This is a genomic window from Bifidobacterium callitrichos, assembly GCF_008698085.1.
GTDB lineage: Bacteria > Actinomycetota > Actinomycetes > Actinomycetales > Bifidobacteriaceae > Bifidobacterium > Bifidobacterium callitrichos.
On sequence record NZ_RZJP01000004.1, the window covers coordinates 1 to 115343 of the forward strand.

The following is a 115343-nucleotide window of genomic DNA, read 5'->3' on the forward strand; positions in this document are numbered from 1 at the left end:
GAAGCTAAGGCCTTGCACGGCGATGGTACTGCACCCGAGAGGATGTGGGAGAGTAGCACGTCGCCGCTACCAAACATCACATGGGCCCCGGTCGAGCAACAGCTCCCGGGGCCCAACCCACACCCACAACACAACCGAATCCCCGGCAGGACACGAGTCCCCGGGGATTTCTCATATCCGGACACACTTTGTTCCCGATTACTGTTCCATCTCCGGCACGGAACGTGCCGAACGCGTCCGGTCCACGCATCCGGTCGAGCTCGCGGATCGTCTCGTCGAAGGCTGGAAGCCGGGGGATGCGCACTACCGGTGGAACACGTACGCCAAGCCGATCCGCATCGGACGCGGCTGCTGGCTGGGCGGCGGCGTCATCGTGCTGCCCGGCGTAACCATCGGCGACGGCACGGTGATCGGCGCCGGATCGGTCGTCACGCGCGACATCCCCGCGAACGTGGTCGCCGTCGGCAACCCGTGCCGCGTACTGCGATCGATCAATGAGTCTGATCGCTCCGATTGCAGTGCGTCAGCTGCTCGAAGGTGAACATGGGCTCCACTGTAATACAGGCCTGTCGTCTGCTGTCTCTTGATCAGTGGAGCCCATTGACATAATGTACGTTATGCCAGAAGGTCACTTCTCCAGATGGAAACCTTGGGCGGCGGCCTTGTCCAGCAGAGACTTGTCGCTCACATCCTGGGTGCTGACCTTGGCGATCTGGTCGCTGAAGGCATCGACCGGGCGATCGGTGTTGCGCAGATCGTAGTACCGGTGCACGGTCTCGTCGAACGCCTCGAGACCGTCCAGCGCGGCGGACTCATCCGCGGATGGGTACACGTTCTCGAAGAACTGCATCGAACGTGGCATGCGCGGCTTCAGCGCAGGCTCCTGATCGGGCTTGCCGATCGCAAGGCCCAGCACCGGATACGTGTACTTCGGCAGATGGCACAGTTCGATCAATTCCGGAATATCGTTGAGCAGCGAGCCGAGGATCACGCAGCCGAGACCGAGCGAATACGCGGCGGTCTCCATCGCGTGCAGCGCCAGAACGGCGTCGTTCTGCGCCTGCGTGAAACGGTAGCTGGTGGCGAGACCCCAGTCGGGGGAGGACGTGTCGACGCCCTTGCGTTCGGCGATGCGCGCGTTGCGCTGCTCGTCGAGGATGAACAGGTACAGCAGCGGCGCCTCGGCGATGTACGGCTGGTGGCCGATCTCGGCGAACTTCGCCTTGATGGCCGGATCGGAGATGCGGATCGCGGACCAGTCGTTGAGATACTGGCTGGAGGCGGCGTGCTGCGCGGCGGTCTCCAGAACGGCGCGGGTGTCGTCGTCGATCGGATCGGCCTTGAACTTGCGGATGGAACGACGGTTGAGCAGAGTGGCGACCGTCTCGTTGACGGCGGCGGCATTATCGGAATGTGTGGTCATAGGGCCATTATCGCAGTCCTACGGGGAACGGGGAAGGGCGATTCCGCTGTGGGCGGCATACGGTTGGTTGCCACGGCAGCTACTACCCTTCAGTCCCGCTTCGCGGGCCAGCTCTTCCTGCAATTACGGACGCGCTGCGCTCGCATTACTCTGGCTCGCCTGTCGGCTCGCACGTTGCCTACAAACAGCTCTGCTGTTTGCTTACGGCAACGTCCCGTCAGAGGGGGCCGAGAACGAGGGGCCAAGTTCTGTGGGAAGAAATCGTTTACGTGATGGACATCAATGAGATGTGAAGGAAACATCAGGGCAACGGCGGGGAAAGCGGAAGATGCGATGCTGACTCCTACAAGCGTTCAGGGTGGTGCGCGGGGCGGCGCCCATCCGACGCGGTCCCGCACACCTCACATAACGCGACAACACGTTGTCAACACATTGTGCCAACCAACCAACGGACGTCAACCACGTCGTACGCGTAAAGAGAGGGACCGTATGACTACATCACGTGCCAGGAAAATAGGTGCCAGACTGGGGGCCGCGGCATGCGTGCTCGCGGCAGTGCTGTCCACCGCCGGCTGCGGCTGGGGGCGTACGGTCGCCGAGAAGGAGGCCGCCGAGGCAGCGGGCAACGGCGGGTCGGCGAACGCCACGTCGTGCGTCGACACGTCCGGCAGCACGATCAAGGTCGGATTCGTCAACTCGCTGTCCGGTACGATGGCGATCTCCGAACAGACTGTCTCCGACTCGCTGCACATGGCGGTCGACGAGATCAACGCCAAGGGCGGAGTGCTTGGCAAGAAGATCGAGGTCGTCCAGCAGGACGGCAAGTCGGAGCCGGCCGTGTTCGCCGAGAAGGCGAGGACCCTGATCGAGAAGGAGTGCGTGGCCGCGGTGTTCGGCGGTTGGACCTCTTCCTCGCGCAAGGCCATGCTGCCGGTGTTTGAGGCCGACAACGCGCTCCTGTTCTACCCGCTGCAGTACGAGGGCATGGAGGCGAGCCCGAACATCTTCTACTCCGGTGCCGCGCCGAACCAGCAGATCGTGCCCGCCCTTGATTACCTCAAGGAGAAGGGCTACAAGAAGCTGTTCCTCGTCGGATCCGACTACGTGTTCCCGCAGACCGCGAACCGCGTGGTCAAGGCGTACGCCGAAGGCAACGGCATGCAGGTCGTCGGCGAGGAATACACCCCGATGGGCTCCACCGACTTCACCACCATCGTCAACAAACTCAAGTTCTCCGGCGCGGACGCGGTCGTGAACACCCTGAACGGCGACTCCAACGTCGCGTTCTTCAAGGAGTACAAGGCGTCCGGCCTCAAGGCCGACACCGTGCCGGTCATCTCGATGTCCATCGCCGAGGAGGAGGTCTCCGCCATCGGCGTCGACAACGTCAAGGACCAGCTGACCGCCTGGAACTACTACCAGACGCTCGACAACGCGCAGAACAAGACGTTCGTGAAGAACTTCAAGGCCAGGTACGGGCAGAACCGCCCGACCTCCGACCCGATGGAGTCCGCGTACACCTCCGTCTACCTGTGGAAGGGCATGGTCGAGAAGGCCAAGTCGTTCGACGTGGACAAGGTCAAGGCGGCCGCCGACGGCGTCACCTTCAACGCGCCGGAAGGCAAGGTCAAGGTCGACGGCGAGAACCACCACATCTACAAGACCTCGTACATCGGCAAGATCGGCGCCGACAAGCTCATCCACACCGTGTGGAAGTCCGACGGTCCGATCAAGCCCGATCCGTATCTGAAGACCTATGACTGGGCGAAGAGTCTGAGCGCAAGCGTCGAAGACTCCGGCACGAGCAACTGACGAGAGAGAAGGACACGAAACAATGGGTATGCTATTTCCTCAGATCGTAGCGGGTCTGTCCAACGGATCGATCCTGCTGCTCGCCGCTCTGGGCCTGTCGCTGACCTTCGGTCAGATGGGCGTCATCAACAACGCCCACGGCGAGTTCATGATGGCCGGCGCGTACACCGCGTACGTGATGAGTACGGTCATCGGCAACAAGGCTGTCTCGCTGGGCGTCGCCCTCGTCGTCGGATTCGTCGTGGCCGGTCTGCTGGGCCTGCTTCTGGACGTGCTATTGCTCGAACGCATGCGCAATCGCCCGCTCGACACGCTGCTCGTCACCTTCGGCGTCTCGCTGGTACTCCAGCAGCTGGCGCGCGACATCTTCGGCGCGACCCCGGTGTACGCCTCCGCGCCCGACGCGCTGACCAACCCGGTGACGGTGTTCGGCTACAGCTTCTCCGCCGGCCGACTGTTCATCTTCATCCTGTCGATCGTGTGCGTGGCCGCGCTGTACGCGGTCCTGAAGCTCACGCCGCTCGGCCGCCAGATCCGCGCGACCTCCGAGAACCGCGATCTCGCGGAGGTGTCCGGCATCTCCACGAAGACGGTCGATCACGTGACGTTCTTCCTCGGCTCCGGCATCGCCGGCATCGCGGGCGTGGCGCTGAGCCTGCTCAACTCGATCAGCTTCAACTTCGGCACCACGTTCATCGTGCAGGCGTTCCTCGTGGTCGTCGCCGGCGGCGTCGGCCAGTTGAAGGGCGCGGTCATCGCCTCCTTCGTGCTGGGCCTGTGCCAGTCCTCGATCGAGCTGCCGACCTCCGCGTCGATCGGACAGGTGGCCGTCTTCCTGATCGTCGTGATCTTCCTGCAGTTCCGTCCGCAGGGACTGGTCGCCATCCGTTCGAGGAACCTCGCGTGAACCGCGTGAACGTGAAGAGAGGGAACAACAAATGAACGCTACTGGTTTTGGTGCTTTCTACCTCAAATACAAGCCGTGGATCGGCGCGGTCATCGCCATCGTGCTGATCTTCCTCGCACCCGCGATCCTGAACGTGTACAATCTGGGCCTCCTGTCGAAGTACCTGTGCTACGCGATGGTCGCCATCGGCATCGGACTGGCCTGGGGCCAGGGCGGCATGCTGACGCTCGGACAGGGACTGTTCTTCGGTCTCGGCGCGTACGTGATGGCCATCCACATGAAGCTTGAGGACATCGGCCCCGGTCAGGTGCCCGACTTCATGGCCCAGTACGGCATCACGCAGGTGCCGGGCTTCTGGGAGCTGTTCCGCAACCCCGTGATCGCCGTGATAGGCGTGGCCGCAGTGCCGGGCGCGATCGCCGCGATCCTGGGTCTGGCGGTGTTCGGACGTGGCGTGCGCGGCGCGTACTTCGCGATCCTGTCGCAGGCGCTCGTCGCCGCCTTCGCGGTGCTGCTCATCGGCCAGTCCAAGACGACCGGCGGCACCAACGGCCTCAACGACTTCAAGGGCTTCTTCGGCTACGATCTGACCGACCCGGCCAACAAGCGCATGATCTACTACATCTGCGCGTTCCTGACATTGGCCATGGTGCTCATCGTCTACTGGATCCGCCGCTCGTTCATGGGCAACCTGATCATCGGCGTGCGCGATCAGGAGAACCGTATGAAGTTCCTTGGCTACAACCCCGCGTCCATCAAGGTGTTCGCCTTCTCGATGGCGGCCATGTTCGCCGGCATCGGCGGCGCGATGTTCGTGCCGGTCGTCGGCATCATCTCGCCCTCCGACATCAGCGTGACGCCGTCCATCCTGATGCTCGCCGGCGTGGTCATCGGCGGACGCACCACCCTGCTCGGCCCGCTGGTCGGCACGCTGATCATCCGCTTCGCCGAAACGCAGCTGTCCGAGGCATATCCGTCCGCATGGACGTACCTGGAGGGCCTGATCTTCATTCTGGTCATCGCGTTCGTGCCGATGGGGCTGGGACAGTTCAAGGGCGTGTGGCCGTGGATCAAGGACAAGTTGGGACTCGGCGGAGCCGGGGCCATCGGTGCGGCCAAGATCGCTGACACGAAGACCGCAGCGGTGAACGCATGAGTGAGGAGAGGAACATGAGCTCGAACCCTACGACTCCCGCCTCGAAGGAGGATCTGGAGCAGCTGCGCGCCGAAATGGTGCAGATGCGTGACGAAGCCAAGCGCATGCGCGATGAGGCCGCGGCCATGAAGGCCGAGATCGCCGAGGAGCGCACCAAGCTGCACGACCAGCTCGCGGTGCTTGACGATCGCGGCGGCCAGTGGAACGACTATCTGGAGGTCAAGGGCCTCCACGTCGAATTCGACGGATTCGTCGCGGTGAAAAGCCTCGACCTGACCGTCGAACACGGCGACCTGCGATTCCTCATCGGACCGAACGGCGCCGGCAAGACCACGATCATCGACGCGATCACCGGTCTCGTGCCGGCCACCGGATCGGCGAAGTTCCGCGGTGAGGAGCTCCTGGGACGCAAGCCGAACGACATCGTCAAACTCGGCGTCGGACGCACGTTCCAGACGGCGTCCGTCGTCGAGGAGCTGTCAGTGCTGGAGAACTTGCAGCTCGCCGAGGGATTCCGCAAGAAGGGCCGCGACCTGTTCCGCACGGTCGGCGGCGTCTCGCAGAACATCGAATACATGCTCGACGTGTGCAACCTGACCGACGACATGAACACGCCCGCAGGCATCCTGCCCCACGGCAAGAAGCAGTGGCTGGAGATCGGCATGCTGCTCGTGCAGGACGCGCACCTGCTCCTGCTCGACGAGCCGGTCGCCGGCATGACGCCCGCCGAACGCGTGCAGACCGGCGAGCTGCTCAAGCGATGCAGCAAGAACCGCACGGTCATCATCGTCGAACACGATATGGAGTTCATGCGCCAGTTCGCCGACTCCGTCACCGTGCTCAATCAGGGTGAGATCCTCGCCGAAGGTTCGGTCGAGGAGATCCAGAACAACGAGGAAGTCGTGAACATCTATCTCGGTGGAGGTGACCGGTGATGGCAATGCTGGAAGTGAAGGACCTCAACACCGGCTACGGCAAGGTGACGGTCGTCAACGACATCAGCTTCGACGTGGCGGCCGGGCAGTGGGTCAGCATCGTCGGCAACAACGGCGCCGGCAAGACCACGCTGCTCAAGGCGCTGCTGGGACTGCTGCCGGTCACGTCCGGGTCGATCACGTTCGACGGCGACGACATCACCAGGATCGCGCCAAACCAGCGTATCCGACGCGGCATGGCGTTCGTGCCGCAGGGGCAGCAGTCGTTCGGCACGATGACCGTCGACGAGAACCTGCACGTGGTCGCCGACCGGTACGGCGCCGAGGCGAAGGCGCGCTACGACGAGGCCGTGGAGATGTTTCCGATCCTCAAGGAATTCGCCGGACGCCGAGCCGGACTGCTCTCCGGCGGCCAGCGCCAGCAGCTGTCGATCGCCCGCGCGCTGATCACCAGGCCGAAGCTCATGATCCTCGACGAGCCGACCGAAGGCATCCAGCCGAACATCGTCGCGGAGATCCAGAAGGCGATCCGCACGATGGCCGAGCAGAAGGGCATCGGCGTGGTGCTGGTCGAACAGAAGGTGCAGTTCGCGGTCGAGCGCGCGGATCGGTACTACGTGCTCGCCTCGGGGCGGTTCATCGCCAGCGGCGAGGGCGGTGCCGATCAGGTCGAGGCCGCGAAGGAGGCCATGCGCGTGTGAGCGGTGTGGCTGGCCGGGTCACCGTCTGCCGGCGCCTGCGCGTCGGCTGGTGGATCGGCCGGTGACGTGGCTGGTGGATCGGCCGGTGACCCATGGCGCCGTCGAGGTGAGATGCGGGAACATCATCGCCATGACCGCCAGCAGGCATCCGATCATCACCATCAGAATCACATCCTCGTGACCATGCGTCTGCAATAGCGCGCCGGTCAGCGCACCGAGCGCCAACGCGACCATCACCACCGCGCGACGCCCCAGCTTCGACTGCTCGTGACCGTGGGCCGAGGTGTCCGCGACGACGCCGGTCAATGTCATCGTCAGAACCGTGGTGGGCAGATCCGGAACCGACAGCTTGCGGGCCGTCGAGTTCTGGATGCCCATCGCCGGGGCGAGCAGCACGATCATCAGGATGATATGCAGATCGATATGGTTCGCGGTCGGGAAGTTGAGACTTGGTCCGGAGGAGGTGGTCGCCGCCGGCATGAACCTGTTGAGCAGACGGATGCCGACCAGCGCGGCGATCACGAACAGCGCCTGCACGCCGGTCGAGACCAGCAGATGCCGGGCGCGATGGTGGCCGAAATAGTGGATGATGCGCCCGCCGATCAACGCGCCGACCATGAACGCGACCAAAGTCAGCGCCGACGTCCACCAGACGAACCCTTGAGCGTGGGCGATCGAGAAGCCGAGGAAGACGATGTTGCCGGTCACGTTCGCCACGAACACATGCCCCAATGCCAGGTAGCTCAACGCATCCACCAGTCCGGCGACGAACGTCAGGATCACCAGCGCGGGGGAGAGCAGACCGTACCTGTCGTCCTTGCGGGGGATCAGCGTGCGACCGGCTTCGGCGAGATGCGATGTCATGGTTGGGGAGGAATCCTTCGTACGTGGAAAAAGACCACATACAACGTACGCTGAGCCGTGGGCAGGGTGATGGGTGATGATGCCCGGACGGGGCCGGGGCGGGGCGGCGTACGGTTTCCGGGGGCATCGGGGGCCTAGCCGCCGCCAGCGTACGCTGAGCGGTACTGAGCGTACGCTAACCGTGGCCATAACGGGAAGATCACCCGTTTTCGTATTCCTACTTGCGGTGAGCATACGAAATCGGGTGATCAGATGGTTATCCTCCCCACGAACGTACGCAGAGAGGAGCTCGGCATACGTTCTCCGGGTTCAGCTGCGATTGTCGAACATCTGCAACAGCATCTTGCTGGGTTCGAGCGCGTAGACGGTGTGCGGCAGGCGCGCGCTCAGGTAGACGATGCCGCCTGCGGTGAGTTCCACCTCGCGCTCGCCGCCGCCGACGCGCAGTCGACCTTCGAGCACCTGGATCGTCACCGGCATGGCAGCGGTGTGCTCGCTCAGCGCCTGATCCTTGTCGAAGGCGAAGAGCACGGCGCGCAGACCATCCTCCCGCAACACCGTGCGGGAGACGGTCGCCTCCTCCTGAATGTCGATCAGCGAGGCGAGATCGGCGACATATCCCAGATGCGGCTCGGCCGAGATGGCGTGTCCCTCGGCGTCCCGCCTGCACTTGCAGTGATGGCCGCCGCCCTGCCTGCAGGCATGCTGTTCGTTCTGTTCGGTTTGCTGGTTGTCATCAGCCATGATGTGCTCCTTTACCTCGGTGTTTTCGGTGTCCTGTGTGCATTGGATTGGGTTTGTTTTGGCTTCCCTTGTCAGGGGAGCTGGCCCGCAAAGCGGGACTGAGGGGTAGTCGTTATGTGGGGATTATCTCATGCCTCGGGCTTGCGCACCACGAACGCGATGCCGGTGAGCTCGTTGCGATACGTATTGAACGTGGCCTTCATGTTGAGCACTCGGGCGCGAATGTCCTTGTCTCCCAGCACATTGCGCATGATGCGCAGCACTCCGCCGATGCCCTCATCGGCGATGTTGCGCCGCATGTCCAGCAATGCCATTGGCTCCCTGCCGCTCCACAACACCTCGAATCCCGCGGATTCCAACAGTTTGCGCCATTCCACCTCGGTGAGCGGACGCGCATTCACCTTGATGCTGCGGGCCAGCGCCTTGCGGATCTCCTCCTTGACGGAGTCGTCCAGATCGTCCGGTTGCAGACCAAGCTCATGAATCGAATAGGTGCCACCGGCGCGCAGCAGTCGGAACGCCTCGTCGATGATCGCCCGCTTGCCGCGATCGCTCTGCATGGTGAGCATCGCCTCGCCGATTATCACGTCAGTGCTGTCCGTGTCGAGCCCGGTGTCGGCGGCGTCGCGCAGGACGCAGCTTGCGGGGATGGCAGGCCGTCCGGACTGTTCCGATTGCTGCTTCGTCAGGCGGGTGATGATATCGACGACCTGCGAATCGCGGTCCACGCCATGATAGCTCTTCGGCTTCTGGTCCAGAATCGCCTTGGTCGTCAGGCCGAGTCCCGGAGCGAACTCGACGACGTCTTTGCCGGTGACGACGGTATGGGCGAGCATGCGTTCGGTGAGCTTCTTGCCGCCGGGGCGCAGCACGCGCTTGCCGATGCGCGCCAGCAGCCAGTGACCCTGCAGATGCGCGGGATCGCGATCGGACTGGGGAAGCGGTAGGGAGTTATTGTCGGTCATGAATCGTGATGCTATCGGCACCGGCTTCGGCGCACAAGAGTGTTGCGAAAAGCCATGACGACAATAAGACGACGGAGATGTGAGAAGTCTCATACTTTGTGTAGCTGAAACTCTGGCCTGTGGCATTGGCAATGGCGTTATAGTGCTATTTGTCGGCGTAGACGGGGGTCAGTATCGCCGATGAAACGAACATCATGGATGTTGCAACTCGCTTGTGGGAGTGCGGGTATTGAATGAATGCAACGGTCGTGATCGTTCATGTTTGGCGGGGTGTCTCTCGCGGACCGACGGATGTCGTACTCCATCAGTTACGAAAGGATCCGTCTGTATGTCAAGGTTTACCGGGAACCGTTGGACCAGTGCGATCGCACCCGCGCTGCTGATCCATATTCCGATCGGCACGGTCTATTGCTGGAGCGTGTTCAAGCAGCTCATCGCCGATCGTCTCCACGCAAGCCCCGCCTCCGTGGAATGGGGCTTCTCGCTCGCGATCTTCTTCCTTGGCATGTCCGCCGCGTTCGCCGGGCCGATGGTGGAGAAGAACATCAGGAAGTCCGCGCTCGTCTCCATGTGCTGTTTCGTGGTCGGCTTCGCCGGCACGGGCGTGAGCATCGCCATGGGATTCCTGCCGGGCGTGTTCATCTGCTACGGCGTGATCATGGGCATCGGACTGGGCGTCGGCTATCTGACGCCGGTCAAGAACCTGATGCTCTGGTTCGCGGATAACAAGGGCTTCGCCACCGGCATCGCCGTCGCCGGATTCGGCCTCGCCAAGGCCATCGCCAGCCCGCTCATGGAGTACCTGATCGGCACGGTCGGCCTGGTCTCCATGTTCTACATCCTCGCCGCGGTCTACGCGGTGATGATGCTGATCGGCTTCCTGCTCATCAAGCGCCCCGCCGGATGGGTCTACGATCCCACCACCTCGCACGTCAGCCGTATCACAATCCTCAGGAAGCCGGTGTTCTGGGGCATCTGGATCGCGTTCTACATCAACATCACCTGCGGTCTCGCCCTGATCAGCCAGGAGAAGGACATCCTGCACGACGTGCTCCGGGCGCTCCCGCAGTATGCCGGCCTTGATGGTGCGGCATTTGCCGCCGCGATCGCCGGCGTGATCGGACTGGTGCTCGCCGTCGACTCCGTGTTCAATACGGCCGGTCGCGTGGGCTTCTCCACGCTTTCCGACCATCTCAAGCGTCGTGAGACCGTGTATCAGGTGATCTTCATCATGTCGATCGCCGTGTGCCTGCTGCAGGTGGTCACCAACAGCATCGACAACGCCCTGCTGTGGGCGGTGCTGGCGATGCTGTTCCTCGTCAACGCCGGCTACGGCGGCGGCTTCTCCACGCTTCCGGTGCTGCTCGATCAGCATTTCGGCACGAAGACCGTCTCCACCACGCACGGCCTGACCCTCAGCGCCTGGGCGTTCGCCGGCCTGTCCGGCAACCAGCTGGCGGCGTTCGTGGTGGCCCACGCGCCCGATCAGGCGCACCGCTACGCCGCGCTCATCCCCGTGCTCGCCGGGTTGTTCACCGTGGGGCTGATCAGCATCAGCCTGGTCGCCCACTTCGGCGGCAGGCGCGGTGCGGGCGCCGAGGGTACTGGTGTTGCTGATGCTGGCGTCGGTGCCAGTGCCGCTGACGCCGCTGGTGCCGAGGTCGCTGCCTCCGCCTCCGGAGTCGCCACGGCCGCGTGATGCCCTTGGGTGACGTCGGGATGGCCTGGATGCCTCCGGGTGTCCACGGATGACGTCGGGATGCCCCGCTTGACGCTATAAAACGCGTCTCCACCCCTTCTCGGCGCGACAATCTCCCGAACGGAACGGCCATTTCGTGAGATTGTCGCGCTGAATTGAGGTCAATGCAACAATCTCACGAAATGGCCCCGGATTTCGGGAAATTGTCGCGCTGGAAGGAGTTAGAACCGACTCGTCACATAGGCGATCGGAGGCAGCAGCGCAACCGCCAGCGCGAACGTCACCGCCAGCACCGCGCCTTCCGACCATGTGCTGTATGCCCAGCCGTACGCGATCTGCCCTAGCGGCTGCGCGCACATGCTTGCGGAGAGAGCGAGCGACATCACCTTGCCGGTCATATCCTCGGGGCATGTCATCTGAATCGTCGGTACGGCGATGAGGTTCGAGAGGGTGATGGCGACCATGGTCCCGCAGGTGCCTGCCGTGAGCACGGCGAGGCGCAGCCCCGCGCCTGCGGGAAGCGCCATGACGAGCGCCTGGGGAAGGATGGTGAGCGAGAAGGCGGCGATCGCCGTTGGGAATCGCCGCATGGAGAGCGACTTTGCGATTCGTCCCCCGACGAGCGCAGCGATCAGGCCGGACGCCCCCACAAGGCCGTATGCGAGTCCGTATGCTGTGGAGCCGAATCCCAGCGATGTCCGCACCATGTAGGGAAAACCGACCTCCGCGTAGCCCGTCACCAGGAAGTTAAGTGCGGCGCAGAGCAGCACCAGATGTAGCACATGGGGACGCTCGCGCGTGAGGAAGCGTCCTGCCGCGCGCAGGTCGTCCAGGGCGGAGGCGCGCTTTCCGTCCCCGCGATCTGGTGCGCCGAGCCGGATGAAGCATTCCACGACGGCGGCCGTGCCGAATCCTGCGACCGTGATGCCCATCATGGGCATGGCGCCAACCGCCGCGTAGAGCACGCCGCCGAGCACGGCGGGCACGAGCATGCTCGTCTGGTTTACGACGTTGACCACGGCCATTGCGCGACGCATCACGTCCTCGCCATGCGAGCGGAACATCTGTGGCAGCGCCGCCTGCACCGTGGGCGTCTCCATGGCGTCAAGCACGGCGAGTACCACTTGCATCACGGCTATTGCGGCTAGGTTGAAGCCGATGGTCGAGAAAATCGCGGCGCACAGGAGCACCGTCGCGGCCGAACATGCGTCAAGCGCCACCATGACGTTTCGGCGGTTCGTGCGGTCCGCCACCATGCCGCCGAGGGGCGAGAGCAGGATCGTGGGCAGGATGCTCGCCGTGAGGATGGAGGCGAAGGACGCGGCGGAGCCGGTTTCGTCGAGCACCCACATGGACATGGCGAAGCGCAGCATGAGATTGCCGAAGAGGGATATGCCGAGGCCTGCGATGAGCAGTGCGAAGTCGCGCGTGCGCAGAGGGTCAGTGGGCCGGCTCGTCTGTGGTTCGATCATATGGTCGTCGGTGTCTGTCATGATGGCTTCCTTTCTATTAAGACCGACCGTCGGTCGGTAAAAAATGGCAACAAGCACCCCAAGCGGGATGCGAGAATCTCTCAGCGGCATGACACGAGATGCGGCACGGCGAGGGGCTCCTCTACTACGCCAGGGATACGCCGCGCGGTGTCTTGCCATCACACGGTGCGGCTGCCGTCTCTACCGCATGTGCCTTCTACCGCTCCGCGCGCGGGCGCGTCTCCTCCGCTGCCGACGCCAAGTCCGTAAGTCCTTTCGAGGCCCGTTCGATGAGCATCTCATCGAACAACGGCACTCCGATGGAGTCGAGCATCGTAGCGAGGCAGCGGACGCGGTGCTCCATGTCGTCCTGCGCGGCGGGGTAGAAGCGCGGCATGAGCCAATAGTTGCAGAGGAGCGCGAGCAGCTGCGCTGCTTCTTCAGGGTAGTCCGTGGGGATGGAGCCGTCCCGCGCGCCCTCGTCGATGAGCGGCCGGAATGATTCCGGCAGGCCTTTCGACCAGAAGCGCATGGTGGCGGTGAAGTACATGGGGTCGTCGAGGGCCGCCATCTGCGAGCGGACGAGGTCCATATGCCCGGTGTCCTCGAGGGAGGAGAAGATGAGCACGCGCAGCTTCCTAAGTGCGCTCAGATCCGTGCGACGCATCAGCTCGTCGCGCAGGTGCGTGGATTCCGCCCAATCGTCGGCGTTCAGGCGGTCGAGTATCGCCTCCTTCGATTTGAAGTGATGGTAGAGCCCGCCTTTGGAGAGATCGCCCAGATCGTTCAGGATGTCCTGGATGGACGTCTTCTCATAGCCCTTTTCGATGAAGAGCCTGCGGGCGGAATCAAGAATCCGGCGTTCGGTTTCCTCGGGATGCGCATTGCGTGCCATGCTGTTCGCCTTTCACTTGCTTCACTCACTTCGCTCAAAGAATACAGACCGTCGGTCGGTCTGTCAAGAGATGGTGTTGTCCCGATCGCCCTCGCACTTCGTGGTAGCAGACGGCGTGCGCGGGCGATCGTATTCCTCGGTGACGGCGTGCTCAATGCCGACTCCGGTGCGATGGTGACACGCATCCCTATCGGCGCGGTGCTTGCCTCCATCGGTCTGGTCGTGCCTTCGCCGTGCCACCTCCGTTACCACGTCCGCGGCGTGTCGTGGCGGGTCGGAACGGCATTGACTGGTGTAGGATGCAACGGCTGATTCGCCATGCTGGTGGCGTCGTCATGACGTTGCTTTCGCTGAATTATTCACTGAATACACTGAATTCAGTTATCGATACACTGAATTCAGTGTAGATGCAGCGAATCGTCGTCAGTCGATTGTCGAAGTGCGCTTAGTGGGAACCGCGTAGGTACGCGTTCTCTGGTTCGTTTTCAAGGTTTGATGCCTCAATATACCCGCACGTTAAGCCGCATACCTAGGAACTTGACCTTGGAACCTAGGAAGTCTACTGTTGAACCTAGGAAGTTTCAGGGTTTGGGTTCCTAGGTTGCTTCCTAGGTTCTTCTCCAACGTGCAGGGAGGTTCCGTGTTTTCCAAGGTCGTTACCGACGATGACTTGGCCGTGGCGGTGGATACCATGCGCGAGGCCAACACCGATTTGGCCGATTATGAGATCAAGGATGCCAAGGGCGGTTTTCCGTCTTCCGTGGTGGATTCCATGGTGGCGTTCGCCAACACGTCGGGTGGCGTGGTCATTCTCGGCATCTCCGAGAAGACGTTCGATTCGGTGGATGTGGACGTAAGAATGCTTCAGAGCCGGCTTGCTCAGGCGGCGCGTTACCGCATAAGCCCGTCCATCATGGCCGACATCCTCGTGCTGCATTACGGTGGCAAGCCGGTGGTCGTCGCGAATATCCCCGAACTGGACGTGCGCCAGAAGCCTTGCTACATCCGCAGGGACGGTAGGCCTCAGGGTTCGTATCTGCGTACCGGCGACGGCGACTACAAGATGACGATGTATGAGATCGATCGCTTCATGGAGAACCAGTACCGGATGGCCCGCAACGATGTCGCCATCGTCGACGAAGCCACGGTGGATGACTTGGACCAGACCCTGTTGAACGGATGGTTGAACATCCAGCGAGGGGGATCGTTCGGCGGCACTGCGTCCATGAGCGATGAGCAGTTGATGGTCAATCGTCGTGTGCTGGCCTACGATGCGCAGGATGTGCTGCGTCCCACGGTCGCCGGGTTGATGGCGTTGGGGGCTTTCCCACAGAAATTCTTCCCCCGGCTGAACATCGTGTTCTCGGCGTTTCCCACGTCGGTGAAGGGCGATGTCGCGGCGGGCGGTCGAAGGTTCGTCGATTCGCAGAACATCGACGGGTCGATTCCGGTCATGCTGCTCGCCACGTTGCGCGCGGTGTCCCGCAACATCAGGCATGGTGCCGTGATCAAGGGTGCTCTGCGTGAGGATGTGCCGGAGTATCCACTCGCCGCGGTCAGGGAGGCGGTGGCGAACGCCCTGATGCACCGTGACTACTCGCTGGACGCGCAGGGGGCACCGGTGCGTGTGGAGCTGTATCCGGATCGTTTGGAGATCATCAATCCCGGTGGTTTGTTCGGCACGTTGACTGTGGAGGAGCTCGGCAAAAAGGGCAGTACCCAGTCCCGGAACCAGTTCCTCTCGCGCATTCTGGAGGATGTGCCCTACACGGACATCGATGGTCAGGTCGGTCGCGTGGTGGAGAATCGTGACACCGGGTACGCGATCATCGAAGGCTCCCTTGCCGATGCGCTTATGGATCCGCCGGTGCCGGTGAGCACGTTGAGCGAATTCCGCATCATCTTTGGACATCGCAGGATGACCGAGCAGGAGGGGACCTCCTATTCGCGGGATAACATGCGTCATGCGATTCTCTCGTATCTGGCCGAGCGGAACAGTGCCAGCACTTCCGAGCTGGCCAACGCGGCGGGCGTGTCCCCGAAGACCATCCGCGACTACCTGTCTGGTTTGATGGATGAGAATCTCGTCGAGGGCATCGGATCCAAGTACAGTCCCAAGCGCCGGTACCGGCTGGTGGCTTCCGAGTAGAAGCTAGCGTCACGCCGAATGCTCTGAACCCGAACCTGAACCTAGGAAGTTACCTAGGAACCTAGGAAGTGGGTGTGGGTAAGGTTCCTAGGTTCGGGTGTGGGTTCGGGTCGTCGCCCGCAAGGTCGGTACGAGAGGCTCCGGGTATCCCCGCGAAATGCGGCGTTGATGAGCTTGATGATCCTTTCGCTGGGTTTCCTGTAGCCGAGGGTCTTGCGTGACCACTCGCTGGACGCGCAGAGGGCGTCGGCGATGGCATAATGGGCGCAATGGAACCACCCGTTAAGGAGCGATGATTATGGGCATGAGGCAATACGTGGTGGACGCGTTCGCCGACGAGGTGTTCAAAGGCAACCCGGCGGCGGTGTGCTTGCCGGAGACATGGCCTTCGGAGGAGCTCATGTCCAGCATCGCGATGGAAAACCGGTTCTCCGAAACCGCGTTCATCGTACGCGAGCCACAGGGATATCACCTGCGCTGGTTCACACCCGGCGGCGAGATCGACCTGTGCGGGCACGCCACGCTCGCTTCCGCCTACGTGATCATGCACTTCGTTGAGCCCGATGCCGAGACCATCCGGTTCTACACGCTGAGTGGACAACTGACGGTCACGCGGTCCCGCGGTGATGATGGCGAGGTCTTCGCCATGGACTTCCCCGCCTACGATCTCACACCCACGCCGGTGACCGATGCGATGGAGCAGGCGCTCGGCGCGCGCCCTGTGGAGGCGTGGCTCGGCCGTGACCTGCTATGCGTGATGCGTGACGAACGCACCGTGCGCGGCATGCACCCCGATATGACGCTGGTCAACGAGTTGCCCGGCCTGCTGACCAACGTCACCGCCGCGGGCGATTCCGGCACGGGAATCGACTGCGTGTCCCGCTCGTTCGCTCCGAAATGCGGCGTCGATGAGGACCCGGTCTGCGGTTCCGGCCACTGCCATATCCTGCCCTACTGGAGCCGGCGATTCGGCAGAGACAAGCTGACCGCCTATCAGGCCTCCCAACGCGGCGGCATCATCCATGCGACCGTGACGGCCGGGCGCGTCAGCCTTGGCGGCAGCGCGGCGTTGTTCTCCATCGGGGAGATTCTGCCTGACGGGGCGGATTCCCCGGCGGACGCCGAATCGGCGCAGGCGGGGCAAACCGGGCGATGACCTGCATGATGGGCGACGATTGCAGGCCGCGGTGCGGCTGGTGCAACCTCAACAATCCCGCCTACGTTGCCTACCATGACACCGAGTGGGGCGTGCCGACGCGCGACGATGGACGGCTGTTCGAGATGCTGATGCTCGAGCCCTTCCAGGCCGGCCTGTCGTGGGAGACCATATTGAACAAGCGCGGGAATTTCCGCCGTGCGTTCGACGGTTACAGCATCGAGCGCATCTGCGCCTACGGCGAGGCCAAAATCGCCGAGCTCATGGGCGATCCCGGCATCATCCGCAATCGTCGCAAGATTGAAGCCGCGATCAACAACGCCCAAGTGTTCCGGAGCATGCAGGCGACGGAGCCGGGCGGTTTCGCCGGCTACATCTGGCGGTTCACCGACGGGCGGGTCATCCACGAGACCGGCAAGTCGACGTCCGTCCTATCCGACGCGGTCGCCGCCGACCTCAAATCACGCGGCATGCGGTTCATCGGCAGCACCACCGCATACGCGTATCTGCAATCCATCGGCGTGATTCGTTCGCATGAGCCGGGATGCTTCCTGTATGGGGACGGAGGCGGTGCCGCGGCTGCCCGCTAAGCGGCGGATTGCAAACCCAACGGTCGGGGCTGGACTGGATGGGTGTCGTTGGGCTGTCGGCTGATGCCTCCGGACCTGTTTGAGGTATTTCTTCTTGAGGGTGCGAGATCCCAAAACCTTCATCGGGGCTCGGCACTGCCGCCGCTTGGCGTTCACGGGCTTCGCGCCTCCGCCGTACCACTTCCGTTACCGTGTCCGCGGCGTGTCGTGACGGGTCGCAACGGCATTGCTGGGCGCTGGTTTGGTAACGGGTCGCTCGCATGGTTTGCGGTCATTCCGGATTGTTGTCAGTTTTGTCAGGAATTGGTAGGATGGTGTCAACGTAAGGAGAAATCATGACCGCCGTACTTGAGCCGCCCCGGGCTGCGGGGACGACGATTCCGCGTGGTGACAGGGCGTTGGTCGATGCCGACGGCGATGTGGTGGAGCTGAACGCCGAGGCGTACGAGGCCGCGTTGAACGCCGCGCTCGGTGTGATGGGCCGTCGTCGTATGATCACGACCGGCGAGGCCGCGAGGCTGCTGAACTGCTCGGCCCGCACGGTTGCCCGCATCCTCGATTCCGGTCGTCTCCCGTTCACCCGTAACGGCGCCACCGGTCGGCGCATGGTGGATGTGGCCGACGTGATGGACTATCAGCGGCGCGAGCGCGAGCGTATGGAGCGGTCGCTGTCGTCGATGCGCCGTGCGGCCGTGGAGATGGGCCTGTACGACGAGGACGACGCGGCCTACGTCGCCGATTTCGACTGACGGGTTGGGGGATCGTGTTGTTGGGCCAAAGTGGGGTTCTGAAATGATACCCCTATGCTTTTGTGGTTGGTGTACACGTTTATGGATGATAAAATGTGTGTAGTAACCACAAAACTATAGGGGAAATCATGGTTGACAAGCTTGGCAGAAGCCTCATGCGGTCATTGGACTCGTGGAAAGACGGTCCATCGCGTCAGCCGCTGCTGCTGCGTGGCGCGCGGCAGACAGGCAAGACGTGGTTGGTCTCCGAATTCGGGCGTGAGCACTACCGGCATGTTCTGCGCATCGATTTCATGCGGGACAATGATGTGCGTGGTTTCTTCTCCGGTAGTCTCGATCCCCACGTTATCGTGGATAATCTGTCGATGTACACCGGCATACCCGTCAATCCCGATGACACGTTGATCTTCTTTGACGAGATACAGGAATGTCTCCGTGCGTTGACCGCATTGAAGTACTTCTGCGAGGACGCCAACGAATACCATGTCATCGCCACGGGATCGTACATGGGTGTCTCCAAGCATCCCGACGCATCGTTCCCCGTCGGCAAGGTCACCATGCTCACCTTGCACCCGCTCACGTTCCTCGAGTTTCTCGACAATGCCGGCGAGGCGGGACTGGCCCGTCTTATCGCCCAAGGAAGGTTTGCGGATGTCAGCGAGGTGTTTGCGAACCGTCTGATCGCCCGTCTCAAGGAATACCTGTTTACGGGTGGCATGCCGGCAGCTGTGCTCGCGCGGCTCAACGGCGCGGACGGTGAATCGGTGCGCGACATACAACGCACCATCCTCGATGCTTACGATCTTGACTTCTCCAAACACGCGCCAGTGCGCCTGCTCGACCGTCTGAGGCTTGTATGGCAGACGATGCCTGCGCAACTGGCGAAGGAAAACCGCAAATTCGTGTACGGTGTGGTTCGTCCGGGTGCACGTGCCCGCGATTTCGAGGAAAGCCTCATGTGGTTGCGCGATTACGGAATCGTCACCCGCGTGCCATGCGTTGACGCGCTGCGTTCTCCACTCAGCGCCTATGTCGACGTATCCGCATTCAAATTGTTCACCTCGGATGTCGGGCTACTGGGTGCGTTGGCGAATCTCTCTCCTGCGACCATCGTCGATGGGAACCGATTGTTCACCGAGTTCAAAGGGGCGATGACCGAGCAATACGTATGCCAGCAGCTTGTCGCCCAAGGATACGCGCCAACCTACTGGGCCAATCCGAAAGGGCATGCGGAGATCGACTTCGCCATCGAGGCGGAGGGGACGGTGCGGGCCATCGAGGTGAAGGCCGAGCAGAACCTGCACGCCAAAAGCCTGCGCTACGCGCACGATCATTTCGGTCTCGAACGAGCGTTGCGCCTGAGTCTGAGTGGATACCGGGAAGAGGATTGGCTCATCAATGTTCCCCTTTGGGCGGCCGGCGGACTGAGCACGTACTTGAGTAACCGATAGCGTCATCGGTTTCTGTTCCCGGCTATGCCGACTACATGAAAATGCCGGGGGACTCCCCCGGCTCTGGAGGTCTCACATTGCTGCGGACCTGTGTATGAGACACAGTATCGGATGCTGTCCCGGATTGCAAAGCAATGGTCAGTCGTGGGAAAAATCAGGGGGCGGCGCGGATCACAGGGCTCCAAACCAAATAGATCGCACGATAATAACGCCGGACGTTATGAGAAGGGCATGAAAAAGCCGGAAGCCTATGAAATGCACAGGCTTCCGGCGATGGCGGAGGATACGAGATTCACAACTTCACGCTGTGAAACTGGTGGTATTCCAGCGAAACCGGTCGTGCCGCCTAGCTTCCTTACCGCTCAAATTACCGCTTTTTCGGCGTGTCGCGTGAAAGATCGTGAGTTGGCGCTGCTGATGTTCGATCCCCATTTTGGGCTATACCCCTCTGAAAGCACTCGGCCCGCATCCAATGCAGGATACGGGCCGGTGAAAGCAACCGATAGGTCAAGCCTATCGAACAGCACACAGTATATCATTGGCCGATATGGGTAGGAAATCGACCGTGGATGAACAGGATCGGCAGGAGGTGGCCGAACGCTTTCTGGGACAAGCACGACTTGATCGCTACCGTCGTGAACTACCAGACTTGGAGAAAGCTTTGGCGCTGCACTCTTGGAATCAGGAGTATGCCGGGGCTCTGCACGTTATTCTTAGCTACGCGGAAATCGCTTTACGCAACAGCATCGACCGTGCCTTGTCCCAGCTCAGCGCATCCGAGCTCGACACGGAGCATTGGACGGGAGTGGATTCCTACCGCTACAACGGGGAGAAGAAGCCTTCAGAACGTATGCGCATTCCCTCGGCAATCAGCCCACTAATCCGCACAGATATCTTCAAAGCGCACCAGCATGCTCAGGAAGCCTCGCTGGAGCGTGTCATCAGGCGCAAAAGTCCTAGGGCAGACCGTGGATACGGACATCAGGATGTTCTTGCCCAGTTAATGTTCGGCACTTGGTGCCGTTTGGTAGGCGAGCCATACACCTCGCATAAAACCGAAAGGACACAACGCCTGTGGGCGAGTACGCTGCATGAGGCGTTCCCACAGGTCTCCGCCGATGAAAACGGTCGAATTCAAATCGCCAGGAAACTCATGCAGCTGCGTGAAATCAGGAACCGCGAGGCGCATCATGAAAACCTGTTATATGTGGATCCGGAGAATGTCATTGATGCTGTGATGTCGCTACTTGCCTCCATCGACCCACGGTACACGCGTGGTTGGGTGAATCCTGATGCTGTTCGTCAGGTCGCGTACCGGGATCCTCGTCGTAACGAGCCTATTCGCGCGGCAGCGTTCAAGTTGACGAGCTTGGACATCCATGGCAGGCGACTTACCTCCCGTGAGGTATTGGAAGAACTGATCCGATATTCGGATGCGCACAACGGGAAAGTACTGTTCTGCAATTCCGTGCGCGTGAGAAACCAGTATTTCGGCAAGCTTCGTGAAATCGTACTGTATGCCGACAACGAGCATATCGCGGTTGGCGTGATAGCCGCGCAAGGCCTAACCGAAGAAAACACCGAACCTGACAGTGAATTGCCTGGGTACCGTCGCCCCGTTGAATTCGCGCAATCCGGTTCGTCGGCAGGTACTCGATGGTATGCCATAAATAACTTGAGCATGACCAATCGGACCGGTGATGGCTTTCAAATGCTGGAACGCGATAAGACCCTTCGTGAGGCTTTCGAATCAACAAGAGCAAACTTCATTTACCTTAAATAAGAGGTTTAATAAGAGGGTTGAGGGGCTATTGGTCTGTGTAGTTGATCATTTCCAGTTCCGGTCCCATGTCCTCGGTTTGCGTGTGGCCGGTTTCGTGGAATCCGATATGTCGGTAGAATCCTTGCGCGTTGGCATTGAATGCCATCACCCATAGGACAAGTCGATCGTTGCCGATCGCGTGCTTGCCGGCTTCGACCAGCATCCGTCCAACGCCTCTGCGGTGATGGTCGGCCAGCACGTAGAGCGAGGCCAGTTCCGCCGCGTCGGGTCGGTTGATCGGCGGTCGTGGGGCGCGCAATAGTTCGGTGAATCCGATTACCTGATCGTCGTCCAACGCCACCAATGTCACCTGATTGCGATCATGCACTGCATTGCGCGTCAGTCTGAGCGCAAATTCAGGGGTGATCGCATCCACGATTCCCTGTGGGATGTGGTCTTGATTCAGCTCATGCCATGTGTGTGACTGGACCTGTGCCTTCTGCTCGAACCACTGCGGTTCGATTGGGGCGATGCGAAGCGTCATGAATTTCATTGTAGGCCCGGTGTCCGCCCGGTGTTCGCCTGTCCGGAGGGATTCAGTGCGAGAAATCGTGGTGGCTGCGTTGGGTCCCTCGGGTTTGTGGGATCCAGCGCGGTTGCGGGTGGTTTCGTCGTTGAGTCCCGCGACTTAGACGACTGCCCCCACAGTTACCTGTCAGCTGTGGATTGGAAATCATTGGAATTCTGCCGTTTTGTGGTGGTGCTGTCTGGCCATCTCCGGTTTGATGTCGATGCGGGCGGGTGTTGTTGTGGGACTCAGCGCGAACATCGCGGGGAACCGCGTTGAATCCCCCGGAACAGTCTTAGCTGCGCTGAATCCCCTCAGGCTATCGAGGCGGGCCATAACGGAGGGCGGGTGGAATGGCGAAATGGCTTGAAACCGTTGAAATACCACCGTTTTCGGCATGAAAAAAGGTCTTTCGAATTTCTCCGAAAACCCTGTTGGCGGAGTATATGAGACCCCAACCTTCATCGGGGCTCAGCACTGCCGCCGCTTGGCGTTCACGGGCTTCACGCCTCCGCCGTGCCGCCTCCGTTACCACGTCCGCGGCGTGGCGTGAAAGGTCGCTCGCATGGTTTACGGTCATTCCGGATTGTTGTCAGTTTTGTCAGGAATTGGTAGGATGGTGTCAACGTAAGGAGAAATCATGACTGCCGTACTTGAGCCGCCCCGGGCTGCGGGGACGACGATTCCGCGTGGTGACAGGGCGTTGGTCGATGCCGATGGTGACGTGGTGGAGCTGAACGCCGAGGCGTACGAGGCCGCGTTGAACGCCGCGCTCGGTGTGATGGGCCGTCGTCGTATGATCACGACCGGCGAGGCCGCGAGGCTGCTGAACTGCTCGGCCCGCACGGTTGCCCGCATCCTCGATTCCGGTCGTCTCCCATTCACCCGCAACGGCGCCACCGGTCGGCGCATGGTGGATGTGGCCGACGTGATGGACTATCAGCGGCGCGAGCGCGAGCGTATGGAGCGGTCGCTGTCGTCGATGCGCCGTGCGGCCGTGGAGATGGGCCTGTACGACGAGGACGACGCGGCCTACGTCGCCGATTTCGACTGACGGGTCGAAACTGGGGCGTGATCGGGATGGCGTCGTGAATGCGATGCATGCCGTCGTCGCCAGCAAGGACAATCCGCCGCGGACCATGGGCGAGGAGCTTGAACACCTGTGCAAACTACGCCTCGACAGATTCGCCGACGGTATGGAGCAAGCGATTCGATAAGTCGATTGCGCTGGCAATGACCGGATGTTTGCCTCCCGTCCTCCGATTTCCCGCCCCAACGTGAGGCGGTCCGGCAAAGAAGCGGTCATTATGAGGTGGGGTCGTGCCTGTCCATCCGGACATCCACGCGAAATGCGGCGCCGGCGTCGACTGGAACGACTGACGACTTCCGTACTCGGGTCGTCTGCACATATGTGCAATCCGCGCCGATTCCTGCATGAATGTGCACTCCATTGCGCCTGGGTGGCATAAGAGCGGTTCACGCTCTGTAGCGTGTCGATTGTCGCCTGCATAAGCAGACTGCGCAAGCAGACACGACAATTAAGCCAATCTCAACAAAAAGGATGCTCATGTTGGAAGTCGATAATCTGGGGAAGCGGTATCCCGGCGCTGACCGGATGGCGTTGCATGACGTCAGCTTTACGGTCGATCAAGGCCAGATCGTCGGACTGATCGGCAAGAACGGCGCCGGCAAGACCACGATGCTGAAGATCCTCGCCAAGGCGCAGCGTCCGACGTGCGGCATGGTGCGTTACAACCGGCAGGATCTGTTCGCCCACCCCGGAATGCTCGATGATTTCGGTATCATGATCGCTCCGGTGTTCTACCCGCATCTGAGCGCCGTCAGAAACCTCGAATTCTATCTCGACGTTCACGGCAAGTCCGCATGCCGTCGCAACATCCGTCCGGTGCTGGAACTGGTGGAGCTGTGGGACAATCGCGACCGCAAACCTGCCGGATTCTCGTTCGGCATGAAGCAGCGGATGGCTCTGGCCATCGCTCTCGTGGCCGACCCGAAGTTCATGCTGTTGGACGAGCCCTTCGTCGGCCTTGACCCCGATGGCATTCTGGAACTGGTAGACGTGCTGGGGCGATGGGCGCGCGAGCGCAGCGTGACGATGATTGTTTCGAGTCATCAGCTCAAGGAGCTGGACTCGCTGTGCGATCGCTACCTGTACATGGAGAACGGGACGCTGGCGGACCAGTTCGACGGCAAGCAGCCGGAAGTGACCGTAATCGCGCTGCGGCGTCCCATCGATGATCCTGGCTCGCTAAGCGTCCGCTTCCCTGATGTCTCGGTGTCCGATGCTCGAGCCATGCATGTGGAAATCGCGTCGGACATCCCATGATCGGCGATGTCATGGCGTGGCTTGCCGAGCATTGCGGCATTGCCTGCGTGACGGCTAAGCCGAGCAGACTCGATGCTTGTTTCGGAAAGGTGCGTGGTTGATGCGCATGACGATGCTGATGTTCTCGAATCTCGCGAAAATGCGCGAGAGCCTGATCCTGTTCGCCTTCGGGCTGTTTCCCTTGGCGCTGCCGGTGGTGAATCTGTTCGATACGCAGTTCATGCAGATCGGCGGGCAATCGGGCAGCGTGTCCTATCTGGACTTTCTGGCCGGCGTGGTGAATTTGCAGCATACGATGCTGCTTCCCATGATCGTGATGTTCTATCTCGCGTGCACGCTGCTGCATCAGGAGATTGCGTCCGGTCGTCTGTTCCTGTACAAGGACATGCCGCGATCCGCGGTGTTCGGTGCCAAGATCGGCGCATTGCTTGGTGTGTACGTCTGCTACATGCTGCTGCTGTCGGCGGTTTCCGTGATCCTGTATTTCCTGTACCTGACGCGATTCGAGTATGCTTCCGGCACGATGCTGCCGGCGTCGCCGTCCGACGTGCAATCGGACGTGCTGTCGATCGGTGGCACGGTACTGGTCGCCATGATGTGCATGCTGGCTGCTATGGCGCTGTCGGTTCACTGCTCATCCGGCGTGACGATGCTCGGTGGTGTGCTGCTGATGCTGATCGCCACCATTGCGCCGATGCTGCCATCCTTGCGCTACGTCATGCCGACCGGATACGTGGTGCTGCAAGGGCAACTGGGTTTTGGTGCGGCGTGTGGTGCCATGGTCGCCATCGGCGCGCTCTATTCCGTTGCGTTGTATGCCGTCGGCCGATCGTTGTTCGCCACAGTCGAATACTGAGCTGCGGGGCTGAGGGGAATCGTTGCGTGGAAGTACCATTGACCGTCTTCCATGCTGCTGCGGACGGTTCCGCCGATGCGCTCGATTGCCTTGGCGTGCGACTGCAGGCCTCGTCCATGGCGGACGCCGGTCAGTGGACCGGTGGAGCCACGGGCCGTCTCCGTACGATTCGTCTGGCTGATCGTGACCGCATCGGGCGTGATCTTCACCACCAGCGCGTAGGCGTCCTCTCCCGGCTGAGCGTGCCGGATGATGTTCGCATACAGTTCCTTGACCAGAGCGGAGATGATCGGGTAATGGGGATGCTCGCTCAGGGCACTGTCATCGCCTCGAATGAGCGAAACGCCATTGTATCCGAGCGCCGCCGCGGCACCGTCTTCGGCATGGATGATGTCCTGCAGCCGCGGAGCGTTGCTGGACGTGTTGTCTGGCCGATCGGAACCGATATCGGACATCAAATCGATGACATCATGCACGTGATTGAGCGCGGACTGCGCTTCGAGTCGGATCGTGTTCATGGCGGCTCGGACATCGTCGCCGACTTGCGCGTCATGCTCCCATTTCCATGCCAGCATGGCCACGGCGGACAGCTCCCGCGTCACCGAATCATGAATCGTCGTCGCAAGCCGCTGATTGTGCTCGATCCGTTCGAGACGATCCTGTCGCCGCTGCTCTTCGAACGCCAGCGAAGCCTCTTTCAAACGGGCGTCGGCGTAGACGCGTATCAGCCTGCATAGCAGCGCGGTCATGCCGAACGGCATGATCCATGACAATCCCCATAGCACCGCATGATCCGTGCCATTGATGACATTGCTGGCTACATCGCTGAGCGCGGCGACGACGACCGCTAACACCGGCCACCAGATCCGCCGTGAGGCATAGGCGATATAACCGATCAGTGGGAAAACAGCGAACGGCGCCCAGATGAGCGGGACGGGAGCCACCTCGCACAGCACATGCAATGTGAACATGGCCAGACATGCCGGCATCGGTGCGAACGGCATGGCGCACGTCAACGCGAACTCGATGGCGATGAGCGTCCAAGACACGGCGTTGGCGGGCGGCTCCATGATCAATTGGATGATGATCGCGGCCAGACATGCGACCGCGGTGAGATACACGCTTTTGCGCCGGCGAATATCGTTCGCTCTATCGCCAAACACAGCGGATGGTCCGCGAGTCGGATGATGCATGATCCTCCCTGAATGGCCTGCGCATGCTTATGGACGAGAATGGGCGAACTTCCGGTGTTCACTATACTGTGCGATGGGGTAAGGGAAGGAACAGGAAGGCCACGATACGGGCGTGGCAATGCCAACGAGACAAGGAGAACGCGATGCCGGCGATTGTCGAAGCGGGCGTGTTGGACAACGATGTCCTGGCTTTGGAGCGCATGGCGGCCATTTTGCCGAAGTTGCTGCCGGGGCTTACGGTGTCATGGTCGACCACCAGTGCTCAGGAGGCGGTGCGCCGCTGCTTGGATCCGCAGTGGCGGCCGATGCTGCTCATCGCTGATGTGGAGTTGGACGGTACGACCGGTATGGACGTGTGCCGGCAGATCCGCTATGGTGCCGATCATCCGTTCGTGTTGGCGGTCAGTTCGTTCAGTCCCAGGACGTATGCGGCGGAAGCTGTCGCAGGCCGGCGCGCAGGGGCTTGCGGTCAAGGGCAACATGACGCAGATGGCGGTGGCGCTGCATCGTGTCGCATCCGGCGGTACGTTTAGCCCAGTCGACGGCGTCGACTTTCCGACTGCGTCTGACGCGCATGTGCGGCTGAGCGAAGAGCGGCCCCGGCAGACGGGGGCTGGCAGGTTGAGCGTTGTGGAACGGCGCATTCTCCAGCTGACGTCTGAGGGATACTCCACCGAGGAGATCGCCGGGCAGCTGGGTATCGCGTCCGCTGCGACGGTTCGGTCGCATACGCGCAACATTCGAGAGAAACTTGGCGCGCGGACGCTGAGCCATGCCGTCGCGCTGTGGCTACTCGGCGACGGCGACTAGGCGCGCGAATCACGGTTGCTCGCCATGCGGCCGTGGAGATGGGGGAAATGAGGGCCTGTACGACGAGGACGACGCGGCCTACGTCGCCGATTTCGACTGACGGATCGGAGTCTGTATCGTGTGCGTCACAATAGGATTCTGAAATAGGAGTCCCATGGTTTTGTGGTCGCTGCTCACATTTTTGGATGATAAAATGTGCAAGACAACCACAAAATCATGCCGTGCGCGACTGTGCTATGCGACGCGATTGGCTTTATACCGTTCTCCCCAGTCACGCAAAGCGTTGATGACGATTTCGAGGCTGCGGCCGGTGTCGGTCAGCGAGTATTCGACACGTGGCGGTACCTCCGCGTAGACCTCGCGGTGCACAAGGCCGTCGGCCTCCATCTGGCGGAGGTTCGCGGTGAGCACCTTCTGGGAGATATGACCGATCGAGCGGCGAAGCTCGCTGAACCGCTTGGTGCCGTCCAATAGGTCGCGGATGATGAGGATCTTCCATTTGTCGGAGATGAGCGTGAGCGTCGTCTCCACGGGACACGCCGGGAGTGCGTCGACAGTAATCATGATTATGTCTCGCTTAAATCGTTGGAATCGTCCAATGGTTTCTTTTAGGTTACTATAGCACTTTATTGTGCCTTCTTCCTTTTTGGGTTGTACTTCAATATCGTAAAGCATGTCAACGTGATAATGATGCGGTGCCGCAATCGGCACATGCAAACAACGAACAGACGACCACAAAGGAGATCATGATGACCAAGAACATCGCAGTTGTGGCAGCGAACGGCAAAGCTGGCCGTGCCATCGTCAAGGAGGCCGTCGATCGCGGATTCGACGTGACCGCAATCGTGCGCGGTGAGAACGGGACCGTCGCCCCGCATGCGCTCATCAAGGACCTTTTCGACCTGACTTCCGCCGATTTGGCTGGATTTGATGCCGTTGTCGACGCGTTCGGCGCGTGGACCCCAGAAAGTCTGCCGCAGCATTCCACGTCGTTGCGGCACCTGTCTGACGTGCTCTCCGGCACCGACACCCGTCTGATTGTGGTGGGTGGTGCCGGCAGCCTGTACCTTGACTCCGCGCACACGGTGCAGCTGAGCCAATCCGAGGGATTCCCGGAGGCGTTCAAGCCTCTTGCCGCCGCGATGGGCAAGTCGCTCGCTGAATTGCGTGAACGATCCGACGTCAAGTGGACGTACGTTTCGCCGGCCGCTGACTTCCGCGCCGACGGTCCGCGCACGGGCGAGTACGTACTGGCCGGTGAGGAATTCACCACGAACGCGGACGGCGAAAGCGCCATCAGTTACGCCGACTACGCCGTGGCCATCGTTGATGAGCTGTCCGCTGCGCCTGACGATGCGCATGTCATGAAGCGTATCTCCGTGCGCTGGTAGGAGAATGACAGCATTGTCGGCATGCGCTCGGCGTACCTAACAAGGCGTTTGCCAAGCGCGTGCCGACTGCCGTCCGCCAAGTGCGCGCTGTTCTCTCTCGTCGGTGAAAGATACTTAAAGCGGTGTGAATGCCGGCTTGGGTTTAGATGAGATCTACTGAGCTGTCAGCTGATGCTTTCGGACCTTTTTGAGGAAATTCTTTCTGAAATTTCCCAGTGGTCCGAAGAAACGTTCGTCGGTCGCGGTCTGTTCGTGATTCTCGTACTTGAGGGCTGTCAGTTCGATGGTGCAGATGAGATCCGCTATCTGTGCGAGCCGATAATCCGTCGGAGAGCCCTTGCGATAGACGATGGCCTGCTTCGAGAGCGCGTACTCCACCGCGCCGTGAATGGCCTGTGTGATGAGGCTCTGTCCGCCGTCGTAGTACACCTTGATGGCGTCGAAGCTCTGGAAAAGCGTGAGATGGTCGAATACGATGTTGACGATATCGCGTTTGATGCGTGTTCCCAGCTGGTCCAAGGTCGCGTAATCCGCTTTCCGGTAGATCAATGTCACATACTGTGCGGGAAGTTTGCGCAGCGTGGACATGAAGTAGGCGAGCAGCCGTTTGCGCTGGCTGATGCCGAGCCGCTGATAGTCGTCATGCCCGTTCAGCAACGGGGAAGCGTGCATGGGGATATCCGGCAGGCCGGCATTGCGGAGCAGCTGCTCGTATGCGGTGAACACGGGGATGACGGGATCGGATTGATCGTGGAACACCAGCGTCAGCGCGTAGTAATTGGACTGGAATCCCTGTTCGCCGCTCTCGTCGGCGAAGATCGAGACGTCCGCCATGACGCCCCCTGAAAAATAAAAAATGCCGGGGGACTCCCCCGGCTCTTGGAAGTCTCACATTGCTGCGGACCTGTGTATACCGACGATTACCAGAAGACGTCGTGATTTGCAATGACGGTTGGACAGGGTGTCGTCATGGCCGCGCCGGAATGGGGCTCCTGCGCTGTTGGTGCTGATTGTGGTGGGATGTTGACGCGAGTATGAAATCATACTATTCTGTGAGTATGATTTCATACTCGAAATATGAACGGAAGGTGTGATCGTGGAATTCAGGCAGAATGAGACCTTGCGTGAGTTCGATCGACTGAACCGGCAGATCGACGGGCTCTATCACGAGATAGCCGTCGCTCGCGGGTTGTCCGACAGCGCATACGGCATCCTGCAGGCGATGCTGGTTCTGGGGGAGGGATGCACCCAGACCGCCGTGTGCCGGTACGCGTGCCTGAACAAGCAGACGGTGAACTCGTCCGTCAGAAGGATGGTGCAGGACGGGCTGATCGAACTGCGCCAAGGTGGGGGCCGGGAGATGCGCATGCATCTGACCGCACAGGGCGAGCGCGTGATGCGCGAGCGAGTGCTGCCGGTCGAACGCGCCGAGAACGAGGTGTTCGACGAGATGCCGATCGAGGACCGACAAGCGATACTGCGACTGGTGAATCACTATCTTGATTCCTTCCGCCGCAAGATTGAGAAGTTGGAGGAAGCGCGTTGATCCACCGGATGTTGAACACGATCGGGCTGGGAGTGCTCGGCATCGATCCCATTACCGCCGTGTACATGATGTCGATGAGACTGCGCGGAGAGGGGAAGTCTCGCATCACGTTGTTCTTCCTGTCCTTCGCGGTCTCCACGATCCTTGTCGGCACGGTGCTTGCGGCGTCGATGGGAGCTGCGGCGGCCGACGCTCTGCAAAGCATCCTGCCTGATGACGACAGCCGGTTCTGGGCGATCGCGGAATTCGCCGTATCCATCGTCATCCTGATATGGGTGACGAAGAGGGTCTTCGCCGGCCCCAAGCGCGAGAAGAAACAACCGCGGGAGGCTGTCCGCAGAGGCGTGTTGGGGCATGTCGCCATGGGTTTCGTGTTCGCGGTCACTTCGTTTACCGATCCCACGTTCTACGCGGTGATGCTTATCGGCGGGGAATCGCGCAGCGTCGTCACGGCCGCGCTGCTGCTGACCCTATGGTTCGTGGTCAGTCAATGTCTGGCGATGGTCGTGTACGCCGCCATCCAATGCAATCGCCTCGACGCGCTCGCCGCCAGACTGGACGAGTGGAAGGAGCGGAACCTGACGATGTTCAACCGCGTGCTGCACGGTGTGCTGATTGGTATTGCCATCCTGCTGACCGCCGATGCGACAGCCTATTGGCTTACCGGTGGGTATCTCCTGTAACTGGTGTCATGCATCCGTCGCTGCGTCGGACGAGATTGACATAGCGTTTTGGGGCAATGAAAAATGCCGGGGGATTACCCCCGGCTCTTGGAAGTCTCACATTGCTGCGGACCTGTGTATGAGACATGGTATCAGGGTATTACTGCTGATTGGGTTCGTCGTCCGTGTAGTTGATCATTTCCAGTTCCGGTCCCATGTCCTCGGTTTGCGTGCGACCGGTTTCGTGGAATCCGATGTGTCGGTAGAATCCTTGCGCGTTCGTGTTGAATGCCATCACCCATAGGACAAGTCGATCGTTGCCGATCGCGCGTTTGCCGGCTTCGATCAGCATCCGTCCGACGCCTTTGCGGTGATGGACGGTCAGTACATAGAGCGAGGCCAGTTCTGCCGCGTCGGGCCGGTTGATCGGCGGTCGTGGAGTGCGCAGCAGTTCCGCAAATCCGATTGCCTGATCATTGTCCAGTGCCACCAATGTCGCTTGATTGCTGTTGTTCGCAGCGTTACGCGTCAGTCTCAGTGCGAAATCGGGGGTGATCGCGTCCACGATTTCCTGAGGGATGCGGCCTTGATTCAGCTCACGCCATGTATGTGACTGGACTTGTGCTTTCTGCTCAAACCACTGCGGTTCAATCGGAGCAATGCGAAGCGTCATGGGTTTCATTGTAGGACCAGTGTTCGCTTGTTTCGGGGGACTCAGCGCGAGAAGCTGGGGTGGTTGCGTTGAGTTCCCTGGATTCGCAGGGCTCAGGGCAGGAATCGGCTTTTGTCGTGCTGAGTCCCTCGCAGGCGGGCGAGATGGACATAGGAGAGTGCGCAAATCACGGAATGGCTTGAAAACGTTGGAACGCCGCCGCTTCAGCAATGACCCCCCTCCTTCCTTTGAGCGGGGAAAAGGCGATGGCGGAGGATACGAGACACCAACCTTCAGCAGGGCTCAGCACTATTGCACTGCCGTTTGGCATTTACGGGCTTCGCGCCTCCGCCGTACCGCCTCCGTTACCACGTCCGCGGTGTGTCGTGACGGGCTGTAACGGCATCGTCCGGTGGTTGGGACGCATGCACTTCGTCATGTCGGCTGTGTCGTCGCAGCATTGCTTTTCGCTGAATTCTACACTGAATACACTGAATTCAGTCATTGATACGCTGAATTCAGTGTAGATGCAGCGAATCGTCGTCAGTCGATTATCGAAGTGTGCTTAGTGAGAACTGCGTAGGCACGCTTTCTCTGGCTCGTTTTCGAGGTTCAAGACTCCAATGTACCTGCACATTAAGTCGCATACCTAGGAACTTGACCTTGAAACCTAGGAAGTCTACTGTTGAACCTAGGAAGTTGCAGGGTTTGGGTTCCTAGGTTGCTTCCTAGGTTCTTCTCCGACACGCAGGGAGGTTCCATGTTCTCCAAGATCGTTACCGACGATGACTTGGCCGTGGCGGTCAATACCATGCGTGAAGCCAACACCGATCTGGCCGATTATGAGATCAAGGATGCCAAGGGCGGTTTTCCGTCCTCCGTGGTGGATTCCATGGTGGCGTTCGCCAACACGTCGGGCGGCGTGGTCATTCTCGGCATCTCCGAGAAGACGTTCGATTCGGTGAATGTGGACGTAAAGATGCTCCAGAGCCAGCTTGCGCAGGCGGCGCGTGACCGCATAAGCCCGTCCATCATGGCCGACATCCTCGTGCTGCATTACGGCGACAAGCCGGTGGTCGTCGCCAATATCCCCGAACTGGACGTGCGCCAGAAGCCTTGCTACATCCGCAAGGATGGCAGGCCCAAGGGCTCGTATCTGCGCACCGGCGATGGCGACTACAAGATGACGATGTACGAGATCGATCGGTTCATGGAGAACCAGTACCGGATGGCCCGCAACGATGTCGCCATCGTCGACGAAGCCACAGTGGATGACTTGGACCAGACCCTGTTGAACGGATGGCTGAACATCCAGCGAGGGGGATCGTTTGGCGGCACTGCGTCCATGAGCGATGAGCAATTGATGGTCAATCGTCGTGTGCTGGCCTACGATGCGCAGGATGTGCTGCGTCCCACGGTCGCTGGGTTGATGGCGTTGGGGACTTTCCCGCAGAAGTTCTTCCCCCGGCTGAACATCGTGTTCTCGGCGTTTCCCACGTCGGTGAAGGGCGATATCGCGGCGGGCGGTCGAAGGTTCGTCGATTCGCAGAACATCGACGGGTCGATTCCGGTCATGCTGCTCGCCGCGTTGCGCGCGGTGTCCCGCAACATCAGGCACGGTGCCGTGGTCAAGGGCGCTTTGCGCGAGGATGTGCCGGAGTATCCACTCGCCGCAGTCAGGGAGGCGGTGGCGAACGCCCTGATGCACCGTGACTACTCGCTGGACGCGCAGGGAGCACCGGTGCGTGTGGAGCTGTACCCGGATCGTTTGGAGATCATCAATCCCGGTGGTTTGTTCGGCCCGTTGACCGTGGACGAACTCGGCAAAAAGGGCAGCACCCAGTCCCGGAACCAGTTCCTCTCGCGCATTCTGGAGGATGTACCGTACACGGATATCGATGGTCAGGTCGGTCGCGTGGTGGAGAATCGCGGCACTGGGTACGCGATCATCGAAGGCTCTCTTGCCGATGCGCTTATGGACCCTCCGGTGCCGGTGAGCACGCTGAGTGAATTCCGCATTATCTTTGGGCGTCGCAGGATGACCGAGCAAGAAGGGACTTCCCACTCGCGGGATAACATGCGCCAGGCGATTCTCTCGTATCTGGCCGAGCGGAACAGCGCCAGCACATCCGAGTTGGCCAACGCGGCGGGCGTGTCCCCGAAGACCATCCGCGACTACCTGTCCGGTCTGATGGATGAGAATCTTGTCGAGGGCATCGGATCCAAGTACAGCCCCAAGCGCCGATACCGGCTGGTGGCTTCCGAGTAGACATTTCTGAGTAGGAGCCGCGGCCGTGTCGAATGCCTTGAACCCGAACATGAACCTAGGAAGTTACCTAGGAACCTAGGAAGTGGGTGTGGGTAAGGTTCCTAGGTTCGGGTGTGGGTTCGGGACGGTGCCCGCAAGGTCGGTACGAGGCTTTGGGCATCCCCGCAAAATGCGGCGCCGATATCGACTGGAACGACTGATGACTTTCATGCCCGGGTTGTCTGCACATATGTGCAATCCGCGTCAATCCCTGCGTGAATGTGCACTCCATAGCTCAATGAGCTGGCATCGCTGTGCGATCGCTATCTATACATGGAAAACGGGACGCTGGCGGACCAGTTCGACGACAAACAGCCGGAAGTGACCGTGAGCGCGCTGCAGCGTCCTATCGATGAGCCCGGCTCGCTACGCGTCCGCTTTCCCGATGCCTCAGCGTCTGACGCGCATGCGCGGTTGAGTGAAGAGCAGCCTCGGCAGACGGGGGGCGGCAGGTTGAGCATCGTGGAGCAACGCATTCTCCAGCTGACGTCAGAGGGATACTCCACTGAGGAGATTGCCGGGCAACTGGGTATCGCATCCACTGCGACGATTCGGTCGCATACGCGCAACATCCGAGAGAAACTCGGCGCGCGGACGCTGAGTCATGCCGTCGCGCTGTGGCTGCTCGGCGACGACGATTAGGCGTGCGGCAGACCGGTAAGACGTGGTTGGTCGCTGAATTCTGGCTCGAGCGCTATCGGTATGTTCTACGTATCGATTTCATGCGGGGCAATGATGTCCGAGGCTTCTTCTCCGGCTTTGTCTGCTTGTCTCGGGGGATTCAGCGCGAGAAAGCAGGGTGATCGCGTTGAGTCCCTTGGATTCGTGGGATTCAGTGCGGTTGTGGGTGATTTCGCCGTTGAGTCCCGCGACTTGGACGCCGGACCTGTATCCGGCTGTCGGTCATGGAATAGGAATCATTGGAATTCCGCCGTTTTGTGGCGGTGTCGGCTGGGCGTCTTCGGCCCGGTGTTGGTGTGGGTAGGTGTTGTCGTGGGACTCAGCGTGAGAATCGCGGGGAATCGCATTGAGTCCCTCGGATTCGTGGGACTCAGGGCCGGAATCGGCTTCGGTTGCGTTGAGTCCCACGGAGGCAGATCGGCGGAATGGTTTGAAAACGCTGGGATTCCGCTGCTTCGGCAATGAAAAAGCCCTTTTCCTTTGGGTGGGAAAAGGGCGATGGCGGAGGATACGAGATTCGAACTCGTGAGGCTGTTACACCAACACGCTTTCCAAGCGTGCGCCATAGACCACTAGGCGAATCCTCCGTGTTGTCTCTCCACCCCTGAACAAGCAGGCTTCGAACGCAACTCGTCATACGATACCAGCTTCTGCAAAATCTGCCACCATACGGCGTGTTGTGTTGCGCTGCAACGGTTTTGGGGATTACGGATTCATTGCTGATTGGCCGTGAGGCTCGTGCTGATTGGTCGTGAGGGCCGTGGCGGGGCGTAGTGAGAGAATAAAGCACATGACTGATGTGAAGGTTTCCGAATCGAAAGCCGCAAAGACCGTGAAGGCCGCAAAGGCTACCGAGGCCGCAAAGGTTGCTGAGGCCCACAAGCCCAGCAAGACCAGCAAGTCCGCCCCCAAGTCCATCGACCACCTTGCGATGGTCATCACCACGTACAAGCGCCAGAATCTGCTCGCCACTCTGTTCGAGTCGATTCTCGCGCTTGAGCAGGCCCCGTGGCGCATCATCGTCGTGGACAACGAGCAGTCCGACGAGACGAAGTCCATGGTCGCCGATCTCGAGGCCAAGGCGAACGCGCAGTGGGGTAGGACCGTCGCCGACCGGTCCGGCAACCAGTCGCGCGTCGTCTACGCGCCGCAGACCGCGAACCTCGGCGGCGCGGGCGGCTTCTCCGCGGGCGTGAAAAAGGCGTACCAGTTGGGCGCCGAATGGTTCTGGGTGATGGACGACGACGTCGCCGTCCTGCCTGACGCGATCGCCAAGCTCGCCCCGTGGACTCTGCGCCACGAGGTCATCCAGGGATCCCGCTTCGACTATGACGGCGGCCCGTTCTACTGGCAGTACGACTTCCGCATCGGCCTGGGCATCCCGAACCCGATCGCCCCGGCTGCATTCGGCCGCGCCGGATACCGCACGATGAACACGCTGTGCTTCGAGGGCGGCCTGTTCAACCGTCGCGTCGTCAAGGCGATCGGCCTGCCCGACCCGCGCTTCTTCATCTACTGGGACGACACGATCTACGGCTATCGCGCGAGCAAGGTCACCGCGCCGATCGTCGTGCCCGACGTGGTGCTGCGCCGCACGCGCGAGATCGGCAACTGGGACATCGCCGGCGTGCGCCAGCTCAACTCCACGTCCGACATGAACCGCTACCACATCATGCGCAATCGCGGGTACATGGCCCGCTACTTCATGGTCTACGGCGATTATCGCCCGTTCCTCTTCGCGCTCGGCACCGCCGCGACCGCCGCCAAGGAGCTCATCCGCCTCGTCATGGTCGATCGCGAGCACCTTAAGACCGGCATCGTGCAGATCGCCAAGGGCTGGTGGGATTCACGCAAACTCCTGCACGACCGCTCGTGGCGTCCGATGCCGGCCCCGCTGCCGGACACGCTCGATCTCGACGACTGATCCGGTTGAATCGGAGCCGCCCGTCACATGTCGATCAAGTCGATGAACACCGTTCCCGACACGGCCACGCTCGGTACAGCCACGTCCGGCGCGTCTGCATCCGGTGAGTCTGCCATGCCACGGCGCGTGTGCCGTCTCGCCCCGCCCATCGCCCTGCCCGCGTGCATGACGATCGGCGTGCTGCTCGCGTTCGCCGTGGTCGTCGCGTGGTTCCCCAAGGGGGACGCGGCGTGGCAGTATCCGCTGCATCAGATCGACGCGCCCGCCCACTACTACTTCATCCGGCGCATCCTCGACGAGGGGATCGGCGCGGCCGCGCACCTGTGGCCCAACGACGCGTACTATCCGCCGCTGTTCCACCTGCTCGCCGCCGGACTGATCGCGATCGCGCGGCTTGTCGGCGTTGAGATGACCATCTACACCGCGTTCAACGTCGTGTGGATCGCCGGCGCGGGACTCGTCTGGCCGGCCGGCATGCAGCTGCTCGCCTCGTACTGGACCTGCCGCGGCCTGCGCGACGCCCGCGCCGGTGCCGGGTCACGGGGTACGCCGTCTGATCCGTCCGAGGCGAGTGCGGATTCCCCGCTGGCGCAGTCCCGCCTTTTCCCCTGTGCGATGGCGCTGATCGTGCCGTTGCTGTCGGTCGCGTCGGCCAGCCATCCGTTCCAGATGCTCGCCTCCGGCCCGCTCGTCGCCTACGGTCTCGCCTTCTCGTTGCTGCCGTTCTGGCTGTACGCGACGCTGCGACTGTTCGACGCGATCGTCGCGCGTTCCGCGATCATCCGCTGGAGCGCGATCACCGTGTTGACCGGCGGCATCACCGTGTTCGCGCACCCGCGCATGACGTTCACCTGGCTGCTGTTCATCGGCCCGTTCCTGCTCATGCGACTGCCGTGGCGATTCATCCTCGCCGCGCTCGCCGCCTGTGTGCTCGGCGCGGGCGCGTTCCTCGCGTACATGGTCACGCACTACAAGTCGAGCCGCTACTTCAATCCGGGCGACTGGTTCCACACGTTCGTGCCGAATCGCACGGTTCCCGACGCGTTGCGCGTGTTCGTCACCGACAACATCGACGGGCCCGCGGGAGTGGCGATGGCGGTGGTGGTCGTCGCGGCCGTGGGGGCGACGATTGTTGCGATCGTTGCCAAAACAATGCGCAAGGATGCGATTTCGGTGCTGTTGGTCGTGGTGCTGTTCGGACTGCTCTACGTGTGCTCGACCGCGCTCACCGGGTGGTTCCCGAACATCGTGGCGGCCGCGTGGTATCGCGCCGAAACCAGGCCCCTCACGATGATCCCACTCGCCATCGTCACGCTGCTCGTCTTCGCCGCAAGCGCGCTACGCGACTTGTCGATGCACGCCGCTGGATCGGTCGGGACTCGGAACGCGGCGCGAGACGAGGCCGAAGCCGGTGCGGTGCACCACCGCAATGCCGACCGGGGCATATCGAGCATCGCCCGTGTGTCATCGGCGATCATGGTCGCCGTCCTCGCCGCGCTCGCCGTCGGCGCGCAGTTCGGCGGCGTGACGAGCGGTCCCGACGGGACGCTCGCCGGCTGGGGCAACGCGAATCGTGCCAGACTCGCCCGCGACATCTACGCGAACATGACGCTGACCGACGCCCAGCCCGACGAGCAGCTCACGGACACCAAGTACGCGATCCTCGCCGACATGGCGCGCACGGTCGAGCCCGGCGCGGCGGTCATCTCCGACCCGCTCAACGGGTCGATGTACGGCAAGACCGCGTTCGACGTGAACATGCTCTACCCGATCTACAATCCGATGGCCGAGAAGAACGGCGCGATCTTCGGTGCGGTCGAGCGTGCGTTCGACTCCGGCGACAAGACGACCCTGCTCGACACGGTCTGCCCGATCGAACAGGACAAGCCCGAATACTTCCTCGTGATGGGCGGTCAGGCGCCGAGCCTCCAGATGTTCACGTTCCGACAGCAGTACGACCCGTTCCATCGCGAGGACCTCATCGCCAAATACGAGTCCGACGGCACGCTCGTCAAGGTACGCGACTACTCGGATCGCGCCGACTATACCAAGGGGTGGGCGCTCTACCGCTTCGGCTGCACACGGTGAGGTAGAACGGGAGCATGCTCTTCCAAGCCTGCTCCCTGCTGCTGGTCATCGTCGGCGTCTACGCGCTCAAGCATCTGCATGTGTTCGGCGAGCGCGACTACAAGGTCGCGCAGGGACTCGTGTTCAACCTGACCCTGCCCTGCGCGATCATCCTGTCGTTCGCGACGAACAAGCACGACATGCGCATGCTGTGGATCGTGCTGTTCGGCTTCTTCGCCTGCCTGATCCCGCTGTTCGTCGTCTATTTCGGATCGCGCGGCGACGAACGCAACTACCGCGCCTTCCAGATGCTCAACGCGTCCGGTCTCAACCTTGGCGCGTTCTGCCTGCCGGTCGTGCAGACGTTCATGGGCGCGTCCGCCGGCCTGCCGATCATCATGCTCGATATCGGCAACGCGACCGTCGCCACCGCCGGGTCGCTGACGATCACGCGCACGCTGCTCAAGATGGACGACGGTTTCAAGGCCCTGCCGTGGCGGCTTCGTCTGCGCAACATCGCCCGCGACTTCCTCGGGTCGATCTCGTTCGACATCTACATGCTCATGCTTGTGTTCATGTTCCTGCATATCACGATCCCGCAGCCGATCGTCACCCTGATCACGCCGTTCGCCAACGCGAACGCGTTCTGCGCGATGGCGATGATCGGCCTCATGATGGAGGTGCCCGACAATCGCAAGGACAAGGTGGAGCTCGCGAAGGTGATCGCGTGGCGTGCGGTGTTCGGCGTGATCATCGCGCTCGCCGCATGGTTCCTGCTGCCGTTCGACGCGCGCATCCGCGAGATCATCGTGCTGGGCGCGTTCTCCCCGGTCACGATCTTCTCGACCAAGTTCACCGATTCGCTGACCGGCAACGCGAAGCTCGCCGGCTTCTCGCTGACCGTCACCGCGATCATCGGCCTGGTGGTGATGACCGTACTGCACGCCCTGCTGCCTACGGCGTGACGCGCCCGCTTGCGCGTTCCGTGGGAACGAGACGCGGAAACATATCGTTCTTGTAGCGGTCGTAGAATGTGCCCGATTCGTGAGACGCACATAAACGACCATACGGACGATGGGGGCCTTGATGAGACTGACACCACGGGAGACCGACAAGCTCATGCTGTATTTGGCGGGACAGCTCGCCAAGGACCGCAAGTCGCGGGGGGTGAAGCTCAACTACGTCGAGGCGATCGCGCTGATCTCCTCCGAATGCGTCGAACGCGCGCGCGAGGGCGCGACCGTCGCCGAACTCATGTCCTACGGGCGCACGCTGCTGAAGCCCGAGGACGTGATGGACGGCGTCGCCGAAATGCTCGAGGTCGTCGAGGTGGAGGCCACGTTCCCCGACGGCACCAAGCTCGTGTCGATCCACAACCCGATCGAATCGACCGAGAAGCTCGTCCCCGGCGAATACCTGCTCGCGGACGACGACCTGACCCTGAACGACGGCAAGGACGCCATCGAACTCGACGTCGTCAACACCGCCGACCGCCCGATCCAGATCGGCTCCCACTTCCACTTCTTCGAAGTCAACAAGTACCTGAAGTTCGACCGCAAGGCCGCCTACGGCAAGCGACTCGACATCGCCGCCGGCACCGCCGTGCGATTCGAGCCGGGCGAGGCGCACCGCGTGCGCCTGATCGATATCGGCGGCACCCGCGAGATCCATGGCTTCAGCGCTCTCGTCGAAGGCCGGCTCGACGACCCGCAGGTGCGCGAGGCCGCGTTCAGGAAGGCCCACGAACTGGGCTTCCTCGGCATCTGAGACTTGATTCGATCGGCAGGAACATCGGCAGGAACACGGGGACACACATCATGAGCAAGACCATCACACGCAAGGACTACGCGGGCATGTTCGGCCCGACCACCGGAGACCGCGTCCGCCTCGGCGACACCAGCCTCATCATCGAAGTCGAGAAGGACTACACGCACTACGGCGACGAACTGAAGTTCGGCGGCGGCAAATCGTTCCGCGACGGCATGGGCCAGTCCAGCGTCCAGCTCGACGCCGAATCGCCCGACACCGTCATCACCAACGCGCTGATCGTCGACTGGACCGGCATCTACAAGGCCGACATCGGCTTGAAGAACGGCAAGATCAGCGCGATCGGCAAGGCCGGCAACCCACAGACCATGAGCGGCATCACCCCCGGCCTCGAAGTCGGCTCCGGCACCGAGGCGATCGCCGGCGAGGGCCTGATCGTCACCGCGGGCGGCCTCGACACGCACATCCACTTCATCTCTCCGCAGCAGATCCGCACCGCGCTCGCGGGCGGCATCACCACGATGGTCGGCGGCGGCACCGGCCCGGCCGACGGCACCAACGCGACCACCTGCAATCCGGGCGCGTTCCATCTGGCCCGCATGATCGAGGCGGCCGAGGCGCTGCCGGTCAACATCGCCTACCTCGGCAAGGGCAACGACTCCAGCCCCGAGCCGCTGCGCGAGCAGATCCGCGCCGGCGCCGCGGGTCTCAAGATCCATGAGGACTGGGGTTCCACGCCGGCCGTCATCGACACCTGCCTCGGCGTCGCCGACGACATGGACGTGCAGGTCGCGATCCATACCGATACGCTCAACGAGGGCGGCTGCGTCGAGGACACGATCGCCGCGTTCAAGGGACGTGCGATCCACACCTACCACACCGAAGGCGCCGGCGGCGGCCACGCCCCGGACATCATCCGCGCGGCCGGCTTCCCGAACGTGCTGCCGAGCTCCACGAACCCGACGATGCCGTACACGCGCAACACGATCGACGAGCATCTCGACATGATGATGGTCTGCCACCATCTCGATCGCAATGTGCCGGAGGACATCTCGTTCGCCGACTCGCGCATCCGCCCCGAGACGATCGGCGCGGAGGACGTGCTGCACGATCTCGGCATCATCTCGATGATGAGCTCCGACTCGCAGGCCATGGGCCGCGTCGGCGAGGTCATCACCCGCACGATCCAGACCGCCGACAAGATGAAGAAGCAGCGCGGCCCCCTGCCGGAGGACGAGCACGACAACAATCGCAACGACAACTTCCGCGTCAAGCGCTACGTGTCGAAGTTCACGATCAACCCGGCCATCACGCACGGCATCGCCGACTACGTGGGGTCGATCGAGGTCGGCAAGATGGCCGATCTCGTGCTCTGGCAGCCGTCGATGTTCGGCGCGAAGCCGGAGATGGTCATCAAGGGCGGCACGATCGCCTATTCGCGTATGGGCGACGCGAACGCCTCGATCCCGACCCCGGAGCCGGTCTACTACCGCGACATGTTCGGCGCGCTGGGCCGTGCGCTGTCGAGCTCCTGCGCGACGTTCGTCTCGCAGGCCGCGGTCGACGACGACATCAAGGGGCGTCTTGGGTTGGCGCGTCAGGTGCTGCCGGTGCGCGGATGCCGCACGATCGGCAAGAAGGACCTGAAGTTCAACGACACACTCGCCGACATCCAGGTCAACCCGGAGACGTTCCAGGTGACGGTCGACGGCGAGCTCGTCCACTCCGATCCGGCGTACGAGCTGCCGCTCACCCAGCGCTACTTCCTGTTCTGAAAGACGCTCTGCGGTCTACATCGTAAAGGGTTCGTAGTAGATGTCGGTTGATGCGACGCCGTGCTTGGCGAGGATCTCGCGCACCGCGTCCATCATCGGCATCGGACCGGCGATCAGGTAGATCGCACCCGGGCGGATCATCGGCGCGATCAACGCCTCATCCGCGCGGCCGGTTTTCAGCCGCACGCGCGTGTCCGGCGACGAGGCACCGAACCGTTCCAGCTCGTCGCGGTAGATGAAGTCGCGATCCGATCGCGCGGTGTACAGGAAGTCGACGATGCGCGGGCTGGGGGTGGTCGCGGCTGCGCTCGCGCCCGCATATGCGGTGAGCACGCCGATCAGCGGGGTGACGCCGATGCCGCCGGCAATCAGCACTAGTGGAGTGGGGGAGTGTGCGGGCGACTGCGCGTCATGCTCTTTGATGAACTCGGCGTAGCGGCCATACGGTGGCACGACGCGCACGCGCTCGCCCGGCTTGAGCGAGGCGATCTTTGAAGTGAAGTCGCCGTCCGCGCGGATCGCGAACGACATGACCGGGGCCTGGCGGGATGAGTCCTGGCCATCGCCCGCATACGAGTTGGTCAGCGAGAACGGGTGCAGTTCATGCATCCCGCGTACGCCCGGGAACGAGATGAACGCGAAATCGCCCGGATTCCAACGGATCGAGGAACTCGTCCCGGACGTTGCCGTACGCCCGGAATCGTCGATCGCGATACGCAATTCGGTCACGCGCGGCGCGATCGGACGAACCGACGCGACGCGACCGCGCAATGTGAACGCGCGACGGCTCACCGAGCTCCACACGTAGTAGGCGAATACCGCGATCGTCGCCGCGTCGAAGAGGAACAGGAACGGGCGGTTCGACGCGATGTAGTCGATCACATGCACGTGGATGACGATCAGCGCGATCGCCACCAGATTGAGCCGGTGCAGCCACACGCTCATCTCGTGACGGAACAGCCGCTCCAGCGCACGCTTGACCTTGGCGAGCCAGGCCACGCGCGACGTCAGCCATCCGGCCATGAACACCAGCGACCACACCGCCACCGCGATGAACAGATACAGTCCCGTATGCCCGGTCAGGCTGATCAGCGCGCCCGCACCCGGCAGCAGCGACTGGTGTACGAACGCGAGGGCGATCGCCAGAATCGCCAGCACGCCATGAATCATGTACATGTGCGGCAGGCCGACCGTGCGGTCCACCCAGCGCGGACGGCACGCGAGATACACGGCCGCCAGCATCCACGTGTACGCGACGACGCCGATCTCCGCGCCGAACAGCGTATCGGCGTACAGCGCCGGATAGCCCGCGGCCAGCGTCGCGAGGAACGGCAGCGGCACGATGAACAGTACCGTGGCCCATGCGAGGGCGATATGCGAGGTGAGGAATTTCATGATTGGTCCTTGATGTCTCTCTTCGTTGTTTGTGATGTTCCCGGCGTGATCTCGGCGACCGTTCCGTCCGCGCGCACGAGCACTGCCGAAATCGTAGTGCGGGCGACGTCGTTGCGGGCGATCATCGCGCGGAAGTCGCGCTCGCCGGCGCTAATCGCGGCCGTCGCCCACATGTCCGCAAACGTGAGGCGATCGTCGACGACGGTGACCTGTGCGAGATCGTGCGCGCGGCGGGTGATGTGTTCGCCGCGTGCGGAGGTGCCCGATGTGGCGATGCCGCCGTTGCGCAGGGTGATCGTGCGCAGGGTCGCGTCGTGTGTGGGTGAGAAGGGGTCGGCGACGCCGATGTTCCACGTGAAACAACTGTTGTTGCTCACGCCGGTCTGGATGTCGCCGCCGCCTCCGATCGCCGCGGCCTCGCATCGGCCGGTGTCGAGCAGTGGCTTGAGGAATCGGCGATGCGCTTCCTCCACGGCCCAGCCCTTGACGATGCCGGTCGGGTCGTAGACGCCTGCGTGCATCGGGTCGAAGTGCCCGTCGGTCAGGGCCTTGGCCTGCTGCGCGAGCGCGTAGATCTCGGCGAACGCGGTGACGGGCCGGCCGTCGAGCGGACCGGGATGCAGTAGCGCCGACCAGTCGCCTCGTCTTGCCGCCGCGACCTGGGAGTCATCGCGGAACGGGGAGAACGTCGAGTCGACATCGGCGAGGAATGCGGCGATGCGCGGCGTGACCTCGTCGAGCAGGGTGTCGAGATGGGACGCGGGGGAGTCCTTGGTGATCGGGTCGATCCGGTTGTTGTCGGGGCCGGTGTCGCCTGTTCGAACCAGCTGGATGGTGAACGGGATGGTCATCGCGTGAATGACGCGTGCCCTGATGGTCGGGCGAGATGATGTGGGTGCCATATCTGGAGTATCCGGAGTCGGTGTGATGTCATGTCCGGTGTCCCTCAGGGGGACTCGTTGTCGTCATTTGCCGGCGTTGAGCGACTGGTTGATGGCGTCCTGGAGCGAGTTGACGAACGCTGTGGAGGTCTCGGTCGCACCCGAGACGAACTGGATTTCGGCGCTCTGCGCGCTGATCGCCCGGTCCGTCAACTCGGGGATCGCCTGCGCGTTCACCGACTGCGAGCGACCGTGGGTCGGCATCTTGACCGTCGTGATGTCGGTGATTTTGCCGCCCTTGACGGTGACCTGCAGCTGGATCTCGCCGTACGCGTTCGGCGACGCGACGGATGTGTACGTGCCGTCCTGAAGTTCGCCGGACGACGCGGAAGATGAGGAATCCCCGGATGAGGTGCCCGAGCCATCCGCGCCGCTGGAACCGGACGTTGATCCCGAATCGGCGGAACCGCCTCCCGATCGGGTCGACTGGGTCAGAGTGCTGGACGTCCCCTGCTGTGCCAGATGCGGCTTGACGAACAGCAGGAACGCATCGGCCACGATGGCCAGTCCCGCGACCACGGCGATGGCCACTTTCGTGATGGTTGCCTTCATGATGATCCCCTTCATACATGTGATACAAACGCCTTGTTGGGCATGCCGGATACGTCATGGCTAAGCCCTGTGGAACGCGTGCTGCATGGTACTGCGTGAGCCGTTGACACGTTCTGACGACCTCACGATACCTATCGCGATCTGGATGGAAAATAGGGGAAAACTGAAAGAGGGCTGAAAAACGGTATTATTGTGACATATCTCTCATCGAGGTATTGTCGGCGGCTGTCAGCCTTCGGTCACCATGTCGGCGACGTCCTTGATGAAATCGAAGGCGTCGTCGCCGCGCGTGGTGAGCAGGCGCACGCACACGCCGTTCACCGCGCGGCTCACGCCCAGTTCGCCGACGAGACCGATCGCATCCGCATGCGAGCGGATGCGATCGATCAGCGCGTCCTCGGCCGCGATCCGCGCCGCCTCGGCGTTCGCGCTGTTGCTATCGGTGCCGCCGGCACTTGCCATGCCGTCATCTTCGCGCGTCTCCGGCAGGTGCGCGTACAGCACACCGCAGTGGGTGAACTCGCGCCACATGCCGATGCCGGTGTAGTCGAACGCGTCCGGTTCGAGCAGCATGCGGTCCGCAAACGCGAGCCGATCGCCCACATACACGCGCATGCGGTTCGTGAACCGGCGCATCGCCCACCGCTCGTCCATGCCGACGCGGCCGCACGTCACCACATCCGCGTATACGAACGTCGACTCGGGGGCGATATGCGCGGTCGTCAGGTTCGAGAACGTGCTGCCGCGGAACGGGATCACCGGGAACGGCAGGAACACGGCTGTCGCGTCACCCCGCGCGGTCAGTTCGATCGTGCGCGACGCCGACCCGTCGGCCGTGTCCAGCACTTTCTCATAGCTCTGCGTCCTGATCGTCGAATCGGTGCCCGGGCCGAAGTCGATCTCGATATGCGCCTCATCGCCCTTGAGAAAACCGGGGGAGGCGAGCATCACGATGAAATCGGAATGACGGCCGTTCGTGAACGGCGTCATCAGCTTGAACGGCGCCTCGAAATACACGTCGTCGATCTTCGTGCGCCCATGACGGAACGCGGTGGCCAGACGGAAAGTGCTACTGCCCATAGGTGAACTCCTGAATCACACGCCTTCGAACAGGACGTTCTTCTTGATCCACGCGATCACGTCGTCGACGCCCGCGCCACCCATCAGATCGGTGAAGATGTACGGGCGGCCGTTGCGCATGCGCTCGGAATCGCGCGCCATCACATCCAGATCAGCGTGCACCAGCGGCGCCAGATCGGCCTTGTTGATCACCAGCAGATCGGAGCGCGTGACGCCCGGGCCGCCCTTGCGCGGGATCTTGTCGCCCTCGTCGGTCGCGATCACGTAGATCGTCGCGTCGGCCAGATCCGGGCTGAACGTGGCGGACAGGTTGTCGCCGCCCGACTCGACGAACATGATCTGCACATCCGGATGCGCGGCGGCCATCGCCTCGCACGCCTCCAGATTCATCGAGCAATCCTCGCGGATCGCGGTGTGCGGGCAGCCGCCGGTCTCGACGCCGACGATGCGGTCGGGCGCCAGGCGGCTGTGCTCGATCAGGAACTCGGCGTCCTCCTTCGTGTAGATATCGTTCGTGACGACGCAGATGCTGTATTCGTCGGCCATCTTGCGGGTGAGACGCTCGATGAGCGCGGTCTTGCCGGAACCGACGGGACCGGCGATGCCGATGCGTACGTAGGACATGTGTTCTCCTTTTTTCGGTTGGCCGGTGTGGCGGGATATATACGATACGCGACACACTCAAGGCCGTTCGGCCAAGCCTACGGTCGCGTATCGTATATATCCCGCCACACCTCCGTTGAATGGGCAGGTACGTAGGTTGTGTCCTACGTAGGGGAGTAGGGGTGAGGGACTAGCTCATGTAGAGGCGGGAGTAGAGGGTTTCGTGTTGCATGGCGGCTATGTCGATGTAGGCGCCGGAGATACCGAGATCCTCGGGTTTCAGGGTGAGGGCGATGTCGACGGCGCGGATGAGTCGCGGGAACGAGTCGTGCAGCGCCACCTGGCCGACGTACTGGCTTAGGGGGATCGCCTTCGCCGCGCACATCGTCAGGGCGCTGAGCAGCGAGTAGCCGTAGGTGACCGCGGCCTCGCGCACGCCGACCGCGTGATCGGCCGCGTACAGGCCCATCGCGATCGCGTGGACGCCACGGCACTGTCCGGCCGCGATGAGTCGCGTGTACAGATCGAGCTTCGGCGATCCGTACAGTGCGTCGGTCGCGCCCTCCAGACGGTGCCGCTCGGTGCCGTGCTCGTGGACGGCGATGATCTCGCTGTCGCGCGTATCGCGGGTCTCGTGCGCGCCATCCATCTGACGGACGAGCTTGATCAGGCGGGTGCACATGCGCTCGCTGCCCTCGCGGATCTCGCGCGCCGACTGCAGGGCCGACGCCAGCTCGTCCAACGCAACGATCTTGCGTTCCAATCCGGCTTCCGACAGACGCTTGTCGGTGCCGTATTTGCCGGCCAGCACCATCTGCCCGATCTCCTTGTACGGGGCGATGGCCAGATAATCGCGCATGTACTGCTCGAAATCGGCGCCGCGACGCAGGAAATCGCGTTGCACGAACGTCTCCATGCCATTGGACAGCGCGAACGCGCCCACCGGAAACACGCTGTCGCACACCTGCAGCATGGCGAGGTGCCGCGCCTGCGCGTCGTTGAGCGCCGCGATGTCGGCGTTTTTCATGGTCATATGGAGTGCCTCGGATCGGAATGGAACGTACGGACGAGTTCAGTGCGTGTGCCAGGTGCGGCCGCCGTCGTGGCTGTGCGAGCCGTCCGGGCGATGCAGCACGCCGTTGAGTTCGTACTCGGCGTCGGCCTCGGCCTCCTGCTCCTCTTCGGCCACGTCGCCCGTGGTCTTGTTGGTGCCGGGGATGATCGTGCCGGTGCCGGCGTGCGCCTTGACGATGAGGAAGCCGTCGAATCCGCCCTCGATGATGTGCGGTTCGTAGCCGATCTTCTTCGTGTACTCCATCGTCGGATGGTCGTACGGCACGAGCACGCGATCGTCCTCCACCTTGAGGCTCAGGTGACGATTGCCCAGCTCGAAGCACAGACGACCCATCTCCTTCATCGAGCTCACGGGGATCTCGATGAGCTGCGCGGTGCGGATGCGCGCGAAATAGCGCTTGTCCGCGGTTTCGGCGAGCACGTCGCCATCTTTGATGGTCTGGCCGACCATCACGCCGATTTCGGTGCCGTCCTCGGCGACCTTCATCATACGTTTCTTGTCCGTCTCGAACCAGTCGAAGGCGACCGGCACCTCGAGTTTGCCGTCGTCGTACTGCTGGCTGATGATGTTGCCGGTGATCTCCTTGGCGATCATCCGCCCTCCTTATCGCGAGTGCCATGCGGTTCACGCGGCGTGACGAAAGGCTTTGCACACGCTGCTGCTGCCATGATCGTCATGCCGGGTGTCCGCTGTACGGACACTCAGTGTAGGGGTCCCGATGCGTCGTTGTGTAACGAACACATGATCGGAAACTCGGAAAATACCTCGGAAAATATCCGATGAATCGCGATTTCGTCGTGATGATGCATCGCGCGTAATCGGCGTGTTGCCAATGATTTCAGGCTGTGCGAAGTTCTCGTTTACATGGTGCATCACGCATGTGATATTACGTTCCCAACGACGCAAGGTCGGATGATCCTCCGGCGGTGCGACGGCATTCCCCATCAGCGATGTCCACGATGTGGACGAGAGAGAGGCTGACATGTTGTATGATCCGCAATCCGTGACGTTGGCGATGCATATCCCCGACAACTTCATCTCGCCGTCCACCGGCGCGGTGTTCTGGGTGATCATGATTCCGATCTGGGTGCTGTGCTTCCGTTCCGTGATCCGCAGCAGCACCCCCGAGAAGATGGCGTACCTCGGCGCGGGTGCCGCGTTCTCGTTCCTCATCATGATGTTCAACGTGCCGACTCCCGGCGGCACCACCGCGCACGGCGTCGGTGGCGCGCTGATCGCCCTGCTGCTCGGCCCCCAGTACGCGACGGTCGCCGTGTCGGTCGCGCTGCTGCTGCAGGCGCTCCTCTTCGGCGACGGCGGCCTGATCACGCTCGGCGCCAACTGCTTCAACATGGGATTCGTGCTGCCGTTCGTCGCCTACGGACTGTATGTTGCTCTGCGCAAGATCCTGCCCGACGGTTGGAAGGAGCGCGTGGCCGAATTCATTTCCGGCTACATCGGCATCACGCTTGCCGCGTTCTGCGTCGCGCTCGAGCTTGGCGTCCAGCCGCTGCTGTTCCGCGATGCCTCCAGGCAGGCGCTCTACTTCCCGTTCTCCTTCGCGGTGACGATCCCCGCGATGCTCATCCCGCATCTCGCGGTCGCGAGCGTGGTCGAAGGCCTGGTGACGGTGGTCGTCGTCGAGTTCGTGCGTCGCACCGCGCCGGAGATCATCGAGGCCAACGCGCGAGTCGCTGCCGGTTCGGGCACGTCGACGTCCGGCGAGTCTGCCGCCCACTCCGGGCTGCGCCGCTCCGCATGGATCGCGCTCGGCGTGGTCGCGCTGCTTTCCCCGCTCGGCCTGATCGCCACCGGCGATGCGTGGGGTGAGTGGGGTGCCGAGGACTTCATGACCGCCACCGGCCTCAACTACGTGCCGCAATACATCGCCCATGGTTTCACGTGGAACGCTCTGCTGCCCGACTACTCGCTCGCCGGTCTGCCGGACATCGCCGGCTACATCCTGTCCGCCGTGATCGGCATCGCCGTCATGACCATCCTCTTCCGTCTGCTCGCGTTCGCCGTGCGCGGCAGTAAGGCGCGGGCGTGACGACAGAACTGCCGGCGTGGCTGGGGGAGTCCGAGCGGTACGAGCCGGTCGATGACCGGTCGTCGTTCATCGAGCACAATCTCGCGCATCTCGGCGGGATGCTCGAACAGGTCGGCTCCCCGCTGCCGGTCACGCACAGTCCGATCGACCGTGCATTGTGCGCGGTATCGCCCGCCCTGCGCCTCATCGGCGTGCCCGCCGCGATCGTCTGCGTCAACGCGACCCGCAACATGCTGTTCGCGTACACGATGCTCGCGGTCGTCCTTGTCATGCTGGCGATGCGCCCGGCGCGCATGATCATGGCGATCGTCAAACCCGCGCTTGCGGTATGCGTGCTGAGCTTCGTCCTGTCCGCGCCGAGCGTGCTCATCGGACAGTACAGCGCGCCCGTGCGACTCGTCGTCAAGGCGTTCGTCGCCGTGTCGCTGGTGATCGCGCTCGCACGCACGGTGCCGTGGAACCGCCTGATCGCCGGACTCAAGGGCGTCGGCTGCCCTGATTCGGTGATCTACGTGTGCGACGTGACTGTGCAGTTCATCGACATCCTCGGACGGTCGATGGTCTCTTTGCTCGATGCGTTGAGACTGCGCAGCGTCGGCCGCGATTCGCACAAGCTTATGTCCGCGGGCCGCGTGATGGGCGCGCTGTTCCTGCGCGCCAACACGCAGGCGAGGCAGATGGCCGAGGCGATGGTCTGCCGCGGCTTCGACGGTCACTACCATGTACGCCGCGATCCACTTGTTGCCGTACCCAACGCGATCTACGCGCTCGTCATCGCTGCGATGATTGCGCTCGCCGTCTATTGCGGATAGGTGGTGAGTTCCTCCTCTGTCGGCAAGGGCTCGGATTGTGGGCATTTGGCCCCCTCAGACGAGGGGGCTGTCAGCGGAGCTGACTGGGGGAGTGAACGGGGTGGAAGTAGTGTAAACGCGAAACGCCGAATTGGAGGAATGATGTTTGATGGGGATCCGTTGGTTGAGTTGTCGCATGTCCGCTTCGCGTATGCGGATACGGGGAATGCCGATGCCGGTACGGCCGGCCGTCGCACTGTGCTCTCCGACTTCAACCTCACCGTCGAACGCGGCGAATGCGTTGCGCTGCTCGGGCCCAACGGTATCGGCAAGACCACGGTGATGCGCATCGTCAACGCGCTCGATTTCCCCGACTCCGGCGAATACCGCTTCGGTGGCACGCTGGTTACGCGCGCCGAGGTCGAAAAGCGCAACAGCCGGTTCGCCAAGGCGCTGCATCAGCGCATCGGCTTCGTGTTCCAGAACTCCGATACGCAGCTGTTCTGCCCGTCGGTGGGGGAGGAGATCGCGTTCGGCCCGACGCAGATGGGTCTGCCGGACGCGGAGGTCGATCGTCGCGTGAACGATATCGTCACGCTGTTCGATTTGGAACGGTTCGTCGATCGCGCGCCCTACCGCCTGTCCGGCGGCGAGAAGAAGCGCGTCGCCGTCGCCTGCGTGATGTCGATGAACCCTGATCTCATGGTGCTCGACGAGCCGACCGACGGCCTCGACGAGGAGAACACTGCACTTGTGGTGCGCGTGCTCAAGGCCTACGTGGAGGCCGGCAAGACGGTATTGCTGTCAACCCACCACCACGACATAGTCGAAGCGCTCGACGCCCGCATCGTAAGAATGTCGGGGCGTAGCCTCGGCCCCCTCTGACGAGGGGGCTCAAGATGAGGACGGTCACACGCCCGCCTGCGCGAGACGCTCCTTGATCGCGTTGATGATGACCGGGTCGTCCTCCAGCGTCGGCAGGAAGATATCGCCGGATTCGATCGCCTGTACGCGCGCCTTCATCTTGGCGGCGAGTCGCCCGTCCGTCAGGAACAGACGTTCGACGATGAACGGGCCGTGCTCGTCCACCAGCGTCTCCTCGATCTTCGGATGACCCACGTGATTCGTCGGCACGATTTCGACGCCGACCGCCTGGCCGACTCGCGCGGCGAGCGCCTGCAGCTGCTCGAACGGCTCGGGGAAGTGGGGCGTGCCGTGCGCGATGAGCAGCACGCGACGATTCGGGAACGCCTCCACGGCCGCGCCGAGCGTGCGTTCCAGATAGCGTTCGACCGCGTCGGTCTCGGCCAGCGGTTCGGTTACCGTGACCTTGATCGACGGGTCGAGCACCTTGGCCGACCGCGCCGGAATATCCCAGCGCATGTGCGTGGCCGAATACAGCAGCACCGGCACGATGACCAGATGGTCGACTCCGGGCTGCGACTGCAGGTCGTTGATGCCGTCCTCCAGGGTCTGCTCGTCGCCCTCGAGGAACGAGATGCGGCCGAGCTGGCCCTCGTCGGCGATGAATCCCGCGAGCAGTTCGAGATTCGACTCGGGGATCTTGCCGCGGCGGCCGTGCAGTACGTAGAGATAACCGGTGGTCATAGTCGGTGCTTCCTTTGAAGACGGGTTTGTACCGGAAGTCGGTTTGACTACCCCTCAGTCCCGCTTCGCGGGCCAGCTCCCCTGACAAGGGGAGCCGAGTATGGGATGGATGGACCTCCGGTACGGAATAGTAGCTGGTAGCTCAGGCGGCGAGGGTCTTGGCCAGGTCCTTCAGACGGGCGATCGCGTCGTCGTCGGGGGCCAGCTCGATCTTGACGCTCGGGGCGGCCAGTTCCGCGCCGTCGTCGGTGACGAGCTTCTCGAAGAAGTCGACCGCCGCGCAGAAGTGCGGGTAGCTGGTGTCGCCGGTGCCGATGACCGCGACCTTCTTGCCGGACAGGTCGGCGCCGTCCAGATCGTCGTAGAAGTCGACGATGCCGCCGGGCACCTCGCCGTTCGCGCCGTCGGACCAGCTGGCGATGACGTAGTTGTCGGCGCCGTCGAAGAACTCGTCGACCTCCACGCCGTCCTCCGCGTCGATGACCTCGACGTCCTGCCCCAGATCCTCCAGCGCCTCCTGCAGGATCTCGACGGCTTCCTTGGTGTTGCCAGTCGCGCTGGTGTAGATGATCTTGGTGCTCACTTCAGTACCTCCGGTAGGGTTTCGATGAATTGGTTGAGGGTTTCTTGGAAATGATCGGTTCCCTGACGGTTGTAGTAGTCATAGAACGTTTCGGTTCCCACGTGGTTGTCCTGATAGTCGGTCAGGATCGACGCGACCGCGTCGGCGAGCTGCTCCTTGGAGAACACTCCCTTGAGCGGCTCGTTGAAGTGGCCCTCGCCGAGGAGGCTGCCACCTACGGAGAGCTTGTAGCCCTCCACATGCTGACGGTCGGGGGTGCGCGCGTGCACGCCCTCGATACCGATGTCGGCGATGGATCGGTGGGCGCAGTTGCTGCCGCAGCCGGTCATCGTCACGTTGATGGGGGTGTCGAACGCGAAGCGCTTGTCGAGGTTCTCGATCAGCGGCTTGAACACGGTCTTCGTGTGCGCGTTCGCGAGGTTGCAGTACTCGGCGCCGGTGCAGGTGTTGCCGTAGTCGGCCAGCAGATGCGGGTGGATCGAGAAGCGCTCGAAGATCGGCAATGCCTCGACCTCGGCGAGCTTGTCCTCCGGAATCCACGGGATGATCAGGTTCTGGCAGTGATCGAAGCGGATCTCGTCGCGTCCGTAGTTGCGGGCCACGTCGGTCAGCGCGCGGAAGTCGTCCGCGGTGATGCGGCCGGACGGCACGGAGACGCCCACGTAGTAGTAGCCGTCCTGCTTCTGGCGGTGCACGCCGAGCGCGTTGCCGCTGTTCCAACCTTTGACCTTGCTACGACCCTTGGTCTGCAGGTCGGGCAGGGACTCGCGCACCTTGTCCTCGAACTGCTCGGCTCCCCAGTCGGCCACGAGGAACTTGAGGCGCGCCTTGGAGCGGCTGCGGCGGTAGCCGTAGTCGCGGTACACCTGGCAGATCACCTCGGCCACGTCGGCCACGCGATCGGGGGTGACGAAGATGTTGAGCTGCTGCGCGAGGTACGGCTTCATGCCGAGACCGCCGCCGACGTACACGTTGAAGCCCTTGACGGTGTGACGTCCGATGCGCTTGGTGGCGGGCGTGAATGCCACGTCGTTGATCTGCGCGTCGGCGGAGTTGTACACGTTGCTGCTGATCGAGATCTTGAACTTGCGCGGCAGGTTCGAGTAGTCGTAGTTGCCCTGGAAGCGGTGGTAGACGTCCATCACGGTCTGGCGCGTGTCGAACAGCTCGTCCGGGTCGATGCCGGAGAGCGTGTTGTCGACGATGTTGCGGGTGATATCGCCCTCGGCGCCCACCGTCGTCAATCCCACGTTCGTGATGCCGGCGAAGATGTCGACGAGCTCCGCGAACGGGATCCAGTGGTACTGCACCGCCTGACGCGTGGTCAGGTCGATGATGCCGTGGCCGTACTTCTCACCGATCCAGGCGATGTGATCGGCCTGCTTGACCGTGATGCGACCGCCCGGGATCTTGATGCGCATCATGAAGTATCCGTCGGTCTGCGGCTTCTGGACCGTCAGACCCGCGTACTTGAAGTACATGAAATAGCTCGGGTCGATTTCCGAGAACGGCTTCTTCACCAGCTCGGGGAGGTCCTTGAACACGTCAAGGCCGTCCTCCTTGAGCTTGGCGATCTCGTTGCCGTTGAGCTTCTGATCCGCCCATGTGGCGATGTAGCTCATGCTGCCCCCAATTCGAGTGATGGAACCCCTGTTGAGTCGGGAGCCTACAAACGTCGCATTGCGGTGTCAAAACGGGGATTCGGGGGTTTCACGGGGTCGCGGTGGCGTGAAACCGTTGCGATTCCGCCGTTTCCCGCATGTTTCACGTGAAACATGCGGTTCCAAGGTTGGTTGATGGTTCTAGTTGTCATCCGTTATCAATCGTTGGAATTCCGCCGTTTTACGGGTTATGGCCGTACTTCGTGTCACCGGCGTCGGTCCGTATACTGACGCCTATATGATCCGACGGCCGGTCATCGGGGCCACGGGAGACTGGCATCGCATTGACTACCCCGGCTCGCCTGTCGGCTCGCACGTTGCCTGCAAACAGCTCTGCTGTTTGCTTCACGGCAACGTCTTGACAGGGGGAGCCGAAGTGGTGGTGCGGGGAATCCGGCATGGGGTCATGAACATCAACACGGATACATTGGGGGAAACCACATGAGCGAAGCAATCACTATTGAAGAGACCACGCCTGAGGATGTGAACGGGCAGCAGGCGGAGGCCGGCTCCGCTGCGCCCGCCATCACGGACGTGACCGTGATCGGCGGCGGGCCGGTCGGCATGTTCGCCGCGTTCTACTCGGCCATGCGCAACCTCGACGTCACGCTCGTCGACAGCCTGCCCGAGCTCGGCGGTCAGGTCGCGGCCCTCTACCCGGAGAAGCCGATCCACGACATCGCCGGATTCGTCTCCGGTACCGGTGCCGAACTCGTCGGCAACCTGAAGAAGCAGATCGACACGTTCCCCGAGCGCATCACCGTGTATACGAACGAGGAGGTGCGTGGCCTCGAGCAGCTCGCTGACGGCACGTTCACGCTGACCACGCCCGCGCGCGAGATCCGCACGCGATCGGTGATCGTGGCGATCGGCTCCGGCGCGTTCACGCCGCGTCCGCTCGCGATCGACTACGATCGCGAGCGTCTCGACGGTCACGGGGTCTTCTACTTCGTCAAGCATCTGGCCGACTTCGCCGGCAAGACCGTGGCCGTGGCGGGCGGCGGCGACGCGGCCATCGACTGGGCGCTCGAACTGGAGCGCATCGCCGGCAAGGTCGTGCTCATCCACCGTCGAGACAACTTCCGCGCGCTCGAGTCGAGCGTCGCGCGACTGAAGGAGTCGACCGTCGCGATCCTCACACCGTACAAGTTCACGTCCGTGACCGGCGTGCCCGACGGCGACGGCCTGCACATCGAACTCGCCAAGATCAAGAGCGACGAGACGCTCGCGCTCGACGTGGACGCGCTGCTCGTCAATTACGGCTTCACCTCCGACAACCACCTGCTCAAGGAATGGGGTCTGCCGGTCAAGCGCGGCGATCTGGAGGTCGACGAGTATCTGGAGACCGAGGTACCGCGCATCTACGGCGTCGGCGACGCGGTCAACTATCCGGGCAAGGTCAAGCTCATCTCCGCCGGCTTCGGCGAGGTGCCGCGCGCCGTCAACCACCTGGCCGAGCAGCTCTACCCCGATCGCAAGCAGCCGCTGCACGAGTGATGCAGTGGTGACGTGCGGGTGACGCGCGAATAGCCCGTCATAAGCAACGTCTTCAATGAAGCCGCCTCGGCGTGCCGATGATTGCGGTAACGTCGCGGGTATCCGCGGAACGCCTCCATCGCCCGGGGGAAACGACAGGGCGATGGCAACGGAGGAAGAGACGCCGCGGAGCACACGTGAATGGGGGCTTCAACTTGCGTACTCGTACATCATCCATATCCGCATCGGCGGCGGCGCCGGCCGGCCGCACCCGCGTCTGGGCGATCGTCGCCGCGATGCTCGCCGTCCTGACGATCCTCGCCTCCGGCATGTTCGGCGTGCAGCCGGCCCGCGCCGCCGAATCGACCGATCTCAAGACCCTGCGATTCGGCTACCCGTCGTCGGGTACCAACTGGAACAACGGCGTGCTCGGCGTCGCCCTGGAGAAGGGCTATCTCGACGAGTACCTGAAGCCCCTCGGCTACAAGGCCAGCGGCACCGGATTCGTCGGCGCCGCGCCCGCACTGCACGAGGCGCTGACCGGCGGCGACCTCGACTACGTCGACTACGCCGGATTCGCCGGCATCCTCGGCAAGTCCAAGGGCATCGACACGACGCTGCTGGCCGTGACCGAATACAACTCCGGCTGGCGCCTCGTCGCCTCCACCAAGTCCGGCATCACGTCGATCAAGGACCTCAAGGGCAAGAAGGTCGCGTACATGCGCGGCGCCACCCCGCAGATGTACCTGATCAAGGTGCTGCAGCAGGCCGGCCTCAAGTTCTCCGACATCGAGGCGGTCAACACCGATCTGCCGAGCGGCCTGTCGACGCTCGCCACCAACGGCATCGACGCGGCCGTCGTCTCGGCCGGTCAGGAGCAGCAGCTGGTCGACGAGGGCAAGGCCAAGGTCATCCACAGCGGCATCAAGGCCGATCGCAAGACCTTCTACGAGCCGACCGTGCTCATCGCGCGCACCGACTTCGCCAAGCAGCATCCGGACGTGTCCGCGGCGGTCATCAAGGCGCTGCTCAAGGCCAAGGACGACATCGTCAAGGATCCGGCCGCGTTCAACAAGCTGTCCGCGGAACGCTCCGGCAACCCGCTCAACGTCGTCGAGGCCACCGCCGTCGACGATCCGAAGGTCGGCCATCCGGTGACGCTCACGCCCGCGCTCATCAACTCGATGAAGCAGGTGCAGCAGTTCGAACTCGACAACAAGCTCATCGCCAACCCGATCGACGTGCAGGCATGGACCGATCCGGCCCCGCTGAAGCAGGCCATCGAGGAGTATGAGCAGGGCAAGGGCGTGGCCGCGGCCGACGCGACGAAGGACGCCACGGCCGCCGTCGCCGGCGTCGTGGATGATCAGGCCTCCGCTGGGGCGTCCGGCGCGTCCGGCGGTGCCGCCGCACAGGGCCGCGCGAATCCGGCTTTCGCGGCGATCGCGCTGCTCGCCGGCTACGTGCTGTTCGCCGGCGTCGTGATCGTCGGCCGCAACCGCGTGCGCGCCTGGCTGTCCGCGCTGAATCGCAAGGAGATCGCCGCCGCGTCCGTCGCCGACGACTCGTCCGACTCGGGCGCCGAAAACTCGACCGCCGCTTCCCTCACCTCGCGCATCCAGTCGCTGGGCGTCACCAAGCGGATCCTCGACGTGATCTTCCTCGTGCTGCTCCCGATCGGCGTGTTCGTCGTCTGGCACGTGGCGACCGCCTCCGGCCTGATCTCCACGCTCGTGCTGCCGACGATCTCCTCGGTGGCCGACACGATCGTCGGCCAGCTCACCTCCGGCACGTTCAAGGGCGATCTTGCGATCAGCATCAGCCGCATCCTCAAGGGCTACGGACTGGCCGCCGTATTCGGCATCTTCTTCGGCGTGATCATGGGCATGAGCCTGTCCGCGAACCGCTTCTTCATGCTCGCATTCAAGGCGATCCGCCAGATCCCGATGATGGCCTGGGTGCCGCTGCTGGTCATGTGGTTCGGCATCGGCGAAGGCTCCAAGGTGGCCGTCATCTTCCTCGCCGCGTTCTTCCCGATCCTCATGAACACGATCGACGGCATCACGCGTGTCGACCGCAAGCTCGTCGAGGTCGGCAACATGTACCAGCTCTCGCGGTGGCGACTCTTCCGCGAGATCTACCTGCCGGGCGCTCTGCCGTCGATCTTCGTCGGCCTCAAACTGGCCCTCGGCATCTCCTGGATGGCCGTCGTCGGCTCCGAGATGATCGCGGCCAGCTCCGGCATCGGCTTCCGCATCAACGATGCGCGCAGCCTCATGGATTATTCGATCGTATTCGCCGGCATGATCGTCATCGCCGTGGCCGGCGTGCTGATGGACGTGGTGCTCTCCGCGATCTCGCGGGCCGTCACCCCGTGGGAAACGATTAGAAAGGCAACAGCATGACCGTGGACCTGGATATCGAAGGACTGGGCAAGAGCTTCGTCGTCAAAGGCAAGCCGATCACCGTGCTCGACGGCATCAACCTGGAGGTGCGCGACGGCGAACTGCTCGTCATCGTCGGGCACTCCGGCTGCGGCAAGTCGACACTGCTCAAGATCATCGCCGGACTCGAACAGCCGACCGCCGGCCGCTGCGAACTCAACGGCCACGAGATCACCAAACCGGGCACCGACCGGTGCATGATCTTCCAGGAGCATCGCCTCTTCCCATGGATGAGCATCGAGAACAACGTGCAGTTCGGCCTGAGGGGACGCCCCAAGGCCGAACGGCAGCGCATCTCCGACCATCTGCTCGACCTGGTCAAACTCGGCGACTTCAAGGACGCCTATCCGAGCCAGCTGTCCGGCGGTATGTCCCAGCGCGCGGCCATCGCCCGGGCGCTCGCCACCGATCCGGAGATCCTGCTGCTCGACGAGCCGTTCGGCGCGCTCGACGCACTGACCAAGATCGAACTGCAGGACGAGCTCCTGCACATCCGCAAACAGCAGCACAACACGATGATCATGGTCACGCACGATATCGAGGAGGCCGTGTATCTGGCCGACCGCATCGTCGTCATGTCGACCCGCCCGGGGCGCATCGAGGAGATCATCGACGTCGATCTCGGCGAGCATCGCGACCGCGGCAGCAACGAGTTCGCCGCGTACAAGAGCCGCGTCTACGACCACTTCCTGCGCACCCGCGAAGTAGTCAAGGCATCCTGAATCAATCACCCCACCAACTAGGAGGACACAACACCCATGGGCTATCCCACCATCTATCCGACCGGCGTCACCCTCTACGACAAGGACGCGGCGTGGAACGGCTACACGCTGTTCCCGACCCCCAAGGGCGCGCTCCTCATTGACATGAACGGGCGGGAGGTGAACCGCTGGGCCGGGCTCGCCGGATTCCCCAACAAGCTGCTGCCCGGCGGATCCGTGTTCGGCTCCTCCGGTGCGCGCGGCGGCTCGGCGGCCTATCAGGACCAGCTCGATCTGCTGCAGGTCTCGTGGGACGGCAAGGTCGAATGGAAGTGGGATCACACCGAACTCGTCCACGACGAGGGCCGCGAGCCGCGCTACATGGCCCGTCAGCACCACGATTTCGAACGTGAGGGATCGCCCACCGGCTACTACGCGCCCGGACTCGACCCGAAGACCGACTCCGGCAACACGCTGATCCTCACGCACGAGAACTCGTACCACCCCGAGATCACCAATCAGCTGCTCATCGACGACAAGATCATCGAGGTCACCTGGGAGGGCGAGGTCGTGTGGGAGTGGCGCGCGGCCGACCACTTCGAGGAGTTCGGCTTCTCCGAAGCGGCGCGCAAGTCCCTGTACGCCAACCCCGCGATGCGCGGCGAGGCGGGCGGCGACTGGCTGCACGTCAACTGCATCTCCACGCTCGGCCCCAACAAGTGGTTCGATCGCGGCGACCTGCGATTCGCGCCGGATAATATCCTGTTCGACGCGCGTAACGCGAACATCCTCGCCATCATCGACAAGCAGACCGGCAAGATCGTGTGGAAGCTCGGCCCGGACTTCGCCGAGAACGAGGCCGTGAAGAAGATCGGCCCGATCATCGGCCAGCATCATCTTCACCTGATCCCGCGCGGCCTGCCGGGCGCGGGCGATCTGCTCGTCTTCGACAACGGCGGCGCGGCCGGCTACGACGCGCCTAACGCCATCGCCCCGGATGGTGTGAGCGCCGTGCACCGCGACTACTCGCGCGTGCTCGAGATCAACCCGGTCACCCTGGAGATCGTCTGGCAGTACACGCCTGTCGAGGCCGGATTCATGCCGTTCTCCGACGGATCCAAGTTCTACTCGTCGTTCATCTCGTCGGCTCAGCGACTCGAGAACGGCAACACGCTGATCACCGAAGGCTCCGACGGCCGCCTCATCGAGGTGACGCCCGACCATCGGATCGTGTGGGAGTACATCAGCCCGTACTTCAAGGAGTTCGCGCCCGGATTCGCCACGAACATGGTCTACCGCGCCTACCGCGCCCCCTACTCGTGGGTGCCGCAGGTGCCGGTGCCGGAGGAGGAGTCGATCGCGCCGATCGACGTGACCACGTTCCGCGTGCCCGGCGCGCGCGATGACGTGCTCAAGGTGACCACCGTCGACGGCGTCGACCCGAACAAGCAGTCGCTCACCGGTACGGATGACGACGAATTCGGCGGGGATGCGTCGGATGGCGGGAAGGGTGATGCCGGTGATTCCGGTGCTGGTGCTGGTGCCGGTGCCGGTGCCGGTGGTGCCGGCGAATCCGGTTCTGCCGACGGCGCCAATGGTTCCAATGGCTCTAACCAGTCCAACCAGGCCGATCAGGCCGACGCCACCCCCGATCACGCCGACTTCTGCATGGTTCGCCTCGACAAGGACGATATCAGGAACCTGAGCGCCGCCCGCAAGTCCGACGGCGGCCTCTTCGGCAAGTCCGGCGGCCCCAAGATCACCTACACCCTGTAGCTGAGCCGGTAGAACCTGTCGGGGTTCCTACAGGGTTTCTGGCTGGTAGGTTTCTGTCGGTAGTCAGGCCCCGGAGTCTTGACTCCGGCAACCCGGTTCTTGGAGTCTTGACTCCGGCAGTCCGGCCCCGGGAGTCTTGACCCCGGAATCTGGCTTTCGGCCCTTGGAGTTTCGGCTCCGATAACCTGGCCCCGGGGGTTTCGGCCCTTGGATGTCTCAACCCCCATTCCCCGTACGCTGAGTGACAGTCAGTATACGGGGAATGGGGGTATCGGCGGATAATCACCCGTTTTCGTACGCCTGCGTCACGGCAGCGTACGAAAACGGGTGATTTCGTTGGAATGGCCACCGTCTCCGTACGCCTGTGCCATCTCGGCGTACGGTAACGGTGGCTAGCTAGTGGAACCCTACTTGCAGAACTCCTCGTCGGCCCAGGTGAGGACCTCGTCGAGGATGTCGAGCTGCTCGCGCAGCTCCTCCTCGGTGATGATCAGCGGCGGGCAGACGTTGAGGTTCGATTCGCGGCCGAACGTGTAGAACCCGCGCTCCCTGAGCTTGGCGAAGATGGCGGGCATGCGTCCGTTGGACGTGTGATACGGGGCCATCAGCTCGCGGGTCTCCTTGTTCACGACCAAGGTGAGCGCGGCGAACAGGCCGATGCATCGAGCCTCGCCGACACAGGCGTGACGGCGTGCGAAGCCCTCCAATGTCGGCTTGAGCACGCTCTCCAACTGCCTGACATGGGCGCACAAGTCGTGATCCAGATAGTACTGGGTGGCGGCCAGGCCGGCCGCGCAGGCCAGCGGATGACCGGAGTAGGTCAGACCGCACGGCAGCGGATGGGTCTCGAAGAACCCGGAGATCGCCTTGCTGGCGATCACGCCGCCCAACGGCACCGTGGCGCCGGTGACGCCCTTGGCGAAGGTGATGAGATCCGGCACCAGATCGAAGTTCTGCCAGGTGAACATCTCGCCGGAACGCGCGAACCCGGCCATCACCTCGTCGCAGATGAGCAGGATTCCGTTCCTGTGGCACAGCTCCGCCACGCCCTCCATATAGCCCTTCGGCGGCACGAGCACGCCGTTGGCGCCCACGATCGACTCCATGAGGATCGCGGCGATGGTCTCCGGCCCCTCGTAGGCGATCTGCTCCTCCAGCTGATGCAGGTACTGTCGGGTGCATCGCGCCTCGTCCTCGGGCGTGCGGTCGAAGCCGTCCTCGTAGACGGACGGGTTGAGGAAGTGCACGAAGCTTGGGGCCGCGCCGCCCATCTCGTACGCGAACCTGCGCCAGTCGCCGCTGGCGAACGCCGATCCCAACGTGGAGCCGTGATAGGAGCGGTAGCAGGAGAGGATCTTCGGCCGGCCGGTGTAGAAGCGGGCGATCTCGATCGCGTTTTCGTTGGAATCGGAGCCTCCCAGCGTGAAGAACACGCGCTGGAAATGCTCCTCGCCGGCGATCCTCACCAGCAGACGGGCCAGTTCGCCGCGCGGTTTGACCGCGAAGTTCGGGGCGATATAGCACAGCTCCTCCGCCTGCTTCCTGATCGCCTCCACCACCGCCTGATTCTGATGGCCAAGGTTCGAACAGACCATCTGCGAGCTCATGTCCGCATAGCGCTTGCCGTCGTAGTCCCAGAAGTAGATGCCCTCGGCGCGCTTGACCGCGATGACCGGCCCGCCCTGCTTCGCCCACGGCTGGAGCACGTACTCCTGATGCAGTCGCGCCACTTCCTGCCCGGTCGGATCATTCACGGTCGGATTGCCCATAGTGTTCTTGTTCCCCCTGATATATCGACATTCATCATCGTCGACGAGACGTATACGGCCTGCCGAACGAGGCCGATGGCCGCAGTATAAGCACGGCGGCCCATCGCGGCGAAACGGTGCGGAAAGCCTGAAACGGCGGGGTTATGCGGTTCGTTAAACGGTCATAGGGAGCGTCTATAGGCGATTTTCCGATTTCGGGGGATATGGGCGGATTCCGCCGGTTATTCTTGAGCACAGAGGTTCCGCTGAGAGCCGCGGCGTGCAGACGCCGTCGCATTCGGCACGGAACATCGGCGCGTCCGACCGTCGTACACGACCGCGACGCGCACATCTCAACAGACCGTAGCTACTTGTTGTTCTGGTTGCGGGCCCAATGAATTTCACAGCAATAAGGGTCTCGGCCAGTGTGACGGCCCGTCACAGACGCGACCCGGCCGGACATGGGGGAAAGCAAGCATGACTGCGGCAATAGGCATCGAACGAGTGAAGACGTGGACACGCCCCGTCACAAGGCGCGTGGCCGCACCGGAACCGAACGGGGAGCCTCGGGCCGTTCGCAGGCGCATCCCCGTCAACAGGCTGCAGGCCCTGATCTCGCTGGTCGGCTTCGTGGCCGTCTGGTGGGCGGTCACCGCCACCAGACTCATCAACCCGCTGTACCTGCCGAGCCCGGGCGCCGTGTGGAACGCGTTCGTCAAGGCCAACACCTGCAATCCGATCGCCGCCGGATCGACGCGCATCGTGTGCGGCGTGCAGCAGTACTTCCTGTGGCAGCATCTGCTGATGAGCCTCGAACGCATCGGCGTCGGACTCGGCTTCGCCATCGTCGCCGGCGTGCTGGTCGGCTTCCTGCTGTCGAGCGTCGCATGGCTCAGCCGCGTGATCATGCCGTACATCAACTTCGTGCGCGCCCTGCCGCCGCTGGGTTACATCGGCCTGCTGATCGTATGGTTCGGCATCGGCGACACCACCAAGATCTGGCTGCTGTTCCTGGCCGCCTTCCCGCCGATCGTGCTCGCCACCATCGACGGCATCAAGGGCGTGAGCAAGGACCGTATCAACTCCGCGCTGTCACTGGGCTCCTCGCGACTGCAGCTGCTGTCGCTCGTGGTGCTGCCGAGCGCACTGCCCAGCGTGCTCAACGGCATCCGTCTTGCCGTCGGCTTCGCATGGACCACGGTCGTGGCCGCCGAGCTCAACAACGGCATCCCGGGCATCGGCGCGCTCGCCTACCTGTCCGGCACGGAGATGAACACGCCGCTGACCATCGCCTGCATCATCGTGATCGGCATCGCGGCGCTCGTGCTCGACGGCATCCTGCAGCTGGTGATCCACGCGCTCACGCCGTGGGTCGGTAAGGAGTGATTCCGGGGGAGCGGTGACGCGGACGGTGGGGGCCGTCCGCATCACCTGCGAATCACAGCACGTGACGATGTTTCACGTGAAACAACGACTTATCCGAAAAACATAGAAGGGGAATCCATATCATGTCTATCGATCTCAGGCGCTCCGGTTGGGTGAAGCGCGCACTCGCACTGGTGGCCACGGTCGCGGCCGTCGCATCGGTCGCTGCCTGCGGCCAGATGCAGACCGCCGATCAGGTGGCCGGCAATACCAAGGCGACCAGCGCCTCCGGCTCCTGCGTGACCAAGGAGAACACCGACTTCACCGGAACGCTGCGCATCGGCTGGCAGGCCATTCCGAACGCTGATCTGGTGGTCAAGGACCAGAAGCTGCTCGAAGCCTGCCTGCCGAAGGCCAAGGTCGAATGGAGCCAGTTCAACTCCGGTGCGGACACGCTCCAGGCGTTCGGCGCCAAGTCGCTCGATCTCGCACTGCTCGGCTCCAGCCCCACGGTCAAGGCGGCCAGCGCGCCGCTGAACCTGCCGGTGCAGGCCGTATGGATCAACGACGTGATCGGCACGGCCGAATCGCTCGTCGCCAAGGACGGCATCACCTCCGTCAAGGATCTCAAGGGCAAGACGGTGGCCGTGCCGTTCGGCTCCACATCGCACTTCTCGCTGCTCTCCGCGCTGCAGAACGAGGGATTGAGCGAATCGGACGTCAAACTCATCAACCTTGACCCGGATAAGATCCCCGCCGCATGGCAGCGCGGCGAGATCGACGCCGCGTGGGTGTGGGATCCGGTGCAGAGCGAGCTCAAGAAGGCCGGCGCCAAGCCGGTCACCTCCAGCGCCGAAACCGCCAAGCTGGGCGCGCCCACCTACGATCTCGAAGTGGCGGCGACCGACTTCATCAAGACCAACCCGTCCGTGCTGGAGACCTGGACCGCCGTGGAGAACCACGCCATCAAGCAGGTCGCCGCCAAGGACGGCAAGGCCATCGACTCCATCGCCTCCCAGCTGGGCATCGACCCGGATCAGGTCAAGCAGCAGCTCGCCGGATACGAGTACCCGGACGCGAGCGAGCAGGCCAAGACCTTCACCGACGATCTGCCGGCGACCTTCAAGAAGACCGCCGAATTCCTCAAGCAGCAGAACGGCATCGACGCGGTGGGCGACAGCTACGACTCCGCGCTGTACGCCGACGCGATCAAGCAGGTCGCCAAGGAGAACTGAACCGATGACCGTTACGGACGATCTCACGGATACCACGGACAACGCCACGGCCAACACGGATGATCGGAGCGGCGTGGTCATCCGCCACGTCACCAAGACCTTCGACACCGAGCGGGGCGAGAAGGTCACCGCACTGCACGACATCAACCTGACCATCGCCAATCACGATTTCATCTGCGTGGTCGGCCAGTCGGGATGCGGCAAGACCACATTGCTGAGCATGCTCGCCGGATTCGAAAAACCCACGGAGGGCGAGCTGCTCATCAACGGCCAGCGCATCGAACGCCCCGACGCCAAGCGCGGCGTCGTGTTCCAGAAGCCGCAGCTCTACCCGTGGCTCAACGTGCGCCGGAACGTGGAGTTCGGCATGAAGGTGCAGGGCGTGGATCGCGCGCGCCGGGAGCGTATCGCTGACGAGTATCTGGCGATGGTGGGACTGTCCGACGCGGCCGATCGTCGCCCGTACGAGCTGTCCGGCGGCATGCAGCAGCGTGCGCAGATCGCGCGCGTGCTCGCCACCGATCCCGACCTCATCCTCATGGACGAGCCGTTCGGCGCGCTCGACGCGTTGACCCGCGAGAACCTGCAGGTGGAGCTGCGCCGCATCTGGCAGGAGAAGCGCAAGACCGTGTTCTTCATCACCCACAGCGTCGACGAGGCGATCTTCCTCGGCACGCGCGTGATCGTGATGACCGCCCACCCCGGCACCGTCAAGATGGACGTGCCGGTGACTGTGCCGCGCGACCCCGACCACCCCGAGGACATCGACGCGGTACGCAACACCCCGCAGTTCATCGCGCTCGAGCACGAGATCTCCGACGCGATCCACCACTGACCTTCGCCTCGACAATCGATCGAGCGGGTCGCCAATCAGGGCCCATGGCCTTATTCATTCATGGCCCGGGTCCTTTGTTATTCCAGCCACCGTTTGCGTACGCTGAGTGGCGGTCAGTATACGGGGAACGGGGGTATCGGCGGATGATCACCCGTTTTCGTACGCCTGCGTCACGGCAACGTACGAAAACGGGGGATTTCGTCGGAATAGCCACTGACGGCGTACGCTGAGGTCATCTCAGCGTACGGTGGCGGTGGCTTAGTATCCCGCGGCGTAAATTCGTTGATGACATGACTACCTCTTAGTCCCGCTTCGCGGGCCAGTTCGTCCAGCAAATAATGACCGTTATACGCGCGCTTTGCTGGCTTGCCTGTCGGCTCGCATGCTGCCTACAAACAGCTTGCTGTTTGCTCTACGGCAGCATCCTGACAAAGGGAGCCGAGAATGGGATAAACGAATTTACGGCGCGAGATACTAGGGATGGTAGACCACGTACATAGGTTGCCGTCAGTCCGTGAGTCCTGCGATGGTGCGGCGCATCTGGTGGAAGGCGCCGTGCTCGCGCAGGTAGTCGCGCAGATAGGGCAGTTTGAAATCCACATGCCCGTAGGAGGACTGATAGATGATGTCCTCCTTGATGAGCTGTGTGCGGTAGACGTTCGCGTAGATCTGATCGCGTTCCAGTCGTTTGGCTATGACACTGGTTGCGGACGGACCGTCGTCCTGGGCCATGGCGAGCAGGTAGGCGCGTGCCATGGCCGACAAGCCGTCGATGGCGGGGCCATGCACCATATCGCCGAGTTTGAGTTTCGCCTGGGCGATCCCTCGCTCGGCGGCATCGACGGTGATCTCTCCGGCATCGGCCGTAGGTCCGGTTTCCGATGCGCGCCATGCCCAATAGCCAACCAACTGAATCATGAACGGATACCCATTGGTGGCGCGTGCGAGCATCGACAGCACTTCGTCATCGGCATGCTTGCCATTGGCGGTGACGGTGTCGGCAAACGCCTGACGCACCGCGTCGAGTGGGACGTCGCCCAGATGCTTGCGTTCCGCACGACGTAGGAACGTCAGGACGTCATCATTGATGACGTTCTCCACCATTGATGGCAGCCCGGCAAAGATGAAGGCGATATTGCGCTGTTCCCGGATGAGATGCTGCACGGCGGTGGCCAGCGACCTGATTTCGGCGATGCTGGACGCCTGTACCTCGTCAAGGGTGATGAGAATGCCGCGATGTTTTCTCTCCAACTTGTCGAGCTTTGCCGACATCGCCCTGCGAAAATCAAGTGTGCGCTCGGCGGGTGGAGCGAATTGCGCTCCACCCAGATTCACTGATGCCGAAATCGGAGCGCCTGGAATGGATATCGAGGCGGTAGGCATGGTCAGTGAGCTCAGGTGCGATTTGTCGTCTTCATGCAATGCGTCGATGAGACGATTGATGAATCCCGCCTCGGCGGTCTCGTCGATGACGAGCCAATCGCGCTTCCGGGCGATATCGCCGAGAGCATTCAGCATCACGGTTTTGCCGACTCCTCGTGCGCCGGTCAGATACATGAGACGGCCGGGAGCTCCTACGCCATCATCCAGTGCGTAGGAGAAGTCCTCGATGTCATCGGTCCTGCCAACCAGCACAGGCGGAGTCATTCCCGCAGTGGGCTTGAACGGATTGGCCATATGCGCTCCCGTCATTGATCCTGAATTCACGCAACTTATAAAAGATATAATACTTATAAAAAGTTATAAAACGGGATAGGCCTCCGTTTGCGTACGCTGAGTGGGGGTCAGTGTACGGGGATTGGGGGTATCGGCGGATGATCACCCGTTTTCGTATGCTGCCGCGTCGTAGGCGTACGAATACGGGTGATTCGGTCGGGATGGCCACCGGCAACGTACGCCTGTGGTTGCTCAGCGTACGGTGGTTGAGGGAACTGGGTTTCGGATGGAGAAACCCGGTGGATGAAATGGAGTTGGAAGGCCGAGACCTGGTGGGTGACTGGTGAACGAGGGGCGAGACCCGGCGGATGACCTATGAATGGGGGTCGGAGCCTGACGGATAAGTGGGTGGGGAGAAGTTACTACTTCTCGGAGTCGGAGTCGGAGTCGGAGTCGGAGAAGTAGTCGGAATCCTTGTAGAGGGCGTCGGCGGCCAGGCCGGAGGCGAGGACCATGTCGCGGATCTCGTTGAACAGGGCGTCGTCGAGCTTGATGTCTCCCATCGGATAGTCACGGCCCAGAGCGTGGTACTTGCCCTCGCCGAATCGGTGATAGTGCAACGGCTGGTAGGTGATGTTCGCCTCGCGGCCGCCGAGCCCATGCAGGAAGTCGACGATCGCCTCGATATCCTCAAGCGAATCGTTGAACCCCGGAATGATCGGCGTGCGCACCAGTTTCGGCAGATCGGGATGATCGGCGCACAGTCGAGTGAAATTGTCGAGGATGCGCTCGTTACCGTACCCGGTCCATTCGCGATGAACCGCCGAATCCATCGACTTGATGTCGAACAGCACGTAGTCGAGGTGTTCGGCGGCGCTCGCCAACGAGGCGTACGGCGCGTATCCGCAGGTTTCGATGGCGGTGGTGATGCCGCGTTCGTGCGCGCCCGCGAGCAGGTTCGTCAGGAACGTCCGGTGCGCGAGCGGCTCGCCGCCGGAGACCGTGAGACCGCCACCGGAACGGTCGAAGAAGACCTCGTCGCGTTCGACGATGTCGAGGATCTCGTCGACCTGCATCGGCTTGCCCTCAAGCGTGATCGCCTTCGACGGGCACGCCTTGGCGAAACGGGTGACCTCGTTGAGATCGAGCTGGTCGAGCACGGCGCGATCAAAGGAGATGTCGATTGAAGATGCGGTCGCGTTGCTGCCTGTGGCATTGCCGTGAACGGCATCATTCCGACCGTCGCTACCGTCGCCGTCAACTCGACGCACCGCCGACGGGCACGCCAATGCGCAGCGGTCGCAGCCCATCGAGGCGATGCACTTGTCGGCCACGAAGCTGACCTCCGGGCCGAATCGCTGTGATTCCGGATTGCTGCACCAGGGGCATCGCAGCGGGCATCCCTTGAGAAAGACGATCGTGCGGATGCCGGGGCCGTCATGCAGCGAATAGTGCTGGATGTTGAACACCATCGCCGAGTCCTTCGGGGCCAGACGCCGCCATTCGCCGGTGGGGCGGAGCGAGGCCTCACGGTCTGCGAGGATGCGTTCGGTGAGTGCGTGCTGCATGGTGGGACCAGACTTGTGTATGCGGGTGATGTATGCGGGTATGTGGCGTTTGCGGATGTATGTGAATCGGCCAGCCCCCTCGTCAGAGGGGGCCGATACCACTCAAACAAGTGCAAGACGGGCCACTAGAACGCCTCCTGCTCGTTGCGGGAGATGAGCTCGTCCTGCAGGTCCTTGGACAGTTCGGTGAAGAACGCCGAGTAGCCGGCGATGCGCACGATCAAGTTGCGGTACAGCTCGGGGTGCTTCTGCGCCTCGCGCAACGTCTCGTTGTTCATCACGTTGAACTGCACGTGCCACAGCTTCAGATCGCGCCACGTCTCGATGAACTCGACCAGCTTCTCGGTGCCCTCACGGCCCGCCACGCAGCCCGGGGAGAGCTTGATGTTGAGCAGTCGGCCGGCGTGCTCGTTGTGATCGAAGTTCTTGGTCAGGTAGTTCGACAGCAGGATCGCGGTCGGACCCTCGTGGTCGGCGCCCTGCGCGGCGGACGATCCGTCGGACAGCGGCGTGAACGCGCGGCGTCCGTCCGGCGTGGCGGACACCACCTTGCCGAAGGGCACGTGACTGGTGAACGGCACCAGACGGATGTCCATGTGCACGCCGATCTGCTGGGAGTACTTGGCGGTGAACTCCTGCGCGGTGCGATCGAGGACCTTGCCGATCTCGTCGGCGTACGGGTCGTCGTTGCCGTAGGCGGGGGCGTTGCGCAGCAGCTGGCGGATCACCTCGTAGCCTTCGAAGTCGTGCTCGCACGCCTCCTTGAGCTCGTGCAGGCTGATCACGTGCTCCTCGAACACGAGCTTCTTGATGGCGGCGAGCGAATCGATCACCGTGGCGAAGCCCATGTACTCCAAGTATCCCAGGTCGATGCCGCCGGGGATCTTCGGCTGATGCAGGTCGATGCACGATTCGCGGCACAACTTCTGCAGCATCGACCCCAGCGGGGTGGCGAAGTGCTCGGCGCGCAGGCGGATGATCTCGTGCTGCTGGATGAACGCGTGCTTGAGCAGGTTGTTCTGCTGCCTGAGGAACGCGGCGAACAGGTCGTCGAAGCTCTGGAAGTCCTCGAACTCGCCGGTCTCCAGACCGAGCACCTCATCGCCGTACTTGAGCATGCGGCCGTTGTACATCACCATCTCCAGTGCGGCCGCGAAGTTGATGTACGCGTTCGGGCTGGTGTAGGTGTCGCGGTTCGGCATGCGGCATTCGGCGCAGCCGGACACGGAGTAGTCGAGCGCCTCGTCGAACTTCGCGCCCTTGCTCAGCAGCAGCGGCACCACGTCCTCGTCGTTGAGCAGCTTCGGGAAGCCCTCGCCGCTCTTGATGGTCAGGGCCACCTCGCGCAGGTAGCGCTTCGGCGAACGCGTGTGGATGCGCGCCGCGAGATCCGGGTAGTTGAGCGGGAACTCGCGCTTCGACTTGAGCAGGATGTACGTCAGCTCGTTGGTCGCGTCGTAGCCTTCGGGGGTCTGGCCTCCGATGGTGACGGCCTCCCAGTGGGCGTAGCCCTCGTTGAACGCGCCGCCCGCGTCGGACAGATACAGGTCGATGTACTGGGCCATGTCGACCCACATGCATTCGAACAACTCCTGCGCCTCGTCGGCGGTGATGCGTCCCGCCTCCTTGTCGGCCTTGTAGAACGGGTAGAGGTACTGGTCCATGCGGCCGTTGGAGATGATCGTGCCGGTCTTCTGCTCGATGCGGCTGAACAGCTGCGTGAACCACTGGCTCTGCATCGCCTCGTAGAAGGTGCGTGCCGGGTGCTCGGGCACCCAGCGGCAGGTTTCGGCGATGCGCTGCAGTTCGGCGGCGCGCTTCGGATCGCCCTCCTCGGCGGCCTGGCGTTCGGCCTCGTCGGCGTGACGGTTGGCCCACAGGATGATGGCGTTGGCGGTGAGGATCTCCGCCTCGAGGAACGGTCGCTTCTCGCAGTTGTCGATCGGGGAGAACTCGTCGAGTTCGGCCAGACGCTGCTCGGCCTCCTCGCGCAGTCCGCCGAAGCCGCGCTTCAGGACGATCTCGTAGTCGTGGACCCACTGCAGGCTGGAGCGGAACGATGCGGTCTCGTTGACCACGTAGCGGGAGGTCAGCGCCTCGTCCGGATTGTAGGTGAGCTTCATCGTCTCCGGGCCGAGCGCCTTGGCGAGGTCCTCGTGGAAGGTCTTGCCCTTCCAGTACGGGGCGATGTCCTCGATGATGGTCTTCGCGTCCTCCGGTGCGATGTCGAACGGCGAGCTTTCGCGCGTGGGCAGCTTCTTGATGGCGAGGTCGAGCGTATCGCCGTCGAGTTCCGGGTAGAGCAGTCCGTAACGGCCCTCGCCGCCGCCGCGTCCGACGATCAGCTGGTCCTTGTCGACGTACACGGTGGCCTTCTCGGCGTAGTGGTACAGCGCCTTCGCCCAGCGCAGCACCAGCGGCTCGCCCTCGGTCCGGCGGAAGCTTTCGGTGAACAGCAGTCCTCGTTCGACGTCGACGTGTGGCTTCTGCGCGCGGATTCGCGCCAGAATGTCGTTGGCTCGCGTGTGATGGGCGGGCGTCGCCTGCTTGTTCTCGATCTGCTCCTGGATGCGCGTTTCCTGCGGCGAGAGAACGGTCGTGCTCATATGTGTGTATTCCCCCTGATGACATGTGATGTCTCACCGCGTTGAAACCCCCGATTGCGGTGATTACCGGCCATTCTATGGGGGATTCGAGGGCCGACAGGCGGTATCGCGTCAGGAACGCTATAGCCAAATGCTATGGCGCATCATAAGGCGCGCACGGCCCCCTCTGACGAGGGGGCTGGCAGCCGAAGGCTGACTGGGGGAGAGACCGGGGAAGAAGACATGCCGTTGATAATCGGCGATAAGCAGCGTCTATAGGGGGCCGCCGTGCCGCGCGATGCCGCTGACGTCATAATGGGATATCGGCCGCGAGCCGTCATGAGTCATGGCGGCGGATCGGGGAAGACGGCCGTTCATCGGCGCGATCACGCGCACGCGATCATACGTTCACACGAAAGGTGGCAACAGGTGGGGGACTCCGCACGTCAGATTCATTTCAACGGCTTCGTCAAGGACTGCGTGGGGCACCAGTCCTCGGGCATGTGGCGCTATCCGGGCGATCGCTCGGCGGACTACACCAAGCTCGATCACTGGATCGAACTGGCCCGACTGTTCGAGCGGGGCAGGTTCGACGCGATGTTCATCGCCGATCTGGTCGGCTATTTCGACGTGTACGGCGGCAACGTGGATTCCGCGCTGCGCACCGCCTCCCAGCTACCGATCAACGATCCGACCACGCTGGTCTCCGCGATGGCGGCCGCCACGCACGATCTGGGATTCGGCGTGACCGCCGGCGTCTTCTACGAGCACCCGTACACGTTCGCCCGGCGCATGAGCTCGCTCGATCACATCACGAACGGCCGCGTCGGCTGGAACGTGGTGACCGGATATCTGCCCTCCGCCCTGCGCAACATGGGCCAGCAGGACATTCCGCACGACAAGCGCTACGACTACGCCGACGAGTACATCGAAGTGCTCTACAAGCTCTGGGAGGGTTCGTGGGAGGATGACGCCGTCGTCAGGGACAAGGCCCACGACGTGTACGCCGACCCGGCGAAGGTGCATCCGATCAACCATCACGGCGAGTTCTTCGACGTGCCCGGCATCCACCTGTGCGAACCGTCGCCGCAGCGTACGCCGGTCATCTTCCAGGCGGGCGGATCGCCGCGCGGCATCCGCTTCGCCGCCGAGAACGCCGAGGCGATCTTCGTGACCGGTCCGACGCCGGAACTGGTCGCCCCGACCGTCAGGCAGATCCGCGATTCGCTCGAGGCCGCCGGACGCGGCCGATACGATGCGCGCATCTTCATGATGCTCACCGCGATCACCGCCAACACCGAGCAGGAGGCGTGGGACAAGTACCACGATTACGAGCGGTACGCCTCCACCGAGGGCGCGCTGACGCTGTACTCGGGCTGGATCGGCACCGACCTGTCGAAGTACGATCTCGACCAGCCGCTGGACGACATCGAATCGAACGCCATTCAGTCGACCGCCGCGAACATGCAGAAGGTGACCGGCGACGACGGCAAGCGATGGACGGTGCGCGACATCGCCATCAGGCGCGCCATCGGCGGCAACAGCCCGGTAGTGGTCGGCTCCGGCGAGCAGGTGGCCGACGAGCTGCAGCGCATCGTCGACCTCACCGACGTGGACGGCTTCAATCTCGCCTACGTGACCAATCCGGGCACGTTCGAGGACATCATCGACTACGTGGTGCCGATCCTGCAGGAGCGCGGCGTCTACCAGACCGACTACGCGCCCGGCACGCTGCGCAACAAGCTGTTCGGCGCAGGCGATTATCTCAAGCCCACCCATCCGGGATACCGGTACAAGGTCTCGAAGTGAGGCATGGGCGCGACCGTCGTAATCGTTCGTAATCGTTCGTAATCGGCCGGATTCCAAGGGCTGATAAGGGGTTCAAGATTTTAGGTCTAGTCAATATCCCGGTTTTGGCCCGTCGTGGCATTGCGGATGCGCGATACTGGAGGCTACGCGTGGTCAGGTTGGGATTTGACCGCGGCGTAATCCACATTTTCAGAACAATCGTGAGCCGTCACGGCTCGAACACAACACATAAACACATATCGGGGGAACAAGGGGAATGAACGCATCCACGAGATCATCGCTGGCAGGCAGGGTCATCAAAGCGGCGGCCACGGCGGTCGCTCTGGTCATGACGCTGGCCGCCTGCTCGAGTCCGAGCGCGCTGATCGCCAACGCGAACGACAAGTCGAAGGGCAGCAACAGCGGCAGCACCACGACCGTGCGCATCGCCGCACAGCCGTACCCGCTGTATTCCGACATCTGGGTCGCCTACGAAGAGGGGTATCTGAAGGAGGAGCTCGCCAAGGCCAAGGCCAGCTTCACGTGGGATTCGTTCAAGAGCGGCCCGCTGGTCAACGAGGCGGTCGCCGCCGGCAACGCGGACGTCGGCTACATGGCCGACCTGCCGGCGATCATCGCCAAGTCGACCGGCCAGGACATCAGCATCGTCTCCAACGTGGCCTACGGCGAGAAGGCGCTGGCCGTGCTGGTGCCGAAGGATTCGCCGATCAAGACGGTCGCCGACCTCAAGGGGAAGAAGGTCGGATACGCCGTCGGATCCTACGCCGAGCACCTGCTCGCCCTGCTGCTGAGCAAGGACGGTCTGACCCTCAACGACGTCACCTCCGCGAACCTGTCGGCCGACGATCAGGTCGCCGCCCTGCAGAACAAGAGCGTCGACGCGATCGTCATCTGGGAGCAGTACATCACCAAGCTCGAGGATGACGGCACGGCCCGCGTGCTGGCGGACGGCACCGGCATCAAGCGCGGCAACATGATCACGTACTTCACCACCGACTACGCCAAGCAGCATCCCGAGGTGGTCAAGGCGTACAACCGCGCCGTCCAGCGTGGCGCCGACCTCATCAACAAGGATCCGGACAAGGCCGCCGCCGCGGTCTCCAAGGACTTCGGCGTGAGCGCCGACCAGCTCAAGAAGATCTGGACCCGTCTGACGTTCACGACCAAGCTCGAATCCGCGGACATCGACGCGATCAAGCAGGTCGAGGACTTCGCCTGGAAGAACGGCATCCTCAAGTCCGAGGTCGACGTCGACAAACTGATCGACACCAGCTATCAGAACTGACTGCTCTCCTCCCCGCGAAGCGGGACTGAGGGGTAGTCAACAGATCGCAATGAACGAAAGGTGGAAGTGCAATGGTGGAGAAGGTAATCGCCGGGCTGCCGGCATGGGTGCGCGGACGTTCCGAGCGTCCGGCGCGTCCGAACGCCGTCGGTGAGGTCGTGAGCGGCAAGACGGCACAGACCGGGGCCGTCGGGACGGCCGCAAAGACGGCCGTTCGCAGACGACGCAAGGCGTCGACGCTCGGACTGACCGGCATCTCGGGATGGCTGCTGTACTTGGTGCTGCCCGTCGCCATCGTGGCCCTGTGGTCGCTGTACGGCTCGGCCGGTCAGACGCAGTCCTACTCCATGGTCACTCCCCAGCAGATCGTCGCCGCCGCGGTCGAATACGCCACCGACGGCGAACTGCTCATCAACATTCTGGTGAGCTTCACGCGCGTCCTCGAAGGATTCCTCGTGGCGCTCGCCGCGGCCGCCGTACTGGGCGTCGCCGCCGGCATCTCTCGCAGGTTCGAGCGCTTCATCGACCTGGTCATGCAGGTTCTGCGCCCGATTCCGGGCATCGCGTGGATCCCGCTGGCGATCCTGTGGTTCGGCATCGGCGAGAACTCGAAGATCTACATCATCTTCATCGGCGCGTTCTTCCCGATGTTCGTCAACATCGTCGACGGCATCAAGGGCATCGACAAGCGATACTTCGAACTGGGAGAGGTGTACGAGATCCCGAAGTGGCGGTTCATCCGTCAGGTGGTGATCCCCGCGGCCCTGCCGCAGATCCTCACCGGCATCCGCCTCGGCCTGTCCGGCGCGTGGATCTGCGTGGTCGCCGCCGAGATGATCGGCGCGACCTCCGGCGTGGGCTTCATGCTTTCCGACGGCCGTTCGATGTCCCGCCCGGACGTGGTGATCCTCGCCATGCTCCTCATCGGCGTGATCGGCAAGCTCATGGACGACGTCGTCGAATGGCAGCGTCGACGCATCGTCAAGTGGCTGTGAGCGTGTATGACTGACGACATCATCGACATCCGCCACCTCACCAAGGTGTTCCACACCGACAACGGTGACGTGGAGGCGCTGCACGACGTGACGCTCAACTTCCCGAGAGGCGGATTCACGTCGATCATCGGACCGTCCGGCTGCGGCAAATCCACGCTGCTGCGCATCATCGGCGGACTCGACACCGACTACGACGGCGAGGCCCTGATGGACGGCGAGCCGATCCCCGGACCGGGACGCGACAAGGGCTTCGTGTTCCAGGATCATCGCCTCCTGCCATGGCTGTCGGTGCGAGAGAACATCCGCTTCGCCCTGCCGCCCGAACACAAGAAGGACGACGCGCTGATCCAGTCGAACATCGATCTGGTGGGACTGACCGGCTTCGAGGACGCGCTACCCAAGCAGCTGTCCGGCGGCATGTCGCAGCGCGTCGCCATCGCGCGTGCGCTCGCCAACCGGCCGAAGATCCTGCTGCTCGACGAGCCGTTCGGCGCTCTGGACGCGATCACCAAGATCAAACTGCAGGACCAGCTGCTGCGCATCTGGCAGAGCGAGCACATCACGATGGTGATCGTCACCCACGATATCGATGAGGCCGTGTATCTGGGGCAGACCGTGGTCGTGATGAAGCCGCATCCTGGCGAGATCAAGCGCGTCGAGCACGTTGACTTGGGCTGGCCGCGTCAGCGCATCGGCGAGGCGTTCAACACCGCCAAGGATTCGATCTACCAGGAGTTCTTCGCCGCCAACTGACTTATATTCGGCTCCCCTTGTCAGGGGAGCTGGCCTACGAAGTAGGTCTGAGGGGTAGTCCGGTGAGCAGTAATAATGGTTTTACAATTCACTCGACAGATTATCGAGTGAATATCCAGTTATTTCTGACATGCGGGCATGCCGCTATTGATTCCTTCGATAGCGACATGCCCGTTTTTGCTGTAATGGCGAGCTTGCCGATGCCGGAATCGCCCGCTTAGAATCAAATCAACACGGCGCAGTCAAGCGCATCGGAACCATGTGAGAGGGATGTCGGGGGACATCCGGAACCGATACGGGGGCGGTCGGCGAACCCAGCCGGCTGACGGGCAGGTGCCGTGGCAATCACCATTCGAAAAAGCAGAGGGGAAGCATCTCGTGACCGCATCAACCGTACCGTCGACCGCCGCAGCGGCGGCGACGCAGCAAACGCAGAAAAGCAAAGTGAAGGAAGCCGTTCCGGCCGCCTCCGAAGGCAACAGGATCCTCGGCAGCGAGGACTGGTGGGCCGTGTTCATCGGCCTCGGCATCGTCGTGCTCGGCTTCGTGCTGTGGGCGGCGGGCAGCTCGCTCAACCTGTTCGCGGCGAAGATCCCGGGCTGGGGAACCTGGTCGTTCCTGTTCGGCGGCGGCGACGTGACCAAGAACGGCGTCACCACGCATGCGGCCGGCCTCGCGGGACGCTGGCCGAACATCGTCCTGCTGTTCGCCCTGTTCGCGGTGGTCTTCGGACTCGCCGCCTACTTCCTCAAGCTCAAGGTCTCCGCCTTCCTCGGCGGATTCCTCGCGCTGTTCATCCTGAGCTTCGCGGTCAACGTGTTCAGCACCTCGAAGTTCGCCTCCTCGTACAACCTCGAGGTGCCGCTCGTCGCGCTGGTCATCGGCCTGATCATCGGCAACATCGTCAACGCGGAAGGCTTCTTCGGTGGCGCGCTGCGCACCGAGCTATACGTGAAGGTCGGCATCGTCCTGCTCGGCGCCACGCTGCCGTTCACCACGATCCTGTCCGCCGGCCCGGTCGCGTTCCTGCAGGCCACGTTCATCGCCGTCTCCACGTTCCTCGTCATCTACTTCGTCGCCTCGAAGGGCTTCGGCCTCGACAAGCGATTCGCCGCGACGCTCGGCGCGGGCGGCTCGATCTGCGGCGTGTCCGCCGGCATCGCGGTCGGTTCCGCCGTCAAGAGCCGCAAGGAGCACGTCTCCGCGGTGATCTCCATCGTCGTGGTCTGGGCGATCATCTCCATCTTCCTGCTCACGGGCCTGTCCAAGGCGTTCGGCCTGCCCGACGGCGTGGCCGGCGCGTGGATCGGCACCTCCGAGTTCGCCGACGCGGCCGGCGTGACCGCCGCCTCCAGCTTCGGCGAGCAGGGCATCGCGGCCTTCACCCTGATGAAGGTCGTCGGCCGTGACATCTTCATCGGCGTGTGGTGCCTGATCCTGGCGTTCATCGCCATCACGTACTGGGATCGTCAGGACCGCGTTGCCGAGGCCAAGGCCGCCGGCAAGGACGTGAACGCGCTGCCCAAGCAGAAGCTCGACGTCTCCCAGATCTGGCACCGCTTCCCGAAGTTCGTCATCGGCTTCTTCGTCGCCTCGATCTTCCTGACCATCGTCATCGCCACAGCCGGTGCGGGCTCCTCCGCGAGCATCAGCAACGATCTGATCGCGCCGGTCAAGGAGCTGCGTACGTGGGCGTTCACGTTCACGTTCCTCTCCATCGGCCTGACGACCCGATTCAAGCAGCTGTCCTCGCTCGGCTGGAAGCCGATCGCCGCCTTCAGCATCGGCGCCGTGGTCAACATCATCCTCGGCTTCATCCTGTCCGCAGTGCTGCTGCCCGGCTTCTGGTCCACCATCTCCGTCGCCGCCTGACGTTCGGCCTCAATCAACCAACCAACCAAACGGCACCGGGAGCTTCTCCGGATTCTTCCGGACAGGCCCCGGTGCCGTTTCCACATCTTCCAAATCCCGTAAGGAGCCCACATGTCCTTCACTGATCTGCTTGCGCGTCCGCGCGAGGCCGATACCTCCGGCACCACCTCCGATTCCGGTCTGCCCGTCGTGTGGCATGTGATCGTCGACATCCCGTTCGCGAACTGGACGCTGCGCCGCACCGGCGTCACGTTGGAGGACGCCGCCGAGGATCTACGCCTGCGCTCGGCCCGACTGGCCCGCGCGCAGGCGGTGCTCGCCACGTTGCGCCGCGTCAGCGGCTCCGACGACTGGCAGGTGTCGATCACACAGCACGGCATCCGTGCCGAACGCGATGGCGAACCCTTCGAACGTCTCGATCAGGAGCTCGCCGACGCCGGTTTCACCGCCGACGACTTCATCGTCCACGTCGAATACGCCCGTTCTTGGGGCATGCTCTAGTCCACAAGCAGGCGTTCGATGGCCGTCTGGAGGACATTGTCACGCGAACCGGGAGACACTGCCAAGCCTCCGTCGGCTTCGATCGCTGCGGTGGTGCTCGGGCCGAGCGTGTAGTACACGGGATTCACCGTAAAACACTGCGGAATCCGCTGCATGATGGACCGCAGCCGGCGGTAGGCTGAGGGGCTCGTCACGAGGATCCGGTTGATGCGGCGGTTATGGTCCGGCTGCCTTGCGTTGCCGGGATCATCGGCGTCCTCGGTGCGATTCGGCCCATGCGTAAGCGCCGTGTCGATCGCTTCGCATGCACGTGATTCGCATTCGTCATCCCAATAATTCTCATAGATCTGCACTCGCTCAACGTCATCCGGCAGCGCGCTGTGCGCCACGGACAGCGAACCGCACAGATGCACCGCATGCCGGTAGCGCATCCCGGCGAGCAGCGCTGCGACTCCACGCTGGTTCTCCTCCGGCGGAGTGAGGATGGTCACCTTCGTGGTGGCGGTGCCGGCTGATTGCGCGACTGCGGCCATACGGGCGCTCAGCAGAAGCAGCGTGGGGGAGCGGAGTACGGCATCGAGCCACTCGGGGTGGGCTAGGTAGGTGCTCAGCGCGAAACCGCTGGTGATCACGATGACGTCCGCATCGCGGATCGCGCGCAGGCCGGCGTCGCCCGGATCCACGGCGCGCAGTTCCTTGAGCGGACAGTACACGGGTGCCGCGGCCGAGGCGGCCGCCAGTCGACGCTGCTGTTCCCGATCGACCCGCCGTTGTTCGATGGTGAGCAGGATCGATCCCGATGCCGATGAGTCATGCACAATGATGATGATACGTTTGCGGATGCGTCGATATATGTCGCATACGGCGATCGGTGAGACGGATGGCGCATGAGCCCGCCCAGACACGACTGGACACGACGGAAAGAAGGGGTACAAGGCGATGAGCGATGGATTGGTGTCGTTGGTGGGGGCCGGCCCGGGCAGCGTGGACCTGCTGACCCTGCGCGGCAAGGACCGCATCGAGAAGGCCGACGTGATCGTCTACGACCGCCTCGTTAACCCCGAACTGCTCGATCTTGCCAGACCCGACGCGCAGCGCATCGACGTGGGCAAGTCCGCGCATCATCACCCGGTCAAGCAGCGCGAGATCAACGATCTGCTCGCGCGTCTCGCCAAGGAGGGCAAGCGCGTGGTTCGGCTCAAGTCGGGCGATCCGTTCGTGTTCGGCCGCGGCGGTGAGGAGCGCGAATACCTCAAGTCGCAGGGCGTCGAGGTGGAGGTCGTGCCCGGCATCACCAGCGCGATCGCCGGCCCGGCGGCGGTCGGCATCCCGGTCACGCATCGCGATTACGCGTCGAGCTTCCACGTGATCGCCGGACATCGCAAGCGCGAGGGGCATGAACTTGACTGGAACAACATCGCCCACATGGAGGGCACGCTCGTGTTCCTGATGGGCATGGAGTCGCTGGGACGCATCGTCGAGAATCTCGTCGCTAACGGCATGCCGGACACGACGCCGGTCGCCGTGATCCAGTGGGCCACGCGCGCGGACCAGCGCGCCGTGGGCGGCGACCTCGCGACCATCGAGCGACAGGTGGAGGAGGCCGGACTCGGTGCCCCCGCCCTCATCGTCGTAGGCGGAGTCGCCTCCCTCCTCGACGCGTAAATCGCCGTTACCTCCGGCCGAGGGGGCTGTCAGCGAAGCTGACTGGGGGAGAGGTTGCTATGCGTAATCGCCACGGCGACGCGTGACTACACTTGGGAATCGTTGTGGGATGTATCGATATACAAACGAAACGAGTGTGGGAACAATGACTACTGCGAACGCGAACGATAACGCAACCATGAACGCGGCCAATGCGGCCAACGCGGCCAACGACGAGGACGAGCCGCTCACCGCTCCGGGTACGAGCCCGTACCCGGTCGACCTGCGCGTCGCCGGCGAGCCGGCCGTCGTGATCGGCGGCGGCAGGGTCGCGACCCGCAAGGTCACGCACCTGCTCAACGCCGGCGCGAAGGTCACGGTAATCAGTCCGGAGCTGGACGAGGCGCTCGCCGATCGCGCGAAGAATGGCGAGATCGCCTGGCAGGCCAAGGACTACGAGACCGGCGATCTGGCCGACGCCCGCGTGGTCATCGCCTGCACCGACGATCCGGCCGTGAACCACCAGGTGGTGGCGGACGCCAAGCCCGGCCAGCTGGTCAACAACACCGCCGACCCGCAGGAATCGGACTTCTTCAACGTGGCGGTCATCGAGCAGGGCAAGCTGATCGTGACCGTCTCCAGCAAGGGCGTCGACCCGGCGCTGGTGCGCCGCGTCAAGCAGCGTCTGGCGGGCGTCCTGCCGGATCTGCTCGCCGGCGAGGAGTGATCAACCGGATCGGATCAGGTCACTTCCGCTCGAGCGACGGGTAGCGCAGCACGAAGTTCGTGTCCATCACCACGCCGCTGATGTCGCCGCCGGTCACCGACTGGGACACGCTCTGCAGCAGCGGCAGGATCGGCAGATCCTTCGCCGCCACCTGCTGCACCTGCTTGATCGTGTCGAGTCGCTGCGATTCGTCGGTCTGACCGGCCTGCGCCTTGAGCAGCGAGGCCACCTGGGGGTTCTCGTACCCGTTGCTCACGAATCCGTCCGGGGCGAAGTACGGCGTCAGATAGTCGGACGGATCCGGGTAATCGGGCGCCCAGCCGATCTGATAGGCGGGGAAGTCGCCGTCCTGCGAGTCGGTGACGACACGCTGCTTCGAATACTGCACCCATTCGGTCTGCTGCACGTTCACGGAGAACAGTCCGCCGTCCTCCAGCTGCGTCTTGATCGCCGCGTACTCGTCGGCGGACGACGGTCCGTAATGGTCCGTGTTGTACTGGATGTTGAGTTTGACCGGCGTCGTGACGCCAGCATCGGCCAGTGTCTTGCGCGCCTTGTCGACGTCCGGCTTGCCCGATCCGTCGCCGTACGCGCCGGTGAGCGTGTCGACGAACCCGGCCTGTCCCGCGGGGATGAACGAGTACAGGGGCTTGTACGTGCCCTGATACACGTTCGTCGCGAGCGCCGAGCGGTCGACCAGATCCGCGACCGCCTGACGCACCGCCTTCGCCTTGTCCGCGTTGGCGTCGGCCTGCTTCGACCCGAACGGCTGGGTGCGCAGGTTGAATACGAGATAGCGTCCGCCGCCGCCGTTGCCGGTGACGACCTTGAGCTTGTCGTTCTTCTTCAGATCGGTGATGTCCGTGGGGGTGAGCGAACGGTACGCCACGTCCACGTCGCCCTGCTGCACGGCCAGTTTGAGGTTCGACGAATCCGCGTAGTAGCGGGTCGTCACCTGCTTGTTGTGCGCCGGTTCGATGCCCTGATAGTCGGCGTTGCGCACGAACAGCGCGTGGTCGTTGCTCTTGTATTCCCTGAGCGAGTAGGCGCCGCTGAACCCGTTGTCCTTGACGACCTCGTCGTCGGTGGCGAGCTTGTCCTTCGGATACGCTTGCTCGTCGACGATGCCGGAGGCGGTCATGCTGAGCACCGGCTTCAGCGTCACGTCGTCCTTCACCGAGGTCGTGAAGACGACGGTGGTCGGGTCGGGCGCGTCCACGTCGGTGATGTTCGCGAACACCGACACCGGACCGTTCTCGGAGTTGATCTCCTTGATGCGGTCGATACTGAACTTCACGTCGCTGCTGGTCAGGGCGTGGCCGTTGGTGAATTTGAGACTCGACTTGAGCTTGACGGTGAACTGCGTGCCGTCCGCGTTCCAGGTGCCGTTGTCCGCCGCGAGATTCGGCACGATGTCGGCCTTGCCGTCATGTTGTGCGAACAGCGGCGCGTAGATCTGATACGCGGTCTGGATCGAACCGAGTTCGGAGATGCCTGCCGGGTCGAGGCTGACGACCTTGTCGGTCGTGCCGACGGTGATGGCGGAGGCCTGTCCGGTGGCCTCCGACGAACCCGTCGTATCGCCGGCCCCCGCACCGGACGCGCCCGATCCCGCGCCGTTCGTCGTCCCGCCGCACGCCGCGAGTCCCGTGATCAGCAACGCCGCGATCGCGCCGGTTGCGATGTGCCGCACCGCGTTACGGCGCACATCATGATGTGATGACATACTTCCCCCTACCCCCTCTGATTTGGTGTTGATCTCTCCATGCACGGGTATGAGCGCGGTCATACGCCCCCAGCGCGCCCATATCTCAACTGTACCCGTTGCCGATCGCCGAACGTGCATCTCCGATCACTATCGCTCGGTTTTGGCTATTCCAAAATTCGATAACCGGCTCAACCCGGGTGGGGCGAGTCGGGGGAAGGGGAGAGGCGGGTGGTTGGAAACTGGGCTATAGCGGGGAGCCTGCGGAGTGCAGGTCGCGGATGACGGAGGCGATGAGCTCCTCGGGCGCGGTACCGGTACGCTGGGTGGCGGTTCCGTCAGTCGCTCCGATGACCATCTCGACGGCATGGCCGGCGGTCGACTCGGTGGCTGCGGCTGTAGCCGTGGCGCGGTAGACGCGCGAGCCGTCGGGCGTGGCGACCATCGCGTCGAGGGTCAGGGGAGCGCCTGTGGTTCCTGACACGGCACGGCCATCCGTCGAAGCTGTGGGATGTTCCGACACGTCATGCAATGGCGTCCGTGGTGTCTGTGGTGTCTGTGGTGTCCGTCGTGCGTACGCGCCGATGGGCAGTGTGCAGTTGCCGCCGATCGCGCGCATGAACCCGCGCTCGAGCGTCACCGCCTCGCGTGTCGGCGCATCATCGATCCGTGCGAGCAGTTCCCGCGTCGTCTCGTCATCGGCGCGGCACTCGACCGCCATCGCACCCTGCCCCGCGGCCGGCAGCAGCACGTTGCGCAGCGAAAGTCGATGGAGTCCGGTCGTGTCCGGTTCGAGGCGATTGAGCCCGGCTTCGGCGAGGACGATCGCGTCGAGATGTTCCGTCGCGATCTTGCGGATGCGGGTGTCGATGTTGCCTCGGATCGGCACGATCTCGAGATCCGGGCGCAGATGCAGCAGCTGCGCCTGACGCCGCTGGCTGTTCGTGCCCACTCGCGCGCCGGCCGGCAGGTCGCTGATCGAGCGCAACGGCTCCGGGCCAATCAGGCAATCGAACGGCGAATCGCGTACCGGTGTGCAGCCGATCGTCAGACCCTCCGGCAGCTGCGGTTGCACGTCCTTGAGACTGTGCGCGGCGAAGTCGATGGTGCCGTCCTCGAGTTCACGTTCGATCTCCTTGACGAACACGCCCTTGCCGCCGATGACGTGCAGGCTGGACGTGCGGTCGCGATCGCCCTGTGTGACGATCGGCACCACCTGAAATTCGACGCCGGGCGCATGGGCGCGCAGCATCCCGATGACGAGCTCGGTCTGGCGCATGGCCAGACGGCTGGTGCGGGTGCCTACCTTGAATGTCGTGATCATGGAATGGGTGGAGGATGAAGGGATGTCGGATCACCTGCCGGACTTGCGGGCCTTGCGCTGATGGCGGTGGTCGACGAACGCCTTCGATCCCCGGTCGGACAGCTGCGAGACGATCGCGCCGAACGCGGCCGAGACGGCGGCGAAGACGAGGCTGGAGACGAATCCCTGCGGCGCGTCGGCGGCGAGCCCGCGCGCGAGGTTGCGTTTGCTGGTTCCCCGATCCCAAAGCATCTGGAACGCCTTGCCGGCCACGAGGCCGACCACGGACGGGAACGCCCACTTGAAGAGTTTGTCGCCCAGCGAATCGGGGTCGTTCAGTCTGCGTTCGCGCATGTCGTTCACCTTTTCGTCGATGCGGTGCAATGCCTCGATGGCCTCGTCGGCCGAGGAGTAGTCGGAGCCGGCGTCGGCACCTGTGCGGGCGGCGTGGGCGGCGGCGTGCCGGCCGGTGCCGGAGGTCCCGCCGGTGGAGTCCCCCGTGCCGGTGCCGTGCGTCTCATCGTTCAGCGTCTCGCTCATAGCGTCCAGTCTAGTGTCTCGCCTGCCGCACCGCGCACACTCAGGCGTGAGGTGATACCAGTAAGTTTCGCTGCCTTGAACTACCCCTCAGTCCCGCTGCGCGGGCCAGCTCCCCTGACAAGGGGAGCCGAGTATTGGCTAACGGGGCGCAAAGTGGGTGGTGGATGTTATGGCGACTCGACGAACCGCGGTGGAGCCGGGAGCGTTCACGGGCTAGAGTGGGAGTCATGAGCGAACACACTACTGACGGCACTGTGGCCGTCGACGCCCGCGGCGGGGCCGGTTTCCTGGTGCTGCTGCGTCATGGACAGACCGCATGGAGCGAATCGGGCCAGCACACCGGACGCACGGACATCCCCCTGACCGAGGTCGGCCGCGAACAGGCGCGCGCGGCAGGCGAGAGGCTGCGCGCCGCGTTTCCCGGCGGATTCGACGCGGGATGCGTCTTCTCGAGTCCGCTGATCCGCGCGCGGCAGACCGCGGAATTGGCGGGATTCCCCGATCACGGCGTGCTGGACGGCATCGCTGAGTGGGATTACGGCGGGGCCGAGGGCCGCACGCGCAAGCAGGTGTGCGAGGCGAGCGGCTTCCAGTGGGACGTGTGGCGCGACGGCCCGCAGTCGCTGCCCGAATCGCTGCAGGGCGATTGGGACGAAACGCTGCCGAGCGGCGTGACGGTGCCGGTGCACGCCGGCCCCGGCGAGACGGTCGACGAGGCCGCGACCCGCGCGCGCGGCGCGATCGAGGAGGTGACGCCGCTGCTCGAGGCCGGCCACAACGTGCTGCTCGTCGCCCACGCGCACATCCTGCGCATCCTGACCTCCCAGTGGCTCGGCGTCGACCCGCACTTCGCGAGGCTCCTGCGCCTCGACACGGCCCATTACTCGATCCTGAGCCGCTACAAGGGCGACAACGTCATCGAGCGCTGGAACTGCTAGCGACCGTATCGCGATTGCCCGAGTGACAGGGAGAGGCTGGCTTTAGGCCATCACCGGCACTGCAAACGATAGGCACGGCGTGTCGCGCGATCATGCGCAAACGCGCCGTGCCTATCGTTTTTGATACCAAAATCGATGTGAGCGCTCTCATCGTTGCGAACGCTTGCATTAGAAGCGATCACAACAATCGCCGGAATCACGCGGTTTTATAGACAGATAACGACGATGTGTCATTTCTGACGCAATGAAACACCCCGAATTCTGCCATCGTTTGCAAAAACGGCGAACATGCGTCATAATGAATCGCGTCGGAACAAACTTCGAGGCGCCAAAGCCGACGCCACCAACCCCGGTCGGCCACACCGTCCGAGGAGCAACAAGGAAAGAGAAAGGTTCGATGATGAATCGCACACTGAAGTCGACGATCAGCATGGTCGCCATCGCAGCAATGTCCATCGGAGCGCTCGCCGCGTGCGGCTCCAGCACGTCGGGTGACGACGCCAAGGGCAAGGTCTACTACCTCAACTTCAAGCCGGAGGCGGCCGACCAGTGGACCGCGCTCGCCAAGGAGTACACCAAGGAGACCGGCACCGAGGTCAAGGTGCAGACCGCCGCGTCCAACACCTACGAGCAGACCCTGAAGTCGGAGATCGCCAAGACGGAGGCGCCGACCCTGTTCCAGGTCAACGGTCCGGTCGGCTACCAGAACTGGAAGCGCTACACCGCCGACCTGTCCGGCACCGACGTGTACAAGGAGCTCACCAACCAGGACGTGGCCCTGAAGGACGGCGACAAGGTCGTCGGCGTGCCGTACGTGATGGAGACCTACGGCATCATCTACAACAAGGACATCCTCAACAAGTACTTCGCGCTCGACGGCGCCAAGGCGAAGTCCGTCGACGAGATCGACAACTTCGACACCCTGAAGGCCGTCGCCGACGACATGCAGGCGCGCAAGGACGAGCTCGGCATCAAGGGCGCGTTCACCTCCGCCGGCTTCGACTCCAGTTCCGACTGGCGCTTCAAGACCCACCTCGCCAACCTGCCGCTCTACTACGAGTTCCAGAAGGACAAGGTCACCGAGCAGCCGGCCACGATCAAGGGCACGTACCTGCCGAACTACAAGAAGATCTTCGACCTGTACATCACCGACTCCACCACAGACCGCACGCAGCTGAGCGCCAAGACCGGCGATGACGCCAACTCCGAGTTCGCGCTCGGCGAGGCCGCCTTCTACCAGAACGGCACCTGGGCGTGGACCGATCTCGAGAAGGCCGGCATGAAGGCCGAGTCCGTGGGCATGATGCCGATCTACACCGGCGTCAAGGGCGAGGAGAAGCAGGGTCTCGCCACCGGCTCCGAGAACTACTGGTGCATCAACGACAAGGCGTCCGACGCCGACAAGAAGGCCACCGAGGACTTCCTCAAGTGGGTCATCACCTCCGACACCGGCAAGAAGGCCCTCTCCGAGGACATGGGCTTCACCACCCCGTTCAAGACCTTCGATGACGTCAAGTTCGACAACCCGCTGACCGAGGCCGCCGTCGAGGACCAGAAGTCCGGCAAGACGCAGGTCAGCTGGAACTTCACGATGATGCCGTCCGAGGAGTGGAAGAACAAGCTTGGTCAGGCGCTGCTCGAGTACGCGCAGGGCACCGGCGACTGGAACGCCGTCAAGACCGCGTTCGTCGACGGCTGGGCCTCCGAGTACTCCGCGACCCACTGATCGTCTCTGATCCTGATTCCTAACTTGATGCCCCGATGACGGCCGTTCTCCTCCTCGGCCCGTCACCGGGGCATCGTCATGTCCGGGCTGATGAGCCGGGCGGCCCGTCGATTCAGCGCCGGCTCGCGGTGCTCGATCGCACCACCAGCTGTGCCGGCACCTTGCGCAACGGCTCCCTCACCTCGCGCCCGTTGATGAGGTCCATCGTCATGCGGGCGGCCGCGCGGGCCATCTCGACCGGGTCCTGACGGATCGTCGTCAGCCCGATGTCCGCGGTGTAGAAGCTGTCGTCGTAGCCGATCAGCGACACGTCGCCCGGCACGGACAGCCCGTTGCGTTCGAGCTGGAACATGAGCGGCAGGGCGATGCCGTCCTCCTGGCACGCGATCGCCGTCGGCATCGTGCCGAGGCTCATCAGCTGCGTCACCACGTCGCCGATCTGGTAGTGTCCGTCGGCGTCGACCTTGCACACGATGACCTGCGGCTCGATGCCCTCGCGCCGGCAGCAGTCCATGAACACGTCGAACCGGCCCCGCACCGAGAAGCTCAGCGAGATGTCGCGGTCCGTGCTGATGTACGCGATGTCACGATGCCCGAGGTTCATCAGGTGACGCGCGGCCAGCGTCGAACCCTGCTCGTCGTCGATGTTGACCGCCGCCGCGAACCCGTGGGCCGACGACTCCGCCGTGTTGATGCCGATGATCGGCACGTCCACGCTGGCCAGCTGTCTGGTCTCCTCGTCGTCGATGTCGAACGAGACGACGATCACCGCGTCCGCGTTGCGGCGCACCGGCAGCATTTCGAAGAACTCGCGGCGTTCCTCGATCGAGGAGATCTGGAAGATCGAGATGTCATAGCCCTCCGCGTGGAAGACGTCGTTCAGCCCTTCGATCACAGAGGCGGTGAACCACAGGCGGATATGGCCGCTCATCAGCACGGCGACGCGCAGCGCACGCCCGGACTTCAGCGCCGCGGCCGAGCGGGAGAGCGAGAAGTTGAGCTGGCCGGCCATCGCCAGCACGCGCTCGCGGGTCTTCGCCGAGACCAGATCGGGCCGCGTGAAGGACCGCGACACCGTCGAAATGGAGACGCCCGCCGCCTTGGCGACGTCCTGGATGCTGCTGCTCATGAAACCACCTTGTCGTTCGGATGTGTGGGGCGCCGTACGTCAGCCGGAGCGTGCCGGCCGCCGGAGCGTGCCGGCCGCCGGAGCGTGCCGGCCGATCGCGCCGGACGCCCGGTCGCCGCACTTGCTGTACGTTGACTGCGTGCTTGCTGCGCTTACTGCAAAGACTTCCCGCGTAGGAAAACCGCGTATCGACCAGCTTACACGGCGCAGACCGTCGACTCGCGATGACGACGATTGCATTACAAACGTTTGCAAAAACAGGTCAGAATAGGGGAAATCGCAAAAAATAGCCAATACATAGCGATGAATGACTATTGCTGGGGTGATTGGTGGGGGAGTGCGAAACGCCGCAAATGACAACGTTTGACATCGCGGCGCCGTGCGGTTACGATGTCACTACAACAACGGATTCGTTCGCCGGCCGCGAGTCGGCGGAAGTCGTGGCACGCAGCGGTGCGCGGCGCTCAAGGAGGAGGATTATCCATCATGGTTAGCATGGCCGGCAAGGCGATACGGAAGTGGTGGGCGCTATTCGCGCTACCCACGTTCGCCGCGTTCATCATCGGGTTCGTGGTGCCCTTCATCATGGGCGTCTACCTGAGCTTCTGCGAGTTCACCACCGTGACCGACGGCGAGTTCGTCGGCCTCAAGAACTACGTCAAGGCGATCGGCGACAAGGAGTTCCTGCACGCGCTCGGCTTCTCCACCGCATTCACGATCGTCACCACGATCGTCATCAACGTGGTCGCGTTCTTCATCGCGTACATGCTCACGAAGGCGATCAAGGGGTCGACGATCTTCCGCTCGGTGTTTTTCATGCCGAACCTGATCGGCGGCATCATTCTGGGCTACATCTGGCTGCTGTTGCTCAACGGCATCCTCGCGCACTGGTCGCGCGCCCTGACCTACTCCGCCACGTACGGCTTCTGGGGCTTGGTCATCCTCGTGTGCTGGCAGCAGATCGGCTACATGATGATCATCTACATCGCCGGCATGCAGGCCCTGCCCACGGACGTGCTCGAGGCCGCGCAGGTGGACGGCGCGAGCGGCACGCAGACGATGTTCAAGATCATCATCCCGCTGATGATGCCCTCGATCACCGTGTGCTCCTTCCTGACCGTGACCAACGGCTTCAAGCTCTACGACCAGAACCTCGCCCTGACCAACGGCGCCCCGAGCAACATGTCCGAGGGCCTCGCGATGAACATCACCCGCACGTTCTACGGCCGCATGGGCTGGGAGGGCGTCGGCCAGGCGAAGGCCGTCCTGTTCTTCATCCTGGTGGCGGTCATCGCGCTCATCCAGAACAAGCTCACGACAAGCAAGGAGGTGGCGGCCTGATGAACGCCGACAAGGTCAAGCACGGAGGGCTCTGGACTGCCCTGTTCACCGTCGTCTCGCTGGCATGGGTCTTCCCGATCGTGCTGGTGGTCATCAACTCGTTCAAGCAGAAGGCGTACATCTCGAAGAACGCCTTCTCCCTGCCCGCCGGCAAGGCGTTCGTCGGATTCGAGAACTACGTGCGCGGCGTGGAGACCACCGACTTCTTCGCGAGCTTCGGATGGACGCTGCTCATCACCGTCGGATCGGTGTTGCTGATCCTCGTGTGCACGTCGATGTGCGCGTGGTGGATCGTGCGCGTCAACAACTGGGCCGCCAAGTTGCTGTACACGCTGTTCCTGTTCAACATGATCGTGCCGTTCCAGATGGTCATGTTCACGCTCTCCAAGATCGCCGACATGCTGAAGCTCAACACCCCGTGGGGCCTGTGCATCGTGTACCTCGGCTTCGGCGCCGGCCTCGCGGTGTTCATCTTCACCGGTGTGATCAAGGGCATCCCGGTCGAGCTGGAGGAGTCCGCGATGATCGACGGCGCGTCCGTGCCGCGCATCTTCTTCCAGATCGTCGTGCCGATCATGAAGCCGTCGATCGTGTCCGTCGCGATCCTCGAGGCCATGTGGATCTGGAACGACTACCTCCTGCCGTACCTGACCCTCGACCTCGGCAAGTACAAGACGATCTCGGTCGCCGTGCAGTACCTCAAGGGCGGCTACGGCTCGGTCGACATGGGCGCCATGATGGCCTGCCTGGTCCTCGCGATCATCCCCATCATCATCTTCTACCTCATCTGCCAAAAGTACATCGTCAAGGGTGTTATGGCTGGTGCCGTTAAGGGATGATGACTCGTGTCATCATCCCTTGGGTGGAAGCCCGGTGGGCTTCCACCAGGTGCCAGGCCGAGGGCTGTTGGGTCCGAGACCGGGTTTGGGTCCGCCCGTAGGGTGGTCCGTGGTTGCGGGGCCGGAGGAGGTGCCGTTAAGGGATGATGACTCGTGTCATCATCCCTTGGGTGGAAGCCCGGTGGGCTTCCATCAGGTGCCAGGCCGAGGTGCGGCAGCGCCGAGGCTGGTGTTGGGTCTCGCCGTGAGGCGGGTCCGTTGTTCTGGAGGGAGCGGTGAAGGGCTGAAAGCCATGACCTCCGTCGGTGTGGCCGTACGTTGATTGGGGCTAATGGCGAACAGCCCCCAGAGAACGTACTGTGGCCGTGCGTCAGCGTACGCTCCCTGTGGCTAAATCCGTGTTACCCCGTGTTTTCGTATGTTGACCACAGGCAGGCGTACGAAAACACGGGGTAACACGATTATCATCCCGGGCAACGTACGCTGAGCGCAGTCAAGCGTACGTTGCCCGTGTGCAGTCAGTTTATTGCCACGGTCTTCGTACTCCTCGCTCCATCGGGCCCCCATCAGGACTCCATCGGGGTTCCATCGGGTTCCCGACGGGAACCCATCGGGAACCCCGGGATATGTAAGAACCGTGGTAATCACAATGGGCCTCCTCCGGGGCCGTTTTCCATCAGAACAGACGGTGTACTGGTGGGGAAGGGACTCGGAGGAGGCCCATACGTATGCCGTTAGCGTCCTTCAGTTACTGCCAAGATCCGGACACTCACGCGCTTTGTGCCGCACGTTCCCCGGCAGCGGCAAAACCGGTGTGACGGGAAACGGACGCTCGTTCGGCGTCAGCGCTCGATGCCGTACTCCATGTACGCGTAGTTATCGAAGAAGCGGTCGTCGTCGCGATCGGTGCTCGAATGGTGGATGTTGTTCTCCTGCATGATGGGCTCCTTTCACCCGTATTGCACTGTTGACTATGGTCTACCGCTCTGTTGTGTCGCCTGTGTATGCCTCCGGAAAACGGCGGATGAACTCGTGCGGAACGCTGGTTGCGATGTACGTTGCGGAGGATGGGAGCTTCTGCCGGGATGGGGTGGGATCCGGAATCGTGATGACGAGGTGTGGCGTTGAGGACGGCACGTGAGCGCATGAGAGAGGGCCGTTGCAGTTTTCTGCATCGCCGTCCGGAGACCATGTCTGTGGCGTATAGCATCGGCGTTGATGGCCGGACGTGATAGTCGATCCGGTCGTCTGATGCTTTATCGACAGAAAGGAGAATCATGAAGGTCGGGATGCGACGAGTGCATGTGCTATCCGCCATCATGGCCGTGATGGCATTGCTGGTTGGAATGGTCCTTGCGGGGAACGCCCATGCGAGCACCGATGCAGATGAGTACATTCACATCGGCAATGTGAAGGTGGCGCGCTCGCTGGGGGTGACTACTGAGGCTCAGCTTCAGCAGCGTTACAGCGAGGGCTATCTGAGCGTCGATTTCAACGAGAAGGCGGAGATCACTGCGATAAGGCCGCTGAACGCCGAAGAAATGAAGGAGATGCAGCTGACCGAGAATCAGCCTGGTGTAGTAAACGAGACACGTGTTCCTTGCCACGCTTCTGATGTCTGCCTTACCTTCCAAAATGGATCAAAGCGAGGCTTCTACGGAACCGGCATACGGGCGGGCAACTGGAGAAATGTCGCGTCGTCGAATTCTGGGAAATGGTACGCTAAGTATCGCATCGTTTACAAAGGCGGTAGTTATGATACGCCGGTAGTGCCTCCACATACCAGAGGGGATCATAAGGGGAATACTATTTCGAAAGTTACTATTATACAATAACTATTGTATAATAGCGCGTATAGTTCTCAGGGATATTCTGACATGGTCAAGTGTTAGGGTATCCCAAAGATCCGAAAGTGGGTGTCAATGAATTCTAATAAGAGACGATTGGCGGTTCTGTTTATTCTGGCAATTGTATCTCTTATGGGTTCATGTCTGTATAATTATATTGATAGTACAGCGTATATAGTTATTGATAATGTAAAAGTTGCTCGATCAATGAAGATCAAGAGTAAAAATCAATTGGAATCAAGAATTAAATTAGGGTATATCGATGTTGTTTTTAATGAGAAGGCTGAAATAGATGTTGTTCGTCCGTTGCCGTCTATAGAAGATGCTGGTCCGCAAGGTTCTTGTTCAGTGTATTATCGCTGGGTTTGTGGATAATAATGTGTATGAGGTTGGCTTTTTCAAGCATTACAAATAATTAATGCAGTTTTCTGCAATCGCATAAAACAAATATGAGAGTACTAGATAATATGTTATTGTCAGAATAAGAAAGGAAGAAAAATGAACAAACTTATACGACTAATAGTTTCTGTATTTACCATTATGTCAATGGCAATACTGATGCCTCAGGCCGCTCTTGCGTATGATGGTCAGTTTAATAAAGACAAAGAAAATGGGCATAATTCAACAGTTTGTCGTTTGTGTGGTGATTCGAATAATGGAATCAGTGAAAAGGGAACAAGGCCGCCGTTCCAATTGATTGGAGCGGTAAAAGATATATCAGGGGGTAAGACGTATTCTTTCAGTGGGTAGTTGCCGGGGATATTATACAGCAATTATAGGTTTAAAGGCAAAACGTCATACATGCTTAAAATGACAAAAGTGACTCAGCCGGTTACGATAAGAATTACAAAGTACATTAAGGCTGATGATTTGCATAATCCTACAGTTGCTTCGTTTACAGCATATACGAGTGGGGCAGTGCTGGGATTCAGTGCATCAAAAACAAGTGATCAATTCTATATTGAGTTTTCTTCAGACTATGACAGTACATTTGCGGGTTATGTGAAATAACTTGGATTATTGTGCAGGAGAAACGAAAGATCTCCTGCAAAATGCTATTATGAATAGTTTACAGTTGAAAATTGTTGCTTGCGTGTTTATGGTAATTGACCATTGTGCGGTGTTTGCTTCGCCTCACATTGCACTTCCGATGCATTGGATTGGTAGGCTTGCAGCTCCTGTATTTGTGTATCTTTGCGTGTGGAGTTGTAAGTACACAAGAAATATCTGGAAATATGCGTTCAGCTTATATTGCGCAAGTGTTATAATGATCGCTGTAGATGCGCTGATTAATAGCACGTCGAATGTGTTTAACATGCTGTTTCAAATTGCTTTAGTAATAGCGATTCTCTCACTTAGCAAAGTTATTTATAGGGTCTTTCTTTTATCATTCTACATAGTATGGCAGTTTTTGTCATCTCTGTTAGTTATATCGATTTTGCCTGTTTGGGGAGATGCTGCTCAGTATGTTCTTTCTATTGTCCTTGGTAACTTAGTGGATGGAGGTTATTTTTGGGTTTTGTTTGGGGTTGCTTTATTTTACTGCCGTGAAAATGATGTTGTCGTCTCAATATGCGTGATGACGTTCTCAATTATTGCTTTCTTTACTCAGAATCTAGGATTCGAACTCATGACTTTAGTGGGTCAAAATTTTCCTGTGATTGGTGTTGTTCGAACTTTTGGATATTTTGGACATTGGGGTCCTTTGGTTAGTAATCAATGGATGATGGTGTTTTCATTTCCTCTATTATGTCTATATAACAAAGAGAGGGGATTATATTCAAAGTTTGTGTTCTACTTCTTCTACCCAATTCATTTGATTATTATTCATGCGTTCATGGTTATGCTTAATGTATCTCTTGGAGCATAAATAATTAAAATGGACTAGAACGGAATAGCGGCATGCATTGACCAAATGCCTTTGGTTTGAACTTCTAGTGTTCCGTTCATCGCGGTAATGATTTCGCTGTATCTTTTCAGTCCTGAATTCATCCCTTTCATATGCATCTTTTCATTGGGTTCATGTACACATTTATCGCTTAATTCAAGTGTTACTTGACTGGCTGTGGTTGAGATGAGCAATGTGTATTCATATTTTGGATCTGAGTGTTTTGTAATATTGCCAAATAGTTCATGAATAAAATCGATAAGGAACCGTTCGATATGTTCGGGTAATGTGTTTATATTTCCTATGGTGATGATTTCGCCATAGTAACCCATGTTTTCGATGCGAGTTTGTTGTTCCTTGATCTCTTCCTCAATATGTTTTTCTTTATTCTTAATATTTTGAGAACTATTTATCTGAGTTGATTTTGTGTCTGATATAATAAATGTGCTGTCTAGAGTTGTTATCGATTGACGTGTATGGTGTAATGCGTTCGATGCGAGATCGCGAATTGTTAGTAATTCCTTTGTCTGGTTACTGATTCTATCCGATGTATTGTCTGTTATCGAGGTATTATTGTCTTCAAGTTGTTTATTGATGATCATTATTATGTTTGTTAAATCATTCGTCGTGTGGTCATGTAACTCTCTTGCGATTTGCATGTTGTGCTGTAAGGTTATGGTTTTTTGATATTCTTTTATGTGTTGTGCATTAATTCTAAAGCCGTGGCCGATTCCTGCGCCTATTACAATAAATGCAATAAAAGTATATGCACTTCCTGCTCCCATTATCCCTGTCGGACGTATTATACCGTCAAGTATCATTATGAATGAGTATAATAGTGACATTGCATAACCTATTAGTGGTTTGTTGTAAGTGGAAACAGCTATTGCGGATATTCCTAGTACAAGCAAAGATAATGGTACAGGATCGAGAATGGTTTCTCCTAATGCCGTAATCCAAAGTATTGCATATGAAGCAGAAATGGGATATTTAATATAATATATTATTATTATCGTTGTTGTGATAAATAGGACTACGGTGAGTCCCAGTTCTCTTGTCGAGGGTTCTATTGCTTGCAGTAGAATCAGATAATTTATGAATTCTACGATTGCTGTTGTTCCTATAATTAATGCCATTAGTGAAAGATATGGGTGTGCAAATTGTTTTACTATCTTCTTAATCATCTATCTAACTCTTTACACGATATGCATGGATCGACAGTAATCCATTGCTTCCAGCCAGGTGGCAACGCCGAGCTTCCGTTTGATGTTTCTTCGGTGTGATGAGACTGTGTCCGCAGTGATACCCATGCGTGCGCCGATCTGCTTGCTGCTGAGCGCGCCCAGACTGAGGGCGACGATGGTGCGCTCGATGTCGCTCAGTGGCTTCGTGACGTGGTTGCGGGTATTCGATGTTGGTGCCGTTTCCGCTGCGGTCTGTTGTTCATCGGCTATCTTTTTGATTGTGTCAAGCAGCCCCTGGCCAAAGGTCGCCTTGTCAAGTAGCGTGACGATGCCGGCGTGTGCCGCGGCCTGTCGATAGGTGTCGAGATTGTACGAGGTCATGCCGATGATCACAGTGTGTGGCGATCTACTGAGTATCAACGAGGCGATCTGAGGTCCGGTCACGCCGTTCAACGCCATGTCGATAAGCAGTATGTCGGTCTTACCTTGCCAGTTTCCGGTCATACGACATTCCTGGATCGCGTAGGCAGGGGACGTGGTCGACCAGATCGTCACCTTACGGTGCAACCTACGACTTTGTGACTCCAGCATTCGTGTGATGCTGTCCAAAGCGAGTGCATCGTTGTCCAGTATCCCGATGCGAAGCAGCGAGTCTGTAACTGCCGATGCTGAAGCGGTTTCTTTTCCTGAGTCTTCAACGGGGTTTTCGTGATTCATGCTCTAAGTATATGCGAGATTAGTGCAAAGGCAGAATGTGCTATGCAGTTTTCTGCAATGTGTCGGCAAAAAGATGATGGGATAAGTTATCCTTGAGTACATCATCTAGAGTTTTTTGTCAAAGGAGATTGAATGATTAAGTGATAGAAAGAGATTAAAACAAATAAGCAATATGGAGGGAAAAATGTATCATTCAAAGCATGTTTTGTCTATTCTATTAACGGTCGTAATGTTGCTCTTGCCTGCTAGATATGCGTTTGGCGACGATATTAGTCAGATTGAGCTTTCTCCGCAAGAACTTGAGAGTGCTACTGTTGCCGACCCCTCGGGAGCGGATCCCAGTTCTGTGATGCCCTTATCTAAGGACTCTGAGCCGTTGACTATTCCTGGTGGAAAGGGAACTTTGACTTCAAATGCTTGGCGGTCGTCATCATATACAGTCTCTGGGAATACGTTAAAATGGGACTACCAAGTATCTGCTGTTTACTCCGGTAATAGGAAAGTGTCTAAGATAAGAACAACGTGGAAGGGTTCTGCTTCTCTTAGAAACTCTGCTTCTATTAATTTGGGAATATCATCATCTGGAGGAAGTGCTGGAGCTGGCGGTGGATGGCAGTACGTGAGCACTGTTGCAAAATATTGGGAAAACAATAACGGCGCAAAAGAAGCAAGTTATCGTTCTAATATGGTTGTTGCTCCGGCAAGAGATTATAGGAGTGATACTATTTCAATTGTTAATACAGCGCGCGTGCAATTGAGTGGTGATAAGAAGTCATACGAAATTAGCGCTAGTTGTTGATATGGTTTGGCGGACTATGATGTCCGCCAAACCATTGGAGGTGTATATACGTGCGTAGAAAAGCGTCGTTGCTTGTGGCTGTTTCTTGTGTCGTTGCTGCCGTTCTTTTGTCTGTTTCGTGTGGAGTTAGTGTAAATACGGACAACAAGGACGGTAAGTCAGTAAGCAATCAATCTGACAATTTATATTGGTTGCCCAATATTACTAGGAAAAGTGAAGTATATATCTACGATAGATTGTCGCACCGGTTGGCTACTTTTGATGTCGATAAAGAACAAATAGTCAATAGAAATGACAAGCCGAACTTCATGCAATATGAATTTAATGATATTCGGTCCAATATTTATACTTCTGGAGATAGTATTTCTAATCATTTTACAATACTGAAAGTAGCAGATAACAAGATTCGCACTTTGTGGAAAGGTGATGAGAATATTGCCGTTTTTCCTTTAGCTTTTTCGGAAGGTACTTTATATTTCGTACAAAGCGTATATGGGGAGAATGGCGACGAAAAATATGAAGATCGTGCTATATATTCTTTTGATGAGAGTGCTGGTGATATGGAATGTCTTTCAGAGACCAAGGGAATGAAGATAGACTCCGGTGTTCTTATAAATAATGATCTTTATTTCACTGTATACGATGACTCATCGAATAAGTACAATCTATTGAGACTGACTCTATCTAGTGGCTTTGATCCAGTTCTTATTAAAGATGGACTGGAGTCTGGATCTGTCTATAAGAATAATGGAGTAATATGGATAGAAGAACGGGATAGTATATGTAGTTTAGAAAATGAAAAGACTTGTATTCATAAATCGGAATTTAATTATTTCTATGGCGAAAACGTCATTCAGCTTGATTCTCTATATGAGGACAAAATGCGTTTGACTATTAGGAATTCTTCAGATAATTCAGTCCGATTCTCCGTGGATGATTGTATTGGTTTCCGCTATGCTGATTCCACTATGGACATATACAAGCATGATGGTGGTTTTAAATATCGTCTTGAGTAGTTCTTCCTCGTAGTGTCGTCCTGCGTCATATATCCGTTGATGATCTGTTTGCCTCTCAGACTTGCTTTGTGAGACAGTGTCTTGATGAGAGATAACGTAAACGGACATCTGACGCAGGACACATATGGGATCTCTGCTTAGTGCGGCGCCTGTCAGCGGACGAGCCAGGCGGTGGCGTCCTGCGGGAGACGGTCGTCGTCGGTGAGCGGGGCGGAGGTGAGGATCACCGCGCCGTCGGGCAGGGCGACCGGCTCGGAGCCGAAGTTGGTCACCGAGGTGAGTGTGCGGCCCTCGGTCGCCGGGCGCGCATATGCGATGACGTCGTCATGGCCCTCGTCGCCGTCCAGCCAGTCGAACGTCGAAGTGTCGCCGGTTGCGGTGAGGAGCTTTGCGCGCAACGCCAGCGCGCGACGGTAGAGGTTGAGCATCGACCCCTTGTCGTTGGCCTCGACGTCGGCCGCGAAGTCCTTGAACCACAGCGGCTGCGGCAGATGCGGCTCGGCCGCGGGCGAGCCATTGGCGCAGGTCGCGGGGGAGAAGCCGAACGACGTGCCGGCCGCGAAGTCCGGCGACCACGAGGCCGAGGCGATCGCGGGGTAGTCGCCCTCATCCGCGGACCCATCGCCCGTGTGATCGTCCGCACGATCATCCGCAACCCACGGCAACGGCACGCGGCAGCCGTCGCGGCCCTTGTCGGTGAAGTTGCGACGCGTGTTGAACGGCGTCGGATCCTCGAGGCGATCCCACGGGATGTTCGCGACCTCGAACAGGCCCAGCTCCTCGCCCTGATAGATGTACACGGCGCCGGGCAGTGCCAGCTCCATCAGTGCGGCGGCGCGGGCGCGACGCGTGCCGAGCGCGCGGTCCTCGGTGTACGAGGTGCCGTCGCGCAGCAGCCAGTCGTGCGCAAGCTGATGATAAACGGGGCCCTTCACCTGCGGCAGACCGTAACGCGACGGGCTGCGCGGCACGTCATGGTTGTTCATCACCCACGTCGTGGTCGAGCCGTCGGTCTCGGCGGCCGCCTCGAGACCGTGACGGATCGCGGAACGGAACTCGTCGACATCCCAATTCGCCTCGGCAAACTCGAAGTTGAACACCTGACCGAGCTCGGCGGTGTCGGCGTACAGGTGCTGATGCTCCGGCACCACCCACGCCTCGCCGACCGCGAAGCGCGGCGGGTTGTACTCGTCGAACACCTGGCGCCACTCGCGGTAGATCTCGTGCACCTCGCGACGATCCCACAGCGGGCTGGTGAAGTCGTGGCACAGCACCTGCTGCACGGTGTCGGCGGGCATGTCCTCGAGCGGCGTGCTCTCGAGGTCCTTGGCGAGGCCGTGCGCCACGTCGATGCGGAATCCGTCCGCGCCGTGGTCGGACCAGAATCGCAGGGTCTTCTTGAACTCCTCGTGCACGTCCGGGTTTCTCCAGTTGAGGTCCGGCTGCTCCTTGGCGAAGATGTGCAGGTACCACTGGCCGTCGTCGACCTGCTGCCAGGCCGGCCCGCCGAACAGCGACTGCCAGTCGTTCGGCGGCAGCTCGCCGTGCTCGCCGCGGCCCTCGCGGAAGATATAGCGGTCGCGCGCGGCAGATCCGCGGCCGGCGGCCAGCGCCTCCTGGAACATGATGTGCTTGTCGGCCGTGTGGTTCGGCACGATGTCGACGATCACCTTGATCCCGGCCCCGTGCGCGGCGGCGACCATCCGATCGAAATCATCCATCGAGCCGAGCCTCGGGTCGACGTTGCGGTAGTCGATCACGTCGTAGCCGCCGTCGGCGAGATCCGACGGGTAGAACGGCGACAGCCAGATCGCGTCCACGCCGAGGTCCCTGAGATAGTCCATCTTCTCGGTGACGCCGGCGATGTCGCCAAGGCCGTCGCCGTTCACGTCCTTGAAGCTGCGCGGGTACACCTGATAGACGACGGCCTGCTTCCACCAGTCGTCGTGTTCGTTGTTCGCGGTCATGCTGTTCCTTTCCCTTTTCGTGATGACAACGATATCATTGAAAACGTATGCAATATGATGTGATGTCCGCGGCGAAGCGGGCGCGCGAGTGATCGACGGAGGTTCGACGATGCGATTCCTGTCACCCGATTCCGGACTCATGCGAGGCCTTGGCGACCTCGTTGACGCGATCTGGATCAACATCCTGATGCTGGTCACCAGCCTGCCGCTGGTCACGGTCGGCGCCGCGCTGTCCGCGGGATTCGACACGGCGCGGCGATCGTTGGCAGGCGAGGGCGGCGGCGTCACCCGCAACTATTTCCGCGCGTTCCGTGCGAACCTTGTCAAGGCGACCGCCCTGTGGCTGCCGTTCCTTGTCGTCGGCGCGGGAGTCGCCTACTCGTGGATCGTGTTGCGGATCACGCCGCTGCTCGTGCCGAAGTTCGGCCTGACCGTGCTGTGGGTCATCGGCTTCGAATGGGCGTTCGCGCTGCAGTCGCGATTCGAGAACCCGGTCGGCCGGACCTTCGCCAACGCGTACGTGTTCGGTGTGACCCGATTCGGCTACACGCTGGCGATGGTCGCGATCGACGCGGTGTGGATCGCCCTGCTCGTCGCCTGCTGGTTCTACCTGCCGCAGGGGCTGTTCCTGCTCGTCGTGATGGGGTACGGCACGGCGACGATGCTGCACGTGCCGGTGTTCGAGTGGGCGATGAAGGCGTATCTCTCTAGATGAATGACTACCCCTCAGACCCGCTTCGCGGGCCAGCTCGTCCCGCAACTGCGGACGCGCTGCGCGCGCAGCTGACTGGCTCGCATGTCGGCTCGCACGTTGCCTACAAACAGCATTGCTGTTTGTTTTCACGGCAACGTCCTAACAGGGGGAGACGAGATGGGCTAGTTGTTCATCACCCGGGCCAGCGAGAGCACGCGCGGGTCGGCGAACACCTCGTCCGTGTGCACCACCCGCCCCGAGGCGTTCTGCAGCGGGATGCGCCAGTTCGGGTACTGGTCCGATGTGCCCGGCTGGTTGACTGTCGCGTGCTGGCCGGTGCCGTCGACCAACGCCGCCTGACGCAGCAGGGAGGGCGTGGCGGTCAGCATCGCGTGCATCGCCTCGACGATCTCCTGCTCATGGCCCGGCACGTCCGCGGCGGCCTCGGCGCTGAGCCGGCCGTCCTCGACCAGACGATCCAGCATCGCCTGGCGTTCCGCGCGTGCCGAGGCGGCGAACACCTCGACCGGTTCGGACAACAGATGCAGACGTTCGCGCAGCGCGACATGCTCGAACTCCAGATAGCCCGCGGTCGGCGGCAGATCGTGCGTCGTGACCGACGCCAGCGCCTGACGACGGTAATCGGTCGGAGGCTTGTACGGGTCGCCCGCGTTCGGCGAATCGTCGACGCGCGCGAACCACTCCACATCGGTGCCGAGCACGCCGCGATCGGCCAGGATTCGGCGCACGTAATCAGGCACCGTGCCCAGATCCTCGCCGATGACCATGCCGTTCGCGCGCGTCGCCTCGATCGCGAGCACGGCCAGCATCGCGTCGTGATCGTACATGACGTACGCGCCGCCCTTCGCGCCCCTGCCGCGGGGAATCCACCACAGACGGAACAGGCCGAGCACATGGTCGATGCGCACCGCGCCGGCGTGCGCGAAGATCGAATGGACCATCTCGCGGTACACGCGGTATCCGGTGCGCTCGAGATAGCGCGGGTTGAACGGCGGCTGACCCCAGTCCTGACCCTGCTGGTTGTAGAAGTCCGGCGGGCAGCCGACCGTCACCGAACCGACCGCGAACCGCTCCGGGCTCCACCACACGTCCGCGCCGAGCGCGTGCACGCCGACCGCCATGTCGAGCATCAGCCCCAGCGCCATGCCCGCGTCCTTCGCGGCCGACTGCGCGGCGGTGAGCTGCTCGTCGGCGATCCACTGCAACCAGCGGTTGAACTCGAACAGGTCGCGATGCTCCTCGACAAGGGCCCTGACCTCGGGCGATTCGCGGTTCGTGCGGTCGAACCACGAATCCGGCTCCCACGGCGCGCCCCACACCTCGAAGGCGACGCACCACGTCGCGAACGCGTCGAGATCCGGGCCGGCGTGACGCTTGAACTCCTCGAACGCGCGATCGCGCTCCGGCGTGCGCGGCGCGTCGAAGATCAGACGCAGCGCCTCGCGCTTCGCGGCCCACGAGACGTTGAGATCCATCGGATTCGGGTCGTCGTTGCGGCCGGCGACCCGCGCGTGCAGGGCGTCGACGCGCTCGCGGTCGGCGGGGCTGAGATCGGCGTACTCCGGCACATCCTGCGGGCGGATGTACGTGACGTTGAGGAACCGGCGCGATTCCGGCAGGTACGGCGACGGCTCGAGCGGCGGGATCGGCGCGCCCGCGTGCACCGGGTTGATGAGCATGAAGTTGGCGCCGGACTTCGCGGCGGCGTCGGCGGCGAGGCGCTTGAGGTCGCCGTAGTCGCCCACGCCCCACGAGTCGCGCGAGCGGACCGAGTACATCTGCGTCATCCAGCCCCAGCGCTGGCGGGTCCTGACCGCCTCGGGCAGGGCGATGCGCCTCGGGGCGACGATGAGCGTGGCGTCGGCGGTCTGCTCGGCCATCTCGACGTGCAGGGTGTGGTAGCCGATCGGCAGGTCGGCCGGCAGCGTCAGGATGCGGTCGCCGCTGTTGAAGTCGGGCAGGATGTCGGCGGGGTCGCTGCGCAGTTCGGTGCCGTCCTCGAGGGTGATGGTGACGGTCGGCTCCTCGTCGGGGATGTCAGCGGTGCCGGGGGCGTCGGGGTCCGGCGCGGGTGCGGCGGTGTCGGTGACGGGTGCGGCGGTTTCCGGGCGATGCAGCCGAATGGTGGCGGGGCTGGGCGTGGGGGCGTCTGGGTCGCCGTCCGAGTCGCCGTCCGGCCCGTCGACCGTGATGACGATGGTCGACGACGGGAGCAAACGTTTGCTGTTTTCCTCCTCGATTGCCGCCTGCGACCGCGCGATCGCCTCGTCCGACGTGGCGTCGACGCCGAGCGCGCCGAGCACGTTGACGAGCACGTCATCGTCGATCTCGACGTAGGTGCCGAGCTGGTCGATGTACGAGGTGGCCACCCCGCTCACCTTGGCGAGGCGGATCAGCGGGCGAGCCAGACGTTCGGCGCTTTCGGTGCGCTGTGTGCCTGCAGTTCCCTTGTGGTCCGCGGTGTCTGTCGTGGTCTTGGTGTCGACCGGCGACTGGGTCGGCACGTCGGTTGGCGTCTGTTCGCTCATGGGTGTGCTCCTTTGGGTGCGGCTGTGTGCACGCTGCGTCGCGTGCCGGCCGTCGTGCCGCTACTGCGCGACGCGACGGCATCCGGGTGCGGATTGCTGCTGTTGCATACGACCATACCGCGTATTGACATCGTTTGCAATACGGTGGGTGTGGCTAAGTCGAGTGTTCAGGGCTGCTTGTTCATACGTATCTGCGTTATGAGGGGTACATTTCCTGCTTTGCAGACCTCTATCTCGCTTACGAGGGGTACCTGGTGTGGGTATAAGAGCCCAAAAAATGGCTTGACGGCCACGAGGGCTGGCCATTCTCGGGGCTTTGTACTTCGGGTAGATACCCCTTGTAAGCGAGATAGATGTCCGCAGGAGTCCCGAAGTACCCCTCATAACGCAGTTAGCGCAGGATCGCGAGGGATTGGGGCGGCAGAACCAGCCCGTCCGTGTCGATCGACGGCTCGCCGACGGCAAGGATGATGGCGTGGGCGTGGTCGGCGTCGCCGAGGTGCAGGTGCAACGTGTCCCGACCGGGGTTCATCGCCACGATGACTGAGTCGACGGTGTCTTTCGCCGTGCGGCGATAGGCGAAGAGCCTCCCGTCGCCGGACAGCACCTCAAAGCCGGCGTCGGAGGCCAGGGCCGGTGTAGCGTGGCGGAACCGCAGCACGGCCTGCATCCATCGCCACAGCGAATCCGTATCGGCCATGCGATCCGCGACCGTCACGGGTGCGGCGCCCGGCGCCGACGGGCCGCTCTCGACCGGCAGATACAGATCGGCCGGGTCGCCCGCCTCGGAGAACCCGAGATTCGGCAGGCCCGCATCCCACTGCATCGGCGTGCGGCTGCCGGTGCGCACGTAGCCGCCCTCCTTGGTGGGCAGCGGACGGTAGCGCATCGCGATCTCGTCGCCGAAGTAGACGAACGGGCATCCGGGCATCGTCAGCAGCATACCGTACGCGATCTTGAGCTCGCGCTCGCTCAGGCGCTGGCCGACGCGCAGCGTGTCGTGATTCGACGTGATGAGGTCGAAGCGGCCGCCCGCGCGCTCGCAGTCGCGCAGCTGCGGCTCGTACTGCTCGAGGAAGCCGCGGATCGATTCGCCTGAATCGGCGTTGAAATAGCTGTGATCACCCTCGCGCACGAGTGGCGTATCGGTGTTGCGCAGCAGCATGTTGTAGCCGTTCGGATTGCCGTCCCAACGCCAGTCGAGGTAGAAGTCCATGTCGAAGCCGGCCTGCATCGACTCGTTCGGGCGCCCCCATTCGGAGACGAACGCGGCCTCGGGGAATTCGGGGCGGATCTTCGAGAACATGTACTGCCAGGTGCGGATCGTCGCGGGCTTGCCCCAGTCGTCGTGCTTGACGAGACTGTCGGCCATGTCGACGCGGAAGCCGTCGGCCCCGCGGGAGAGCCAGAAGCGCATCACGTCGACCATCGCGTCGCACGTGGCGAGCGCGTCGGGGCCGAGCGCGGGCTTCTGCCAGCCTTGTTTCGGATGCGCGAAGCCATAGTTCAGCGCCGGCTGGCATTTGAAGAAGTTGAGGATGTAGGTGCCGTCGCGTTCGGTCTCGCCGCCGATGAACGGCAGGCCGTCGCCGCCGGAGATCCAGCAGTCGGTCCAGATGTAGCGTTCGGAGACGTTCTCGCCGGCCGTTTCGCCGGATCCGCCCGCAACGCGGTCGGCCGGATCGGGCCGCGCGCTCGCACGGAACCAGGCGTGCTCCTCGCTGGTGTGGCCGGGCACGAGGTCGAGCAGGACGTGCATGCCGCGTTCGTGCGCGGCGTCGAACAGGGCGATGAGATCGTCATTCGTGCCGTAGCGCTCCGCGACCTTCCGGTAGTCGCGCACGTCGTAGCCGGCGTCCTTGAACGGGGAGTCGTAGCAGGGGTTGATCCACAGCGCGTTGCAGCTGAGGTCCCTGATGTAGTCGAGTTTCGCGGTGATACCGGGGATGTCGCCGATGCCGTCGCCGTTCGAGTCGTTGAACGACTGCGGGTAGATCTCGTAGAAGCATGCGTCCGCAAGCCATGCGGGGTGGTCGGGGTGATGCTCGTGCTGGTCGGTGATGTCTGCGATGTCGTTCATGGTGCCCTCCTCATTGAACACGCCGGTTGTGTCTCCAGTGTCTCGCGATTTCCTGAAACGACTGTCAGGATACGCAAGTAATGCGAACCTTGTCAATACGGCATGAAACGCCGTAAAACGTTGAAAAATCAACATAAACACACCGACACGCGCGAAAGAAGCGCAAGAAGTTTGCATACGTATGCAAAATCTCGTACACTGGTCCCAACACGAAAACACGGTCCGGCATGGTCGGCAATGAGGCTGCGGTGATCTCGCCTCATCGGCCAAGGTCGGAGTCGACGTGGGGAGTCGCATGGTGGGCGGCTCCGAAGGAAAGGAATCAACGATGATTGCACGATGGAAGAAAGCCCTTGCGGCCGTCACGGCGTGCGTGCTGTCGTTCGGCATGCTGGCCGCATGCGGCACGGCCGGCGCCGGCGCGAACGGCGGCGAGGTCGAACACATGACGCTCGTCGTCTGGGCCTCGCAGGAGGATCAGGTCGACTCCGACTCGTGGCTGCAGACCATGGAGAGCGAGTTCGAGAAGCGTCACCCCGAATACGACATCACGTGGAAGAACCAGGTCGTCGCCTCGGCCGACGCGGCCACGATCGCCAAGCAGGATCCGACCGTCGCAGCGGACGTGTACACATTCGCCTCCGACCAGCTCGGCACTCTGATCGACGCCGGCGCGGTCGGCCAGGTCAGCGATCCGACCATGAAGCAGCTCAAGGCGCAGACCGCCGGCAACGAGACGATGCTCAACACCGTCACCGCGCCCGACGGCAACGCGTACGGCGTGCCGCTGGCCGGCAATACCTGGTTCATGTACTACCGCAAGAGCAAGTTCACCGAGCAGGACCTGACCTCGCTCGACGCGATGCTCGCCAAGGGCAAGGTCTCCTTCCCGCTGACCAACTCGTGGTACCTGCCTGCCTTCTACATCGGCGCCGGCGGCACCCTGTTCGGCGAGGACGGCACCGACGCCAAGTCCGGCGTCCAGTTCGGCGGCGAGATCGGCGCGGCGGTCACTAATTACCTAGTCGACCTGCGCAACAACAAGAACTTCGTCAACGACAAGAACGGCTCCGGTCTGGCCGGCCTCAAGTCCGGCAAGGTCGACGTGGTCTTCACCGGCAACTGGGACGCCGCCACCGTGCGCGAGAACCTCGGCGACGACTGGGGAGTCGCCAAGCTGCCGAGCTTCAACCTCAACGGCAAGCAGGTGCAGATGCGCGCGTTCGCCGGCTCCACCGTCTACGCGTGGAACCCGTACACCAAGCACCCCAAGGCCGCCGACCAGTTCTCCGCGTTCCTGTCGAGCACCTACTCGCAGAAACGCCACTACGAGATGCGATCGGTCATCCCCTCCGACGTCGAACTCGCCTCCGAGTCGGACATCAAGAAGGACGCCGTCGCCCAGGCCCAGATGGACACCATCGCCGACACGTCCGTCGTGCAGCCGTCCATCGACCCGATGAGCAACTTCTGGGGTCCGTGCGAGAACTTCGGCAACTCCATCTACAACAAGGAAGTCACCCACGACAACGCGGCCAAGCTGACCGAACAGTGGATGAAGTCCTACGAGAACACGCTCTGACGCCGCGGACGGCACAGCCCGCAGCAACCCCAAGTCAAGGTAGACAAGGACAAGACAAGGACAACAATCATGGAAGCAACCGTTTCCCCAACCAAGAGCGGCAAGCGCGCCCGCCGCAGGCCGGCGGACTACATCCCGCCGTCCCGCTACACCATCCGCGGCGCGGCCGGGCAGGGCGACGCCCTGACCCGACTCTCGTTCCTCGTGCTCGGCGCCGGCAACATCGCCCGCAGGCAGATCGCCAAGGGCGTCCTGTTCCTCGCCGTCGAGATCGCGTACATCGCGTACATGGCCGTCTCCGGCGTGCCGGCGCTCGCGAACCTCGTCACGCTCGGCTCGCGCACGCAGACCAAGCAGAAGATCGACGGCTATTGGTACTACGATCCGGGCGACAACTCGGTGCTGCTCATGGTCTACGGCATCGCCGCCGTGTTCATCACCGTGCTGTTCGTCGTGTTCTGGTCGTACGCCGTGCGCAGCGCGTACAAGGCGCAGCTGCTGGCCGCCGAGACCGGTTCGGCCCCGACGTTCGGCGACGATCTGCGCAACATCACCGACCGTAACGGTCAGGTGGCGTTCATGGCGCTGCCGGTGGCGGGCATCCTCGTGTTCACCGTGCTGCCGACGCTCATCATGATGTGCATCGCGTTCACGAACTACGACTCCGACCACGTCCTGCTGTTCGACTGGGTCGGCTTCAAGAACTTCGGCCAGCTGTTCAGCGCGACCGGCGAGGTCAACGCCACGCAGTTCACCTCCGTGCTCATCTGGACGCTGGTGTGGGCGTTCTTCGCGACGTTCCTCAACTTCTTCCTCGGCCTGTTCCTCGCGATGGTCATCAACCGCAAGACCACCCGGTTCAAGGGATTCTGGCGCGCGGTGTTCTCCCTGTCGATCGCCGTGCCGCAGTTCGTCTCCCTGCTGGTCATCAACCAGATGCTCCAGCCCGAGGGTGCGATCAACCGTCTGCTCATCGAATGGGGATGGATCGATCAGGCGCTGCCGTTCTTCACCGACACCACATGGGCGCGCGTGACCGTCATCGTCGTGAACCTGTGGATCGGCATCCCGTTCACGATCATGCAGATCACCGGCATCCTGCAGAACATCCCGGCCGAGCAGTACGAGGCCGCGAGGCTCGACGGCGCGAACTGGTGGCAGGCGTTCACGCAGATCACCATGCCGTACCTCGTGTTCGTGCTCACCCCGTACCTGATCACCACGTTCACCGGCAACGTGAACAACTTCAACGTGATCTACCTGCTCTCCGGCGGCAACCCCACGCCCGTGGGCGACACGGCCGGCAAAACCGACCTGCTGATCACGTGGCTGTACAAGCTCACCGTCGATCGCGGCGACTACAACCTCGGTGCCGTCATCGGCATCTTCACATTCATCACGCTTGCGGTGGTCTCGCTGATCACCTACCGTTCCAGCGCTTCCTACAAGGATGAGGGAGGATTCCGATGAGCAGCAACATGAGCGGCAACCGTTTCGATATGACTTCCGTGACGACCGCGACCGCCAAGCCGGCCGGCAACCCGTTCTGGCACGACCAGCGTAAGCGCCGCATCGTCGGCGACGTGCTGAGCCATCTGCTGCTCGCCGTGCTCGCCGTGATCTGGGTCATCCCGATCGTGTGGGTGTTCCTCGAGAGCTTCAACAAGAACCCGGGGCCGTACAACGAGACGTTCTTCCCGACCGAGTACACGCTCGACAACTACGTCAAGCTGTTCACCGACAACCACGTGCTCAACTTCCCGCGCATGTTCATGCACACGTTCGTGATCTCCGTGTTCACCTGCGCGATCAGCGTGTTCTTCGTGCTGTGCGTCGCGTTCTGCATGAGCCGCATGCGCTTCCGCTTCCGCAAGTCGTTCATGAACATCGTGCTGGTGCTGGGCATGTTCCCGGGCATCATGTCCGTCGTCGTGATCTACTTCATCCTGAAGTCCCTGGGACTGACGCAGGGCGTGGGCGTGACGATCGCGCTGATCCTCGTCTACTCGGCCGGCGCCGGCGCGGGCTTCTACGTGATGAAGGGCTACATGGACACGATCCCGATGTCCCTCGACGAGGCCGCGTACCTCGACGGATGCACCCGCTGGCAGGTGTTCACCAAGATCATCATCCCCGTGTGCAAGCCGATGCTCGTCTACCAGGCGCTGACCTCGTTCCTCGGCCCGTGGCTCGACTTCGTCATGGCCAAGGCGATCGCCCGCACGCAGGACAACTACACGGTGGCTCTCGGCCTGTACCAGATGCTCTCCCGCGAGTACCTCAACGACTGGTTCGCCCGCTTCGCCGCGGCCGCAGTGGTCATCTCCGTCCCGATCGCCATCCTCTTCATCATCATGCAGCGCTTCTACCAGGAGTCGATGACTGGAGCGGTGAAGGGATGACACCCGTGTCACTGCCGCTGGCCGTGGTCGATGCGACGCCCGCCGAGCCGGCGATGCCCTGCCCTGATTACCCCGTGTACACGGGTGACGACCTCGGTGCGATTCCCGGCGCGCACGGCACCACCTTCCGCGTGTGGGCGCCGAGCGCCTCCGGCGTCACCCTGCGACTGTTCACCGCCGGATCGGACGGGGAGTCGGTCGAGTCCGCCGAACCGTTCGAGACCCACGAACTGACCACCGGCGCGGACGGCACGTGGCTCGTGCGCTGCGACGGCGTCGGCCACGGCGTCTACTACGACTACCTCGTGCACTTCCCGAACGGCGAGACGCATCGCACCGCCGATCCGTGGGCGCGCGCCGCCGGCGTGAACGGGCGGCGCAGCATGGTCGTCGACCTCGCACGAACCGACCCGGACGGCTGGGCCGACGATCGTCGCCCGCACGTCGCCGCCAAGGATCTCGTCATCTGGGAGACGCACATCGGCGACTTCAGCGCCGACCCGGCGAGCGGCATCCCCGCCGAGCATCGCGGCACGTACCTCGCGTTCACGCACGAGGACACGAGCGTCGACGGCGAGGGCGACTTCCCGACGTGCGTCGCGTACCTGAAGCACCTCGGCGTCACCGCAGTGCAGCTCATGCCGTTCTACGACTACGGTTCGATCGACGAGTCGATTCCCCGCGACGACCCGAACCGCGGCTTCAACTGGGGCTACGATCCGCTCAACTACAACGTTCCCGAAGGCTCGTACTCGACCGACCCGTTCCACGGCGACGTGCGCATCAGGGAATGCAAGCGCATGATCCAGGCACTGCACGCGGCCGGCATCAAGGTGATCATGGACGTGGTCTACAACCACCTGTACTCGCCGGACAACTGGTTCGAGCGCATGATCCCCGGCTACGCGCTGCGCCGCCTGGCCGACGGCACCTTCGCCGACGGCTCCGGCTGCTCGAACGACGTGGCCAGCGAGCACCCGATGATGCGCAGGTACATCGTCGACTCGGTCGTCCACTGGGCGCGCGAATACCACGTCGACGGCTTCCGCTTCGACCTGATGGGCCTGATCGACGTGGACACGATGAACGCGGTCCGCACCGCGCTCGACGCCCTGCCCGACGGCGCGTCGATCCTCATGCACGGCGAGCCGTGGTCCGCCCGCGAGACCGCGCTCGACCCGAACCCAGATCACCCGGTCATCCTCGCCGACAAGCGCGGCCTGCCGTACCTCGACCCGCGCATCGGCGCGTTCTGCGATTCGACGCGCGACGCGGTCCGCGGCCACATCTTCTACCAGAAGGAACCCGGATACCTGACCGGCGCCGCCGACGATTTCGCCGACGACATCCGCCGCGCGGTCGACGCGTGGCGCGGCACGTCGCGCGAGAGCGCGAGCGTGGGGCAGGTGATCCAGTACGTCTCCGCGCACGACGACCTGACCCTGTGGGACAAGCTGTGCGCGGCGATGCGCCGCATGCCGGGGGAGCGCGACTACGCGGCCGGTGGCTCTGCCGTCGGTGAGGCCGGCGCATGCGACGACCTGATGCGCGCCAACCGCCTGGCCGCCGGCATCGTCTTCTCCTCGGCCGGCGTGCCGTTCCTGCTCGGCGGCGAGGAGTTCGCACGCACCAAGCACGGCGTCTCCGACTCGTACAAGAGCCCGGTCGAGCTTAATCGGCTCGACTGGCGTCGCGCGCGGCGACTATCCGGACTGGTCGACCACTATCGCACGCTCATCGCCCTGCGACACGGCAACCCCGCGTACTTCGGCGGCGCGCGCATGGTCGTCGAACGTGACGACGCGGCCGTCGTCTTCCGCGTCGGCGACGACTGCATCGCCATCAACCCGACCGGCAGCGCCCTGACCCAGCCGACCGTCGATCTGGAGACCCTCGGGCCGTACGATGAGGTCACGAGGATCGCGCCCGACGAATGGGCGTGCATCTACGCCTCGATCGGCGCCGACGGCGATGCGGGCTCCCGCCCCGCGCTCGCCGGCAGGGCCATGCCCCTGCCGCCCTACAGCTTCGCCGTCTGGCGCCGCCGCAAGTGATGTAAGGAGAGATGACGATGAATCAGCCGAACCGGTCGCGTGCGTCGCGCGGACTGACCTCGTTCCGACTCAAGGTGATCGGTGCGGTGTTCATGGCGTTGTCGATCGCCTCGACCACGCTCATGCCCGCGATCCTCGGCGTCTCGCTCGACGCCGGCGCGGGCATGGCGTCGATCTCCTCCGCCGACATGGTCTCCCTGACCGAAATCGTCCTGTGCGAGATCGTCTCCTGGTGCGCCGTCCCGATCTACGCATGGCTGCTCGTCGACGGTTATCGTCACACGCGCGGCGTGTGGGCGTACGTCGGTCGCCTCGCCGCGCTCGCCGTCGTATGCGAGGTGCCCTACGACCTCGCGACCTCCGGCAAGGCGTTCGACATGTCATCGCAGAACCCGGTGTGGGGATTGGTCATCGCCCTGATCGTGCTCGCCTTGCTCGACTGGACGGCGGCGCGATTCGGCCGTGCGGCCGCACGCGTCCTCATCTGCCTGGCGATCGTGCTGGCCGGCATCATGTGGAATCTGCTGATGAACGTCGGTCTGCGCCAGCACGTCATGTACGCGGGCGCGCTGACGCTCGGCTTCGCGCTGATCTTCCGGTATCTCGCCGCCCGCGAGAACACGATGATGATCACCGCCGGATTGCTCGGCGCGATGATGCTCATCGTGCCGGCCGTCGGCGTCATGTTCCTGCACTGGCGCAACGGCGAGACCGGCTATGCGCGGCCGTGGACCAAGTGGGTGTTCTACGCCCTGTATCCGGTCATGCTGCTGGTCGGATGCGTGTTCACTGTGCTGTAGCCGCGCCTAGGCGGCGGTGTAGGGGGCGTCGGTGTCGCGTAGCACAAGCTGGGCTTCGACGGTTTCGTGGGCCTCGCTTGCGTCCAGCTTCTCGCCGTTGATCAGCTTCAACGCCTTGCGTGCGGCGGACCGGCCCATCGCGCGCGGATCCTGACGCATCGTGGTCAGGCCCATCTCGCGCGCGTAGATGCTGTCGTCGAAGCCGATGATCGAGTAGTCGCGCGGCGTGCGGCGACCGTATCGCTCGAGTTTGATGATCATCGGGATCGCCATCATGTCCATCTGACAGCAGATCGCATCGGGGAACTCGCCGAGTGCGAGCAGCGCGGAAAGCGCCGAATCGACGAACTCCGGACCGCGCGGCACGCTGAGCACGCGCCAGTCGAGATCCCTGCGACGGGCGGTCGCCTCCTCGCACGCGCGGATGAAGCCGCGCCCGCGGGCGTCGATCGAGGCGTCCATATCCGTCGCCTCGGAACAGGGGTACACGATGTGGCGATGCCCCAGTCCGATCAGATGCTGCGTGGCCCTGTACATGCCCTCTTCGTCTTCGATGCTGATCGAGGCGTCGAATCCGGTGGTCGAGGGGATGTTGATACCGATGATCGGCACGTGGATGCGCTTGAGCTGCTCCACCTCGGGCGGGTCGATCGCGAATGACGCGACGAACACCGCGTCCACGTTGCGCCTGATCGGCAGGTCCGTGAAGAACTCACGCCGATTCTCCGCCGTATCGATGTGCTGGAACAGGGAGATGTCGTAGCCCGCGGGATGCATCACCGACTCCAGGCCGGCGAACACCTCCGTGTTGAACCAGCTGGTGATCTCCTCGTTCATCAGCAGCGCCACGCGGTTCGTGCGTCCGGATTTGAGCGCCGTGGCCGAGCGGGAGATGTTGAAATCGAGGCGATCGGCGATGTCGAGCACCCTGCGCCGCGTCTTGTCGGAGACAAGATCGGGGCGTGTGAACGCGCGGGAGACCGTCGAGATGGAGACGCCCGCCGCCTTGGCGACGTCATGGATATCGGCTTTGGTCATCGGGCTCTCCTCCCATCATCGCCGGAGTCAAAGAACGGTACACCATCATACTGCGAACGTTGGCAACGGTGGATCGCGTTGCAGCAAATCGTTCTCAATAAGAAACGTGTGAGGATTGACGGGTCGTCAATCGAACGTTGAGATGGCCAAAATGGCGTGATTGCGCCGTTTCGTCCGTGTGGTGATGTGTGCGGAAATGTGTGGGAGGCTCACACATTTCTTATTGAGAACGATTCGCTGCAAGTTCCCTCTCGGCGACCGGTCGCCGAGAGGGGCAGCCCCCATTTAAAACTTGAGCAACACCCACTCAACTTTTTGTGTGGAATATGGGAATAAAACTTGCGAGTCGGAAGTTGAGTGGTGTAGGCTCAAGTTTTGGAAGGTCCGAGAGACGATCATCCGGAACTCGGGCGAAGAACGTAAGAACGAATAAGACAAAAGGAGCACACATTATGGCACGTGCAGTTGGTATCGATCTGGGCACCACGAATTCCTGCATCGCTACTCTTGAAGGCGGCGAGCCCACCGTCATCGTCAACGCCGAGGGCATGCGCACCACCCCGTCCGTGGTGGCGTTCAGCAAGTCCGGCGAGATCCTCGTCGGCGAGGTCGCCAAGCGTCAGGCCGTGACGAACGTCGACCGCACCATCTCCTCCGTGAAGCGTCATATGGGCACCGACTGGACCGTCGAGATCGACGGCAAGAAGTGGACCCCGCAGGAGATCTCCGCGCAGATCCTGATGAAGCTCAAGAGGGACGCCGAGGCGTACCTCGGCGAGCCGGTCACCGACGCCGTCATCACCTGCCCGGCGTACTTCAACGACGCCCAGCGTCAGGCCACCAAGGACGCCGGCAAGATCGCAGGCCTGAACGTCCTGCGTATCATCAACGAGCCGACGGCCGCGGCCCTCGCCTACGGCCTTGAGAAGGGCAAGGAGGACGAGCGCATCTTGGTCTTCGACCTCGGCGGCGGCACCTTCGATGTCTCCCTGCTGGAGATCGGCAAGGACGACGACGGCTTCTCCACCATTCAGGTCCAGGCCACGAACGGCGACAACCACCTCGGTGGCGACGACTGGGATCAGAAGATCATCGACTGGCTGGTCTCCGAGGTCAAGAACAAGTACGGCGTCGACCTGTCCAAGGACAAGATCGCGCTGCAGCGTCTGAAGGAAGCCGCCGAGCAGGCCAAGAAGGAGCTGTCCTCCTCGACCTCGACGAGCATCTCCATGCAGTACCTGGCCATGACCCCCGACGGCACGCCGGTCCACCTCGACGAGACGCTGACCCGCGCCCACTTCGAGGAGATGACCTCCGATCTGCTCGGTCGCTGCCGTGCGCCGTTCAACAACGTGCTGCGCGATGCGAACATCTCCGTCGGCGACATCGACCACGTCGTGCTCGTCGGTGGTTCCACCCGTATGCCGGCCGTCAAGGAGCTCGTCAAGGAGCTCACCGGCGGCAAGGAAGCGAACCAGTCCGTCAACCCGGATGAGGTCGTCGCCGTCGGCGCGTCCATCCAGTCCGGCGTCATCAAGGGCGACAAGAAGGACGTCCTGCTGATCGACGTAACCCCGCTGTCGCTGGGCATCGAGACCAAGGGCGGCATCATGACCAAGCTCATCGACCGCAACACCGCCATCCCGACCAAGCGTTCCGAGGTCTTCTCCACGGCCGAGGACAACCAGCCGTCCGTGCTGATCCAGGTCTACCAGGGCGAGCGTGAGTTCGCCCGCGACAACAAGCCGCTGGGCACCTTCGAGCTGACCGGCATCGCGCCGGCTCCGCGTGGCGTCCCGCAGATCGAGGTCACCTTCGACATCGACGCCAACGGCATCGTGCACGTGTCCGCCAAGGACAAGGGCACCGGCAAGGAGCAGTCGATGACCATCACCGGTGGTTCCGGCCTGCCGA

At 62.0% G+C, this 115343-nt stretch carries 98 protein-coding genes, 1 tRNA gene and 1 pseudogene (1 of these 100 running past the window's edge); 63 read left to right on the top strand and 37 right to left on the bottom strand.

Annotated features, from left to right (window positions below):
- Nucleotides 1-22: 22 nt before the first annotated feature.
- Entirely contained in the window at nucleotides 23-541 is a 519-nt protein-coding gene (locus EMB92_RS08825; RefSeq protein ID WP_395952085.1) for a DapH/DapD/GlmU-related protein, read from the top strand.
- 87 nt (nucleotides 542-628) lie between these two features.
- Here the strand turns inward: EMB92_RS08825 and EMB92_RS08830 are convergent, their stop codons facing one another.
- A complete protein-coding gene (locus EMB92_RS08830) occupies nucleotides 629-1423 on the bottom strand; it encodes a nitroreductase family protein (protein ID WP_150394590.1) in 795 nt (264 codons plus the stop codon).
- Between the two features lie 489 nt (nucleotides 1424-1912).
- On the opposite strand from EMB92_RS08830, the gene urtA reads away from it, so the two are divergent.
- The 5 genes from urtA to urtE are packed head-to-tail and all read left to right on the top strand — an operon-like array spanning nucleotide 1913 to nucleotide 6934.
- On the top strand, nucleotides 1913-3235 hold the full coding sequence (urtA, locus tag EMB92_RS08835) for an urea ABC transporter substrate-binding protein (RefSeq protein ID WP_150394591.1): 1323 nt from the start codon (nucleotides 1913-1915) through the stop codon (nucleotides 3233-3235).
- Between the two features lie 22 nt (nucleotides 3236-3257).
- The gene (gene urtB / locus EMB92_RS08840; RefSeq protein WP_150394592.1) at nucleotides 3258-4142 is read left to right on the top strand and encodes an urea ABC transporter permease subunit UrtB; all 885 of its coding nucleotides are present in this window, start codon (nucleotides 3258-3260) and stop codon (nucleotides 4140-4142) included.
- Between the two features lie 31 nt (nucleotides 4143-4173).
- The gene (urtC, locus tag EMB92_RS08845) at nucleotides 4174-5298 is read left to right on the top strand and encodes an urea ABC transporter permease subunit UrtC (protein ID WP_150394593.1); all 1125 of its coding nucleotides are present in this window, start codon (nucleotides 4174-4176) and stop codon (nucleotides 5296-5298) included.
- Between the two features lie 14 nt (nucleotides 5299-5312).
- Complete coding sequence (gene urtD / locus EMB92_RS08850; protein WP_223847657.1) at nucleotides 5313-6233, top strand: urea ABC transporter ATP-binding protein UrtD; 921 nt, start codon at nucleotides 5313-5315, stop codon at nucleotides 6231-6233.
- Complete coding sequence (gene urtE, locus EMB92_RS08855) at nucleotides 6233-6934, top strand: urea ABC transporter ATP-binding subunit UrtE (RefSeq protein WP_223847658.1); 702 nt, start codon at nucleotides 6233-6235, stop codon at nucleotides 6932-6934. The genes urtD and urtE overlap by 1 nt, the downstream gene beginning before the upstream one ends.
- Nucleotides 6935-6952: 18 nt before the next feature.
- Here urtE and EMB92_RS08860 read toward each other — a convergent pair whose 3' ends face one another.
- From EMB92_RS08860 to EMB92_RS08870, 3 genes are all read right to left on the bottom strand, one after another.
- Nucleotides 6953-7798 carry a YoaK family protein gene (locus EMB92_RS08860; RefSeq protein ID WP_150394594.1) on the bottom strand — a complete coding sequence of 282 codons (846 nt, stop codon included), beginning with the start codon at nucleotides 7796-7798 and terminating at the stop codon, nucleotides 6953-6955.
- Nucleotides 7799-8107: 309 nt separating this feature from the next.
- A complete protein-coding gene (locus EMB92_RS08865) occupies nucleotides 8108-8542 on the bottom strand; it encodes a cupin domain-containing protein (RefSeq protein WP_223847659.1) in 435 nt (144 codons plus the stop codon).
- Between the two features lie 128 nt (nucleotides 8543-8670).
- A complete protein-coding gene (locus EMB92_RS08870) occupies nucleotides 8671-9507 on the bottom strand; it encodes a class I SAM-dependent methyltransferase (RefSeq protein WP_150394595.1) in 837 nt (278 codons plus the stop codon).
- A gap of 328 nt (nucleotides 9508-9835) precedes the next feature.
- Here EMB92_RS08870 and EMB92_RS08875 point away from each other — a divergent pair.
- Nucleotides 9836-11089, top strand: a pseudogene (locus EMB92_RS08875) (OFA family MFS transporter); the annotation flags it as partial.
- 338 nt (nucleotides 11090-11427) lie between these two features.
- Here EMB92_RS08875 and EMB92_RS08880 read toward each other — a convergent pair.
- Entirely contained in the window at nucleotides 11428-12699 is a 1272-nt protein-coding gene (locus tag EMB92_RS08880) for an MFS transporter (RefSeq protein ID WP_150394596.1), read from the bottom strand.
- Between the two features lie 196 nt (nucleotides 12700-12895).
- Nucleotides 12896-13573, bottom strand: coding sequence for a TetR/AcrR family transcriptional regulator (locus tag EMB92_RS08885; RefSeq protein WP_150394597.1), 678 nt, complete (start codon nucleotides 13571-13573; stop codon nucleotides 12896-12898).
- 640 nt (nucleotides 13574-14213) lie between these two features.
- On the opposite strand from EMB92_RS08885, the gene EMB92_RS08890 reads away from it, so the two are divergent.
- The 6 genes from EMB92_RS08890 (at nucleotide 14214) to EMB92_RS08915 (ending at nucleotide 21451) form a co-directional block, all read left to right on the top strand.
- On the top strand, nucleotides 14214-15722 hold the full coding sequence (locus tag EMB92_RS08890) for an ATP-binding protein (RefSeq protein WP_150394598.1): 1509 nt from the start codon (nucleotides 14214-14216) through the stop codon (nucleotides 15720-15722).
- A 298-nt stretch (nucleotides 15723-16020) separates the two neighbouring features.
- Nucleotides 16021-16878, top strand: a complete 858-nt coding sequence (locus tag EMB92_RS08895) for a PhzF family phenazine biosynthesis protein (RefSeq protein WP_223847660.1) — start codon at nucleotides 16021-16023, stop codon at nucleotides 16876-16878.
- Nucleotides 16875-17468, top strand: a complete 594-nt coding sequence (locus EMB92_RS08900) for a DNA-3-methyladenine glycosylase I (RefSeq protein WP_223847661.1) — start codon at nucleotides 16875-16877, stop codon at nucleotides 17466-17468. Before EMB92_RS08895 ends, EMB92_RS08900 begins: the two co-directional genes overlap by 4 nt.
- A 335-nt stretch (nucleotides 17469-17803) precedes the next feature.
- Nucleotides 17804-18217, top strand: coding sequence for a helix-turn-helix domain-containing protein (locus tag EMB92_RS08905; protein WP_150394599.1), 414 nt, complete (start codon nucleotides 17804-17806; stop codon nucleotides 18215-18217).
- Nucleotides 18218-18345: 128 nt separating this feature from the next.
- Nucleotides 18346-19668 carry an ATP-binding protein gene (locus EMB92_RS08910; protein ID WP_150394600.1) on the top strand — a complete coding sequence of 441 codons (1323 nt, stop codon included), beginning with the start codon at nucleotides 18346-18348 and terminating at the stop codon, nucleotides 19666-19668.
- A 547-nt stretch (nucleotides 19669-20215) separates the two neighbouring features.
- A complete protein-coding gene (locus EMB92_RS08915) occupies nucleotides 20216-21451 on the top strand; it encodes an Abi family protein (protein ID WP_150394601.1) in 1236 nt (411 codons plus the stop codon).
- 25 nt (nucleotides 21452-21476) lie between these two features.
- Here the strand turns inward: EMB92_RS08915 and EMB92_RS08920 are convergent, their stop codons facing one another.
- Complete coding sequence (locus EMB92_RS08920) at nucleotides 21477-21983, bottom strand: GNAT family N-acetyltransferase (protein ID WP_190973634.1); 507 nt, start codon at nucleotides 21981-21983, stop codon at nucleotides 21477-21479.
- Between the two features lie 655 nt (nucleotides 21984-22638).
- Between EMB92_RS08920 and EMB92_RS08925 the strand changes: the two genes are divergently transcribed.
- From EMB92_RS08925 to EMB92_RS08935, 3 genes are all read left to right on the top strand, one after another.
- Entirely contained in the window at nucleotides 22639-23052 is a 414-nt protein-coding gene (locus EMB92_RS08925; RefSeq protein WP_150394599.1) for a helix-turn-helix domain-containing protein, read from the top strand.
- Between the two features lie 513 nt (nucleotides 23053-23565).
- The gene (locus tag EMB92_RS08930) at nucleotides 23566-24345 is read left to right on the top strand and encodes an ABC transporter ATP-binding protein (protein WP_190973635.1); all 780 of its coding nucleotides are present in this window, start codon (nucleotides 23566-23568) and stop codon (nucleotides 24343-24345) included.
- Between the two features lie 100 nt (nucleotides 24346-24445).
- The gene (locus EMB92_RS08935) at nucleotides 24446-25201 is read left to right on the top strand and encodes a hypothetical protein (RefSeq protein ID WP_150394604.1); all 756 of its coding nucleotides are present in this window, start codon (nucleotides 24446-24448) and stop codon (nucleotides 25199-25201) included.
- On the opposite strand, the gene EMB92_RS08940 is transcribed toward EMB92_RS08935, so the two are convergent.
- Nucleotides 25144-26394: a sensor histidine kinase gene (locus EMB92_RS08940; RefSeq protein WP_150394605.1), complete on the bottom strand. Its 1251-nt coding sequence runs from the start codon at nucleotides 26392-26394 to the stop codon at nucleotides 25144-25146. The genes EMB92_RS08935 and EMB92_RS08940 overlap by 58 nt on opposite strands.
- 143 nt (nucleotides 26395-26537) lie before the next feature.
- Here EMB92_RS08940 and EMB92_RS08945 point away from each other — a divergent pair, with 143 nt between their 5' ends.
- Both EMB92_RS08945 and EMB92_RS11935 read left to right on the top strand, forming a co-directional pair.
- The gene (locus EMB92_RS08945; protein WP_190973659.1) at nucleotides 26538-26927 is read left to right on the top strand and encodes a response regulator; all 390 of its coding nucleotides are present in this window, start codon (nucleotides 26538-26540) and stop codon (nucleotides 26925-26927) included.
- Complete coding sequence (locus tag EMB92_RS11935) at nucleotides 26884-27204, top strand: helix-turn-helix domain-containing protein (protein WP_223847698.1); 321 nt, start codon at nucleotides 26884-26886, stop codon at nucleotides 27202-27204. The genes EMB92_RS08945 and EMB92_RS11935 overlap by 44 nt, the downstream gene beginning before the upstream one ends.
- 234 nt (nucleotides 27205-27438) lie before the next feature.
- Here EMB92_RS11935 and EMB92_RS08955 read toward each other — a convergent pair whose 3' ends face one another.
- Entirely contained in the window at nucleotides 27439-27768 is a 330-nt protein-coding gene (locus tag EMB92_RS08955; RefSeq protein WP_150394608.1) for a winged helix-turn-helix transcriptional regulator, read from the bottom strand.
- A gap of 185 nt (nucleotides 27769-27953) precedes the next feature.
- Here EMB92_RS08955 and EMB92_RS08960 point away from each other — a divergent pair, with 185 nt between their 5' ends.
- Nucleotides 27954-28595 carry an SDR family oxidoreductase gene (locus EMB92_RS08960; protein ID WP_150394822.1) on the top strand — a complete coding sequence of 214 codons (642 nt, stop codon included), beginning with the start codon at nucleotides 27954-27956 and terminating at the stop codon, nucleotides 28593-28595.
- Nucleotides 28596-28748: 153 nt separating this feature from the next.
- On the opposite strand, the gene EMB92_RS08965 is transcribed toward EMB92_RS08960, so the two are convergent.
- On the bottom strand, nucleotides 28749-29429 hold the full coding sequence (locus EMB92_RS08965) for a DUF3800 domain-containing protein (protein WP_150394609.1): 681 nt from the start codon (nucleotides 29427-29429) through the stop codon (nucleotides 28749-28751).
- Nucleotides 29430-29691: 262 nt separating this feature from the next.
- Here EMB92_RS08965 and EMB92_RS08970 point away from each other — a divergent pair, with 262 nt between their 5' ends.
- Nucleotides 29692-30141 carry a MarR family winged helix-turn-helix transcriptional regulator gene (locus tag EMB92_RS08970; RefSeq protein ID WP_150394610.1) on the top strand — a complete coding sequence of 150 codons (450 nt, stop codon included), beginning with the start codon at nucleotides 29692-29694 and terminating at the stop codon, nucleotides 30139-30141.
- Between the two features lie 32 nt (nucleotides 30142-30173).
- On the top strand, nucleotides 30174-30824 hold the full coding sequence (locus EMB92_RS08975) for a hypothetical protein (RefSeq protein ID WP_223847663.1): 651 nt from the start codon (nucleotides 30174-30176) through the stop codon (nucleotides 30822-30824).
- A 139-nt stretch (nucleotides 30825-30963) separates the two neighbouring features.
- Here EMB92_RS08975 and EMB92_RS08980 read toward each other — a convergent pair whose 3' ends face one another.
- On the bottom strand, nucleotides 30964-31485 hold the full coding sequence (locus EMB92_RS08980) for a GNAT family N-acetyltransferase (RefSeq protein WP_190973637.1): 522 nt from the start codon (nucleotides 31483-31485) through the stop codon (nucleotides 30964-30966).
- A gap of 730 nt (nucleotides 31486-32215) precedes the next feature.
- Here EMB92_RS08980 and EMB92_RS08985 point away from each other — a divergent pair.
- The gene (locus tag EMB92_RS08985) at nucleotides 32216-33724 is read left to right on the top strand and encodes an ATP-binding protein (protein ID WP_150394613.1); all 1509 of its coding nucleotides are present in this window, start codon (nucleotides 32216-32218) and stop codon (nucleotides 33722-33724) included.
- A gap of 312 nt (nucleotides 33725-34036) precedes the next feature.
- Nucleotides 34037-34405 (top strand): helix-turn-helix transcriptional regulator, encoded by a 369-nt coding sequence (locus tag EMB92_RS08990; protein ID WP_150394614.1) that lies wholly within the window; start codon nucleotides 34037-34039, stop codon nucleotides 34403-34405.
- A gap of 538 nt (nucleotides 34406-34943) precedes the next feature.
- Here EMB92_RS08990 and EMB92_RS08995 read toward each other — a convergent pair.
- Nucleotides 34944-35031, bottom strand: a tRNA-Ser gene (locus EMB92_RS08995).
- A gap of 344 nt (nucleotides 35032-35375) precedes the next feature.
- Between EMB92_RS08995 and EMB92_RS09000 the strand changes: the two genes are divergently transcribed.
- The 5 genes from EMB92_RS09000 (at nucleotide 35376) to ureC (ending at nucleotide 41977) form a co-directional block, all read left to right on the top strand.
- Complete coding sequence (locus EMB92_RS09000) at nucleotides 35376-36368, top strand: glycosyltransferase family 2 protein (protein ID WP_223847699.1); 993 nt, start codon at nucleotides 35376-35378, stop codon at nucleotides 36366-36368.
- 27 nt (nucleotides 36369-36395) lie between these two features.
- Nucleotides 36396-38456 carry a DUF6541 family protein gene (locus tag EMB92_RS09005; protein ID WP_223847664.1) on the top strand — a complete coding sequence of 687 codons (2061 nt, stop codon included), beginning with the start codon at nucleotides 36396-36398 and terminating at the stop codon, nucleotides 38454-38456.
- Nucleotides 38457-38470: 14 nt separating this feature from the next.
- The gene (locus EMB92_RS09010) at nucleotides 38471-39400 is read left to right on the top strand and encodes an AEC family transporter (RefSeq protein WP_150394616.1); all 930 of its coding nucleotides are present in this window, start codon (nucleotides 38471-38473) and stop codon (nucleotides 39398-39400) included.
- A gap of 121 nt (nucleotides 39401-39521) precedes the next feature.
- Complete coding sequence (ureA, locus tag EMB92_RS09015) at nucleotides 39522-40202, top strand: urease subunit gamma (RefSeq protein ID WP_140445613.1); 681 nt, start codon at nucleotides 39522-39524, stop codon at nucleotides 40200-40202.
- 50 nt (nucleotides 40203-40252) lie between these two features.
- The gene (gene ureC, locus EMB92_RS09020) at nucleotides 40253-41977 is read left to right on the top strand and encodes an urease subunit alpha (RefSeq protein ID WP_150394617.1); all 1725 of its coding nucleotides are present in this window, start codon (nucleotides 40253-40255) and stop codon (nucleotides 41975-41977) included.
- A 15-nt stretch (nucleotides 41978-41992) separates the two neighbouring features.
- Here the strand turns inward: ureC and EMB92_RS09025 are convergent, their stop codons facing one another.
- The 7 genes from EMB92_RS09025 to EMB92_RS09055 form a co-directional block, all read right to left on the bottom strand.
- Nucleotides 41993-43372, bottom strand: coding sequence for a ferric reductase-like transmembrane domain-containing protein (locus EMB92_RS09025; RefSeq protein WP_150394618.1), 1380 nt, complete (start codon nucleotides 43370-43372; stop codon nucleotides 41993-41995).
- Nucleotides 43369-44274, bottom strand: a complete 906-nt coding sequence (locus tag EMB92_RS09030) for an FAD:protein FMN transferase (protein ID WP_150394619.1) — start codon at nucleotides 44272-44274, stop codon at nucleotides 43369-43371. The genes EMB92_RS09025 and EMB92_RS09030 overlap by 4 nt, the downstream gene beginning before the upstream one ends.
- A gap of 63 nt (nucleotides 44275-44337) precedes the next feature.
- Nucleotides 44338-44865, bottom strand: a complete 528-nt coding sequence (locus EMB92_RS09035; protein WP_190973638.1) for an FMN-binding protein — start codon at nucleotides 44863-44865, stop codon at nucleotides 44338-44340.
- Between the two features lie 228 nt (nucleotides 44866-45093).
- On the bottom strand, nucleotides 45094-45945 hold the full coding sequence (locus EMB92_RS09040; protein ID WP_150394621.1) for an urease accessory protein UreD: 852 nt from the start codon (nucleotides 45943-45945) through the stop codon (nucleotides 45094-45096).
- A 15-nt stretch (nucleotides 45946-45960) separates the two neighbouring features.
- Nucleotides 45961-46569 carry an urease accessory protein UreG gene (ureG, locus tag EMB92_RS09045; protein ID WP_150394622.1) on the bottom strand — a complete coding sequence of 203 codons (609 nt, stop codon included), beginning with the start codon at nucleotides 46567-46569 and terminating at the stop codon, nucleotides 45961-45963.
- A 169-nt stretch (nucleotides 46570-46738) separates the two neighbouring features.
- Nucleotides 46739-47581, bottom strand: a complete 843-nt coding sequence (locus tag EMB92_RS09050; protein ID WP_223847665.1) for an urease accessory protein UreF — start codon at nucleotides 47579-47581, stop codon at nucleotides 46739-46741.
- 39 nt (nucleotides 47582-47620) lie between these two features.
- Nucleotides 47621-48217, bottom strand: coding sequence for an urease accessory protein UreE (locus tag EMB92_RS09055; RefSeq protein WP_150394623.1), 597 nt, complete (start codon nucleotides 48215-48217; stop codon nucleotides 47621-47623).
- A gap of 409 nt (nucleotides 48218-48626) precedes the next feature.
- Here EMB92_RS09055 and cbiM point away from each other — a divergent pair, with 409 nt between their 5' ends.
- The 3 genes from cbiM (at nucleotide 48627) to EMB92_RS09070 (ending at nucleotide 51349) form a co-directional block, all read left to right on the top strand.
- Nucleotides 48627-49673, top strand: a complete 1047-nt coding sequence (cbiM, locus tag EMB92_RS09060; protein WP_223847666.1) for a cobalt transporter CbiM — start codon at nucleotides 48627-48629, stop codon at nucleotides 49671-49673.
- A complete protein-coding gene (locus EMB92_RS09065) occupies nucleotides 49670-50485 on the top strand; it encodes an energy-coupling factor transporter transmembrane component T (RefSeq protein ID WP_150394624.1) in 816 nt (271 codons plus the stop codon). The genes cbiM and EMB92_RS09065 overlap by 4 nt, the downstream gene beginning before the upstream one ends.
- A 159-nt stretch (nucleotides 50486-50644) precedes the next feature.
- Entirely contained in the window at nucleotides 50645-51349 is a 705-nt protein-coding gene (locus tag EMB92_RS09070; protein ID WP_223847667.1) for an energy-coupling factor ABC transporter ATP-binding protein, read from the top strand.
- Between the two features lie 24 nt (nucleotides 51350-51373).
- On the opposite strand, the gene EMB92_RS09075 is transcribed toward EMB92_RS09070, so the two are convergent.
- From EMB92_RS09075 to EMB92_RS09085, 3 genes are all read right to left on the bottom strand, one after another.
- Nucleotides 51374-52072, bottom strand: coding sequence for a sirohydrochlorin chelatase (locus tag EMB92_RS09075; RefSeq protein ID WP_150394626.1), 699 nt, complete (start codon nucleotides 52070-52072; stop codon nucleotides 51374-51376).
- A 142-nt stretch (nucleotides 52073-52214) separates the two neighbouring features.
- On the bottom strand, nucleotides 52215-52655 hold the full coding sequence (locus EMB92_RS09080; RefSeq protein ID WP_107044377.1) for a flavodoxin domain-containing protein: 441 nt from the start codon (nucleotides 52653-52655) through the stop codon (nucleotides 52215-52217).
- Complete coding sequence (locus tag EMB92_RS09085) at nucleotides 52652-54277, bottom strand: nitrite/sulfite reductase (protein WP_150394627.1); 1626 nt, start codon at nucleotides 54275-54277, stop codon at nucleotides 52652-52654. The genes EMB92_RS09080 and EMB92_RS09085 overlap by 4 nt, the downstream gene beginning before the upstream one ends.
- 480 nt (nucleotides 54278-54757) lie before the next feature.
- Between EMB92_RS09085 and EMB92_RS09090 the strand changes: the two genes are divergently transcribed.
- The 4 genes from EMB92_RS09090 (at nucleotide 54758) to EMB92_RS09105 (ending at nucleotide 60713) form a co-directional block, all read left to right on the top strand.
- A complete protein-coding gene (locus EMB92_RS09090) occupies nucleotides 54758-55813 on the top strand; it encodes an NAD(P)/FAD-dependent oxidoreductase (protein WP_150394628.1) in 1056 nt (351 codons plus the stop codon).
- Between the two features lie 194 nt (nucleotides 55814-56007).
- On the top strand, nucleotides 56008-58197 hold the full coding sequence (locus tag EMB92_RS09095) for an ABC transporter permease subunit (RefSeq protein ID WP_190973639.1): 2190 nt from the start codon (nucleotides 56008-56010) through the stop codon (nucleotides 58195-58197).
- Entirely contained in the window at nucleotides 58194-58958 is a 765-nt protein-coding gene (locus EMB92_RS09100; RefSeq protein ID WP_150394630.1) for an ABC transporter ATP-binding protein, read from the top strand. Before EMB92_RS09095 ends, EMB92_RS09100 begins: the two co-directional genes overlap by 4 nt.
- A gap of 36 nt (nucleotides 58959-58994) precedes the next feature.
- The gene (locus EMB92_RS09105; protein ID WP_223847668.1) at nucleotides 58995-60713 is read left to right on the top strand and encodes an aryl-sulfate sulfotransferase; all 1719 of its coding nucleotides are present in this window, start codon (nucleotides 58995-58997) and stop codon (nucleotides 60711-60713) included.
- A 407-nt stretch (nucleotides 60714-61120) separates the two neighbouring features.
- Here the strand turns inward: EMB92_RS09105 and EMB92_RS09110 are convergent, their stop codons facing one another.
- Nucleotides 61121-62482, bottom strand: a complete 1362-nt coding sequence (locus tag EMB92_RS09110; RefSeq protein WP_190973640.1) for an aminotransferase class III-fold pyridoxal phosphate-dependent enzyme — start codon at nucleotides 62480-62482, stop codon at nucleotides 61121-61123.
- Nucleotides 62483-62938: 456 nt separating this feature from the next.
- Between EMB92_RS09110 and EMB92_RS09115 the strand changes: the two genes are divergently transcribed.
- The 3 genes from EMB92_RS09115 to EMB92_RS09125 all read left to right on the top strand — a co-directional run bounded on the left by EMB92_RS09115 (nucleotide 62939) and on the right by EMB92_RS09125 (nucleotide 65896).
- A complete protein-coding gene (locus tag EMB92_RS09115) occupies nucleotides 62939-63847 on the top strand; it encodes an ABC transporter permease (RefSeq protein ID WP_150394631.1) in 909 nt (302 codons plus the stop codon).
- A gap of 122 nt (nucleotides 63848-63969) precedes the next feature.
- A complete protein-coding gene (locus EMB92_RS09120; RefSeq protein ID WP_150394632.1) occupies nucleotides 63970-65061 on the top strand; it encodes a taurine ABC transporter substrate-binding protein in 1092 nt (363 codons plus the stop codon).
- Nucleotides 65062-65065: 4 nt separating this feature from the next.
- Nucleotides 65066-65896 (top strand): ABC transporter ATP-binding protein, encoded by an 831-nt coding sequence (locus tag EMB92_RS09125; RefSeq protein WP_150394633.1) that lies wholly within the window; start codon nucleotides 65066-65068, stop codon nucleotides 65894-65896.
- A 507-nt stretch (nucleotides 65897-66403) separates the two neighbouring features.
- Here the strand turns inward: EMB92_RS09125 and EMB92_RS09130 are convergent.
- The 3 genes from EMB92_RS09130 to hpsG form a co-directional block, all read right to left on the bottom strand.
- A complete protein-coding gene (locus EMB92_RS09130) occupies nucleotides 66404-67573 on the bottom strand; it encodes an ATP-binding protein (protein WP_150394634.1) in 1170 nt (389 codons plus the stop codon).
- Between the two features lie 401 nt (nucleotides 67574-67974).
- Nucleotides 67975-69120 (bottom strand): glycyl-radical enzyme activating protein, encoded by a 1146-nt coding sequence (locus EMB92_RS09135; RefSeq protein WP_223847669.1) that lies wholly within the window; start codon nucleotides 69118-69120, stop codon nucleotides 67975-67977.
- A gap of 125 nt (nucleotides 69121-69245) precedes the next feature.
- Nucleotides 69246-71726, bottom strand: a complete 2481-nt coding sequence (gene hpsG / locus EMB92_RS09140; protein ID WP_150394635.1) for a (2S)-3-sulfopropanediol dehydratase — start codon at nucleotides 71724-71726, stop codon at nucleotides 69246-69248.
- A gap of 408 nt (nucleotides 71727-72134) precedes the next feature.
- Between hpsG and EMB92_RS09145 the strand changes: the two genes are divergently transcribed.
- The 6 genes from EMB92_RS09145 to EMB92_RS09170 all read left to right on the top strand — a co-directional run bounded on the left by EMB92_RS09145 (nucleotide 72135) and on the right by EMB92_RS09170 (nucleotide 78920).
- The gene (locus tag EMB92_RS09145) at nucleotides 72135-73514 is read left to right on the top strand and encodes an LLM class flavin-dependent oxidoreductase (RefSeq protein ID WP_223847670.1); all 1380 of its coding nucleotides are present in this window, start codon (nucleotides 72135-72137) and stop codon (nucleotides 73512-73514) included.
- A gap of 256 nt (nucleotides 73515-73770) precedes the next feature.
- Entirely contained in the window at nucleotides 73771-74799 is a 1029-nt protein-coding gene (locus tag EMB92_RS09150; protein ID WP_150394637.1) for an aliphatic sulfonate ABC transporter substrate-binding protein, read from the top strand.
- A 71-nt stretch (nucleotides 74800-74870) separates the two neighbouring features.
- On the top strand, nucleotides 74871-75794 hold the full coding sequence (locus tag EMB92_RS09155; protein WP_150394638.1) for an ABC transporter permease: 924 nt from the start codon (nucleotides 74871-74873) through the stop codon (nucleotides 75792-75794).
- Between the two features lie 6 nt (nucleotides 75795-75800).
- Nucleotides 75801-76547: an ABC transporter ATP-binding protein gene (locus EMB92_RS09160; protein ID WP_150394639.1), complete on the top strand. Its 747-nt coding sequence runs from the start codon at nucleotides 75801-75803 to the stop codon at nucleotides 76545-76547.
- A 378-nt stretch (nucleotides 76548-76925) separates the two neighbouring features.
- On the top strand, nucleotides 76926-78419 hold the full coding sequence (locus tag EMB92_RS09165; protein ID WP_223847671.1) for a YeiH family protein: 1494 nt from the start codon (nucleotides 76926-76928) through the stop codon (nucleotides 78417-78419).
- Between the two features lie 111 nt (nucleotides 78420-78530).
- The gene (locus EMB92_RS09170; RefSeq protein ID WP_150394641.1) at nucleotides 78531-78920 is read left to right on the top strand and encodes a hypothetical protein; all 390 of its coding nucleotides are present in this window, start codon (nucleotides 78531-78533) and stop codon (nucleotides 78918-78920) included.
- Here EMB92_RS09170 and EMB92_RS09175 read toward each other — a convergent pair.
- A complete protein-coding gene (locus tag EMB92_RS09175) occupies nucleotides 78917-79738 on the bottom strand; it encodes a uroporphyrinogen-III synthase (protein WP_190973641.1) in 822 nt (273 codons plus the stop codon). The genes EMB92_RS09170 and EMB92_RS09175 overlap by 4 nt on opposite strands.
- Before the next feature lie 121 nt (nucleotides 79739-79859).
- On the opposite strand from EMB92_RS09175, the gene cobA reads away from it, so the two are divergent.
- Both cobA and EMB92_RS09185 read left to right on the top strand, forming a co-directional pair.
- Nucleotides 79860-80585 (top strand): uroporphyrinogen-III C-methyltransferase, encoded by a 726-nt coding sequence (gene cobA / locus EMB92_RS09180; protein WP_150394643.1) that lies wholly within the window; start codon nucleotides 79860-79862, stop codon nucleotides 80583-80585.
- A gap of 145 nt (nucleotides 80586-80730) precedes the next feature.
- Nucleotides 80731-81291, top strand: coding sequence for a precorrin-2 dehydrogenase/sirohydrochlorin ferrochelatase family protein (locus tag EMB92_RS09185; protein WP_223847672.1), 561 nt, complete (start codon nucleotides 80731-80733; stop codon nucleotides 81289-81291).
- Nucleotides 81292-81310: 19 nt separating this feature from the next.
- On the opposite strand, the gene EMB92_RS09190 is transcribed toward EMB92_RS09185, so the two are convergent.
- The 3 genes from EMB92_RS09190 to EMB92_RS09200 all read right to left on the bottom strand — a co-directional run bounded on the left by EMB92_RS09190 (nucleotide 81311) and on the right by EMB92_RS09200 (nucleotide 84839).
- Nucleotides 81311-83017 (bottom strand): ABC transporter substrate-binding protein, encoded by a 1707-nt coding sequence (locus EMB92_RS09190; RefSeq protein ID WP_150394644.1) that lies wholly within the window; start codon nucleotides 83015-83017, stop codon nucleotides 81311-81313.
- A 226-nt stretch (nucleotides 83018-83243) separates the two neighbouring features.
- Nucleotides 83244-84320, bottom strand: a complete 1077-nt coding sequence (gene hemC / locus EMB92_RS09195; protein WP_150394645.1) for a hydroxymethylbilane synthase — start codon at nucleotides 84318-84320, stop codon at nucleotides 83244-83246.
- A 30-nt stretch (nucleotides 84321-84350) separates the two neighbouring features.
- The gene (locus EMB92_RS09200) at nucleotides 84351-84839 is read right to left on the bottom strand and encodes a DUF4235 domain-containing protein (protein ID WP_150394646.1); all 489 of its coding nucleotides are present in this window, start codon (nucleotides 84837-84839) and stop codon (nucleotides 84351-84353) included.
- A gap of 227 nt (nucleotides 84840-85066) precedes the next feature.
- On the opposite strand from EMB92_RS09200, the gene EMB92_RS09205 reads away from it, so the two are divergent.
- Nucleotides 85067-85777, top strand: coding sequence for a histidine phosphatase family protein (locus tag EMB92_RS09205; protein WP_043166055.1), 711 nt, complete (start codon nucleotides 85067-85069; stop codon nucleotides 85775-85777).
- Between the two features lie 397 nt (nucleotides 85778-86174).
- Nucleotides 86175-87503, top strand: coding sequence for an ABC transporter substrate-binding protein (locus EMB92_RS09210; protein WP_150394647.1), 1329 nt, complete (start codon nucleotides 86175-86177; stop codon nucleotides 87501-87503).
- A 112-nt stretch (nucleotides 87504-87615) separates the two neighbouring features.
- Here EMB92_RS09210 and EMB92_RS09215 read toward each other — a convergent pair whose 3' ends face one another.
- Nucleotides 87616-88632, bottom strand: a complete 1017-nt coding sequence (locus tag EMB92_RS09215; RefSeq protein WP_150394648.1) for a LacI family DNA-binding transcriptional regulator — start codon at nucleotides 88630-88632, stop codon at nucleotides 87616-87618.
- Between the two features lie 486 nt (nucleotides 88633-89118).
- Between EMB92_RS09215 and EMB92_RS09220 the strand changes: the two genes are divergently transcribed.
- From EMB92_RS09220 to EMB92_RS09245, 6 genes are all read left to right on the top strand, one after another.
- Entirely contained in the window at nucleotides 89119-89973 is an 855-nt protein-coding gene (locus EMB92_RS09220; RefSeq protein ID WP_150394649.1) for a carbohydrate ABC transporter permease, read from the top strand.
- Complete coding sequence (locus EMB92_RS09225) at nucleotides 89973-90812, top strand: carbohydrate ABC transporter permease (protein WP_043166062.1); 840 nt, start codon at nucleotides 89973-89975, stop codon at nucleotides 90810-90812. The genes EMB92_RS09220 and EMB92_RS09225 overlap by 1 nt, the downstream gene beginning before the upstream one ends.
- A gap of 1277 nt (nucleotides 90813-92089) precedes the next feature.
- Nucleotides 92090-92647, top strand: a complete 558-nt coding sequence (locus EMB92_RS09230; RefSeq protein ID WP_150394650.1) for a hypothetical protein — start codon at nucleotides 92090-92092, stop codon at nucleotides 92645-92647.
- An 87-nt stretch (nucleotides 92648-92734) separates the two neighbouring features.
- Nucleotides 92735-93034 carry a hypothetical protein gene (locus EMB92_RS09235; RefSeq protein WP_150394651.1) on the top strand — a complete coding sequence of 100 codons (300 nt, stop codon included), beginning with the start codon at nucleotides 92735-92737 and terminating at the stop codon, nucleotides 93032-93034.
- Nucleotides 93035-93205: 171 nt separating this feature from the next.
- Nucleotides 93206-93409: a hypothetical protein gene (locus EMB92_RS09240; RefSeq protein ID WP_150394652.1), complete on the top strand. Its 204-nt coding sequence runs from the start codon at nucleotides 93206-93208 to the stop codon at nucleotides 93407-93409.
- Between the two features lie 310 nt (nucleotides 93410-93719).
- A complete protein-coding gene (locus EMB92_RS09245) occupies nucleotides 93720-94529 on the top strand; it encodes a TraX family protein (protein ID WP_150394653.1) in 810 nt (269 codons plus the stop codon).
- A 14-nt stretch (nucleotides 94530-94543) separates the two neighbouring features.
- On the opposite strand, the gene EMB92_RS09250 is transcribed toward EMB92_RS09245, so the two are convergent.
- Entirely contained in the window at nucleotides 94544-95731 is a 1188-nt protein-coding gene (locus tag EMB92_RS09250; RefSeq protein ID WP_150394654.1) for a sensor histidine kinase, read from the bottom strand.
- Between the two features lie 12 nt (nucleotides 95732-95743).
- Nucleotides 95744-96448, bottom strand: a complete 705-nt coding sequence (locus tag EMB92_RS09255; RefSeq protein ID WP_150394655.1) for a response regulator transcription factor — start codon at nucleotides 96446-96448, stop codon at nucleotides 95744-95746.
- Between the two features lie 172 nt (nucleotides 96449-96620).
- Between EMB92_RS09255 and EMB92_RS09260 the strand changes: the two genes are divergently transcribed.
- Both EMB92_RS09260 and EMB92_RS09265 read left to right on the top strand, forming a co-directional pair.
- On the top strand, nucleotides 96621-97247 hold the full coding sequence (locus EMB92_RS09260; RefSeq protein WP_223847673.1) for a hypothetical protein: 627 nt from the start codon (nucleotides 96621-96623) through the stop codon (nucleotides 97245-97247).
- Nucleotides 97248-97297: 50 nt separating this feature from the next.
- Complete coding sequence (locus tag EMB92_RS09265; protein ID WP_150394656.1) at nucleotides 97298-98263, top strand: hypothetical protein; 966 nt, start codon at nucleotides 97298-97300, stop codon at nucleotides 98261-98263.
- A gap of 152 nt (nucleotides 98264-98415) precedes the next feature.
- Here the strand turns inward: EMB92_RS09265 and EMB92_RS09270 are convergent, their stop codons facing one another.
- Nucleotides 98416-100230 (bottom strand): glycoside hydrolase family 13 protein, encoded by a 1815-nt coding sequence (locus tag EMB92_RS09270; protein WP_150394657.1) that lies wholly within the window; start codon nucleotides 100228-100230, stop codon nucleotides 98416-98418.
- Nucleotides 100231-100339: 109 nt separating this feature from the next.
- Between EMB92_RS09270 and EMB92_RS09275 the strand changes: the two genes are divergently transcribed.
- Nucleotides 100340-100945 carry a DUF624 domain-containing protein gene (locus tag EMB92_RS09275; protein ID WP_150394658.1) on the top strand — a complete coding sequence of 202 codons (606 nt, stop codon included), beginning with the start codon at nucleotides 100340-100342 and terminating at the stop codon, nucleotides 100943-100945.
- 161 nt (nucleotides 100946-101106) lie between these two features.
- Here the strand turns inward: EMB92_RS09275 and malQ are convergent, their stop codons facing one another.
- Both malQ and EMB92_RS09285 read right to left on the bottom strand, forming a co-directional pair.
- A complete protein-coding gene (malQ, locus tag EMB92_RS09280) occupies nucleotides 101107-103473 on the bottom strand; it encodes a 4-alpha-glucanotransferase (protein ID WP_150394659.1) in 2367 nt (788 codons plus the stop codon).
- A gap of 391 nt (nucleotides 103474-103864) precedes the next feature.
- Nucleotides 103865-105553 (bottom strand): alpha-amylase family glycosyl hydrolase, encoded by a 1689-nt coding sequence (locus EMB92_RS09285; RefSeq protein ID WP_150394660.1) that lies wholly within the window; start codon nucleotides 105551-105553, stop codon nucleotides 103865-103867.
- Between the two features lie 328 nt (nucleotides 105554-105881).
- Between EMB92_RS09285 and EMB92_RS09290 the strand changes: the two genes are divergently transcribed.
- From EMB92_RS09290 to EMB92_RS09310, 5 genes are all read left to right on the top strand, one after another.
- Nucleotides 105882-107135: an extracellular solute-binding protein gene (locus EMB92_RS09290; RefSeq protein ID WP_150394661.1), complete on the top strand. Its 1254-nt coding sequence runs from the start codon at nucleotides 105882-105884 to the stop codon at nucleotides 107133-107135.
- A gap of 69 nt (nucleotides 107136-107204) precedes the next feature.
- Complete coding sequence (locus EMB92_RS09295; RefSeq protein WP_043166072.1) at nucleotides 107205-108605, top strand: carbohydrate ABC transporter permease; 1401 nt, start codon at nucleotides 107205-107207, stop codon at nucleotides 108603-108605.
- A 29-nt stretch (nucleotides 108606-108634) separates the two neighbouring features.
- On the top strand, nucleotides 108635-109537 hold the full coding sequence (locus EMB92_RS09300; protein ID WP_043166126.1) for a sugar ABC transporter permease: 903 nt from the start codon (nucleotides 108635-108637) through the stop codon (nucleotides 109535-109537).
- A gap of 5 nt (nucleotides 109538-109542) precedes the next feature.
- Entirely contained in the window at nucleotides 109543-111591 is a 2049-nt protein-coding gene (pulA, locus tag EMB92_RS09305; RefSeq protein WP_223847674.1) for a type I pullulanase, read from the top strand.
- 17 nt (nucleotides 111592-111608) lie between these two features.
- Nucleotides 111609-112391, top strand: coding sequence for a TraX family protein (locus tag EMB92_RS09310; RefSeq protein WP_223847675.1), 783 nt, complete (start codon nucleotides 111609-111611; stop codon nucleotides 112389-112391).
- Nucleotides 112392-112397: 6 nt separating this feature from the next.
- Here EMB92_RS09310 and EMB92_RS09315 read toward each other — a convergent pair whose 3' ends face one another.
- Nucleotides 112398-113429 (bottom strand): LacI family DNA-binding transcriptional regulator, encoded by a 1032-nt coding sequence (locus EMB92_RS09315; protein ID WP_150394663.1) that lies wholly within the window; start codon nucleotides 113427-113429, stop codon nucleotides 112398-112400.
- 452 nt (nucleotides 113430-113881) lie between these two features.
- On the opposite strand from EMB92_RS09315, the gene dnaK reads away from it, so the two are divergent.
- Nucleotides 113882-115343: the 5' portion of a molecular chaperone DnaK gene (gene dnaK / locus EMB92_RS09320; protein WP_150394664.1), read on the top strand. Its footprint extends 425 nt past the window's final position; 1462 of the gene's 1887 nt are visible here — the first part of the coding sequence; its start codon is at nucleotides 113882-113884; its stop codon lies beyond the right edge, outside the window.

Excerpts from the sequence above, each read along its gene's own strand:
- EMB92_RS09000 (WP_223847699.1), top strand. The coding sequence starts at position 35,376 with ATGGTCATCACCACGTACAAGCGCCAGAATCTGCTCGCCACTCTGTTC.
- EMB92_RS08920 (WP_190973634.1), bottom strand. The coding sequence starts at position 21,983 with ATGAAATTCATGACGCTTCGCATCGCCCCAATCGAACCGCAGTGGTTC.
- EMB92_RS08900 (WP_223847661.1), top strand. The coding sequence starts at position 16,875 with ATGACCTGCATGATGGGCGACGATTGCAGGCCGCGGTGCGGCTGGTGC.
- EMB92_RS08910 (WP_150394600.1), top strand. The coding sequence starts at position 18,346 with ATGGTTGACAAGCTTGGCAGAAGCCTCATGCGGTCATTGGACTCGTGG.
- EMB92_RS09295 (WP_043166072.1), top strand. The coding sequence starts at position 107,205 with ATGGAAGCAACCGTTTCCCCAACCAAGAGCGGCAAGCGCGCCCGCCGC.
- EMB92_RS08865 (WP_223847659.1), bottom strand. The coding sequence starts at position 8,542 with ATGGCTGATGACAACCAGCAAACCGAACAGAACGAACAGCATGCCTGC.
- EMB92_RS09040 (WP_150394621.1), bottom strand. The coding sequence starts at position 45,945 with ATGGGCAGTAGCACTTTCCGTCTGGCCACCGCGTTCCGTCATGGGCGC.
- EMB92_RS08935 (WP_150394604.1), top strand. The coding sequence starts at position 24,446 with ATGCGCATGACGATGCTGATGTTCTCGAATCTCGCGAAAATGCGCGAG.
- EMB92_RS08960 (WP_150394822.1), top strand. The coding sequence starts at position 27,954 with ATGACCAAGAACATCGCAGTTGTGGCAGCGAACGGCAAAGCTGGCCGT.
- EMB92_RS09260 (WP_223847673.1), top strand. The coding sequence starts at position 96,621 with ATGGAGGGAAAAATGTATCATTCAAAGCATGTTTTGTCTATTCTATTA.
- urtE (WP_223847658.1), top strand. The coding sequence starts at position 6,233 with ATGGCAATGCTGGAAGTGAAGGACCTCAACACCGGCTACGGCAAGGTG.
- EMB92_RS11935 (WP_223847698.1), top strand. The coding sequence starts at position 26,884 with ATGGCGGTGGCGCTGCATCGTGTCGCATCCGGCGGTACGTTTAGCCCA.
- EMB92_RS09125 (WP_150394633.1), top strand. The coding sequence starts at position 65,066 with ATGACCGTTACGGACGATCTCACGGATACCACGGACAACGCCACGGCC.
- EMB92_RS09185 (WP_223847672.1), top strand. The coding sequence starts at position 80,731 with ATGACTACTGCGAACGCGAACGATAACGCAACCATGAACGCGGCCAAT.
- EMB92_RS09255 (WP_150394655.1), bottom strand. The coding sequence starts at position 96,448 with ATGAATCACGAAAACCCCGTTGAAGACTCAGGAAAAGAAACCGCTTCA.
- urtA (WP_150394591.1), top strand. The coding sequence starts at position 1,913 with ATGACTACATCACGTGCCAGGAAAATAGGTGCCAGACTGGGGGCCGCG.
- EMB92_RS09115 (WP_150394631.1), top strand. The coding sequence starts at position 62,939 with ATGACTGCGGCAATAGGCATCGAACGAGTGAAGACGTGGACACGCCCC.
- hemC (WP_150394645.1), bottom strand. The coding sequence starts at position 84,320 with ATGATCACGACATTCAAGGTAGGCACCCGCACCAGCCGTCTGGCCATG.
- EMB92_RS09110 (WP_190973640.1), bottom strand. The coding sequence starts at position 62,482 with ATGGGCAATCCGACCGTGAATGATCCGACCGGGCAGGAAGTGGCGCGA.
- EMB92_RS09300 (WP_043166126.1), top strand. The coding sequence starts at position 108,635 with ATGACTTCCGTGACGACCGCGACCGCCAAGCCGGCCGGCAACCCGTTC.
- EMB92_RS09025 (WP_150394618.1), bottom strand. The coding sequence starts at position 43,372 with ATGAAATTCCTCACCTCGCATATCGCCCTCGCATGGGCCACGGTACTG.
- EMB92_RS08925 (WP_150394599.1), top strand. The coding sequence starts at position 22,639 with ATGACTGCCGTACTTGAGCCGCCCCGGGCTGCGGGGACGACGATTCCG.
- EMB92_RS09120 (WP_150394632.1), top strand. The coding sequence starts at position 63,970 with ATGTCTATCGATCTCAGGCGCTCCGGTTGGGTGAAGCGCGCACTCGCA.
- EMB92_RS08915 (WP_150394601.1), top strand. The coding sequence starts at position 20,216 with ATGGGTAGGAAATCGACCGTGGATGAACAGGATCGGCAGGAGGTGGCC.
- urtD (WP_223847657.1), top strand. The coding sequence starts at position 5,313 with ATGAGCTCGAACCCTACGACTCCCGCCTCGAAGGAGGATCTGGAGCAG.
- EMB92_RS08860 (WP_150394594.1), bottom strand. The coding sequence starts at position 7,798 with ATGACATCGCATCTCGCCGAAGCCGGTCGCACGCTGATCCCCCGCAAG.
- EMB92_RS09220 (WP_150394649.1), top strand. The coding sequence starts at position 89,119 with ATGGTTAGCATGGCCGGCAAGGCGATACGGAAGTGGTGGGCGCTATTC.
- EMB92_RS09250 (WP_150394654.1), bottom strand. The coding sequence starts at position 95,731 with ATGATTAAGAAGATAGTAAAACAATTTGCACACCCATATCTTTCACTA.
- EMB92_RS08965 (WP_150394609.1), bottom strand. The coding sequence starts at position 29,429 with ATGGCGGACGTCTCGATCTTCGCCGACGAGAGCGGCGAACAGGGATTC.
- EMB92_RS09190 (WP_150394644.1), bottom strand. The coding sequence starts at position 83,017 with ATGTCATCACATCATGATGTGCGCCGTAACGCGGTGCGGCACATCGCA.
- malQ (WP_150394659.1), bottom strand. The coding sequence starts at position 103,473 with ATGAGCGAACAGACGCCAACCGACGTGCCGACCCAGTCGCCGGTCGAC.
- EMB92_RS09225 (WP_043166062.1), top strand. The coding sequence starts at position 89,973 with ATGAACGCCGACAAGGTCAAGCACGGAGGGCTCTGGACTGCCCTGTTC.
- EMB92_RS08980 (WP_190973637.1), bottom strand. The coding sequence starts at position 31,485 with ATGAAACCCATGACGCTTCGCATTGCTCCGATTGAACCGCAGTGGTTT.
- EMB92_RS09275 (WP_150394658.1), top strand. The coding sequence starts at position 100,340 with ATGCGATTCCTGTCACCCGATTCCGGACTCATGCGAGGCCTTGGCGAC.
- EMB92_RS09085 (WP_150394627.1), bottom strand. The coding sequence starts at position 54,277 with ATGAGCTACATCGCCACATGGGCGGATCAGAAGCTCAACGGCAACGAG.
- EMB92_RS09285 (WP_150394660.1), bottom strand. The coding sequence starts at position 105,553 with ATGAACGACATCGCAGACATCACCGACCAGCACGAGCATCACCCCGAC.
- ureC (WP_150394617.1), top strand. The coding sequence starts at position 40,253 with ATGAGCAAGACCATCACACGCAAGGACTACGCGGGCATGTTCGGCCCG.
- EMB92_RS09310 (WP_223847675.1), top strand. The coding sequence starts at position 111,609 with ATGAATCAGCCGAACCGGTCGCGTGCGTCGCGCGGACTGACCTCGTTC.
- cobA (WP_150394643.1), top strand. The coding sequence starts at position 79,860 with ATGAGCGATGGATTGGTGTCGTTGGTGGGGGCCGGCCCGGGCAGCGTG.
- EMB92_RS09130 (WP_150394634.1), bottom strand. The coding sequence starts at position 67,573 with ATGGCCAATCCGTTCAAGCCCACTGCGGGAATGACTCCGCCTGTGCTG.
- EMB92_RS09210 (WP_150394647.1), top strand. The coding sequence starts at position 86,175 with ATGATGAATCGCACACTGAAGTCGACGATCAGCATGGTCGCCATCGCA.
- EMB92_RS08830 (WP_150394590.1), bottom strand. The coding sequence starts at position 1,423 with ATGACCACACATTCCGATAATGCCGCCGCCGTCAACGAGACGGTCGCC.
- EMB92_RS09135 (WP_223847669.1), bottom strand. The coding sequence starts at position 69,120 with ATGCAGCACGCACTCACCGAACGCATCCTCGCAGACCGTGAGGCCTCG.
- EMB92_RS09315 (WP_150394663.1), bottom strand. The coding sequence starts at position 113,429 with ATGACCAAAGCCGATATCCATGACGTCGCCAAGGCGGCGGGCGTCTCC.
- EMB92_RS08880 (WP_150394596.1), bottom strand. The coding sequence starts at position 12,699 with ATGACAGACACCGACGACCATATGATCGAACCACAGACGAGCCGGCCC.
- EMB92_RS08955 (WP_150394608.1), bottom strand. The coding sequence starts at position 27,768 with ATGATTACTGTCGACGCACTCCCGGCGTGTCCCGTGGAGACGACGCTC.
- EMB92_RS08945 (WP_190973659.1), top strand. The coding sequence starts at position 26,538 with ATGCCGGCGATTGTCGAAGCGGGCGTGTTGGACAACGATGTCCTGGCT.
- EMB92_RS08870 (WP_150394595.1), bottom strand. The coding sequence starts at position 9,507 with ATGACCGACAATAACTCCCTACCGCTTCCCCAGTCCGATCGCGATCCC.
- EMB92_RS08895 (WP_223847660.1), top strand. The coding sequence starts at position 16,021 with ATGGGCATGAGGCAATACGTGGTGGACGCGTTCGCCGACGAGGTGTTC.
- EMB92_RS08905 (WP_150394599.1), top strand. The coding sequence starts at position 17,804 with ATGACCGCCGTACTTGAGCCGCCCCGGGCTGCGGGGACGACGATTCCG.
- urtC (WP_150394593.1), top strand. The coding sequence starts at position 4,174 with ATGAACGCTACTGGTTTTGGTGCTTTCTACCTCAAATACAAGCCGTGG.
- EMB92_RS09240 (WP_150394652.1), top strand. The coding sequence starts at position 93,206 with ATGGCAATACTGATGCCTCAGGCCGCTCTTGCGTATGATGGTCAGTTT.
- EMB92_RS08990 (WP_150394614.1), top strand. The coding sequence starts at position 34,037 with ATGGAAAACGGGACGCTGGCGGACCAGTTCGACGACAAACAGCCGGAA.
- EMB92_RS09090 (WP_150394628.1), top strand. The coding sequence starts at position 54,758 with ATGAGCGAAGCAATCACTATTGAAGAGACCACGCCTGAGGATGTGAAC.
- EMB92_RS09205 (WP_043166055.1), top strand. The coding sequence starts at position 85,067 with ATGAGCGAACACACTACTGACGGCACTGTGGCCGTCGACGCCCGCGGC.
- EMB92_RS09290 (WP_150394661.1), top strand. The coding sequence starts at position 105,882 with ATGATTGCACGATGGAAGAAAGCCCTTGCGGCCGTCACGGCGTGCGTG.
- ureA (WP_140445613.1), top strand. The coding sequence starts at position 39,522 with ATGAGACTGACACCACGGGAGACCGACAAGCTCATGCTGTATTTGGCG.
- EMB92_RS09150 (WP_150394637.1), top strand. The coding sequence starts at position 73,771 with ATGAACGCATCCACGAGATCATCGCTGGCAGGCAGGGTCATCAAAGCG.
- EMB92_RS09005 (WP_223847664.1), top strand. The coding sequence starts at position 36,396 with ATGTCGATCAAGTCGATGAACACCGTTCCCGACACGGCCACGCTCGGT.
- EMB92_RS09160 (WP_150394639.1), top strand. The coding sequence starts at position 75,801 with ATGACTGACGACATCATCGACATCCGCCACCTCACCAAGGTGTTCCAC.
- EMB92_RS08930 (WP_190973635.1), top strand. The coding sequence starts at position 23,566 with ATGTTGGAAGTCGATAATCTGGGGAAGCGGTATCCCGGCGCTGACCGG.
- EMB92_RS09075 (WP_150394626.1), bottom strand. The coding sequence starts at position 52,072 with ATGACCACCGGTTATCTCTACGTACTGCACGGCCGCCGCGGCAAGATC.
- EMB92_RS09050 (WP_223847665.1), bottom strand. The coding sequence starts at position 47,581 with ATGACCATGAAAAACGCCGACATCGCGGCGCTCAACGACGCGCAGGCG.
- urtB (WP_150394592.1), top strand. The coding sequence starts at position 3,258 with ATGGGTATGCTATTTCCTCAGATCGTAGCGGGTCTGTCCAACGGATCG.
- EMB92_RS09010 (WP_150394616.1), top strand. The coding sequence starts at position 38,471 with ATGCTCTTCCAAGCCTGCTCCCTGCTGCTGGTCATCGTCGGCGTCTAC.
- EMB92_RS09035 (WP_190973638.1), bottom strand. The coding sequence starts at position 44,865 with ATGAAGGCAACCATCACGAAAGTGGCCATCGCCGTGGTCGCGGGACTG.
- EMB92_RS09235 (WP_150394651.1), top strand. The coding sequence starts at position 92,735 with ATGAATTCTAATAAGAGACGATTGGCGGTTCTGTTTATTCTGGCAATT.
- EMB92_RS09230 (WP_150394650.1), top strand. The coding sequence starts at position 92,090 with ATGAAGGTCGGGATGCGACGAGTGCATGTGCTATCCGCCATCATGGCC.
- EMB92_RS09200 (WP_150394646.1), bottom strand. The coding sequence starts at position 84,839 with ATGAGCGAGACGCTGAACGATGAGACGCACGGCACCGGCACGGGGGAC.
- ureG (WP_150394622.1), bottom strand. The coding sequence starts at position 46,569 with ATGTCCTACGTACGCATCGGCATCGCCGGTCCCGTCGGTTCCGGCAAG.
- EMB92_RS09245 (WP_150394653.1), top strand. The coding sequence starts at position 93,720 with ATGAATAGTTTACAGTTGAAAATTGTTGCTTGCGTGTTTATGGTAATT.
- EMB92_RS08940 (WP_150394605.1), bottom strand. The coding sequence starts at position 26,394 with ATGCATCATCCGACTCGCGGACCATCCGCTGTGTTTGGCGATAGAGCG.
- EMB92_RS08885 (WP_150394597.1), bottom strand. The coding sequence starts at position 13,573 with ATGGCACGCAATGCGCATCCCGAGGAAACCGAACGCCGGATTCTTGAT.
- EMB92_RS09055 (WP_150394623.1), bottom strand. The coding sequence starts at position 48,217 with ATGATCGCCAAGGAGATCACCGGCAACATCATCAGCCAGCAGTACGAC.
- EMB92_RS08985 (WP_150394613.1), top strand. The coding sequence starts at position 32,216 with ATGTTCTCCAAGATCGTTACCGACGATGACTTGGCCGTGGCGGTCAAT.
- EMB92_RS09100 (WP_150394630.1), top strand. The coding sequence starts at position 58,194 with ATGACCGTGGACCTGGATATCGAAGGACTGGGCAAGAGCTTCGTCGTC.
- EMB92_RS08825 (WP_395952085.1), top strand. The coding sequence starts at position 23 with ATGGTACTGCACCCGAGAGGATGTGGGAGAGTAGCACGTCGCCGCTAC.
- EMB92_RS09030 (WP_150394619.1), bottom strand. The coding sequence starts at position 44,274 with ATGGCACCCACATCATCTCGCCCGACCATCAGGGCACGCGTCATTCAC.
- EMB92_RS09270 (WP_150394657.1), bottom strand. The coding sequence starts at position 100,230 with ATGACCGCGAACAACGAACACGACGACTGGTGGAAGCAGGCCGTCGTC.
- EMB92_RS09155 (WP_150394638.1), top strand. The coding sequence starts at position 74,871 with ATGGTGGAGAAGGTAATCGCCGGGCTGCCGGCATGGGTGCGCGGACGT.
- EMB92_RS09215 (WP_150394648.1), bottom strand. The coding sequence starts at position 88,632 with ATGAGCAGCAGCATCCAGGACGTCGCCAAGGCGGCGGGCGTCTCCATT.
- EMB92_RS09105 (WP_223847668.1), top strand. The coding sequence starts at position 58,995 with ATGGGCTATCCCACCATCTATCCGACCGGCGTCACCCTCTACGACAAG.
- EMB92_RS09170 (WP_150394641.1), top strand. The coding sequence starts at position 78,531 with ATGTCCTTCACTGATCTGCTTGCGCGTCCGCGCGAGGCCGATACCTCC.
- hpsG (WP_150394635.1), bottom strand. The coding sequence starts at position 71,726 with ATGAGCACGACCGTTCTCTCGCCGCAGGAAACGCGCATCCAGGAGCAG.